The sequence below is a fragment of the Saccharothrix longispora genome, from assembly GCF_030852425.1.
Lineage (GTDB): Bacteria > Actinomycetota > Actinomycetes > Mycobacteriales > Pseudonocardiaceae > Actinosynnema > Actinosynnema longispora.
Genome location: NZ_NSDM01000007.1, coordinates 278983 through 392560 on the forward strand (window position 1 = coordinate 278983; position 113578 = coordinate 392560).

General features: G+C 72.4%; 114 protein-coding genes, 2 tRNA genes and 1 riboswitch (2 of these 117 running past the window's edge). Of the genes, 42 read left to right on the forward strand and 74 right to left on the reverse strand.

The genetic code is table 11. The annotated features are described in order from the left end of the window. Window positions 1-901 carry the 5' portion of a hypothetical protein gene (locus tag CKY47_RS18520; protein WP_306747103.1) on the reverse strand. It extends 197 nt beyond the left edge of the window, so 901 of the gene's 1098 nt are visible here — the first part of the coding sequence; it begins with the start codon at window positions 899-901; the stop codon falls past the left edge of the window. 250 nt (window positions 902-1151) lie between these two features. On the opposite strand from CKY47_RS18520, the gene CKY47_RS18525 reads away from it, so the two are divergent. After that, the gene (locus tag CKY47_RS18525) at window positions 1152-1772 is read left to right on the forward strand and encodes a hypothetical protein (protein WP_306747104.1); all 621 of its coding nucleotides are present in this window, start codon (window positions 1152-1154) and stop codon (window positions 1770-1772) included. A gap of 55 nt (window positions 1773-1827) precedes the next feature. Here CKY47_RS18525 and CKY47_RS18530 read toward each other — a convergent pair whose 3' ends face one another. The 15 genes from CKY47_RS18530 to hrcA form a co-directional block, all read right to left on the reverse strand. Next, window positions 1828-2097, reverse strand: coding sequence for a hypothetical protein (locus CKY47_RS18530; protein WP_306747105.1), 270 nt, complete (start codon window positions 2095-2097; stop codon window positions 1828-1830). A gap of 1 nt (window position 2098) precedes the next feature. Beyond that, the gene (locus CKY47_RS18535; RefSeq protein WP_306747106.1) at window positions 2099-2539 is read right to left on the reverse strand and encodes a YbjN domain-containing protein; all 441 of its coding nucleotides are present in this window, start codon (window positions 2537-2539) and stop codon (window positions 2099-2101) included. After that, on the reverse strand, window positions 2536-3363 hold the full coding sequence (locus CKY47_RS18540; RefSeq protein WP_306747107.1) for an isoprenyl transferase: 828 nt from the start codon (window positions 3361-3363) through the stop codon (window positions 2536-2538). The genes CKY47_RS18535 and CKY47_RS18540 overlap by 4 nt, the downstream gene beginning before the upstream one ends. 40 nt (window positions 3364-3403) lie before the next feature. Then, the gene (gene recO / locus CKY47_RS18545; RefSeq protein ID WP_306747108.1) at window positions 3404-4156 is read right to left on the reverse strand and encodes a DNA repair protein RecO; all 753 of its coding nucleotides are present in this window, start codon (window positions 4154-4156) and stop codon (window positions 3404-3406) included. After that, window positions 4157-5053 carry a GTPase Era gene (era, locus tag CKY47_RS18550; protein ID WP_306747109.1) on the reverse strand — a complete coding sequence of 299 codons (897 nt, stop codon included), beginning with the start codon at window positions 5051-5053 and terminating at the stop codon, window positions 4157-4159. 93 nt (window positions 5054-5146) lie between these two features. Next, entirely contained in the window at window positions 5147-5476 is a 330-nt protein-coding gene (locus tag CKY47_RS18555; protein WP_306747110.1) for a (2Fe-2S) ferredoxin domain-containing protein, read from the reverse strand. Continuing rightward, window positions 5476-5808 carry a cytidine deaminase-like protein gene (locus CKY47_RS18560; RefSeq protein WP_306747111.1) on the reverse strand — a complete coding sequence of 111 codons (333 nt, stop codon included), beginning with the start codon at window positions 5806-5808 and terminating at the stop codon, window positions 5476-5478. The genes CKY47_RS18555 and CKY47_RS18560 overlap by 1 nt, the downstream gene beginning before the upstream one ends. After that, complete coding sequence (locus CKY47_RS18565; protein ID WP_306747227.1) at window positions 5801-7096, reverse strand: hemolysin family protein; 1296 nt, start codon at window positions 7094-7096, stop codon at window positions 5801-5803. Before CKY47_RS18565 ends, CKY47_RS18560 begins: the two co-directional genes overlap by 8 nt. 13 nt (window positions 7097-7109) lie before the next feature. Beyond that, complete coding sequence (ybeY, locus tag CKY47_RS18570; protein WP_306747112.1) at window positions 7110-7664, reverse strand: rRNA maturation RNase YbeY; 555 nt, start codon at window positions 7662-7664, stop codon at window positions 7110-7112. Window positions 7665-7668: 4 nt separating this feature from the next. After that, window positions 7669-8754 (reverse strand): PhoH family protein, encoded by a 1086-nt coding sequence (locus CKY47_RS18575; protein ID WP_306747113.1) that lies wholly within the window; start codon window positions 8752-8754, stop codon window positions 7669-7671. A 191-nt stretch (window positions 8755-8945) separates the two neighbouring features. Then, on the reverse strand, window positions 8946-9287 hold the full coding sequence (locus CKY47_RS18580; RefSeq protein WP_306747114.1) for a histidine triad nucleotide-binding protein: 342 nt from the start codon (window positions 9285-9287) through the stop codon (window positions 8946-8948). Between the two features lie 10 nt (window positions 9288-9297). Then, window positions 9298-9960: an alpha/beta hydrolase family protein gene (locus CKY47_RS18585; RefSeq protein WP_306747115.1), complete on the reverse strand. Its 663-nt coding sequence runs from the start codon at window positions 9958-9960 to the stop codon at window positions 9298-9300. Between the two features lie 275 nt (window positions 9961-10235). Then, window positions 10236-10970 (reverse strand): 16S rRNA (uracil(1498)-N(3))-methyltransferase, encoded by a 735-nt coding sequence (locus tag CKY47_RS18590; protein ID WP_306747116.1) that lies wholly within the window; start codon window positions 10968-10970, stop codon window positions 10236-10238. Beyond that, window positions 10967-12121, reverse strand: coding sequence for a molecular chaperone DnaJ (gene dnaJ / locus CKY47_RS18595; protein WP_306747118.1), 1155 nt, complete (start codon window positions 12119-12121; stop codon window positions 10967-10969). The genes CKY47_RS18590 and dnaJ overlap by 4 nt, the downstream gene beginning before the upstream one ends. A gap of 87 nt (window positions 12122-12208) precedes the next feature. Further along, entirely contained in the window at window positions 12209-13231 is a 1023-nt protein-coding gene (hrcA, locus tag CKY47_RS18600) for a heat-inducible transcriptional repressor HrcA (RefSeq protein ID WP_306747119.1), read from the reverse strand. Between the two features lie 64 nt (window positions 13232-13295). Between hrcA and CKY47_RS18605 the strand changes: the two genes are divergently transcribed. Beyond that, complete coding sequence (locus tag CKY47_RS18605; RefSeq protein ID WP_306747120.1) at window positions 13296-13526, forward strand: hypothetical protein; 231 nt, start codon at window positions 13296-13298, stop codon at window positions 13524-13526. 32 nt (window positions 13527-13558) lie between these two features. Here CKY47_RS18605 and hemW read toward each other — a convergent pair whose 3' ends face one another. Then, complete coding sequence (gene hemW / locus CKY47_RS18610) at window positions 13559-14773, reverse strand: radical SAM family heme chaperone HemW (protein ID WP_306747121.1); 1215 nt, start codon at window positions 14771-14773, stop codon at window positions 13559-13561. Window positions 14774-15063: 290 nt separating this feature from the next. Here hemW and CKY47_RS18615 point away from each other — a divergent pair, with 290 nt between their 5' ends. Genes CKY47_RS18615 through CKY47_RS18655 form a run of 9 tightly spaced genes read left to right on the forward strand, consistent with a single transcriptional unit; the run spans window position 15064 to window position 23445 of the window. After that, complete coding sequence (locus CKY47_RS18615) at window positions 15064-16746, forward strand: nitrite/sulfite reductase (RefSeq protein WP_306747122.1); 1683 nt, start codon at window positions 15064-15066, stop codon at window positions 16744-16746. Window positions 16747-16782: 36 nt separating this feature from the next. Next, window positions 16783-16944, forward strand: coding sequence for an Insertion element protein (locus CKY47_RS18620; RefSeq protein ID WP_306747123.1), 162 nt, complete (start codon window positions 16783-16785; stop codon window positions 16942-16944). Beyond that, complete coding sequence (locus CKY47_RS18625) at window positions 16941-17642, forward strand: phosphoadenylyl-sulfate reductase (protein WP_306747124.1); 702 nt, start codon at window positions 16941-16943, stop codon at window positions 17640-17642. The genes CKY47_RS18620 and CKY47_RS18625 overlap by 4 nt, the downstream gene beginning before the upstream one ends. Beyond that, complete coding sequence (gene cysD, locus CKY47_RS18630; RefSeq protein ID WP_306747125.1) at window positions 17639-18547, forward strand: sulfate adenylyltransferase subunit CysD; 909 nt, start codon at window positions 17639-17641, stop codon at window positions 18545-18547. The genes CKY47_RS18625 and cysD overlap by 4 nt, the downstream gene beginning before the upstream one ends. Next, window positions 18548-19894, forward strand: a complete 1347-nt coding sequence (locus tag CKY47_RS18635) for a sulfate adenylyltransferase subunit 1 (protein WP_306747126.1) — start codon at window positions 18548-18550, stop codon at window positions 19892-19894. Between the two features lie 11 nt (window positions 19895-19905). Next, window positions 19906-20982, forward strand: a complete 1077-nt coding sequence (locus CKY47_RS18640) for an ABC transporter substrate-binding protein (protein ID WP_306747127.1) — start codon at window positions 19906-19908, stop codon at window positions 20980-20982. A gap of 21 nt (window positions 20983-21003) precedes the next feature. After that, window positions 21004-21792, forward strand: a complete 789-nt coding sequence (locus tag CKY47_RS18645; protein ID WP_306747128.1) for an ABC transporter ATP-binding protein — start codon at window positions 21004-21006, stop codon at window positions 21790-21792. After that, window positions 21773-22651: an ABC transporter permease gene (locus CKY47_RS18650; protein WP_306747129.1), complete on the forward strand. Its 879-nt coding sequence runs from the start codon at window positions 21773-21775 to the stop codon at window positions 22649-22651. Before CKY47_RS18645 ends, CKY47_RS18650 begins: the two co-directional genes overlap by 20 nt. Beyond that, window positions 22648-23445, forward strand: a complete 798-nt coding sequence (locus CKY47_RS18655) for a sirohydrochlorin chelatase (RefSeq protein ID WP_306747130.1) — start codon at window positions 22648-22650, stop codon at window positions 23443-23445. The genes CKY47_RS18650 and CKY47_RS18655 overlap by 4 nt, the downstream gene beginning before the upstream one ends. Here CKY47_RS18655 and CKY47_RS18660 read toward each other — a convergent pair. Both CKY47_RS18660 and CKY47_RS18665 read right to left on the reverse strand, forming a co-directional pair. After that, a complete protein-coding gene (locus tag CKY47_RS18660; protein ID WP_306747131.1) occupies window positions 23442-23906 on the reverse strand; it encodes a MarR family winged helix-turn-helix transcriptional regulator in 465 nt (154 codons plus the stop codon). The two genes, CKY47_RS18655 and CKY47_RS18660, sit on opposite strands and share 4 nt — an antisense overlap. After that, a complete protein-coding gene (locus CKY47_RS18665) occupies window positions 23903-24517 on the reverse strand; it encodes a DJ-1/PfpI family protein (RefSeq protein WP_306747132.1) in 615 nt (204 codons plus the stop codon). Before CKY47_RS18665 ends, CKY47_RS18660 begins: the two co-directional genes overlap by 4 nt. Before the next feature lie 61 nt (window positions 24518-24578). Between CKY47_RS18665 and CKY47_RS18670 the strand changes: the two genes are divergently transcribed. Further along, the gene (locus tag CKY47_RS18670) at window positions 24579-25352 is read left to right on the forward strand and encodes an enoyl-CoA hydratase-related protein (protein WP_306747133.1); all 774 of its coding nucleotides are present in this window, start codon (window positions 24579-24581) and stop codon (window positions 25350-25352) included. A 7-nt stretch (window positions 25353-25359) separates the two neighbouring features. Here CKY47_RS18670 and CKY47_RS18675 read toward each other — a convergent pair whose 3' ends face one another. Genes CKY47_RS18675 through CKY47_RS18685 form a run of 3 tightly spaced genes read right to left on the reverse strand, consistent with a single transcriptional unit; the run spans window position 25360 to window position 26318 of the window. Continuing rightward, the gene (locus tag CKY47_RS18675; protein ID WP_306747134.1) at window positions 25360-25632 is read right to left on the reverse strand and encodes a barstar family protein; all 273 of its coding nucleotides are present in this window, start codon (window positions 25630-25632) and stop codon (window positions 25360-25362) included. Continuing rightward, window positions 25629-26072, reverse strand: coding sequence for a guanyl-specific ribonuclease (locus CKY47_RS18680; protein WP_306747135.1), 444 nt, complete (start codon window positions 26070-26072; stop codon window positions 25629-25631). The genes CKY47_RS18675 and CKY47_RS18680 overlap by 4 nt, the downstream gene beginning before the upstream one ends. A gap of 9 nt (window positions 26073-26081) precedes the next feature. Beyond that, window positions 26082-26318, reverse strand: coding sequence for a hypothetical protein (locus CKY47_RS18685; protein WP_371320693.1), 237 nt, complete (start codon window positions 26316-26318; stop codon window positions 26082-26084). A gap of 68 nt (window positions 26319-26386) precedes the next feature. Between CKY47_RS18685 and CKY47_RS18690 the strand changes: the two genes are divergently transcribed. Further along, window positions 26387-27355 (forward strand): quinone oxidoreductase family protein, encoded by a 969-nt coding sequence (locus CKY47_RS18690; protein WP_306747136.1) that lies wholly within the window; start codon window positions 26387-26389, stop codon window positions 27353-27355. Here the strand turns inward: CKY47_RS18690 and CKY47_RS18695 are convergent. The 4 genes from CKY47_RS18695 to CKY47_RS18710 form a co-directional block, all read right to left on the reverse strand. Further along, window positions 27342-27944 (reverse strand): DsbA family oxidoreductase, encoded by a 603-nt coding sequence (locus CKY47_RS18695; protein ID WP_306747137.1) that lies wholly within the window; start codon window positions 27942-27944, stop codon window positions 27342-27344. The genes CKY47_RS18690 and CKY47_RS18695 overlap by 14 nt on opposite strands. 180 nt (window positions 27945-28124) lie before the next feature. Then, window positions 28125-29786, reverse strand: a complete 1662-nt coding sequence (locus CKY47_RS18700; RefSeq protein ID WP_306747138.1) for a DUF885 domain-containing protein — start codon at window positions 29784-29786, stop codon at window positions 28125-28127. A gap of 17 nt (window positions 29787-29803) precedes the next feature. After that, a complete protein-coding gene (locus tag CKY47_RS18705; RefSeq protein ID WP_306747139.1) occupies window positions 29804-30841 on the reverse strand; it encodes an NAD(P)H-dependent flavin oxidoreductase in 1038 nt (345 codons plus the stop codon). 136 nt (window positions 30842-30977) lie between these two features. Continuing rightward, on the reverse strand, window positions 30978-32426 hold the full coding sequence (locus tag CKY47_RS18710; RefSeq protein WP_306747140.1) for a chitinase: 1449 nt from the start codon (window positions 32424-32426) through the stop codon (window positions 30978-30980). Between the two features lie 107 nt (window positions 32427-32533). On the opposite strand from CKY47_RS18710, the gene CKY47_RS18715 reads away from it, so the two are divergent. Together CKY47_RS18715 and CKY47_RS18720 are read left to right on the forward strand one after the other, a co-directional pair. After that, window positions 32534-32968, forward strand: coding sequence for an HD domain-containing protein (locus CKY47_RS18715; protein WP_306747141.1), 435 nt, complete (start codon window positions 32534-32536; stop codon window positions 32966-32968). A gap of 165 nt (window positions 32969-33133) precedes the next feature. Further along, entirely contained in the window at window positions 33134-33355 is a 222-nt protein-coding gene (locus CKY47_RS18720) for a hypothetical protein (RefSeq protein WP_306747142.1), read from the forward strand. Between the two features lie 25 nt (window positions 33356-33380). On the opposite strand, the gene CKY47_RS18725 is transcribed toward CKY47_RS18720, so the two are convergent. Then, window positions 33381-33974, reverse strand: a complete 594-nt coding sequence (locus tag CKY47_RS18725; RefSeq protein WP_442638269.1) for a Uma2 family endonuclease — start codon at window positions 33972-33974, stop codon at window positions 33381-33383. 124 nt (window positions 33975-34098) lie between these two features. After that, complete coding sequence (gene lepA / locus CKY47_RS18730; RefSeq protein ID WP_306747144.1) at window positions 34099-35946, reverse strand: translation elongation factor 4; 1848 nt, start codon at window positions 35944-35946, stop codon at window positions 34099-34101. A 103-nt stretch (window positions 35947-36049) separates the two neighbouring features. Here lepA and CKY47_RS18735 point away from each other — a divergent pair, with 103 nt between their 5' ends. The 4 genes from CKY47_RS18735 to CKY47_RS18750 all read left to right on the forward strand — a co-directional run bounded on the left by CKY47_RS18735 (window position 36050) and on the right by CKY47_RS18750 (window position 39308). Beyond that, the gene (locus CKY47_RS18735) at window positions 36050-36481 is read left to right on the forward strand and encodes a type II toxin-antitoxin system PemK/MazF family toxin (RefSeq protein ID WP_306747145.1); all 432 of its coding nucleotides are present in this window, start codon (window positions 36050-36052) and stop codon (window positions 36479-36481) included. Window positions 36482-36543: 62 nt separating this feature from the next. Then, window positions 36544-37737: an AAA family ATPase gene (locus CKY47_RS18740; RefSeq protein ID WP_306747146.1), complete on the forward strand. Its 1194-nt coding sequence runs from the start codon at window positions 36544-36546 to the stop codon at window positions 37735-37737. Window positions 37738-37778: 41 nt separating this feature from the next. Beyond that, a complete protein-coding gene (locus tag CKY47_RS18745; protein ID WP_306747147.1) occupies window positions 37779-38399 on the forward strand; it encodes a hypothetical protein in 621 nt (206 codons plus the stop codon). 312 nt (window positions 38400-38711) lie between these two features. Further along, entirely contained in the window at window positions 38712-39308 is a 597-nt protein-coding gene (locus CKY47_RS18750; RefSeq protein ID WP_306747148.1) for a class I SAM-dependent methyltransferase, read from the forward strand. Here the strand turns inward: CKY47_RS18750 and CKY47_RS18755 are convergent. Continuing rightward, entirely contained in the window at window positions 39285-39653 is a 369-nt protein-coding gene (locus tag CKY47_RS18755; RefSeq protein WP_306747149.1) for a VOC family protein, read from the reverse strand. The genes CKY47_RS18750 and CKY47_RS18755 overlap by 24 nt on opposite strands. A gap of 13 nt (window positions 39654-39666) precedes the next feature. Then, entirely contained in the window at window positions 39667-40134 is a 468-nt protein-coding gene (locus CKY47_RS18760) for a GNAT family N-acetyltransferase (protein WP_306747150.1), read from the reverse strand. A 110-nt stretch (window positions 40135-40244) separates the two neighbouring features. Between CKY47_RS18760 and CKY47_RS18765 the strand changes: the two genes are divergently transcribed. From CKY47_RS18765 to CKY47_RS18775, 3 genes are read left to right on the forward strand one after another with little or no spacing between them, the layout of a single operon-like run. Then, entirely contained in the window at window positions 40245-41186 is a 942-nt protein-coding gene (locus CKY47_RS18765) for an SPFH domain-containing protein (protein ID WP_306747151.1), read from the forward strand. Window position 41187: 1 nt separating this feature from the next. Further along, window positions 41188-41427 (forward strand): type II toxin-antitoxin system antitoxin, encoded by a 240-nt coding sequence (locus CKY47_RS18770; RefSeq protein ID WP_306747152.1) that lies wholly within the window; start codon window positions 41188-41190, stop codon window positions 41425-41427. 40 nt (window positions 41428-41467) lie between these two features. Continuing rightward, window positions 41468-42247, forward strand: a complete 780-nt coding sequence (locus tag CKY47_RS18775; RefSeq protein ID WP_306747154.1) for a VOC family protein — start codon at window positions 41468-41470, stop codon at window positions 42245-42247. Here CKY47_RS18775 and CKY47_RS18780 read toward each other — a convergent pair. Continuing rightward, window positions 42216-43019, reverse strand: a complete 804-nt coding sequence (locus CKY47_RS18780; protein WP_306747155.1) for a sulfite exporter TauE/SafE family protein — start codon at window positions 43017-43019, stop codon at window positions 42216-42218. The genes CKY47_RS18775 and CKY47_RS18780 overlap by 32 nt on opposite strands. 191 nt (window positions 43020-43210) lie before the next feature. On the opposite strand from CKY47_RS18780, the gene CKY47_RS18785 reads away from it, so the two are divergent. Continuing rightward, window positions 43211-45487 (forward strand): glycoside hydrolase family 3 N-terminal domain-containing protein, encoded by a 2277-nt coding sequence (locus CKY47_RS18785; RefSeq protein WP_306747156.1) that lies wholly within the window; start codon window positions 43211-43213, stop codon window positions 45485-45487. Window positions 45488-45617: 130 nt separating this feature from the next. After that, window positions 45618-45878, forward strand: coding sequence for a 30S ribosomal protein S20 (gene rpsT / locus CKY47_RS18790; RefSeq protein WP_306747157.1), 261 nt, complete (start codon window positions 45618-45620; stop codon window positions 45876-45878). Window positions 45879-45963: 85 nt separating this feature from the next. Here the strand turns inward: rpsT and holA are convergent, their stop codons facing one another. Beyond that, window positions 45964-46947, reverse strand: a complete 984-nt coding sequence (gene holA / locus CKY47_RS18795) for a DNA polymerase III subunit delta (protein ID WP_306747159.1) — start codon at window positions 46945-46947, stop codon at window positions 45964-45966. Window positions 46948-47044: 97 nt separating this feature from the next. Continuing rightward, a riboswitch (SAM riboswitch) is annotated at window positions 47045-47159 on the forward strand. 10 nt (window positions 47160-47169) lie between these two features. Between holA and thrC the strand changes: the two genes are divergently transcribed. Next, the gene (gene thrC, locus CKY47_RS18800; protein WP_306747160.1) at window positions 47170-48432 is read left to right on the forward strand and encodes a threonine synthase; all 1263 of its coding nucleotides are present in this window, start codon (window positions 47170-47172) and stop codon (window positions 48430-48432) included. Here the strand turns inward: thrC and CKY47_RS18805 are convergent. From CKY47_RS18805 to CKY47_RS18850, 10 genes are all read right to left on the reverse strand, one after another. After that, window positions 48341-51220 (reverse strand): DNA internalization-related competence protein ComEC/Rec2, encoded by a 2880-nt coding sequence (locus tag CKY47_RS18805; protein ID WP_306747162.1) that lies wholly within the window; start codon window positions 51218-51220, stop codon window positions 48341-48343. The genes thrC and CKY47_RS18805 overlap by 92 nt on opposite strands. A 337-nt stretch (window positions 51221-51557) precedes the next feature. Continuing rightward, complete coding sequence (locus CKY47_RS18810) at window positions 51558-52289, reverse strand: ComEA family DNA-binding protein (protein WP_306747163.1); 732 nt, start codon at window positions 52287-52289, stop codon at window positions 51558-51560. A gap of 84 nt (window positions 52290-52373) precedes the next feature. After that, window positions 52374-53216, reverse strand: coding sequence for a DegV family protein (locus CKY47_RS18815; protein WP_306747164.1), 843 nt, complete (start codon window positions 53214-53216; stop codon window positions 52374-52376). An 11-nt stretch (window positions 53217-53227) separates the two neighbouring features. Further along, window positions 53228-53959 (reverse strand): diglucosylglycerate octanoyltransferase, encoded by a 732-nt coding sequence (gene octT, locus CKY47_RS18820; protein WP_306747165.1) that lies wholly within the window; start codon window positions 53957-53959, stop codon window positions 53228-53230. Then, entirely contained in the window at window positions 53956-54570 is a 615-nt protein-coding gene (locus tag CKY47_RS18825) for a histidine phosphatase family protein (protein ID WP_306747167.1), read from the reverse strand. The genes octT and CKY47_RS18825 overlap by 4 nt, the downstream gene beginning before the upstream one ends. After that, complete coding sequence (gene rsfS / locus CKY47_RS18830; protein ID WP_306747168.1) at window positions 54567-54968, reverse strand: ribosome silencing factor; 402 nt, start codon at window positions 54966-54968, stop codon at window positions 54567-54569. The genes CKY47_RS18825 and rsfS overlap by 4 nt, the downstream gene beginning before the upstream one ends. 69 nt (window positions 54969-55037) lie before the next feature. Continuing rightward, window positions 55038-55631 carry a nicotinate-nucleotide adenylyltransferase gene (gene nadD, locus CKY47_RS18835; RefSeq protein WP_306747169.1) on the reverse strand — a complete coding sequence of 198 codons (594 nt, stop codon included), beginning with the start codon at window positions 55629-55631 and terminating at the stop codon, window positions 55038-55040. Between the two features lie 200 nt (window positions 55632-55831). Beyond that, window positions 55832-56053: a ferredoxin gene (locus CKY47_RS18840; RefSeq protein ID WP_306747170.1), complete on the reverse strand. Its 222-nt coding sequence runs from the start codon at window positions 56051-56053 to the stop codon at window positions 55832-55834. Between the two features lie 5 nt (window positions 56054-56058). Then, window positions 56059-57237 carry a cytochrome P450 gene (locus tag CKY47_RS18845; protein WP_306747171.1) on the reverse strand — a complete coding sequence of 393 codons (1179 nt, stop codon included), beginning with the start codon at window positions 57235-57237 and terminating at the stop codon, window positions 56059-56061. 116 nt (window positions 57238-57353) lie between these two features. Beyond that, window positions 57354-58628 carry a glutamate-5-semialdehyde dehydrogenase gene (locus CKY47_RS18850; protein ID WP_306747229.1) on the reverse strand — a complete coding sequence of 425 codons (1275 nt, stop codon included), beginning with the start codon at window positions 58626-58628 and terminating at the stop codon, window positions 57354-57356. Window positions 58629-58708: 80 nt separating this feature from the next. On the opposite strand from CKY47_RS18850, the gene CKY47_RS18855 reads away from it, so the two are divergent. From CKY47_RS18855 to CKY47_RS18865, 3 genes are read left to right on the forward strand one after another with little or no spacing between them, the layout of a single operon-like run. Continuing rightward, entirely contained in the window at window positions 58709-60787 is a 2079-nt protein-coding gene (locus CKY47_RS18855) for a RecQ family ATP-dependent DNA helicase (protein WP_306747230.1), read from the forward strand. 20 nt (window positions 60788-60807) lie between these two features. Further along, complete coding sequence (locus tag CKY47_RS18860; RefSeq protein WP_306747231.1) at window positions 60808-61320, forward strand: GNAT family N-acetyltransferase; 513 nt, start codon at window positions 60808-60810, stop codon at window positions 61318-61320. Between the two features lie 58 nt (window positions 61321-61378). Beyond that, window positions 61379-62644: an MFS transporter gene (locus CKY47_RS18865; protein ID WP_306747172.1), complete on the forward strand. Its 1266-nt coding sequence runs from the start codon at window positions 61379-61381 to the stop codon at window positions 62642-62644. On the opposite strand, the gene proB is transcribed toward CKY47_RS18865, so the two are convergent. From proB to CKY47_RS18895, 6 genes are all read right to left on the reverse strand, one after another. Beyond that, a complete protein-coding gene (gene proB, locus CKY47_RS18870) occupies window positions 62641-63753 on the reverse strand; it encodes a glutamate 5-kinase (protein ID WP_306747232.1) in 1113 nt (370 codons plus the stop codon). The genes CKY47_RS18865 and proB overlap by 4 nt on opposite strands. Window positions 63754-63767: 14 nt before the next feature. Next, a complete protein-coding gene (gene obgE / locus CKY47_RS18875; protein ID WP_306747173.1) occupies window positions 63768-65258 on the reverse strand; it encodes a GTPase ObgE in 1491 nt (496 codons plus the stop codon). A 102-nt stretch (window positions 65259-65360) separates the two neighbouring features. Continuing rightward, window positions 65361-65624, reverse strand: coding sequence for a 50S ribosomal protein L27 (rpmA, locus tag CKY47_RS18880; protein ID WP_306747174.1), 264 nt, complete (start codon window positions 65622-65624; stop codon window positions 65361-65363). 14 nt (window positions 65625-65638) lie between these two features. Next, window positions 65639-65953, reverse strand: a complete 315-nt coding sequence (gene rplU, locus CKY47_RS18885) for a 50S ribosomal protein L21 (protein ID WP_306747175.1) — start codon at window positions 65951-65953, stop codon at window positions 65639-65641. 543 nt (window positions 65954-66496) lie between these two features. Next, window positions 66497-69472 carry a translation initiation factor IF-2 N-terminal domain-containing protein gene (locus CKY47_RS18890; protein WP_306747176.1) on the reverse strand — a complete coding sequence of 992 codons (2976 nt, stop codon included), beginning with the start codon at window positions 69470-69472 and terminating at the stop codon, window positions 66497-66499. 190 nt (window positions 69473-69662) lie between these two features. Continuing rightward, window positions 69663-70394: a TIGR03936 family radical SAM-associated protein gene (locus CKY47_RS18895; RefSeq protein ID WP_306747233.1), complete on the reverse strand. Its 732-nt coding sequence runs from the start codon at window positions 70392-70394 to the stop codon at window positions 69663-69665. Between the two features lie 248 nt (window positions 70395-70642). Here CKY47_RS18895 and CKY47_RS18900 point away from each other — a divergent pair, with 248 nt between their 5' ends. Continuing rightward, on the forward strand, window positions 70643-72121 hold the full coding sequence (locus tag CKY47_RS18900) for a S8 family peptidase (RefSeq protein ID WP_306747177.1): 1479 nt from the start codon (window positions 70643-70645) through the stop codon (window positions 72119-72121). A gap of 64 nt (window positions 72122-72185) precedes the next feature. Here the strand turns inward: CKY47_RS18900 and CKY47_RS18905 are convergent, their stop codons facing one another. The 5 genes from CKY47_RS18905 to ndk form a co-directional block, all read right to left on the reverse strand. Continuing rightward, entirely contained in the window at window positions 72186-74150 is a 1965-nt protein-coding gene (locus tag CKY47_RS18905) for a TIGR03960 family B12-binding radical SAM protein (protein ID WP_306747178.1), read from the reverse strand. A gap of 51 nt (window positions 74151-74201) precedes the next feature. Next, complete coding sequence (locus CKY47_RS18910; protein WP_306747179.1) at window positions 74202-75038, reverse strand: ABC transporter permease; 837 nt, start codon at window positions 75036-75038, stop codon at window positions 74202-74204. Next, window positions 75035-75823, reverse strand: a complete 789-nt coding sequence (locus tag CKY47_RS18915; RefSeq protein ID WP_306747180.1) for an ABC transporter permease — start codon at window positions 75821-75823, stop codon at window positions 75035-75037. The genes CKY47_RS18910 and CKY47_RS18915 overlap by 4 nt, the downstream gene beginning before the upstream one ends. Beyond that, a complete protein-coding gene (locus CKY47_RS18920) occupies window positions 75823-76740 on the reverse strand; it encodes an ABC transporter ATP-binding protein (RefSeq protein WP_371320694.1) in 918 nt (305 codons plus the stop codon). Before CKY47_RS18920 ends, CKY47_RS18915 begins: the two co-directional genes overlap by 1 nt. A gap of 170 nt (window positions 76741-76910) precedes the next feature. After that, window positions 76911-77321: a nucleoside-diphosphate kinase gene (ndk, locus tag CKY47_RS18925; protein WP_306747181.1), complete on the reverse strand. Its 411-nt coding sequence runs from the start codon at window positions 77319-77321 to the stop codon at window positions 76911-76913. A 365-nt stretch (window positions 77322-77686) separates the two neighbouring features. Here ndk and CKY47_RS18930 point away from each other — a divergent pair, with 365 nt between their 5' ends. Further along, complete coding sequence (locus tag CKY47_RS18930) at window positions 77687-78049, forward strand: hypothetical protein (protein WP_306747182.1); 363 nt, start codon at window positions 77687-77689, stop codon at window positions 78047-78049. Window positions 78050-78072: 23 nt separating this feature from the next. Here CKY47_RS18930 and pulA read toward each other — a convergent pair whose 3' ends face one another. The 6 genes from pulA to CKY47_RS18960 form a co-directional block, all read right to left on the reverse strand. Further along, complete coding sequence (gene pulA / locus CKY47_RS18935; RefSeq protein WP_306747183.1) at window positions 78073-83607, reverse strand: pullulanase-type alpha-1,6-glucosidase; 5535 nt, start codon at window positions 83605-83607, stop codon at window positions 78073-78075. Window positions 83608-83766: 159 nt separating this feature from the next. Beyond that, window positions 83767-84027 carry a hypothetical protein gene (locus CKY47_RS18940; RefSeq protein WP_306747184.1) on the reverse strand — a complete coding sequence of 87 codons (261 nt, stop codon included), beginning with the start codon at window positions 84025-84027 and terminating at the stop codon, window positions 83767-83769. A gap of 162 nt (window positions 84028-84189) precedes the next feature. Next, window positions 84190-84354, reverse strand: a complete 165-nt coding sequence (locus CKY47_RS18945) for a hypothetical protein (protein WP_306747185.1) — start codon at window positions 84352-84354, stop codon at window positions 84190-84192. A 424-nt stretch (window positions 84355-84778) separates the two neighbouring features. Then, on the reverse strand, window positions 84779-85192 hold the full coding sequence (locus CKY47_RS18950) for a DUF4233 domain-containing protein (RefSeq protein ID WP_306747186.1): 414 nt from the start codon (window positions 85190-85192) through the stop codon (window positions 84779-84781). Beyond that, window positions 85189-86553: a bifunctional tetrahydrofolate synthase/dihydrofolate synthase gene (gene folC, locus CKY47_RS18955; protein WP_306747187.1), complete on the reverse strand. Its 1365-nt coding sequence runs from the start codon at window positions 86551-86553 to the stop codon at window positions 85189-85191. Before folC ends, CKY47_RS18950 begins: the two co-directional genes overlap by 4 nt. Continuing rightward, a complete protein-coding gene (locus tag CKY47_RS18960) occupies window positions 86550-89183 on the reverse strand; it encodes a valine--tRNA ligase (protein ID WP_306747188.1) in 2634 nt (877 codons plus the stop codon). The genes folC and CKY47_RS18960 overlap by 4 nt, the downstream gene beginning before the upstream one ends. A 201-nt stretch (window positions 89184-89384) precedes the next feature. Between CKY47_RS18960 and CKY47_RS18965 the strand changes: the two genes are divergently transcribed. From CKY47_RS18965 to CKY47_RS18980, 4 genes are all read left to right on the forward strand, one after another. Beyond that, a complete protein-coding gene (locus tag CKY47_RS18965) occupies window positions 89385-90296 on the forward strand; it encodes a hypothetical protein (protein ID WP_306747189.1) in 912 nt (303 codons plus the stop codon). Between the two features lie 239 nt (window positions 90297-90535). After that, the gene (locus CKY47_RS18970; protein ID WP_306747190.1) at window positions 90536-92830 is read left to right on the forward strand and encodes an FdhF/YdeP family oxidoreductase; all 2295 of its coding nucleotides are present in this window, start codon (window positions 90536-90538) and stop codon (window positions 92828-92830) included. A gap of 28 nt (window positions 92831-92858) precedes the next feature. Then, window positions 92859-93086 carry a hypothetical protein gene (locus tag CKY47_RS18975; RefSeq protein WP_306747191.1) on the forward strand — a complete coding sequence of 76 codons (228 nt, stop codon included), beginning with the start codon at window positions 92859-92861 and terminating at the stop codon, window positions 93084-93086. Between the two features lie 61 nt (window positions 93087-93147). Beyond that, window positions 93148-93636 (forward strand): hypothetical protein, encoded by a 489-nt coding sequence (locus CKY47_RS18980; RefSeq protein WP_306747192.1) that lies wholly within the window; start codon window positions 93148-93150, stop codon window positions 93634-93636. An 18-nt stretch (window positions 93637-93654) separates the two neighbouring features. Here CKY47_RS18980 and CKY47_RS18985 read toward each other — a convergent pair whose 3' ends face one another. Further along, window positions 93655-95178 (reverse strand): phytoene desaturase family protein, encoded by a 1524-nt coding sequence (locus CKY47_RS18985; RefSeq protein WP_306747193.1) that lies wholly within the window; start codon window positions 95176-95178, stop codon window positions 93655-93657. A gap of 154 nt (window positions 95179-95332) precedes the next feature. Between CKY47_RS18985 and fdhD the strand changes: the two genes are divergently transcribed. The 4 genes from fdhD (at window position 95333) to CKY47_RS19005 (ending at window position 99050) form a co-directional block, all read left to right on the forward strand. Beyond that, window positions 95333-96157 (forward strand): formate dehydrogenase accessory sulfurtransferase FdhD, encoded by an 825-nt coding sequence (gene fdhD / locus CKY47_RS18990; protein WP_306747194.1) that lies wholly within the window; start codon window positions 95333-95335, stop codon window positions 96155-96157. After that, window positions 96154-97320, forward strand: a complete 1167-nt coding sequence (locus tag CKY47_RS18995; RefSeq protein WP_306747195.1) for a CaiB/BaiF CoA transferase family protein — start codon at window positions 96154-96156, stop codon at window positions 97318-97320. The genes fdhD and CKY47_RS18995 overlap by 4 nt, the downstream gene beginning before the upstream one ends. Window positions 97321-97375: 55 nt before the next feature. Continuing rightward, the gene (locus tag CKY47_RS19000) at window positions 97376-98239 is read left to right on the forward strand and encodes an alpha/beta hydrolase (protein WP_306747196.1); all 864 of its coding nucleotides are present in this window, start codon (window positions 97376-97378) and stop codon (window positions 98237-98239) included. A 64-nt stretch (window positions 98240-98303) separates the two neighbouring features. Then, window positions 98304-99050, forward strand: coding sequence for a methyltransferase domain-containing protein (locus CKY47_RS19005; RefSeq protein ID WP_306747197.1), 747 nt, complete (start codon window positions 98304-98306; stop codon window positions 99048-99050). Window positions 99051-99070: 20 nt separating this feature from the next. Here the strand turns inward: CKY47_RS19005 and CKY47_RS19010 are convergent, their stop codons facing one another. From CKY47_RS19010 to tig, 5 genes are all read right to left on the reverse strand, one after another. Then, on the reverse strand, window positions 99071-99658 hold the full coding sequence (locus tag CKY47_RS19010) for an RBBP9/YdeN family alpha/beta hydrolase (protein WP_306747199.1): 588 nt from the start codon (window positions 99656-99658) through the stop codon (window positions 99071-99073). Between the two features lies 1 nt (window position 99659). After that, window positions 99660-100940, reverse strand: a complete 1281-nt coding sequence (gene clpX, locus CKY47_RS19015; protein WP_306747200.1) for an ATP-dependent Clp protease ATP-binding subunit ClpX — start codon at window positions 100938-100940, stop codon at window positions 99660-99662. A gap of 208 nt (window positions 100941-101148) precedes the next feature. Beyond that, window positions 101149-101775 (reverse strand): ATP-dependent Clp protease proteolytic subunit, encoded by a 627-nt coding sequence (locus tag CKY47_RS19020; protein ID WP_306747201.1) that lies wholly within the window; start codon window positions 101773-101775, stop codon window positions 101149-101151. Between the two features lie 29 nt (window positions 101776-101804). Further along, window positions 101805-102413 carry an ATP-dependent Clp protease proteolytic subunit gene (locus tag CKY47_RS19025; RefSeq protein WP_306747202.1) on the reverse strand — a complete coding sequence of 203 codons (609 nt, stop codon included), beginning with the start codon at window positions 102411-102413 and terminating at the stop codon, window positions 101805-101807. A 114-nt stretch (window positions 102414-102527) separates the two neighbouring features. Next, window positions 102528-103886 carry a trigger factor gene (gene tig / locus CKY47_RS19030; protein ID WP_306747203.1) on the reverse strand — a complete coding sequence of 453 codons (1359 nt, stop codon included), beginning with the start codon at window positions 103884-103886 and terminating at the stop codon, window positions 102528-102530. A gap of 1215 nt (window positions 103887-105101) precedes the next feature. On the opposite strand from tig, the gene CKY47_RS19035 reads away from it, so the two are divergent. Both CKY47_RS19035 and CKY47_RS19040 read left to right on the forward strand, forming a co-directional pair. Beyond that, window positions 105102-106007, forward strand: coding sequence for a LysR family transcriptional regulator (locus tag CKY47_RS19035; protein ID WP_306747204.1), 906 nt, complete (start codon window positions 105102-105104; stop codon window positions 106005-106007). Window positions 106008-106099: 92 nt separating this feature from the next. Further along, on the forward strand, window positions 106100-106351 hold the full coding sequence (locus CKY47_RS19040; RefSeq protein ID WP_306747206.1) for a hypothetical protein: 252 nt from the start codon (window positions 106100-106102) through the stop codon (window positions 106349-106351). Window positions 106352-106430: 79 nt separating this feature from the next. On the opposite strand, the gene CKY47_RS19045 is transcribed toward CKY47_RS19040, so the two are convergent. Continuing rightward, a tRNA-Pro gene (locus CKY47_RS19045) sits at window positions 106431-106504 on the reverse strand. A 60-nt stretch (window positions 106505-106564) separates the two neighbouring features. On the opposite strand from CKY47_RS19045, the gene CKY47_RS19050 reads away from it, so the two are divergent. Continuing rightward, a tRNA-Gly gene (locus CKY47_RS19050) sits at window positions 106565-106635 on the forward strand. Here the strand turns inward: CKY47_RS19050 and CKY47_RS19055 are convergent. The 8 genes from CKY47_RS19055 to CKY47_RS19090 form a co-directional block, all read right to left on the reverse strand. Further along, window positions 106607-107863: a tyrosine-type recombinase/integrase gene (locus tag CKY47_RS19055; RefSeq protein ID WP_306747207.1), complete on the reverse strand. Its 1257-nt coding sequence runs from the start codon at window positions 107861-107863 to the stop codon at window positions 106607-106609. The genes CKY47_RS19050 and CKY47_RS19055 overlap by 29 nt on opposite strands. After that, on the reverse strand, window positions 107860-108081 hold the full coding sequence (locus CKY47_RS19060) for an excisionase family DNA-binding protein (protein ID WP_306747208.1): 222 nt from the start codon (window positions 108079-108081) through the stop codon (window positions 107860-107862). Before CKY47_RS19060 ends, CKY47_RS19055 begins: the two co-directional genes overlap by 4 nt. Before the next feature lie 15 nt (window positions 108082-108096). Beyond that, window positions 108097-109671 carry a replication initiator gene (locus tag CKY47_RS19065; RefSeq protein ID WP_306747235.1) on the reverse strand — a complete coding sequence of 525 codons (1575 nt, stop codon included), beginning with the start codon at window positions 109669-109671 and terminating at the stop codon, window positions 108097-108099. Between the two features lie 26 nt (window positions 109672-109697). Then, window positions 109698-111161, reverse strand: a complete 1464-nt coding sequence (locus CKY47_RS19070; protein ID WP_371320695.1) for an FtsK/SpoIIIE domain-containing protein — start codon at window positions 111159-111161, stop codon at window positions 109698-109700. A 309-nt stretch (window positions 111162-111470) separates the two neighbouring features. Next, window positions 111471-111941, reverse strand: coding sequence for a helix-turn-helix domain-containing protein (locus CKY47_RS19075; RefSeq protein WP_306747210.1), 471 nt, complete (start codon window positions 111939-111941; stop codon window positions 111471-111473). Then, window positions 111938-112312 (reverse strand): hypothetical protein, encoded by a 375-nt coding sequence (locus CKY47_RS19080; protein ID WP_306747211.1) that lies wholly within the window; start codon window positions 112310-112312, stop codon window positions 111938-111940. Before CKY47_RS19080 ends, CKY47_RS19075 begins: the two co-directional genes overlap by 4 nt. A 4-nt stretch (window positions 112313-112316) precedes the next feature. Continuing rightward, window positions 112317-112580, reverse strand: coding sequence for a hypothetical protein (locus tag CKY47_RS19085; protein WP_306747212.1), 264 nt, complete (start codon window positions 112578-112580; stop codon window positions 112317-112319). Further along, entirely contained in the window at window positions 112577-113029 is a 453-nt protein-coding gene (locus tag CKY47_RS19090; RefSeq protein WP_033441159.1) for a hypothetical protein, read from the reverse strand. Before CKY47_RS19090 ends, CKY47_RS19085 begins: the two co-directional genes overlap by 4 nt. Window positions 113030-113188: 159 nt before the next feature. Between CKY47_RS19090 and CKY47_RS19095 the strand changes: the two genes are divergently transcribed. Next, window positions 113189-113578, forward strand: the 5' portion of a protein-coding gene (locus CKY47_RS19095; protein WP_306747213.1) for a DUF5919 domain-containing protein. The gene runs 354 nt beyond the window's last position; only the first 390 of its 744 coding nucleotides appear in the window; its start codon is at window positions 113189-113191; its stop codon lies beyond the right edge, outside the window.

Below are 113578 nucleotides of genomic sequence, written 5' to 3' on the forward strand. Positions count from 1 at the left end.
GGTAGGCCAACTCCTGGTCCCGCGATGCGATCGGGTTGAGGCTGATGGCGACGACCGGCCGCTCCGCCGAGAGGTAGAGCTGCCACAGAGAACGCCGGTGGCCGCCCAGCACGTAGTGCACACCGGCGGAGGGGTACGGACTCGAACCCCCCTTCAGCTGCGCGTTGTTGGCATCGGCGTGAGCGAGCAACGCCGCGACCGCCGTTCCCGCGGGGGTGCCCCGGAGCGCTTCGGCGGCGGTGTCGATGTCCTGCCGCGACCACTTGTTCTTGGTCCGCACCCCGTTGACGGACTCCGTGTCCGCCACTGCGGGCGGCGGGCCGATGGCCTTGAAGATCGCCTCGGCAAGCCGTTGGAGCCAGTCGATGACGCGGGTCACGTCGCCATCGGTGATCGGCGTGCGCTTGCCGGTCGCGTGGTCCTGATCGGTCTCGTGCGCGATCTTGTTCCGTCGCTTCGCCATGTCGACGAGTTGTCCCGTCACCTCCTTCGGCGTCTGGTGCAACCGCTTGGCGACCTCCGGCCACAGCGCCACGTCACTGATGTACGAAAGCGCATCCTTGATCTTGTCGGGCTGCTGGAAGGACTGGTGGCCGAAGCGGGACCTCAAATGTGACTTGAAGACGTCTTCCCGCACCGCCTCGTCACGCAGCATCGCCTCGACGAGTCCCACGGAGACCGGTATGCCGAGGAACTTCGCGGGCCGATCGTCCGAGGAGTTCAACGCGAAGGCGAAAGCCCGGTCGTACAGCTCGCGGTGGATCCAGTGGTCCAGTGTTGAAACAGCCTGTACCCAAGCCGCGCGGTAGAGATCGGCGACGTCGAACGCCCCCACCTCGAGACGTTCCAGATAGCGCCCGCCGCGTACCAGGTCACGAGCGTAATCGAGGTTCTTTCGCATTTCTTCGAGTGCGGGCTGGTCTCCGCATCTGGTTCAGCCTCAGTCCGGTCGATCATGATTCGCGGTATGTCGGGTGGACTGCGTCAGCAGGCGCGCCCCGGCGGGTCATGCCGGTTCTCACGGATGGAGCAGTCCCGAACGCGGAGGACCGGATGCCTGCCGTTGGAGACGGCGGCTCGTGAATGGCCGGCGCGCTCGTCCGAAGGGGTGATGGACGGCGCCCGAGGTAGCGCTCACCCGCTTCCTCCCGATGACACAGGACATCGACGTGAGGGCGGTGGGGATGGGCACGATCGACGACCGGCACCTGAATGACGCGCATCGGTACGAACAGGGACCGGGCTACAGCGATGACGACGAGGCACTCGACCCCCACCTGCCCGGCGATCCCTGGCCCAGGCGGGAGCCCAAGAGCAGGGGCGGGTCACAGCGGGCACCGCTGCCCGCGCGAGTCACCGGTTCCCTGCCCCCGGCGGACCAGGACGGCCCGTGGCACGTGGCGGCGCGGATGTGGTTGACGCGCAACCCCGAAAGAAGCAACCGGGAATGCCAGCGTGCGCTGCGGGAGGCCGGGCACAGCGGTGCGACCACGAAGGTGATCCAGCGGATCCGCGACGAAGTGTCCCAGCGGACGCAGCCACCGCGGCCCGCGGAGATCGAGGTCGAGGAGCCCCGATCCGCCAAGGTGCGCTCGGGCGAGGTCCGATCCGCGGACCCGCGGTGCGAGGTGCCCCGGCGGAAGAAGGCCGGCCGCCGGTCATCGCGGCGCCGGCCGCCGGCCGTCATCGCGCAACACCTCGAATCGACGACCGCGCGCTTCTGCGACGGCTGCGACATGGCGATCGGAGCCGACGGCCGATGCCGATGCTGACCCGCCCCCGACGCGGCGGCCCCCGGTGCCGACTGCTGCGCGCCGATCCGCCGGCCTACTCCCCGTCCGCTTCCTCGCGCAGCTCGGCGATCGTCGCCAGCACGTCGGCCGCCTCGGTGACCGGCAGCAGCGGCTCCACGACGGCGGTCACGCCCTGACCCGCGGCGACGACGTCCTCCGCCAGCCGCACGGCCTCGTCGCGCTCGTACGGGCCGCACACGAACGACGCCCACTCGTCACCCGCCGACGCCTCGAACGTGACGGCCCACGGCAGGCCCTCGACGTCGCTCTCGTCGTCGGGCTCGTACACGATCACACCGGCCACGTCAGGCACCGTCCCCGGCTCCGGCCAGCAGCTCGTTGCGCAGCTGCGAGGCGGTGGACACGACCAGCATCAGCAGGGTGCTGAGCGGCTCGGGCTTGAGGCCCTCGGCGGGGAACGCGTAGCGCAGCGTCACGTCCATGCCGCGTTCGGTGTAGACCACGCCGAGCGTGCCGAACAGGCCCTGGCCCGCGCGTTCGGCGGCCGACACGGACAGGTTCGGGTCGGCGGGCAGGTCCCACGCCACCACGCAGGTCAGGCTGAGCACGGTCAGGCCGTCGGCCAGCCGCATCGCCTGCACCGCGCACGGCACCTCGCCGTGCCGGAAGCTCAGCGCCCCGTCGTCGTCGACGTGCACCTCGTGGAACAGCTCCAGCGCCTCGCGCGCCGCGGTCAGCAGCTCCGCGGTCACCTTGGCGTCCTGGTCGGCGTCCTGCTCGGTCACTCGCCCTCCTCGGGCTCCGCGTCGGGCTTGTCCACGGCGCCGCCGAAGCGCCGGTCTCGCATGGCGTACGCCTCGCAGGCGCGCCACAGGTCCAGGCGGTCGAAGTCCGGCCACAGGATGTCCTGGAACACCAGCTCCGCGTACGCGGACTGCCACAGCATGAAGTTCGACGTGCGCTGCTCGCCCGACGGGCGGATGAACAGGTCCACGTCCGGCATGTCCGGCTGGTACAGGTACTTCGCGACGGTGCGCTCGTCGACCTTCTCCGGGTTGATCTTCCCGGCGGCGGCCAGCCGCGCGATCTCCCGCGCCGCGTCGCCCACCTCGGCGCGCCCGCCGTAGTTGATGCACATCGCGAGGTTCAGCACGTCGTTGTCCTTCGTGCGCTCCTCGGCGACCTCCAGCTCCTTGATGACGCTGCGCCACAGCCTGGGCCGGCGACCCGCCCAGCGCACCCGCACGCCCAGCTCGTCCAGCTCGTCCGTGCGGTGGTGGATCACGTCGCGGCTGAAGCCCATGAGGAAGCGCACCTCCTCGGGGCTGCGCCGCCAGTTCTCCGTGGAGAACGCGTACAGCGACAGCCACTTCACGCCCATCTCGATGGCGCCCTTGGCCGCCTCGACCACCACGGCCTCGCCGCGCTTGTGCCCCTCGATGCGGGACAGGCCGCGCTGGTTCGCCCACCGGCCGTTGCCGTCCATCACGATCGCGATGTGCCGCGGCACGAACTCGGCCGGGATCTTCGGCGGCGTGGCGCCGGTGGGGTGCGGTTCCGGGGGTCGGTGAGCGCGCGCGACGCGCTCGGCCCGCCGTCGGCGAAGCATGGCTGTCCTTCCGGGGGTGCGCGGGTGGAGCCGGGCGAGCCTAACCGTCGGCGGGTTGGGCCTTGCGCTCGACCAAGGGCAACGAGCGCAGCTGCCGTTCCAGGTGCCACTGGAGGTGCGCGGCGACCAGGCCGCTCGCGTCGCGGCGGGCGGTCGTCGGGATGGCGTCCACCGCGTCCCACCGCCCGTGCAGCAGCGCGCTGAGCAGGCTCAGCGTGTCCGCGGACGGCTGGGCGCTGCCCGGCGGCTTGCACCGGGGGCACACCAGGCCGCCGGCGTGCACGTTGAACGCCCGGTGCGGACCGGGGTCGCCGCAGCGCGCGCACTCGTCCACGGCGGGTGCCCACCCGGCGAACGCCATCGCCCGCATCAGGAACGCGTCGAGCACCAGCGACGGGTCGCGCTCCTTCGCCGCCAACGCCCGCAGCGCGCCCGTGACCAGCAGGTACAGCCGCAGGACGGGCTCGCCCTCCTCGGCGGTGAGGCGGTCGGCGGTCTCCAGCACCGCGCACGCCGCCGTGTACCGCTGGTAGTCGTCCACCAGGTCCACGCCGAACGCGTCCAGGGTCTGCACCTGGGTCACCACGTCCAGCGACCGGCCCGGGTAGAACTGCACGTCGACGTGCCCGAACGGCTCCAGCCGCGCGCCGAAGCGGGACGAGGTGCGCCGCACGCCCTTGGCGACCGCGCGCACCTTGCCGTGCTTCTGGGTGAGCAGGGTGATGATGCGGTCGGCCTCGCCGAGCTTCTGCACCCTGAGCACCACACCGGTGTCCCGGTAGAGGTTCGCCACCTAGAACCCCAGTCGGCGCAGCTGCTTCGGGTCGCGCTGCCAGTCCTTGGCGATCTTGATGTGCAGGTCCAGGTACACGCGCGTGCCCAGCAGCTTCTCGATCTGGCGGCGCGAGGTGATGCCCACCTGCTTGAGCCGCTCGCCCCGGTGGCCGAGGATGATCGCCTTCTGGCTGGGGCGCTCCACGAACACGTTCGCGTGAATGTCCACCAGGTCGTCGCGCCCCTCGCGGGGCAGCATCTCCTCCACCACGACGGCGATCGAGTGCGGCAGCTCGTCCCGCACGCCCTCCAGGGCGGCCTCGCGGATCAGCTCGGCGACCAGCGTCTGCTCCGGCTCGTCGGTCAGCTCGCCGTCCGGGTACAGCGCCGGGCCCTCCGGCATCTTGCCGACCAGCAGGTCGGCCAGCGCGTCCACCTGGTAGCCGTCCACGGCGGACACCGGGATGAAGTCGGCGAAGTCCATCACCCTCTGGAGCGCGAGCAGCTGCTCGGCGACCTGCTGCTGGCCCACCAGGTCCGTCTTGGTGACGATGCCGATCACGGGTGTGCGCTTGGCGATCTTCTCCAGCTCGGCCGCGATGAACTTGTCGCCGGGGCCGACCTTCTGGTCGGCGGGCACGCAGAACCCGACCACGTCCACCTCCGACCAGGTCTCGCGGACCAGGTCGTTGAGGCGCTGGCCGAGCAGGGTGCGCGGGCGGTGCAGGCCGGGGGTGTCGACGAGGACCAGCTGGCCGTCCTCGCGGTGCACGATGCCCCGGATGGTGTGCCGGGTGGTCTGCGGCTTGCTGGAGGTGATCGCGACCTTGGTCCCGACCAGAGCGTTGGTCAACGTCGACTTGCCTGCGTTGGGGCGGCCGACGAAGCACGCGAACCCGGAGCGGTAACCATCCATCCCCCCATTGTCCCCGTGCCCGCCGGACGCGCCCGGCCGGCCCTCTCCCCGCCGCCCTCCGCTCGTCGCCCCACCGCTCACCGGCGTCCTGCTCTAGGCGCGCTGGGCGGGCGGCTCGATCCGGTTCAGCTCCAGCGTCGCCGGCATCGGGCCGCCCTCGGTCAGCCAGCGCTCCAGGTCGTCCATCGTCGCGTCCTGGAGCACGAACCCCAGCCACACCGGCTTGTGCCCGCGCGGCTTCACCACGACCACGTTCGAGTGCTCGCACGCGTCCAGGCAGTCCGCCGTGCGCACCCGCAGCCGGTCGCCCGACGCCGCCGCGAGCGCCGTCAACCGGCGCACCTGCTCCTCGTGGTCGTAGTCCGGGTGCTTCTTCACCGTGCCGCAGCAGCACCCGCGGCACACCGTGACGTAGTCACGCACTACACGGTCTCCCGGAGCGCGCCCGACCCGTCCGCCCGCAGCACCCGGGCGCCCGCCGTCAGGTCGCGCACCGCCGACACCGACGCCTCGTCCACCGCCTCGGCCGCCGTCACGACCGCCGCCGCCTCCAGGCCCTCCGCGCCGCTGGACACGGCCGCCGCGACCGCCGCCTGCAACGCGGTCAGCCGCAGCGACGGCAGCGCGACCGTGGTCGCCGCATAGGTCCGGCCGTCGGTGTCCCGGACCGCCGCGCCCTCCGCCGCACCGGTGCGCGCCCGCGCCGACCGGGCCAGCGTGATGATCTTCAGGTCCTCGGGGTCGAGCTCACTCACCGGGTTCCCCCTCGTCGTCGTCCCTGGGCGCCGGGCGGACCAGCACCGTCGTGATGCGCACCCGCCCGCGTTCGTCCTTGCCGCCCTCGGCCCGCATCCGCAGGCCCGCGATCTCCGCCTCCGTGCCCGGCAGCGGCACGCGGCCCAGCCGCTGCGCCAGCAGACCGCCCACGGTCTCCACCTCGTGGTCGTCCAGCTGCGTGCCGAACACCGCGTCCAGGTCGTCGACCGGCAGCCGCGCGCTCACCCGCACCGACCCGTCGGCCAGGTGCTCCACCGGCGGCCGGTCCTCCGTGTCGGACTCGTCGGTGATCTCGCCGACGATCTCCTCCAGGATGTCCTCGATCGTCAGCAGGCCCGCCGTGCCGCCGTACTCGTCCACCACCACCGCCAGGTGGTTGCGGGACAGCTGCATCTCCCGCAGCAGGTCCGCGATCGGCTTCGAGTCCGGGATGAACGACGCCGGCTTCATCACGTCCGCCACCGACACGCCGTTCGGCTCCTCGGCCAGCGTCAGCCGCACCAGGTCCTTCAGGTTCACCACGCCGACGATGTCGTCGACGCTCTCCCCGATCACCGGCACCCGCGTGTACCCGGTCCGCAGCGACAGCGCCAACGCCTGCCGGATCGACTTCGTCGACTCGATCCACACGATCTCCGTGCGCGGCACCATCACCTCGCGCGCGATCGTGTCGCCCAGCTCGAAGACCGAGTGGATCATCTCCCGCTCGCCCTCGTCGACCACGCCGCGCTCCTGCGCCATGTCGACCAGCTCGCGCAGCTCCACCTCGGACGAGAACGGGCCCTCGCGGAACCCCTTGCCCGGGGTGATCGCGTTGCCGACCAGGATCAGCAACCTGCTCAACGGGCCCAGCACGCGGCCGAGCACCCGGATCGGCCCCGCCGCCACCAGGCTCACCGCGTACGGGTGCTGCCTGCCGATCGTGCGCGGACCCACGCCCACCAGCACGTACGACACGACCAGCATGCTCAGGCCCGCGACCAGCATGGCCACCCACCCGGTCGCGATCAGCCGGAAGCACACCACCGTCACCAGCACGGTCGCCGCCAGCTCGCAGCCCAGCCGCAGCAGCAGCAGCAGGTTCACGTGCCGCGGCCGGTCGGCCAGCAGCGCGATCAACTGCCGGGTGCCGCTGCGCCCCTGCCGCTGCAACGCCTCGACGCGCGCCCGCGACACCGTGCCCAGCGCCGCGTCCGCGCCCGCGAACGCGCCCGCCGCGAGCACCAGCAGCACGGCCAGCACGAGCAGACCGGTGTTACCCGCCACCACGTCGGCCGCCTCAGGCTGTCGGCTCGGGCCGGTCCGCGTCCTCCAGGCCCACCGCCCCGAGCAGCTTCGAGTCCGCCTCGCGCTGCGCCGACTTGCGCTCCGCCTCCGCCACCGAGGCGCGGAAGTCGCCCAGGATGCGGTTCTGCAACGTGAACATCTCCCGCTCCTCCGCGGGTTCGGCGTGGTCGTAGCCGAGCAGGTGCAGCACGCCGTGCACGGTCAGCAGGTGCAGCTCGTCCAGCAGGCCGTGCCCCGCCTTCTTCGCCTGGTCCTTGGCGAAGTCCGGGCACAGCACGATGTCACCCAGCAGCGCCGGCCCCAACCCGGCCGCGTCCGGCCGCCGGGCCGAGTCCAGCTCGTCCATCGGGAACGCCATGACGTCCGTCGGACCGGGCAGGTCCATCCAGCGCTGGTGCAGGTCCGCCATCACGTCCAGCTCGACGAGCAGGACGGACAGCTCGGCCAACGGGCTGACGCCCATCCGGTCCAGGGCGAACCGGGCGGCGGCGACGATGGACGGCTCGTCCACGCCGACGCCCGACTCGTTCGCGATCTCGATGCTCACGGGCCTATCGTCCCCGGCGCTGCCCACGGGACCTCGCACCGGGTCCGGCGTGGTGCTGGTGACCCTCCCCGGCTTCGCGTTCCTCCTGCTCGACCTGCCACTTGTCGTAGGCGTCCACGATGTCCGCCACCAACTGGTGACGGACCACGTCGTTGCTGGTCAGGACGGAGAAGTGGACGTCGTCGACGCCTTCGAGGATCTCCCTGACCACCTTCAGGCCGCTGCGCTGCCCACCGGGCAGGTCGACCTGCGTGACGTCGCCGGTCACCACGATCTTCGAGCCGAAGCCCAACCGGGTGAGGAACATCTTCATCTGCTCGGGCGTCGTGTTCTGCGCCTCGTCGAGGATGATGAACGCGTCGTTCAGGCTGCGGCCGCGCATGTAGGCCAGCGGGGCGACCTCGATCGTGCCCGCCTGGGTGAGGCGGGGGATGGACTCGGGGTCGACCATGTCGTGCAGCGCGTCGTACAGCGGGCGCAGGTAGGGGTCGATCTTCTCGTTCAGGGTGCCGGGCAGGTAGCCGAGGCGTTCGCCCGCCTCGACCGCCGGGCGGGTCAGGATGATGCGGTTGACCTGCTTGGCCTGGAGGGCCTGCACGGCCTTCGCCATCGCCAGGTAGGTCTTGCCGGTGCCCGCGGGACCGATGCCGAACACGATCGTGTTCTGGTCGATCGCGTCCACGTAGTGCTTCTGGTTCAGCGTCTTCGGCCGGATCGTGCGGCCCCGCCGGGAGATGATGTCCAGGCTCAGGACCTCGGCGGGCGACTCGCTGGTGCCCGCGGACAGCATGGCGACGGTGCGGCGGACCGTGTCGGGTCCGACCTGCTGGCCGCGGCTGGCGAGGGTGACGAGCTCGGAGAACACCCGTTCGGCGAACGCCACGTCGGCGGGTTGCCCGGACAGGGTGATCTCGTTGCCGCGCACGTGCACGTCGGCGTCGAGGAGTTCTTCGGCGAGCCGGAGGTTCTCGTCGCGCGATCCGAGCAGGGCCAGCACCGCGCCGTCGGGCACGGAGAACTTGGACTGCGCGTCCTGGGCGGTGGCCGCGTCCCGGCTTGCCTGCGGCGTGTTGTCAGCGGTACCGGCCACGTGGCCTCGGGCCCTCTTCCTGCGCGTTCGCGCGGTGCTCGGGTGGACTTGACCTGCCCCGTCGATGCTAGCCGCCGGCACCGACAGTCCGCACCGGAGTAAGGCCGGCGGAAACCGGTGGGTACGGCGGGTGCGCTCGTGCCGGTGTCGCCCCGGCAAGGCCCCTCGGCGAGGGGCCCCGGCCGGGGGGCTCAGGCGAGAGGGCCCAGCCGGCGCCCGCCGAGCACGTGGAGGTGGGCGTGGAAGACCGTCTGACCTGCGTCGGAGCCGGTGTTGAACAGGGTGCGGTAACCGGTGTCGGCGACGCCCTCGGCCTTGGCGACCTCCCCGGCGGCGAGGAACAGGTCGTCGAGGACGCCGGGCGCGGCGGCGGCCAGGGCGACGGCGTCGGGCGCGTGGGTCTTGGGCACCAGCACGACGTGCGTGGGCGCCTGCGGGGCGATGTCGCGGAACGCCAGCGTGGTGTCGGTCTCGTGGACCACGGTGGCCGGGATCTCCCGGGCGACGATGCGGCAGAACAGGCAGTCGGACATGGGACGCACGCTACCCACCACCGGGGGTCCCCGGGGCCGTCGGACGCGGGGCCGTCGGACGCGGACCCGGCGGGCGCGCACCCGCCAGGCGCAGCGCGGCGTCGCGGCACGCCTCCCAGGCGGGGGTGCCGACGGTGATGACGTCCATGTGGCCGACGCCGGGGAGGGCGACCAGTTCGGCCCCGGAGGCGCGGGCGAACGCGGCGCTCTGCTCGAACGGCACGTCCTCGTCGGCGTCGCCGTGCACGAGGACCACCGGTTTGCCGATGGGCAGCAGGGCGGTGGGCGAGGCGTCGGCGTAGCGGTCGGGCACCTCGTCGGGGGTGCCGCCGAGCAGTTCGGCGGCGCGGCGGGTGACGGCCGGGTGGGAGAGCAGGTCGAGGACGCCGGCCTGGGAGACGGCGGCGGTCACGCGGGGGTGCCGCGCGGCGGCCCAGACGGCGAGGTGGCCGCCGGCCGAGTGACCGAGCGTCACGACGGGGCCGGGGCCGTCGGGCAGCGCGGAGAGGGCGGCGAGCACGTCGTCCCCCGTCTCGGGCCACCCGCCGCCGCCGTCGACGCGCCGGTATTCGACGTTGAACGCGGCGACGCCGTGCGCGACGAGGTCGTCGGCGAGGGGGCGACCGAGTTCGAGACCATAACGTTGATGCCAAAAACCGCCATGGATTACCACGATGACGGGAAAGGATTCACCACCCGGCGTGGAAACTCCCCGAACTGGCTGGGGTGGGGTCCGTAGTCGATGCGCACGCGAAACCCTCCGCACAAAAAAGGGCCGCGTCGCGGTGGGACCTGGGGGTCGTCCCACCGCGACGCGGCGGCGCCGGACCGAGGGGGGAGGTGTCCGGCGAGCCTGCTCCGAGGGACCGGTCCCGGTGACCCGGCCAACCCCTCCGGCCATGAGCGTAACCCCTGCGTCTGGCGTTTGCCAGAAGGGAACGGGGACCGTCACCGCCAGCGATCGGTCAGCACACCCAGCGCACCCAGAGCGACCGCCGCGGCGGTCGACGCTCGCAGAACGGCAGGGCCCAGTCGCACTACGTGCGCACCGGCCGCGGTCAACGCCGACAATTCCTCGTCGGTGATCCCGCCTTCCGGTCCGACGACGAGCAGGACGTCCCCGGAAGTGGGCAGCGGAACCGTTCCGAGCGGCTGCGAAGAAGATTCGTGCAAAACCAATGCGACGGTCGACGAGGACACCAGGGAAGCGAGCCGGGAGGTGGTGACGGGGTCGGCGACGGACGGCACGCGGGCGCGCCGGGCCTGCTTGGCCGCCTCGCGGGCGGTGCTGCGCCACCGCTCGAGTGCCTTCGCGCCACGCGGCCCGTCCTCCCACTTGGTCACGCAGCGCGAGGCCCGCCAGGGCACGACGCCGTCCACGCCCGCCTCGGTGGCCAGCTCCACGGCCAGCTCGCCGCGGTCGCCCTTCACCAGGGCCTGCGCCACGACCACCCGCACGGACGGCTCGGGCACGGTCCAGCGCTCGACGACGCGCAGCCGCAGCGCGTCCTTCACCGCCTCCTCGACCACGCACCGCGCCTGGTCGCCCGAGCCGTCGGACAGGACCAGCTCCTCGCCCGCCCGCAACCGGCGGACGGTGGCCGCGTGCCGGCCCTCGGGGCCGTCGAGGACCGCCGTGCCGCCGGTGGGCAGTGCGGGGACGAGGAAGACGGGCAGCGTCACCGGTGGCCGCGGCCGGAGCGCAGCCGCGAGAACAGCCCGCCGCCGCCCTTGCCGTTGTGGGCGAGCGTCGGCTCGTCCTCGCCGCGGACGACGGCGAGCTCCCGCAGCAGCTCGGTCTGGCGGGCGTCGAGCTTGGTGGGCACCACGACCTCCAGGTGGACGTGGAGGTCGCCGCGGCCGTCGACGCGCCCGCTGGAGCGCAGCCGGGGCATGCCGCGCCCGGTGAGCACCAGCACGGTGTTCGGCTGGGTGCCGGGTTCGATCTCCAACTCCTCCTCGCCGTCCAGCGTGGCCAGCGGCAGGACGGCGCCGAGCGCGGCGGTCGTCATGGGGATGTGCACCGAGCAGTGCAGGTGGGCGCCGTCGCGCTCGAAGACCTCGTGCGGCACCTCCTCGACCTCGACGTACAGGTCGCCGGCGGGGCCGCCGCCGGGGCCGACCTCGCCCTGGCCCGCGAGCCGCACCCGCATGCCCTCGGCCACGCCGGCCGGGATCTGCACGGAGATGGTGCGCCGGGACCGCACGCGGCCCTCGCCGGCGCACTGGCGGCACGGGTCGGGGATGACCTCGCCGAGGCCGCGGCACACCGGGCAGGGCCGCGCGGTGACGACCTGGCCCAGGAAGGACCGCTGCACCGACTGCACCTCGCCGCGCCCGCCGCAGGTGTCGCAGCGCGTCGGGGACGTGCCCTCGGCGCAGCCGCTGCCCACGCACAGGTCGCACAGGATGGCCGTGTCGACGGTCAGCTCCCGCGAGGCGCCCGCCGCGCACTCCTCCAGCGTCATCGACAGCCGGATGAGCGCGTCGGAGCCGGGCTGCACGCGGCTGCGCGGCCCCCGCCCGCCCGCGCCGCCGCCCGCGCCGAAGAACGCGTCCATGATGTCGCCGAGACCGCCGAAACCCGCGAACGGGTCGCCGCCGCCCCGGCCGCCGCCGCCCGGCTCCAGCGGGTCGCCGCCCAGGTCGACGACCTGCCGCTTCTTCGGGTCCGACAGGACCTCGTAGGCGGCGGTCACCTCCTTGAAGCGCGCTTCCTCGTTGGGGTTCACGTCCGGGTGGAGCTGCCGCGCGAGCTTGCGGTAGGCGCGCTTGATCTCCTCGGGTGTCGCGTTCTTGGAGACCCCGAGCGTGCCGTAGTAGTCCCTCGCCACCGTGTTTCCTCCTGCGAGCGGCGTCGTGCGCACGCGCGCGCTCGCCTGCCAAACGTCCTGCGGGACCGCGGTGTTCCTCCCCCGCCGTCACCGCCCGGTCAAGATCTCCCCCACGTAGGTGGCGACCGCGCGCACGGCCGCCATCGTGCCGGGGTAGTCCATGCGGGTCGGTCCGACCACGCCCATCCCCCCGAGCAGGTTGTCCCGGCTGCCGTAGCCGATGGACACGACGGAGGTGCTGCGCATCTCCGCCGCCTCGTTCTCCTCGCCGATGTGCACCAGGATGGTGCCGGGGTCGCGGGCCGCGGCCAGCAGCTTGAGCACCACGACCTGTTCCTCCAGCGCCTCCAGCACCTGGCGCAGCGAACCGGGGAAGTCTGCCACGTTGCGGGTGAGGTTCGCGGTGCCACCCAGCACCAGGCGCTCCTCGGGGTGCTCCACCAGCGACTCGATGAGCACGGTGCCGACCCGCAGCACGACGTCGCGCAGCTCGGCGGGCGCCTCCTCGGGCAGCTGGGCGACCTCGGCGGAGGCGTCGGAGAGGCGCTTGCCGACCATCGCGGCGTTGAGCATGGTGCGCACCCGGGCGACGTTGTCCTCGCTGATGACGTCGCCGAGGTCGACCGAGCGCTGGTCGACGCGGCCGGTGTCGGTGATGAGCACCAGCATGAGGCGGGCGGGCGTGATGGCCAGCACCTCGATGTGGCGGACGGTCGCCCGGCTGAGCACCGGGTACTGCACGACCGCGACCTGGCGGGTCAGCTGGGCGAGCAGGCGGACGCTGCGGCGCAGCACGTCGTCGAGGTCGTAGGCGCCTTCGAGGAAGTTCTGGATGGCCTTGCGCTCGGGCGAGGACAGCGGCTTGACCTCGCTGAGGCGGTCCACGAACAGCCGGTAGCCCTTGTCGGTGGGCACGCGGCCGGCGCTGGTGTGCGGCTGGGTGATGTAGCCGTCCTCCTCCAACTGGGCCATGTCGTTGCGCACGGTGGCGCTGGACACGCTCAGGTTGTGGCGCTCGACCAGGGCTTTCGAGCCGACCGGCTCCTGGTTCGACACGTAGTCGGCGACGATCGCGCGCAGCACTTCGAACCGGCGCTCATCGGCGTTCACCGCACGTCACCTCCGGGACGACCTGGACTGCTTCCCCCCGAGTTTACGGAGGTTGCGGCGGCGGGTGGAAAACCGTTGGTCCGGGTTCGGTCACATCGCCGGCGTCGGGTGTGCTCGACGCCCCCTGCTCGACGCCCTCCAGGCCGCCCCGCGCGAGTCGGTCCGCTCCGGCGCGCTGCGCGTGGGGCCCTTCCTGGCGCGCTTCGACGCGCACAGCGACAACCCCCACGTGAACTACGCGGTGCCCGACGGCGGGGCCGTGCCGGCCTGTCGCAGGTGGCGGGCATCGCGGTGACGCCGGTCGTCGCGGTGCCGCCACCGCGGCGGTCAGGTGAGCCTGCGCACCACGGCGTCGGCGAGCAGCCGGCCCCGGTCGGTGAGCACGCAGCGGCCCGCGTCCAGGGCGGCGGGGTCCAGCAGGCCGTCGGCGGCGGCGGTCCCGGCCTCGGCCCGCCCGTCCTCGTCCAGGACGTCGAGCGGCAGGCCGGTGGCCAGGCGGAGCTCCAGCAGGACGCGTTCGACGCGGCGGTCGTCCTCGGTCAGCACCTCGCGCCCGGCGGACGGCGAGGCGCCCTCGGCGAGCAGTTCGGCGTACTTCGCGGGGTGCTTGACGTTCCACCAGCGCACGCCGCCGACGTGGCTGTGCGCGCCGGGGCCCGCGCCCCACCAGTCGGCCCCCTGCCAGTACAGCAGGTTGTGCCGGCACGCGGCCTCGGCGGAGGCGGCCCAGTTCGACACCTCGTACCAGGTCAGGCCCTGGGCGGTCATGGCCCGGTCGACCAGCTCGTACTTGTCGGCCAGCACGTCGTCGTCGGGCATCGGCAGCTCCCCCCGGCGCACCCGGCGGGCCAGGGCGGTGCCCTCCTCCACGATCAGCGCGTAGGCCGACACGTGGTCCACGCCCGCGCCGCGCACGGCGTCCAGCGACGCCTCCAGGTCGCCGGACGACTCGCCGGGCGTGCCGTAGATGAGGTCGAGGTTCACGTGCTCGAAGCCGGCCTCGCGGGCCTCGCGGGCCGCCGCGACGGGGCGGCCCGGGGTGTGGGCGCGGTCGAGGACGGCGAGGACGTGCCGGGCCGCGGACTGCATGCCGAGCGACACCCGCGTGTAGCCGGCGTCGCGGATCGCGGCGAAGAACGACGGCGAGGTCGACTCGGGGTTGGACTCGGTGGTGACCTCCGCGCCCGGCGCGAGGCCGAACGAGGCGCGCACGGCGTCGAGCACGTCGGCCAGCCCGCCGGAGCCGAGCAGTGACGGGGTGCCACCGCCGACGAAGACCGTCTCGACCGGCGGCGGGGTGCCCAGCACGGTCGCGGCGAGGTCCAGTTCGCGGCGCAGCCCCTCCAACCACGACCGGGGCGACGCGGAGGTGCCCAGCTCACCGGCGGTGTAGGTGTTGAAGTCGCAGTAGCCGCACCGGGTCGCGCAGAACGGGACGTGCACGTAGACGCCGAACGGGCGGGAGCCGAGCCCCGCGAGGGCGGTGACGGGGAGCGAGCCGTCGGGCGGCGCGGGGTCGCCGATCGGCAGGGCGGAGGGCATGGCCCCCATTGTCCCACCTACCAGGCGCGGCACCCCCGTCCCACGATGCGGATGGCGGTGGACCACGCCATGGACGCGTGGCACGCTCATCCACATGACATCGACCGGAGTGCGCCTGGTGGTCCGCCGCCACGTCGACTTCCGGCGCGTGTCCAGCGCGATGTGCCGTCGTTCGGCATAACCCGCGCCCGCATTCTCACCGTCGGCGCCGGGTGCGCTGACGAGACCCCCACCACGGTTCTGCCGGGACTCGCACGCGCACCAGCGCCCCCGAAACCCGGAGGACGAGCATGGTCCCCCCGACGACGACACCTCAGCGCACGAAGCAGCGCCGAGGTGAGGGGCAGTGGGCGCTGGGCTACCGCGAGCCGCTGAACCCGAACGAGCGGAGCAAGAAGGACGACAACCCGCTCAACGTCCGGGCGCGGATCGAGAACGTCTACGCCCGCGGCGGCTTCGACTCCATCGACCCGGCCGACCTGCGCGGGCGGTTCCGCTGGTACGGCCTCTACACCCAGCGCAAGCCCGGCATCGACGGCGGCCGCACGGCCACCCTGGACCCGGAGGAGCTGGACGACGAGTACTTCATGCTGCGCGTCCGCGTGGACGGCGGCCGGCTCACCACCCGGCAGCTGGCCCTGCTCGGCGAGCTGTCGCAGACCTACGCCCGCGACACCGCCGACATCACCGACCGGCAGAACATCCAGTACCACTGGATCAGGGTCGAGGACGTGCCGACGATCTGGCAGAAGCTGGAGGCTGCGGGCCTGACCACGATGGAGGCGTGCGGCGACAGCCCGCGCGTGATCCTCGGCTCCCCCGTCGCGGGCATCGCCGAGGACGAGGTGGTCGACGGCTCCCCCGCGATCGACGAGATCCTGCGCCGCTACATCGGCGACCCGCGCTTCTCGAACCTGCCGCGCAAGTTCAAGACCGCGATCTCCGGCCTGCCGGACGTGGCGCACGAGATCCACGACGTCGCGTTCGTCGGCGTGCACCACCCCGAGCACGGGCCGGGCTTCGACCTGTGGGTCGGCGGCGGCCTGTCCACGAACCCGATGATCGGGCAGCGGCTGGGCGCGTGGGTCCCGCTCGACGAGGTGCCGGACGTGTGGGAGGGCGTGATCAGCGTCTTCCGCGACTACGGCTACCGCCGCCTGCGGCACCGCGCGCGGATCAAGTTCCTGGTCGCGGACTGGGGCCCCGAGAAGTTCCGCCAGGTCCTGGAGGACGAGTACCTCGGGCGGAGGATGGTCGACGGCCCCGCGCCCGAGGTGCCCGCGATCCCCCGCGACCACATCGGCGTGCACCGGCAGAAGGACGGTTCCTACTACGTCGGCGCGGCCCCGATCGCGGGCCGGGTGTCCGGGTCCACGCTGGTCGAGGTCGCCAAGGTCGTGGAGCGCGCCGGGTCCACCCGGGTCCGGCTCACGCCGCAGCAGAAGATCGTCGTGCTGGACGTGCCGGAGGGCGAGGTCGAGGGCCTCCGGGCGGACCTGGCGAAGCTGGGCCTGCAGACCGACCCGTCGCCGTGGCGGCGGGGCGTGATGGCGTGCACCGGCATCGAGTTCTGCAAGCTCGCGATCGTCGAGACCAAGGCCCGCGCGGTCGAACTGGTCTCCGCGCTGGAGACCAGGCTGGCGGACGTCGTCGCCGGCGTCACCGCGCCGGTGTCGGTGCACATCAACGGCTGCCCGAACTCGTGCGCCCGCATCCAGACCGCCGACATCGGCCTCAAGGGCCAGATCGTCACCGACGCGGACGGCGACCAGGTCGAGGGCTTCCAGGTGCACCTGGGCGGCGGCCTCGGGCTGGACGCCGGGTTCGGCCGCAAGCTGCGCGGCCACAAGGTCACCGCCGCCGAGCTGTCGGACTACGTGGAGCGCGTGGTGCGCAACTTCGTGGCGAAGCGGGAGCCCGAAGAGAGGTTCGCGCAGTGGGTCGCGCGGGCGGACGAGGGTGATCTGAAGTGAGCACCCACCGACGCACCTGCCCCGGCGGAGGCCGACATGAGTGAGCGCGCGACACCGTTCTACTGCCCCTACTGCGGCGACGAGGACCTCCGGCCGCAGGAGGAGCCGAGCCACTCGTGGCTCTGCGCCTCCTGCCGTCGCGTGTTCACGGTCAAGTTCGTGGGTCTCAACCTTCCACAGAAGGAGGTGCGGAGATGACCGCCCCGACCAGGGTCGAGGAGCTCAAGGTGATCGCCGAGGCCGCCTCGGCCGAGCTGGCGGACGCCAGTGCCGAGGAGGCGCTGGCGTGGACCGCCCGCACGTTCGGCGACAGCTGGATCGTCGCGTCGAACATGCAGGACGCGGTGCTGGTCGACCTGGCCACCAAGGTCAAGCCGGACGTGGACGTGCTGTTCCTGCAGACCGGCTACCACTTCGCCGAGACCATCGGCACGCGTGACGCGGTGGACCTGGTCTACCCCGGTGTGCGCATCGTCGACGCCGCCGCCGAGCAGTCGGTGGCGGACCAGGAGGCCGAGTTCGGCCCGCTCAACCGGACCGACCCGACCCGGTGCTGCGAGCTGCGCAAGGTCGTGCCGCTCCGGCGGACCCTGGCGGACTACGACGCGTGGGTCACCGGTGTCCGCCGGGTCGACGCCCCGACCCGCGCGAACACCCCGATCGTGCAGTGGGACGACCGCAACGGGCTGGTGAAGGTCAACCCGATCGCGCCGTGGTCCGACGAGCGGTTCAACGCCTACATCGCCGACCACGGAATCCTGGAGAACCCGCTGGTGCAGGCCGGTTACCCCTCCATCGGCTGCGCGCCGTGCACCGCGAAGCCCCTGCCGGGTTCGGACCCGCGCAGCGGCCGGTGGGCGGGGCTGGCCAAGACAGAATGCGGGTTGCACGGATGACCGCCACGACGACGGCCCTCGACGCGCTCGACCGCCTGGAGTCCGAGGCGATCCACATCTTCCGCGAGGTCGCGGGCGAGTTCGACCGGCCGGTGATCCTGTTCTCCGGCGGCAAGGACTCCACGCTGCTGCTGCACCTCGCGGTGAAGGCGTTCTGGCCCGCGCCGGTGCCGTTCCCGCTGCTGCACGTGGACACCGGGCACAACTTCGACGAGGTCATCGAGTTCCGCGACCGGGTGGTCGCGCGGCACGCGCTGCGGCTGGAGGTCGCGAAGGTCCAGGACTACATCGACGACGGCCGGCTCGCCGAGCGCCCGGACGGCACCCGCAACCCGCTCCAGACCGTGCCGCTGCTCGACGCCATCACCACCCACCGGTTCGACGCCGTGTTCGGCGGCGGGCGGCGGGACGAGGAGCGGGCCCGCGCCAAGGAGCGGATCTTCAGCCTGCGCAACTCGTTCGGCCAGTGGGAGCCGCGCCGCCAGCGGCCCGAGCTGTGGAACCTCTACAACGGGCGGCACCGCCCCGGCGAGCACGTGCGCGTGTTCCCGCTGTCCAACTGGACCGAGCTGGACGTGTGGCACTACATCGCCCGCGAGGGCATCGAGCTGCCGTCGATCTACTACGCCCACCGGCGCGAGGTGTACCTGCGCGACGGCATGTGGCTCGCGGAAGGCCCGTGGGGCGGCCCGCGCGACGGCGAGGTCAAGGTCGAGAAGACCGTGCGCTACCGCACCGTCGGCGACGGGTCGTGCACCGGCGCCGTCGAGTCCGACGCGACCGACATCGGGACCGTCATCGCCGAGGTCGCGGCGTCCCGCCTCACCGAGCGCGGCGCGACCCGCGCGGACGACCGGATGTCCGAGGCCGCCATGGAAGACCGCAAGCGGGAGGGGTACTTCTAGATGAGCGACCTGTTGAGGCTGGCCACGGCGGGCAGCGTGGACGACGGCAAGTCCACGCTCGTCGGCAGGCTGCTCTACGACACCAAGTCGGTGCTCGCGGACACCCTGGACGCGGTGCACCGCGCCAGCGCCGACCGCGGCCTGGCCACCCCGGACCTGTCACTGCTGGTGGACGGCCTGCGTTCGGAGCGTGAGCAGGGCATCACCATCGACGTGGCCTACCGCTACTTCGCCACCCCGAACCGGTCTTTCGTGCTCGCGGACACCCCCGGACACGTCCAGTACACCCGCAACACGGTGACCGGCGCGTCCACCGCGCAGCTCGGCGTGCTGCTGGTCGACGCCCGCAAGGGCGTGATCGAGCAGACCCGGCGGCACGCGGCCGTGCTCGCGCTGCTGGGCGTGCCCAGGCTCGTGCTGGCGGTCAACAAGATCGACCTGGTCGGGTACGACGAGGTGACGTTCTCCCGCATCGCCAAGGAGTTCACCGCGCACGCCACCGCCCTCGGGTACGCCGAGGACGCCGTCGTGGAGATCCCCGTGTCGGCGCTGGCGGGCGACAACGTGGTGGAGCGCTCGGCGCGCACGCCCTGGTACTCCGGTCCGACGCTGCTGGAGCACCTGGAGACGGTGCCGGTCGAGTCCGACCCGCACGACGCGCCGTTCCGCTTCCCGGTGCAGTACGTGATCCGGCCGCGCACCCCCGAGCACCCGGACTACCGCGGCTACGCGGGCCAGGTCGCCGCGGGCACCGTGCGGGTGGGCGACGAGGTCGCCGTGCTGCCCGGCGGGCTGCGCACGACCGTGACCGGCATCGACACCGCCGACGGCCCACTGGGGGAAGCCGCGGCGGGCCGGTCCGTGACGCTGCTGCTGGCGCACGACGTGGACGTCTCGCGCGGTGACCTGATCGCCGCCGCGGCCGCCCCGCCGACCGTGACCGACGAGTTCGACGCCACCGTGTGCTGGCTGTCGGAGAAGCCCCTCGCGCCCGGCGCGCGGGTGCTGGTCAAGCACGGCACGCGCACCGTGCAGGCGATCGTCACCGAACTGCGCACCCGGTTCGACGAGCAGAAGCTCGCCAGCACCGACGCGCCCGCCTCGCTGGCCCTCAACGAGATCGGCCAGATCGGGGTTCGCACTGCCGAAGCCATTCCGGTCGACGACTACACGCGCAACCGCCGCACTGGTTCCTTTCTCATCATCGACGTCGCCGACGGCAGCACGCTGGCCGCCGGGCTCGTGGGGGCGCCCCTGCCGGAGCTGGACGGCGTGGACAGCTGTACCGGGGACGGTAACTCCGCCCCGTCCACCGACGACCACGCCCTCGTCTCCCCCGGCCCCTGAAAGGTCCCGTCGTGAGCCTCCGACGCCGCCTCCTGAGCACCTCACTGGTCGCCCTGACCGCCGTCGCGCTGTCCGCGTGCTCCCGCATCGACCGCGACGGGGAGTCGGCCCCCGCCGCCGACCAGGGCGCGGCGGCCGAGCTCCGCCTCGGCTACTTCCCCAACGTCACCCACGCCGCCGCGCTGATCGGCGTGGACAAGGGGCTGTTCGCCGAGGAGCTGGGGTCCACCAAGCTCACCGCGCAGACGTTCAACGCGGGCCCCGAGGCGGTGAACGCGCTGCTCGGCTCGTCGCTGGACGCCACGTTCATCGGCTCCGGCCCGGCCATCAACGCCTACGCGAAGTCCGGGGGCGAGGCGATCCGGCTCGTCGCGGGCGCCACGTCCGGCGGCGCGCAGCTCGTCGTGAAGCCGGGGATCACGTCCCCCGCCGACCTCAAGGGCAAGGTCGTCACCACGCCGCAGCTGGCGAACACCCAGGACGTGGCGCTGAAGAAGTGGCTGTCCGACCAGGGGCTCTCCATCGGCGCCGGCCCAGACCAGGTGAACGTCACCAACACCGAGAACGCGCAGTCGCTCGACCTGTTCAAGCGCGGTGACGTGCAGGGCGCGTGGGCGCCGGAGCCGTGGTCCTCGCGGCTGGTGCTCGACGCGGGTGCCGAGGTGCTGCTGGACGAGAAGGCCCTGTGGGAGGACGGGAAGTTCCCGACCACGGTGCTGGTCGTGCGCACGAAGTTCCTCCAGCAGCACCCGCAGACCGTGGAGGCGCTGCTGCGCGGCCACCTGGCGGCCACCGACTTCGCGCGGAACAACCAGGTCGAGGCCAAGCAGGTCGTCAACAACGCGCTCAAGACCCTGACCGGCAAGGCTCTGGGCGAGCCGGTGCTGGACCGGGCGTTCGGCGGTATCGAGCTGGTGCTCGACCCGCAGGCCAAGTCGTTCCCGCAGCTGGCGAAGGACGCGGTGACGGCGGGCGTGGCGAAGGAGGCCGCCGACGTGGCGGGGCTCGTCGACTTCACGCTGCTGAACAAGGTGCTCTCGGCGGCGGGCAAGCCGACCGTGGACGCCGCCGGGCTGGACAAGAAGTAACCCAGGGAAGGCAGGCACACCATGACCGCCACTCTCGAGCCCTCGGCCGCCCACGCCACCGCGGAAGCGGCGGTGACGCTGTCCGGGGTCCACAAGGTCTTCGGCCACGGCGCAGCGGCCGTCTCCGCGCTCGACGGGCTCGACCTGCGGGTCGCGCCGGGCGAGTTCGTCTGCCTGCTGGGCGCGTCCGGCTGCGGCAAGAGCACGCTGCTCAACCTCGTCGCCGGGCTGGACGCGCCCACCTCGGGCACCATCGCGCTGACCACGTCGCGGCCCGCCGTGATGTTCCAGGAAGCCGCCCTGATGCCGTGGCTGACCGCCGCGCGCAACGTGGAGCTGCCGCTGCGGCTCGCGGGCCTCAAGCGCGGTCCGCGCCGGCAGAAGGCCGGCGAGCTGCTCGACCTCGTCCGGCTCGGCGGCGCCGGGCACAAGCGCCCGCACGAGCTGTCCGGCGGCATGCGCCAGCGCGTGGCCCTGGCGCGCGCCCTGGCGTCCACGCTGGGCAGCGCCGAGGAGGGCACGCCCGGCCTGCTGCTGATGGACGAGCCGTTCGCCGCGCTCGACGCGATCACCCGCGACGTGCTCCAGGCGGAGCTGGTGCGGGTGTGGCGCGAGACGGAGAACGCGATCCTGTTCGTGACCCACGACGTGCGCGAGGCCGTGCGGCTGGGCCAGCGGGTCGTGCTGCTGTCCTCGCGGCCGGGTCGCGTCGTGCGCGAGTGGGACACCACCCGGGGTGACGAGGCGACGCTGATCGACGACATCACCTCGCACCTGCGGGAGGTGATCAGTGGCCACGCAGCGGCTTGAGAACGACCTCGCGGCGGTCGGCGCCGGGCTCGACGCGCTCGACGCGCCGACGCAGGAGCGGCGGCCGTCGCCGGGCAGGCGGTTCGTCCGCACCGCGCTGCCGCCGCTGGTCGCGTTCGCCCTGCTCCTGGGCGTGTGGCAGGCGCTGTGGGCGTTGGCGTTCTGGCCGGAGTACCAGTTGCCCTCGCCCGGGTCGGTGTGGGGTTCGGTGGTCGAGGCGATCGAGACCGGCCGGGCCGTCGAGGTGCTGTGGACCTCCGTGCACCGGGCCGTGCTCGGCTTCCTCACCGCCGTGCTGATCGCCACGCCGCTGGGTCTGCTCATCGCCAAGGTGCGCGTGGTGCGGGCGGCGATCGGGTCGCTGCTGACGGGCCTCCAGTCGCTGCCGTCGGTGGCGTGGGTGCCCGCGGGCATCCTGTGGTTCGGCGCGACCCCGACGACGATCTACTTCGTGGTGCTGATGGGCTCGGTGCCGTCGATCGCCAACGGCCTGGTGTCCGGTGTGGACCAGATCCCGCCGCTGCTGCCGCGCGTCGGGCAGGCCCTGGGCGCGGGCAAGCTCGCGGCGGCCCGGCACATCCTGCTGCCCGCCGCCCTGCCGGGCTACCTGGCCGGGCTCAAGCAGGGGTGGGCGTTCTCCTGGCGGTCGCTGATGGCGGCGGAGATCATCGCCACCTCGCCGCAGCTGGGCGAGGGCCTGGGCCAGTACCTGCACAACGGGTCGTCGCTCAACGACATCTCCATGGTGATCGCGGCGATCTTCCTCATCCTGCTCGTCGGCGTCGGCATCGAACTGCTGGTGTTCCGACCGCTGGAGCGGGCGGTGCTGCGGACCCGCGGTCTGACGGGGGCGCTGTGACCGCGCTCGTGGCCGTGGCCCACGGCAGCCGCGACCCCCGTTCGGCGGCGACCGTGCACGCCCTGCTGGACGTGGTGCGGGCGATGCAGCCGTCGCTGGACGTGCGGGCCTCGTTCCTGGACCTGTCCGTGCCGCTGCTGGGCGACGTGCTGCGGTCGGTGCGCGCCGACGGCCACCGCTCGGCGGTGGTGGTGCCGCTGCTGCTGGGGCGGGCGTTCCACGCGCGCGTCGACGTGCCGGGCGCGGTGGCCGAGGCGCGGGTGCCCGCGCTGGACGTGACGATCTCCGACGTGCTGGGCCCGGACCCGCGCCTGGAGTCCGCCGCCCTGCGCCGGCTGGCGTCGGTGGGCGTGCGCTCCGGCGACCGCTCGCTCGGCGTCGTGCTGGCGGGCGCGGGCTCCTCGCACGCCCCGGCCAACGCCGCGGTGTCCTCGATCGCCGCCCGCTGGGCCGCCGGTGCCGGCTGGGCGGGCGTGGAGGCCGCGTTCGCCTCCTCCGCGTCGCCGGACGTCACCACCGCGGTGGCCCGGCTGCGCGCCCGCGGCGCCCGCCGCATCGCCGTCGCCTCGTGGTTCCTGGCGCCGGGCCTGCTGCCCGACCGGGTGGCGCGGCTGGCCGGCGACGACGCCGTCGTCGCACCGCCGCTGGGGTCCGACCCGGAGGTGGCGGAACTCGTGCTGCACCGGTACGCGGGCGCGGCGCGGGTGAAGCAGTCGAACGGCGGCGCGCGCTGCCCGGGCGTGCAGCGGCCGGGCACCTCGGCGATCGTCCTGGCCCCGGCCGCCCGGCGCTAGAGGCCCTCCTCGTCCAGCGCCGCGATCAGCCGCTCCATCACGGCCAGGGTCGTGCGCAGCTCGTCCACGTCCACCCGGGACGAGACGCGGTTGGTGAAGGCGTGCTGGGCCGCGGTCAGGCGGCGGACCGCCGAGTAGCCCTCCCCGGTCGGGCGCAGCAGCTTGGCGCGCTTGTGCGCCGGGTTGGGCAGGTACTCGGCCAGGCCCCTCTCCACCAGCAGGTCGGCGATGCGCTGCACGCTCTGCCGGGTCAGGCTCATCTCGCGGGCGATGCCGGACACCGGCAGCGGTTCGCGCAGCACCGCGCCGAGCACCTGCCACCACGCCGCCGTGAGGCCGACCGGCTTCGTCATCACCTCGGCGGCCCCCAGGAAGCCGCCGTAGAGGCGGAACGTGCGCATGACGACCTCGGTCAGCACGTCGCCCGCTTCGGTGCGCGGCTCCACCGGCGACCCGGTCACGCGTCCACCGGCCGGCCGGACCACGCCGGGTCGCCCGTGCTGTGCAGGCCGTACCAGGCTTCGAGCACCTCCGGGGTGTACAGGTCCAGTTCGGCGAAGACCTCGCGCGCGAACTCCAGCGCCGACGCGCCGCCGGCCGTGACCAGGCCGCCGGACCGGACGGCGCGCTCGGGCCGGAACAGCGCCGCGCCGCCGTAGCCGGGCGCCGAGGACAGCTCCTCGACCGCGTTGCCGGTGTGCGGCCGGTCGTCCAGCAGGCCCTCGGCGGCCAGGCCCGCCACCGCGCCGCAGATCGCGGCGACCGGGACGCCCGCCTCCAGCCAGCGCCGCGCGGCGACGGCGAACGGCGCGTTGCCGCCGCCCTCCCACGAGTCGCCGCCGGGCAGGACCAGCATGCCGCTGCCGGCCGGCGCGACGTCGTCGAGGACCAGGTCGGGTGTGATGCGCACGCCGCCGATCGTGGTCACCGGGTCGGGCGCGGCGGCGACCGTGCGGATGCGGTGGCGGCCCGGCGAGCGCTGGAACGCCGGGTTGTTCACCCCGGCCGCCACGTGCCCGAACTCCCAGTCGGCCAGGCCGTCGTAGACCGCGAGGTGGATCGTCGTCGTCATGACAGCATCCTGTCGATTTGACAGCATCCTGTCAAGAAAGGGGGACCGTAGAGTGCCGCGCATGGCAGACGAGCTGGTCCACTACGAGGTGCGGCGTGGCATCGCGACGATCACGCTGGACTCCCCCCACAACCGCAACGCCCTGTCCACGCGGCTGCGCGCCGAGCTGACCGGTCACCTGGAGACGGCCACCGCCGACGACACCGTGCGCGTCGTCGTGCTGAGCCACACCGGACCGGTCTTCTGCTCCGGCATGGACCTGAAGGAGGCGGGCGGCGCGAGCGCCGGCGAGCAGGGGGTCAACGAGTTCCCCGCGATCCTGGAGCGCATCTGGACCAGCCCGAAGCCCGTCGTGGCACGGCTGGCGGGCCCCGCCCGCGCGGGCGGCGTCGGCCTGGTCGCCGCCTGCGACATCGCGGTCGCGGTCGACACGGCCACGTTCGCGTTCAGCGAGGTCCGCATCGGCGTGGTGCCCGCGGTCATCTCGGTGACCGTGCTGCCCCGCCTGCTGCCGCGCGCCGCGCACGAGCTGTTCCTCACCGGCGAGACGTTCGCCGCACCGCGGGCCGCGGCCGTCGGCCTGATCAACTCCGCCGTGCCCGCCGGGGAACTGGACGCCGAGGTCACCCGCTACACGGACATGCTGGCGCTGGGCGCGCCGACCGCGCTGGCCGCCACCAAGCGCATGCTGCGGGAACCCCGGTCGAGCGACCTCGACGAGGTGTTCGCCGACATGCTGGAGCTGTCCGCGAAGCACTTCGGCGGCCCCGAGGGGCAGGAGGGCATCGCCGCGTTCGTCGAGAAGCGCCCGGCGAGCTGGGTACCCCGGGACTGACCGCGCCTCAGTCGGCGCGGACGACGGTCAGCACGCGGTCGCCCGCCTCGGCGGTGCGGGCGACCGCGTCGGCCAGCACGGCCTCGACCGCGGCGTCACCGCCCTCCCACACCAGCACGTGCTCGCCCTCGGGCAGCCACGACAGGTCGGTGAGGCCGTCGTAGAGCGCGTCGAGGTTCTGCCCGAACCAGGCCGGGAAGCTCAACGCCTCGGCGATCGCCGCGATGGCGGCCCGCTTCGAGCGCGCGCCGGACCGCACCCGGTGCCGGTGGGTGCTCACCGGGTCACGTCCACGACGACGAACGACGCGTAGTGGTCACCGGTGTAGTAGACCTCGTCGGCCGACCCGGTCACCAGTCGCCGCGCGCCGCGGTCGTCGCTGCCCGGCGTGGGCACGGTGTACTCGCGGTAGTAGTCGCGGGACTTCCGCGGCAACCGCTCCTCGCGGTTCCGGAACTCGACCCCGTCGTTGCGCGGGTAGGGGAACGGCCCGCCCTTCTCCACCAGCTCCCACGTCGTGCGCGCCTGCGCCGGCAGGTCCGACAGCTCCTCGACCGGCAGCCCCGAGGACGCGCCCGGCACGGCGGCGGCCGTGGCACCGCTCGGGGTGCCGCCGGGAGGCGTGTCGTCCGAACCGGTCAGGCCGGGGACGAAGTACCCGACCACGACCAGCGCGATCAGACCGAGCAGTGCGACGGTGAGACGACGTGCGGGGGTCACCCCCAGAGCCTACGAACCGCTCCCTGCGTCGGCCTTCCCGGGCTCCGCGGGCACCGCGGCCGGGGGCACCTTGGGCACCGGGTTGTAGCGGCTGGAGGCGTTGTCCACCACCCGGTCGATCAACCGCGCCGCGCCCAGGCACAGCGGCAGCAGCACGCACATGAGCAGGCCGAACTGGAAGGGGAAGGCCAGCTGGGCCATCCACAGCTCGACCCCGTCCCACCACTGCTCGAAGGCGTCCACCACCCGTCCGAGCGTAGTGGCGTGACGTGCTTCACCGCACACCGATCCGTACTTGTCGGTAAGTTCGCCCCATGTTCGCCGTCTACGCAGCCGAGCCGAGCCCGCAGGACCCGATCGCCGCCCTGCGCGTCGGCGAGCGACCGGACCCGGAGGTGCCGGACGGCTGGGTGCGGGTGGCGGTGCGCGCCGCGAGCCTGAACATGCACGACCTGTGGACGCTGCGCGGCGTGGGCATCAAGGCGGACCGGTTCCCGATGGTCCTCGGCTGCGACGGCGCGGGCGTGCTGGAGGACGGCACGGAGGTCGTGCTGCACTCGGTGATCGGCGACCCGGCGTGGTCCGGCGACGAGACGCTCGACCCGGGCCGCACCCTGCTGACCGAGAAGCACCAGGGCACGTTCGCCGACCACGTCGTCGTGCCCGCGCGCAACGCGCTGCCCAAGCCGGCGGGGCTGTCCTTCGCCGAGGCGGCGTGCATGGGCACGGCGTGGCTGACGGCCTACCGGATGCTGTTCGTGAAGTCCGGTCTGCGCCCGGGCCAGACGATGCTCGTGCAGGGGGCGTCCGGCGGCGTGTCGACGGCCCTGGTGCAGCTGGGCCGGGCGGCGGGCTTCCGGGTGTGGGTGACCGGCCGCACCGAGGAGAAGCGCGCGCTGGCCACGTCCCTGGGCGCGCACGCCGCGTTCGAGTCCGGCGCGCGGCTGCCCGAGCGGGTCGACGCGGTGTTCGAGACGGTCGGCAAGGCCACCTGGTCGCACTCGATGAAGTCGCTCAAGCCCGGCGGGATCGTGGTGATCTCGGGCGCCACCAGCGGTGACGCCTCCGCCGCCGAGCTCCAGCGGCTGTTCTTCCTCCAGCTGCGCGTGATCGGCTCGACCATGGGCACCCGCGAGGAGCTGGGCGACCTGCTGTCGTTCTGCGAGCTGAACGGCCTGCGCCCGCAGATCGGCGCCGAGCTGCCGTTCGAGCGGGCCGAGGAGGGCTTCCGCTCGATGCTCGACGGCGAGACCGCGGGCAAGATCGTGTTCAGCCGGTCCTGAGCAGGTCGAGCAGGACCTCCGGGTCCTGCGCGCCGGCCACGCCCCGGTTGCCCACCACGAACGTGGGAACCGACCGCACGCCGATCGCGACGCCCCCGGCCAGCTCCTCGGTGAGGCGCTCGGCCAGGGCGTCGTCGTCGAGCGCGGCCTCCGCGCCCTCCAGCCCCGCCCCGGTCGCCAGCGCCACGAGCACGTCCCGGTCGCCGAGGTGCGCTCCCTCGGTGAAGTGCGCGTGGAAGAAGCGCTCGCCGACCGCGCCCTGCACGCCCTGCTCGCGGCCGAGCAGCAGCAGCCGGTGCGCGTCGAAGGTGTTCGCCTCCACCTGCCGGGACAGGTCGTAGGCCAGGCCCACGCCCGCGGCCACCTCGGTGACCCTGGCCTGCGCCTGGCGCGCGCCGTCCGCGCCGAACTTCTCCCCCAGCACGTCCACCATCGGCCGCCCGCTGTTCGCGGCGCGCGGGTCCAGCTGGAATGGTCGCCACACGACCTCGACCGCCTCGCCATCCCACCGCTCCAGCGCGCGCTCCAGCTTGCGCTTGCCGATGTAGCACCACGGGCAGACCACGTCCGACCACACGTCGAGTTGCACGAACCGGACAACCTCCCCCTGTTCCCGGTTGTTCCCGCTCCCGCTCGTCCTGGTGGGCGACGCCGCGTGCGCGTGCGGTTCGCCTCGCACGACCGGGTCCGGGGACGCGGCCGCGGCCGCGGTTCGGCGTCCGGTCCGCCACCGGCCCCTGGTCTCCACTTCGCCTGCGGCGGGCGCAGGTCAGTCCCCGACGGGACCGGCGCCGACCGGACCGACGCCCAGGACCGAGGCGCACCACCCGTCGACCACGTCCGCGAGCACGGCCATCGGCAGCGGACCGCCCCGCAGAACGAGGTCGTGGAAGGCCCTGATGTCGAACCCGTCGCCGAGGCGGCGCTCGGCGTCACCGCGCAGGCGCTGGATCTCCAGCCGCCCCACCATGTACGACAGCGCCTGCGCGGGGTTCTCGATGTACCGGTCCACCTCGGCGAAGATGTCGACGTCGGGCATGACCGCGTTGGCGCGCAGGTAGTCCACGGCCTGCTGCCTGCTCCACCCCAGCGCGTGCAGACCGGTGTCCACGACGAGCCGGGCGGCGCGCAGCGAGTCGCCGGACAGCATCCCCAGCCGGGCCACGTCGTCGCTGTACAGGCCCATCTCGTCGGCCAGTCGCTCCGTGTAGAGGGCCCAGCCCTCCAGGTACGCCTCGATGGAGGCGAACCGGCGCAGCAGCGGCAGGTCGTCGAGCCGCTGGGCCAGCGCGATCTGGAAGTGGTGGCCGGGCACGCCCTCGTGGAACGCGGTCGCCTCGGCGCTGAACCGGTCGCGCTCGTGCGCCCGGTGGGTGTTCACGAAGTAGGTGCCGGGCCGCGACCCGTCCATGGCCGGGTCCATGTAGTAGGCCAGCGGGGCGTTGGGCGCCTCCGCCTCGGGCACCGGCTCCACCGCGCAGCGCGCGGACGGGACCGTGCCGAACCAGTCGGCCGCGACGCGTTCGGCGCGGGCGATGCACTCCCGCGCCAGCACCAGCATGTCGTCGGCGCCCGCCCACCGCAGGCCCGGGTCGGCCAGGAGCCTGGCCCGCACGCCGGCCGCCGTGACGGGGCCGAACACGCGGGCGCCGATCTCCTCGTACTCCCGGTCCAGCGCCGCGATCAGGTCCAGGCCGACGCGGTGCAGCTCCTCCGGCGTGTGCCCGGTCGTGGTGTAGAAGCGCACCAGCTCGGAGTAGATCCGCTCGCCGTCGGGCAGCCAGCACAGGCCGGGCCGGTCCTCGCCGCGCCCGCGCCCGGCGATCTCGGTGCGCAGGAAGTCGCGGTAGCGGGCGAACGCGGGCCGCACCTCCCCGGCCAGCAGTTCCGCGCCGCGCGAGGCGAGGTCGGAGCCCGCCAGGGGCGTGCCCAGCGGGTCCTCGGCCTCCGCCAGGTACCGGTCCAGGCGGGCGACGGCGGCGTCCACCAGGTGCCGCACGGGGCGGCGGTCGGACGCGCGCTGCCGCGCGGCGAGCGCGTCGAGGTGGTCGGGCAGCGCCGCCAGCCGGGTCAGGTAGGCCCGGCGCGCCTCGTCGTCACCGGGCCGGACCATCGGTAACGCGGCGAGCAGGACGACCACCGGCGCGTTGAGCCCCTCCGCGTGCGTGTGCTCGACGAGGTTCGCGTCCAGGCGGCGCACCAGGCCGCGCGCCTGCTGCACGACCACGGCCCGCGTCACCGGGTCGTCCGCGCCCTCACCGGCCCGGCGGGCCACGTCCTCGGCTCGGGCGCGGAGGACGTGCGTGCCCTCGGCGCTGTGGTCCGGCAACCGGTGGTCCCACCCCGGGATGCCGAGCAGGGTGGCCATGACGGGATCGGCGTCCAGCACCAGGGTCAGCAGCTCGTCGGCGAGTTCGCGCGCGGTGGTCACGCGGACATTCTCGGGTGCTACGCGGGTGGAATGCGCGCGTTGGCGGCGGAAAGCGCCTGGCGCGCCTCGGAAACCAGCCGGGCGACCACCTCGGCCGCCGGAGCCGGACGGACCAGCGGGTAGGTCTGACCGGCCCACATCGACATCAGCTCGGGGTCCCCGGTCGCCCGCACCGGCCTGGTCAGGTGGTGCACCTCCGGGTACGCCGCCGGGGCCGCGCCCTCGTTCTCGCTGAGGAACCTGTTCACCAGGCCCCGCGCCGGTCGGCCGCTGAACGCCCTGGTCAGCGCGGTCCGCCGGGTGCCCTCGGCGAGCGCCTGGCGGTGCGCGGCCGACGTGCCCGCCTCGGGCGTGGCCAGGAACGCGGTGCCGAGCTGCGCCGCGACGGCCCCGGCGGTGAGCACGGCGGCCACGTCGGCGCCGTGGACCAGGCCACCGGTCGCGATCAGCGGCAGGTCCACCCGGCCGCGGACCAGGCGGAGCGCGGCCAGCACGCCGAACAGCTCGCCGCCGCCGGGCGAGACTCCGTCGTCGGCGAACGTGCCGCGGTGCCCGCCCGCGTCGCAGCCCTGCACGCACAACGCGTCCGCGCCAACCCGGTCTGCCTGCACGGCCTCCTGCGGCGTGGTCACGGTCACCACGACCGTGCTGCCCGCCGCGTGCAGGCGGTGGACGTCCTCGGGCGCGGGCAGGCCGAAGGTGAACGACACCACCGGCACCCGCAGCGCCATCACCAGTTCCAGCTTCGCGACGTAGGCGTCGTCGTCCCAGCGCGGCTCGCCCGGTTCGGCCGGCGATTGCGCGCGCACCCGCTCCCGGTAGCCGGCCAGGTCGGCGGTGGAGCGCGGGCCGGGCACGAACAGGTTCACGCCGAACGGGCGGTCGGTGAGCCCCGTGGTGGCGGTGACCTGCTCGGCGACCGCCTCCACCGACAGGTAGCCGGCGGCGAGGAAGCCGAGCCCGCCCGCTCTCGCCACCTCCGCGACGAGGCGCGGTGTCGACGCGCCGCCGGCCATGGGGGCGGCGATGACGGGCACTTCGAGGCGGTCCAGCATGGACGCGACGATATCCCGCGATCGGGCGGGGAGCGCCTGCCCGCCTCGGGCGCCGGCCCGGTGGACGTGGCGTGGGCGGTCGCCGAGGACGCGCCGTCCCTCCCGCGGTGCGGCGGGAGGGACGGCGCCCGCCGCGCTACGGCAGCGTGTCCAGGTGCGGGGCCACGGTGTTGGCGAACTGCCAGTTGTTCGAGGCGTCCCAGTTGATCGACCACGTCATCGCGCCGCGGATGCCGGGCCACGTCCGCGCGGGCTTGAACGACCCGCAGTTCGTGCCCTTGGCGAGGCAGTTGAGCGCCGCGTTGACGTTGGCGGGCGACTGGTAGCCGCCGCCCGCGCCCGACGGCGAGGCGGGCAGGCCGAGGCCGACCTGGTCGGGCCGCAGGCCGTTCTGGAGCTGGATGCAGGCGAGCGCGACGAGGAAGTCGACCGTGCCCTGCGAGTACACCTTCTGGTCGCAGCCGAGCATCGACCCCGAGTTGTAGTACTGCATGTTGACGACGGTCAGGATGTCCTTCACGGCCAGCGCCAGCTTGAAGTACTCGGACTGCGTCGACTGCATGTCGATGGTCTGCGGCGCCATCGCGATGACCCTGCCGCCGCCCGCGCTGATGCTGCGCAGCGCCTGCGCCATGTAGGTCGCGTTGACGCCGTTCTCCAGGTCGATGTCCACGCCGTCGAAGCCGTAGTTCGCGATCAGGGCCTTCACGCTGTTCGCGAAGTTCGTGGCGGCGGTGGAGTTGCCGACGCTGATCGTGCCCTTCTCGCCGCCGACCGAGATGATCACCTTCTGGCCGCGGGACTGGAGGGTGCGCACGTCGGCCTTGAACTGGGCGTCGGTGTAGCCGCCGAGCTTGCTCGACAGCGTCGGGTCGAGGGTGAACGCGACCGCGCCCGGCGTGGTGGTCGCGTCGGCGAACGCCACGGCCACGATGTCGTAGGTGGTGGGCACGTCGGCGAGCTTGAGCAGCCGCGAGCCGTTGTCGAAGTTGTGCCAGTAGCCGGTGAGGGCGTGCTTCGGCAGTGACGGGTCCGGGTTGCCCGGCGTGGTGGTCGTCGTGGTCGTCGTCGTGGTCGTGCTGGTCGGCGGGGTGCCCGGGCCGTCGAGGCTCACGTCGTCGACGTGGAAGGCGGGCTGGCCGTACCAGCCGTGCACGTACACCGTGACGCTCGTGGTGTTGCCGGTGGTGAAGTCCAGGTTCAGCTGGCCGAAGCCCGCCGAGCCCGGCGTCCAGGTGCTCTTGTCACCGCTGCCCGTGCCGGTCACGCCGAGGTACACGTAGCTGCCCTGCACCCACGCGCTCAGCTTGTACGCCGTGTTGGCCTTCACGGTGACGGTCTGCTGGCAGCGCGCGTTGTCCTGCCCGGCGGGGGTGCCGACCAGGGCGTGCGACCCGCTGCGCTTGGGCGTGGTGACCACACCGGTCCCCGCGCCGCACGTCCACCCGCTCGTGCTGCCCTCGAACCCCGGGTTGGCGAGCAGGTTGGCGGCCGACGCGCTGCCGACCACCACCAGGGCCAGGCCCGTGATCGCCAGCAGTCCGGCCAGCACCGCGCCCAGCGCGCGTCTCGTCCTCGAAGCCACGTCCACCTCCACGTTCTCTCCGGCGGCCACGCCCAGCTCGGGTGACGCGGGCCACTCGAAAATGGACTAGACCAATAGGTCTTGTCAAGCCTGTGAACAATGGTCCGATGACGTTCACCGTTGATGACGCCATCCGGATCGCCAGAGCGGCCCACGAGGGGCAGGTCGACAAGTCGGGCAAGCCCTACATCGGCCACCCCCTGCGCGTGATGAGCACGGTGTCCGGCGAGCACGCCCGGATGGCCGCCGTGCTGCACGACGTCCTGGAGGACACCGACCTGACCGCGGACGACCTGCGCGCCGCCGGGTGCCCTCCCGAGGTGGTGGACACGGTGGTCGCGCTGAGCCACCTCCCCGGCGAGCCGCGCGAGGACTACCTCGAGCGCGCGCTGACCGACCCCGTGGCGGTCGTCGTGAAGCGGGCGGACATCGCCGACAACATGTCGCCACCCCGGCTCGCGCTGCTCGACCAGGCCACCCAGGAGCGGTTGCGGAAGAAGTACGCGCACTCGCTCGACGTGCTCGGCCGCGGCGCGCGGTGAACACTTCCCAACGCGGGCGTCACCCGCCCGTCATCCCCGGGGGATGATCACGAACCGTGGCGGGACAGGTGCGGCGGAGGTCACGCGAAAATGGGCTGCGCAGGGCTCTGACGTGCGGCACCATAGTAGGTGAACCGATACAGATAGATCGATCCGAAAGGTGATATGACGAACCCCCTGGCTACTGTTCGCACGTACTTCGCCACGCGACGCGCGATCCGCAAGCGGGAAGCGGACCTCGAACGTGAGCTGGCCGACTACAACACCCCCAGCGCCCGGATGGACATGGAAGCGATCCTCGCGCGTCACCCGGAGCACCAGACCCGGGAGATCGAAGCGATCCTCCGCCGCCACGCGCTGAACGGGATGCTCCGCAACTACAGCTGAGCCTCCCGGGCACCTCCGAGGGCCTTCAGGACAGGGACGTCCTGAGGGCCCTTTCGTCACTTCCGGGTTCACCCCACGGGCTGAGCAGGTCATCCGGGACGATCCGCACGGAGAACGGCGCCGTGGCGTGGAACGCGTCCCCGCCCTTCACCTCGGCCACCAACTCGTAGCACCCCTCGGCGTCGAGTTCGAACACCGACAGCGTGGGCTCCCGCGGATCGACGATCCAGTACCCGACGACGCCCAGCCGCTCGTACACCGCCTTCTTCGTGTTGAGGTCGTACGCGGCGGTGCTGGGCGACAGCACCTCGACCACCAGCAGCGGCGCGACGGGCAGCAGCTTGTCGGTCACGTCCTCGGCGCGGGTGACGAGCACGTCCGGCTGCAACTCCACCGTCGGGGACGGCCGTACGGAGAACGGCGCGGACAGGACTTCCAGGTCACCGGGACAGCGGTTGCCCAGGAACATGATCAGCTTGGACACCACCTTCTGGTGCCGGTGGCCGGTTGCCGGGCTCACGTGCAGCGCCCCGTCGACGAGTTCGTAGCGGCGGCCGTCATCGGGCATCCCCTCCAGGTCTTCGACCGTGTAAAGAGGTCCCTCGCAGTCATTCGCCATGACGCTCATGGTCTCCCCCTCTCAGTTGGTGCGCCAACCACGCCGGGGAAACCGCCGGAAACGACGGTCCCCGCCGATCACCCACCCGAAGAGGCGGAGATCGACGGGGACTTGGCCACCGGTCCTACTTCTTGCCCTTGTCCTTGCCGCCGGAGTCGTCGGTGGACAGCGCGGCGACGAAGGCTTCCTGGGGCACCTCGACCCGACCCACCATCTTCATCCGCTTCTTGCCCTCCTTCTGCTTCTCCAGCAGCTTGCGCTTGCGGGTGATGTCACCGCCGTAGCACTTCGCCAGGACGTCCTTGCGGATCGCGCGGATCGTCTCGCGGGCGATCACGCGCGCGCCGATGGCAGCCTGGATCGGCACCTCGAACTGCTGCCGCGGGATCAGCTCGCGCAGCTTCGTGGCCATCCGCGTGCCGTAGCCGTAGGCGTGGTCCTTGTGCACGATCGCGCTGAAGGCGTCCACCGGCTCGCCCTGGAGCAGGATGTCCACCTTGACCAGCTCGGCCTCCTGCTCGCCCGACTCCTCGTAGTCCAGCGACGCGTAACCGCGCGTGCGCGACTTCAGGGCGTCGAAGAAGTCGAAGATGATCTCGCCGAGCGGCATGGTGTAGCGCAGCTCCACGCGGTCCTCGGACAGGTAGTCCATGCCGCCCAGCTGGCCGCGCTTGGCCTGGCACAGCTCCATGATCGCGCCGATGTAGTCGCTCGGCGCGATGATCGTGCACCTGGTGACGGGCTCGTACACCTCGGCGCGCTTGCCGTCCGGCCAGTCGGACGGGTTGGTCACCACGTGCACGGTGCCGTCCTCCATCACGACCCGGTACACCACGTTCGGCGCGGTCGAGATGAGGTCCAGGCCGAACTCGCGCTCCAGCCGGTCCCGGGTGATCTCCAGGTGCAGCAGGCCGAGGAAGCCGCAGCGGAAGCCGAAGCCCAGGGCCGCGGACGTCTCCGGCTCGAACGTGAGCGCGGCGTCGTTGAGCTGGAGCTTCTCCAGCGCCTCGCGCAGGATCGGGTAGTCCGAGCCGTCGACCGGGTAGAGGCCGGAGTACACCATCGGCCGCGGCTCGCGGTAGCCGGCCAGCGGCTCGGTGGCGCCCTTCTTCTCCGCCGTCACGGTGTCGCCGACCTTCGACTGGCGCACGTCCTTCACGCCGGTGATCAGGTAGCCCACCTCGCCGACGCCCAGGCCGGCGCTCGGCTTCGGCTCGGGCGAGATGATGCCGACTTCCAGCAGCTCGTGGGTCGCGTTGGTCGACATCATCCGGATGCGCTGGCGCGGGGTGATCTTGCCGTCGACCACGCGGATGTACGTGACCACGCCGCGGTAGGTGTCGTAGACCGAGTCGAAGATCATCGCGCGGGGCGGGGCGTCCGCGTCGCCGACCGGGGCCGGCACCCGCTTCACGACCTCGTCCAGCAGCGCCTCGACACCCAGGCCGGTCTTGGCCGAGACGCGCAGCACCTCCTCGGGCTCGCAGCCGACGATGTGGGCGAGCTCCTTGGCGTACTTGTCGGGGTCCGCGGCGGGCAGGTCGATCTTGTTCAGCACCGGGATGATGGTGAGGTCGTTCTCCATCGCCAGGTACAGGTTGGCCAGGGTCTGCGCCTCGATGCCCTGCGCGGCGTCGACCAGCAGGACCGTCCCCTCGCACGCCTCCAGCGCCCGGGACACCTCGTAGGTGAAGTCGACGTGGCCCGGGGTGTCGATCATGTGCAGGACGTGGTCCCGCCCTTCGACCTGCCACGGCAGCCGCACGTTCTGCGCCTTGATCGTGATGCCGCGCTCGCGCTCGATGTCCATCCGGTCGAGGTACTGCGCTCGCATCGCACGGGCGTCGACCACGCCGGTGAGCTGCAGCATGCGGTCGGCCAGGGTGGACTTGCCGTGGTCGATGTGCGCGATGATGCAGAAGTTCCGGATCAGGTCCGGAGGCGTGAACGTCTGGTCGGCGAACGTGGTCACGAAGGTTCCTCGCACAAGAAGGACGGGGGAATCGCCCCATTCTCTCATGCCGGGCCGCCGCCCCGGGCCTGGCGGGCGTGACCGACGACATAGGCTGCCCGCCGTGTACGCGAACGGCGAGGACCCGCGACCTGCCCGTGGCGTGGTGCGAGAGGTCCACACGACGGCCCATGCGGCGACCCTGGAGTACTCCCCCGACCTGGACGGCCTGGCCGACCCGGGCGAGGTCGTGTGGGCGTGGGTGCCCTTCGAGGAGGACGCGAGCCGGGGCAAGGACCGGCCGCTGCTGGTGGTCGGCAGGCACCACCGCGCCCTGCTCGCCCTGATGCTGACCAGCAGGGCCCCGAGGGAGGCCGAGGACGACTGGCTCGACCTCGGCGCGGGCCGCTGGGACCGCGACGGCCGCCACTCCTACCTGCGCCTCGACCGCGTCTTCGAACTGGACGAGGACGACATCCGCCGCGAGGGCTCGGTGCTGGAGCCGGAGCGGTTCTCCCTGGTCGTGGACGCCCTGCGGCGGCTCGGCTGGAAGTAGGCCGACCGGCTCCGTTGGCGCGCCGCACGGGAGGTCGATGCACCGACCATTAGGATTCCGCCATGGACAAGCGGCTGGTCAGCCTCGAAGTGGAGAACTTCCGCAGTCTGCGGAAAGTCCACCTGCCGCTCGGCGACCTCACCGTGCTGGTCGGCCCCAATGGTGCCGGGAAAACGAACGTGCTCAAGGTGTTCGAGTTCCTCGCGGACATCATCCGGACCGATCTCGAACCAGCGATCAACGCTCGTGGCGGTTTCGACGAAATCGTGTTCCACGGTGGCGACAAGCCGCCGCGCAGCATACGGATCGCAGCTACCGCCACGTGGACCACGCACAGCAGTCGCACCGCGCCCGACGAGTACGAACTGCGGATCACCAGGTCGAGGCGGGCCAGCGGTGACGTGCTGTCACGACGCGAGGCGTTCCAGTTCAAGCGCACCAAGGGGCGCGGCCGCAGGATCACGATCAGCGGACAACAGGCGACCGTGGTCAGCACCGGCGACACCGCCAGAACGGAAGACTCGATCGGCATCAGGTCTTTCAGCAGTGGCCTGTCGACGCTTCCCCGGCTGCACGGCGGAGGAGGTGACGAGGTCGCCGCGGTCGCCGACCGACTCGCGTCCTTCCGTGTGTTCGACGTGGCGGTGGCAGCGGCACGTCGACCCGCCAGGCCGCCGCGTCACCACGTATTCCTGGAAGACGACGCGAGCAACCTCGCAGCTTTCCTCTCGGTATTGCGCAGATCCGACGAACAAGCTTTCGACCAGCTTCAGGACGATGCCCAGCAGGCACTCCCCCAACTGGAGGCCATCGACTTCGAGCGCGTGTCCGACGGCACCGGGGAGATCGCCGTCGTCCTGCACGAACGCGGCCTCCGGCGGCCGACCCCCCTCGTGGACGCGTCCTACGGCACCGTGCGCCTCCTCGGGTTGTTGGCGCTGCTCTACGACCCCCGACCCCCAGCCCTCACCTGCATCGAGGAGATCGATCACGGTCTGCACCCGCAGGCGCTCGAAATGCTGGTCGAACGTCTTCGCGAGGCCAGCGAGCGCAGCCAGTTCCTGATCGCCACGCACTCGCCGGCGCTCGCGGACCGCCTCCGCCCGGAGGAGTTCGTCGTCTGCGAGCGCCGCGACGACGGATCATCCGCGATTCCCGCCGTGTCGACCGCGGAGGTCGAGCGCATAGTCGCGGCGAGCGAGGGCCTGCCGCTCGGCGAGCTGTGGTTCTCCGGCGCACTCGGCGGCGACCTGTGAGCCGTCGCGGCGGGACCGCGACCCGCGCGACGCGAAAACCGGTGATCGTGCTGGCAGGCGAGGACGGCAACGATCGACAGTGCCTCCGGATCGTGCTGGAAGCGTCACACCCGGAAACGCGGGGGCGGATCGTCGAGATCAACGAACAGGTCCGACTCCGACAGGCGAGCAGCGGCAACCTCGCTGCGAGGGTCGACAAGCTCGCCAGGCTCGCGGAAGCACGGGCAACGCGGGAACAGGCCGGGATCGCGGCGTTCTTCGTCCACGAGGACTTCGACGGGGTGGACTGCCCGTCACGGGGCGAGGTTCGAGAGCGAGTGCAGCACGCGTTGTCCCGACGAGTGGACAACGCGCACTACGTGCTGGCGACCTGGGAGGTCGAAGCGTGGCTGCTCCAGTTCCCCCGGGCGATCACGGCGACCTGTTCGTCGTGGTCGGTGCCCAAGCGGTACCTCGGGCGGGACACCGCGAGGATCGGCGATCCGAAACAGGTCATGCTCCGGGAGATCGGCCGTTCCGGCGCTCCGCGGTACCGCGAGTCCGACGCGCCGAAAGTGCTCGCGAAGGCCGTCGAACTCGGCGAGTTCCGAACACCGTCGGGCACCAATGTCTCGTGGAGCGAACTGGGCACGAGCATCGCGGGGCTCGCGTTCGACGCCTGATCCCACGCCGGCCGGGGACCTCCGGTCCGCCGTGGGCGCCCCGGACGTGACGCGGTCCGACCGGGATGCCGTTGGTCGGGCCGTTCCGCCCACCAGGCCGGAACAGCGGTCGCGCGTCGGTCGCCGAGCGGCTTCCCGCCCGGGTGGTGCCCACACTTCGTCGCGCGCCAGGTCGGGGCCGGAGACGTGGCGCGTGTCCTGACGGAACACCCGCGGACACGCCGGCCCGGGGAACACCCCGATCCGGTCTCCGGGCGGGCACCGGGGCGATCCCCGATGCGGCGCGCACGCGGTCGCGGCGACCCTGGGTGCATGGCGAACAACCTCATGAAGGCGTTCGACGCGGCGTTCGGCCACCCGCGCGGCAAGGTGGGCGAGCTGGGCGGGCGCGTGATGGCCAAGCTCAACGCGAAGGTCGAGGAGCACGTCGTCGAGGTGGCGGACCCGACGATGGAGGAGGTCGTGCTGGTCCTGGGCCCCGGTCCCGGCGTCGGCCTCAAGCTGGCCGGTGAACGCGCGCTCAAGGCGATCGGCGTGGACCCGTCGCAGGTGATGCTCGACGAGGCGCGCACCCGGTGCGCCGAGCTGATCGCGGCCGGCCGGGTCGAGCTGCGCGAGGGCGCGGCGATGCGGACCGGTCAGCCCGAGGCGTCGGTGGACGTGGTGGTCTCGGTCAACAACCTCCAGTTGTGGGGCAACCGGGCGGCGGCGTTCCACGAGCTGCGGCGCGTGCTGCGGCCGGGCGGGCGGCTCGTGGTGTCGGTCCACCGGATGGCGCTGGACACGTCCGAGTACGACCTCATGCGCGAGGCCGAGCAGGCGGGGTTCGCCGACGTCCGCACCTCGTTCCACCAGTACGGCGGCGTGGTGCCGCCCGCGGTGCAGCTACTCGCGCACGTCCCGGCGTAGCGGGTGCTCGGCGGGGACCTCGACGAGCACGATGCGCCGCCCGTCGGGGTCGGCGATCCACATCTCGTCGAGGCCCCACGGCTCGCGGCGGGCCGGGCGCGTGACGTGGTCGGCCAGGGTCTCGGCCGCCGCGGCGAGGTCGCGCACCTGGAGCAGCAGTTGGGTGGCCGCGGTGGGGTCGTCGGCGGATTCGCCGGACACCTCCAGGAACCCCCCGCCGAGGAAGAACACCGTGCCGCCGGGGAACTCCCGGTGGATGGCGAGGCCGAGGACGTCCCGGTAGAACGCGCGGGCGCGCTCCGGGTCGGTCGAGCGGACGAGGACGCGGCTGCTCAGGATCTCCACGCCTCCCAGGCCATCACACGCGCACGTCGAGCGCCATCCGGACGTGCGGCGGGAACTCGTCCGACCGGCCGACCTCGCGCCAGCCGTGCGCGGTGTAGAACGCCCGCGCGCGCTCGTTGGGCGTGAACACCTCCAGGTGCGCGGTGGTCACGCCGTGCCCGCGCAGGGCGTCCGCGGCGGCGTCGTGCAGCGCGTGGCCGACCCCGCGGCCCCAGTGCGCCGGGTCGACCTGGAGCTGGAGCAGGTCGCCGTCCGCCGTGACCAGCGCGAAGCCGACCAGGTCGCCGTCGAGTTCGGCGACCAGCCAGGTGCGGCCGGGCCGGGTGAAGTCGTACGGGGCCGCGCGGACCCGGCTCTCCCAGTCGGCCAACTCCTCCTCGGGCAGGTGGCCCTCGTAGTAGCTGCGTCGGGCGTCGACGAAGACGTCGACGAGCCGCCCGCCGTCCTCCGCGCGCGCCGCGCGCGCCGTGGTGCTCCCCATGGACCCGTGGACGCGCGGCGGACGGCGCGGTTGTCCGGCGGCCTTGCCACGCATCCCCAAAAAGTGATATCACTTTGCTAAGCAGGAGATATGAACTGAGGGGTGGAGCGATGAACGCTGTGGTGGAAGCGGCGATGGACGTGGCCGTGAAGATGCCGACTCCCGTGGTGCGGGAGCGCGACGCGAAGCACGTGTCGGGCTGGGGCGTGCTGGGCGGTTCGATCGTCGCGATGGCGCTGGGCGCGCTGGTGATCGTGCTCTCCGCGATCCCCGACGGCCCGGACGCGGGACCGAGCCCGGCGGGGATCGTGGTCGGCGCGCTCCTCGTGGTGGTGGGCTCCGTCGCGTCGGGCGGGCTGTTCACCGTGGCGCCCGGCGAGGCCCGGGTCCTCCAGTTCGCGGGCCGCTACATCGGCACCGTGCGGCGCGACGGCCTGCGCTGGGCCAACCCGTTCGCCACGAAGGTGAAGGTGTCGACCCGCATCCGCAACCACGAGACCACCGCGCTCAAGGTCAACGACGCCGACGGCAACCCGATCGAGATCGCCGCCGTGGTGGTGTGGCAGGTCGAGGACACCGCGCGGGCCAAGTTCGAGGTGGACGACTTCGTGAGGTTCGTGGGCATCCAGACCGAGACCGCCGTGCGGCACATCGCCACCAGCTACCCGTACGACAACCACGACGAGGCCGGCCTGTCGCTGCGCGAGAACGCCGACGAGATCACCGAGACCCTGTCCGTGGAGATCGCGGCACGCGTCCAGGCGGCCGGCGTGAAGGTGATCGAGTCACGCCTGACGCACCTGGCCTACGCTCCGGAGATCGCGCAGGCGATGCTCCAGCGCCAGCAGGCGGGCGCGGTGGTCGCGGCGCGGTCGAAGATCGTGGAGGGCGCGGTCGGGATGGTGCAGCTGGCGCTGGACCGGCTCGCCGAGCAGGACGTGGTGGAACTGGACGAGGAGCGCAAGGCGGCGATGGTGTCGAACCTGCTGGTCGTGCTGTGCGGGGACAAGTCCACGCAACCCATCGTCAACACCGGGTCGCTGTACCACTGACGTGGCCGAGCGCAAGAGCGTCCTGCTGCGCCTCGACCCGGCGGTGCACGACGCGCTGTCCCGGTGGGCGAGCGACGAGCTGCGCAGCACCAACGCGCAGATCGAGTTCCTGCTGCGCCGGGCGCTCGCCGAAGCGGGCCGCCTGCCCTCCGGCACGGCGGCCCCGCCGAAGCGCGGCCGGCCGCGCAAGTCGGAACCGGCTTCCGGCGAGGACCGACCCGCCGGCACCGATCGGGGTTGATCGACTCGCGGGTGCCGGGAGCCGGTGCCAGGTTGTGCCGATGAGCGAGCTGAACACCCCGTACGCACCGGGCACGCCGGCGTGGGTGGACATGATGACCACCGATCGGGGCGCGACGACGGAGTTCTACGGCGGGCTGTTCGGCTGGGACTTCGAGGTCGGCGGCCCGGAGACCGGGTACTACACCAACGCCCTGGTGCGCGGCCTGCCCGTGGCCGGGTTCGGCGAGATGCCGCGCGACGCGCTGTTCCCGGTCGTGTGGACCACCTACCTCGCGACGGACGACCTCGACGAGTCGCTGGAGGCCCTGGGCGCGGCCGGCGGCAAGGTGCTCGTGCCGGAGTTCGACACCGGCGGCCCGGGGCGCGGCGCCATCGCGATCGACCCGACGGGCGCGGCGTTCGGCCTGTGGGAGGCGGGCACGCACATCGGCGCGTACGTGGTGAACGAGCCGGGCGCGGTGGTGTGGAACGAACTGGCCACCCGCGACCCGTTCCGGGCGGCGGAGTTCTACCGGGACGTGTTCGGGCTGGGCCTGGACCCGCTGCCCGACTTCCCCTACACGCAGCTGACGGTGGACGGCCGGGCCGTGGCCGGGGTGTTCGGCATGGCCGACGGGATCCCCGCCGAGATCCCGCCGCACTGGATGACCTACTTCGCGGTGTCCGACGCCGAGGCGTCGGCACGGCGGGTGCGCGAGCTGGGCGGCGTCACGGTCGGCGACGTCGTCGACTCGCCGTTCGGCCGGTTCACCACGGCCGGCGACCCGATGGGCGCGACGTTCCGGATCATCCAGCCACCGCCTTCCACCCGAGGCTGACCACGAGCGCCACCACGACGGTGAGGAACACCCGGCGCACGAACCCCGATCCCCGTCGCACCGCGAGCCGCGCCCCGAACACCGCGCCGGTCATGTTGCACGCCGCCAGCACCAGTCCGAGGCCCCACAGCACCTTGCCCGCCGGGACGAAGTAGAGCAGCGCACCCAGGTTCGTCGCCACGTTGACGATCTTCGCCGTCGCCGACGCGCGCAGGAACGCGAACCCGACCACGCCCACCAGCAGGAAGACCAGGAACGCCCCGGTGCCCGGTCCCGCCAGCCCGTCGTAGAAGCCGATCACCGCGCCGCCGAGCGCCATCACCGCGATCTGCGCGGCGCGCGTGAACCGCGACGCCTCGGCCACGCCCAGCGCGGGCTTGCGCCACGTGTAGAGGCCGACGCCGACCAGTGCCACGAGCACCACGGCGTTCAGCGCGTCCGGCGCCAGCGCTCCCGCGAACGCCGCGCCACCCACCGCGCCGCCGAACGCGGCCGACGCCATCGGCAGCGCCGACCACCAGTCGATCGACGTCTGCCGCGTGTAGGTCCGCACCGCCGCCGCCGTGCCGACCACCGCGGCGACCTTGCTCGTGGCCAACGCGTACAGGGGCTGGCCGCCGGGCGCGATGAGCAGCATCGCGGGCAGCTGGATCAGCCCTCCCCCGCCGACGACGGCGTCGACCGCGCCCGCGAGCGCGGCGGCGAGGCAGAGGAACAGCAGGGCGGCGAGCGAGACGTGCCCGAACCCGGGCCAGTCGAGAGCGGCGGTCACGCACCGCATTCAACAGGACAGGCGTACTGCATTTCACCCCTTACCGAGGCGACCACGCTGGGAGCGCTCCCAGAATGCGCCGTTCGGCCCTAGTCGTGCGCCACCTCACACCGGAAGGGTGGATCGGACCGCCGCCCCCGGGACCCCGTCCCGTCTTCCCGCAGCCCGCCCCCTCGTCCGGGAGGTCCTCGATGCTGAGATCCCGCAAGCGCACCGCCATCGGCGCCCTCGCCGTGCTGGCGATGCTGGTCACCGGAGCGCAGGCGAGCGGTGTGATCGAACCGGGCAGCGCGGACTACAGCGACGCCCGCGCGCCCGTCGACCGCCGCGTCGACGACCTGCTGCGGCGCATGACGCTGGAGGAGAAGGTCGGCCAGATGACGCAGATCCGCCTCGGCAAGCTGCGGGGCAACTGCGAGTGGAACCCCGGCCCGCTGCGCGAGGACTGCATGAAGGCCGTCCTGGAGGACGCGAAGGTCGGCTCGATCCTGTCCGGCGGCGGCGAAGTGCCCAACCCGAACACGCCCCGGGCGTGGGCGGAGATGACGAACGCCATCCAGAAGTTCGCCCTCGACCACAGCCGGCTCAAGATCCCGGTCATCTACGGCGCGGACGGCGTGCACGGCCACTCGAACGTGGTGAGCGCCACCATGTTCCCGCACCAGGTGGGCCTCGGCGCGACCTGGAACCCGGACCTGTTGGAGGAGATCGGCGCCTCGACAGGACGGGCGATGCGCGCGACCGGCGTGTTCTGGAACTTCGCGCCCGTGTCCGACCTCGCCCGCGACACCCGCTGGGGCCGCTACTACGAGACCTACAGCGAGGACCCGGTGCTGGCCGGGTCGCTGGCCGCGGCCAACGTGCGCGGCCAGCAGGGACCGGCCGACGACACCGCGAAGCTCACCGCCACCGCCAAGCACTTCGCGGGCTACTCCGAGCCGTTCAACGGCCACGACCGCGCGCCCGCGCAACTGCCCATCCGCTACCTCCAGGACACCGTGCTGCCCGCCTTCCAGCCCCAGTTCGACGCGGGCGTCGGCACCGTGATGATCAACTCCGGTGCGGTCAACGGCGTGCCCGCGCACGCCTCGAAGTACCTGCTCACCGAGCAGCTGCGCGACCGCATGGGCTTCCGCGGCGTGGCCATCACCGACTGGGAGGACATCCGCTTCCTGGTCGACCGCTACCACGTGGCCGCCGACTACCGGGAAGCCATCGCGCTGGCCGTCAACGCGGGCGTCGACATGGCGATGGAACCGTCCAACGCCGCCGAGTTCACCTCCGGCCTGCTGGCGAACGTCCGCAGCGGGGCGATCAGCGGCAGGCGGATCGACCAGGCGGTGCGCCGCATCCTCACCCTCAAGTTCCAGCTCGGCCTGTTCGAGAAGCCGTTCGTGGACGAGGCGAAGGCGGACTCGATCGTCGAGGGCGCCGACCGCCGACTCGCCCGCCAGGCCGCCACCGAGGGCACCGTCCTGCTGCGCAACGAGGGCGTCCTGCCGCTGTCCACGAACGCCCGCAAGCTCGTCGTGACCGGCGACGCGGCCGACTCGGTGCCCCGCCAGCTCGGCGGCTGGACGGTCGGCTGGCAGGGCATCCCGTCCGGCTCCCCGCTACCGCCCGCGGTCACCGTGCTCCAGGGCATCCGCACCGCCGTCCCCGCGGCGGACGTCGTCAGCGCCCCCACGCAGGCCGACGCGGTCACCCAGGCCGCCGGCGCCGACGCCGTGGTCGTGGTGCTCGGCGAAGACCCCGGCGCCGAGGGCGACGCCGACACCGAGTCACCCGAGCTGACCGCCGAGCAGCAGGCCCTGGTGACGGCCGTGCGGGCGACCGGCACACCGGTCGTCGTGGTGCTGCTCACCGGACGGCCCCAGGTGCTGGGCGCGGTCGCCGACGCCCCGGCCCTGGTCGCGGGCTGGCTGCCCGGCTCGGAAGGCGGCAACGCCATCGCCGACGTGCTGTTCGGCGCGGTCAACCCCAGCGGCAAGCTGGCGGTGTCGTGGCCGAAGACCATCGGCGACCAGCCGTTCTCCTACGACCAGCCGCGCGGCGCCAACGCGGGCCCCAGCTCCAGCTACGACCCGCAGTTCGCCTTCGGCCACGGCCTGTCCTACACCACGTTCACCACCTCCACGCCGGTCCTCAAGGCCACCGAGGTCCGCCGCGACGACCAGGTCAGGCTGTCGGTCGCGGTGGCCAACACCGGCGACCGCGACGGCACGGTCGTCGTGCCCGTGTACGTGCACCAACCGGTGAGCCAGGTGCTCACGCCCTACCAGCGGCTGGTGGGCTTCACCCGCGTCACGCTCAAGGCCCACGAGCAGCGCACCGTCGAGGTGGGCTTCCCGACCAAGCACCTCGCGGTGACCGCCGGCGACATGCACGGCGACGGCAGGCCCGAGGTCGCCAGGGGCGCCTACGAGGTGCTCGTCGGCGAGGGGAGGGCCGGGTTCACGGTTCGGTGAGCAGCCCTGATAACCTTGTCCGCCGTACCGCGCGGCATTCCGCCGTGGAGGAAACCCACCCCCGTTCCGGGGTTGGCGCCGATGAACGAGCGCGGTACGACTCCGAGACCGAGGAAAAGGTGGCTTTCGCGTGGCGAACATCAAGTCCCAGCTGAAGCGGATCAAGACCAACGAGAAGGCGCGCCTGCGCAACAAGGCCGTCAAGTCGTCGCTCAAGACCGCGATCCGCAAGTTCCGTGAGGCCGCCGAGGCGGGCGACAAGGCGAAGGCCACCGAGCTGGCGCGTGAGGCGTCCCGCAAGCTCGACAAGGCCGTCACCAAGGGCGTCATCCACGCCAACCAGGCCGCCAACAAGAAGTCGGCGCTGGCCAGGCGCGCCAACCAGATCTGATCCCGGCTTCACCGGAGCGCCGCTCACCCCCACGGGTGGGCGGCGCTCCCGCGTTCCGCCCGTCCTCCCGTCCAGGTCACCCGCCTCAGCGCCGCCCGTGCGCCGCGACGATCTTCAGCACCGCCCGTTCCAGGGCGTAGCCCGAGTCCGCCGCGGCACCCTTCACGTCCGCGTTGAGGTCGGCCACGACCGACATGGCCGCGGCCAGCCCGTGGTCCTCCCAGCCGCGCGACTGCCCCTGCGCCTTCTTCACCTTCCACGGCGGCATGCCGAGTTCGCCCGCCAGCTTGAAGGGGTCGCCCCGCCCCACCGCGGACACCCGCGCGACCGTGCGCACCGCGTCGGCCAGCGCGTCGGCCACCAGCACGTGCGGCACCCCGAGCTGGATAGCCCACCGCAGGGCTTCCAGCGCGCCGGCCCGGTCGCCCATGACGGCCTTCTCCGCCACCGCGAACCCGGTCACCTCGGCCCGTCCCCGGTGGTACCGGCGGACCGCCTCGGCGTCGACCTTGCCACCGGTGTCGGCCACCAGCTGCGACGCCGCCGCGGCCAGCTCGCGCAGGTCCGACCCGACGGCCTCGATCAGCGCCGCCACCGCCTCCGGATCGGCCTTGCCGCCCCCGGCCGCGCGGATCTCGTTGCGCACGAACGCTTCGCGGTCGGTCGCCTTGGTCATCTTCGGGCACTCCGTGACCCGCGCCCCGGCCTTCCGCAGCGCCGCGGGCAGCTCCCTGGCCGCCTTGCTCCGCCCGCCGCCGCTGTGCACGACCACGAGCGTCACCCCGTCCGCGGGCGCCTTCGCGTAGGCGACCACGGCGTCGGCGATCTCCTTGCCGGCTTCCTGCGCCGCCTCCAGCGCGACCACCCGGCCCTCCGCGAACAGCGACGGGCTCACCAGTTCCGCCAGCTCAGGAGGGGTGAGATCAGTCACGCGGACCCTGGTCAGGTCGGCCTGCGGATCGGCTGCGCGCGCGACCTCCAACGCACCGCGCACCGCGCGTTCGACCAGCAACTCCTCCTCGCCGACGACCAGGTGCACGGCGTCGGGCGTCTCAGCGGGCGCACTCACGCGCGCGATCCTCCCACGTCCGCTCCGCGTCCGGATGGTGGACGCGACTGGCTGAGGGGCGGGATCGTGTCGTACGTTGAATCCCACAACCGAATACCGCTCATCCAGAGGGGCAGAGGGATCGGCCCGAAGAAGCCCCGGCAACCCGTCGCACAGCGTCCGCTGTGGGACCACGGTGCCAATTCCGACCCGCGACGCGGGAAAGATGAGGAGAACCTCGCGATGACTGCTGTCGGTGTGCCCCCGACCACCACCTCCTTCGACCTCGGTCCGGCTCGCGCCCTGTCCTGCCGCGAGTGCGGTCACGAGACGCCGCTCGCCCCGGAATACGCCTGCCTCGAGTGTTTCGGGCCACTGGAGGTGGCCTACGACTTCGGCCGGGTCCGCCGTGAGGACATCGAAGCCGGCCCCCGCTCGATCTGGCGTTACCGCGGCCTGCTCCCCGTGCCCTCCACCGTCGAGTCGCACCCCAACACCAACCCCGGCGGCACCCGCCTCGTCGAGGCCGACCGCCTCGCCAAGGCCCTGGGCGTGCGCAAGGTCTGGGTGAAGGACGACACCGGCAACCCGACCCACTCGTTCAAGGACCGCGTCGTCGGCGTCGCCCTCGCCGCCGCCCGCGAACTCGGCTTCAAGGTCCTCGCCTGCCCGTCCACCGGCAACCTCGCCAACGCCGTCGCCGCCGCCGCGGCCCGCGCGGGCTGGCAGTCGGTCGTCCTCGTGCCCTCCTCCCTGGAGCGGGCGAAGATCCTCATGACCGCCGTCTACGGCGGCAACCTGATCACCGTCGACGGCAACTACGACGACGTGAACCGGCTCGCGCAGGAACTCGCCGCCGAGCACGAGGACTGGGCGTTCGTCAACGTCAACGTCCGCCCCTACTACGCCGAGGGCTCCAAGACGCTCGGCTACGAGGTCGCCGAACAGCTCGGCTGGCGCCTGCCCGACCAGATCGTGGTGCCCATCGCCTCCGGCTCCCAGCTCACCAAGGTCGACAAGGCGTTCCGCGAACTGGGCGAACTCGACCTGGTCGAGCAGACCCCGTACCGGGTGTTCGGCGCGCAGGCCACCGGATGCTCCCCCGTCGCCGCCGCCTTCAAGGCCGGCCGCGACGTGGTCACCCCGGTCCGCCCGGACACCATCGCCCGCTCGCTGGCGATCGGCGCCCCCGCCGACGGCCCGTACGTGCTCGACGCGGTGCGCCGCACCGACGGCGCCATCGAGGACGTCACCGACGAGGAGGTCGTCGAGGGCATCCGCCTGCTGGCCCGCACCGAGGGCATCTTCGCCGAGACCGCGGGCGGGGTGACCGTGGCGACCGCGAAGAAGCTCATCGAGACCGGTCGGCTCGACCCCGACGGCGAGACCGTGCTGCTCATCACCGGCGACGGCCTCAAGACCCTCGACGCGCTCGGCGACCGGGTCGGCCCGAAGGCCAACGTCCCGCCGTCGGCGGAGGCCGTGCTGAGGGCCCTCGAGTCCTGAGCCCGGCGCTCACAACGCGATCCCGGCCGACCGCAGCCACCCGGTGCGCGGGAACGCGGTCAGCCCGGGCAGCACGTACGGCCCCACCCGCTCGGTGACCACCGCCCGCCACGCGGTCACCGACTGCGGCCACGGCCGCGCAGACTTTCCCCGGTTGTAGCGCTCGGCGTACCACTCCTCCGGGGCCATCGCGAGGTCGTCGTCGAACAACGTCTCGGCGACCAGCCGGTACGCCGAGCCGGCGGAGTCCACCTCGGTGGGCCGGAGCACGCCGGTGGCGGTGGCGCGCGAGACGATCCCGCGCCCGCCACCGGGCAGGTCGTCGCACACGTAGTAGGTGAACGACGGCCGCAACTCGTCGCGCGGCCACGGGTGGGCGGTGTAGCCGGGCTGCCACAGCGCCCACCCCACGGCCCGGTCGCCACCGGGCCGCCGCCACCCCGCGCGAAGCCTGATCCACACGTCGCCCTTGTCGGTCCTGCCCATCCCGATCCCCTCCCGCGTCGTGGTCCGGGCCGCCCCGACGGGCGACCCTCGGCCCGTCCGGGCCGGTGAGGACGGCGGTGTCGCCGTCCCGGTCGGTGCGCAGCACCAGCACGCCCTGCCTGGCCAGGGCGTCGACCAGCACCCCGCTCGGGTGGCCGTAGCGGTTGCCCGCCCCGACGCTCACCAGAGCGATCCGCGGCCGCACGGCCTCCAGGAACGCCGGTGACGTGTACCGCGACCCGTGGTGCGGCACCTTGAGCACGTCGGCCCTGAGGTCGACGTGCCCACCGAGCAGGTCCGCCTGCCCGGCCAGCTCGACGTCGCCGGTCAGCAGCACCCGCCCGGCCGGGGTCGTGGCCCGCAGCACCAGCGACGCGTCGTTGACCGCCGTGTTGGTCTCCCCCACCGGGCCGGCCCGCGGACCCAGCACGTCGAGGTCCAGGCCCGGCCAGCTCACCCGCTGCCCGACGCCCAGCTCGACCACGCGGACCCCTTCCGCCCGCGCCCGTGCACGCACCTCCTCCCACGCCCACTCCGGTCGGCGCGAAGGCCCCACGGCCACCGCGCCCACTTCCCGTTCCGCCAGCACGGCGGCCAGCCCACCCACGTGGTCGGCGTGCAGGTGGCTCAGCACCACCAGCGGAACCCGCCGCACCCCGAGCCGCCGCAGGCACGACAGCACCGGTCCGGGGTCGGGCCCGGTGTCGACCAGCACCGCCCGGTCGCGGTCGGCGGTGGCCAGCACGACCGCGTCGCCCTGCCCCACGTCGCACGCCACCGCCGACCACCCCGGCACCGGCCAGCCGGGCGAGACCACACCCAGCGGGACGACCACCAGCGCCGCGCCGACCGCACCCGCCACGACCAGCGCCCGCACCCGCCGCCACCGCACGAGCACGCACCCGAGGACCACCACCGCGGCCAGTGCCGCCCCGCCTGCCCAGCCCTCGGGCCAGCCGACCGCCGCACCCGGCACGGCCGCCGCGTGCCGCCCCACGCCGATCAGCCACCACGCCGCCGGACCGGCCACCTCCACCACCAGCCGCGCCACCGCCCCGTGCACCGGCGCCAGCACGGCGGCCACCACGCCGAGCACCGTCACCGGGGCCACCACCGGCGCGACGAGCAGGTTCGCCGGCACCGCCACCAGGCTCACCTGCCCGGCGAACCCGGCGACCAGCGGCGCGGTCGCGAGGTTCGCCGCCACCGGCACCGCCAGGGCCTCCGCCAGCCCCACCGGCACCCCCCGCGCCCGCATCGCCGCCGCCCACCTCGGCGCCAGCAGCACCAGCGCCGCCGTGGCCACCACCGACAGGCCGAAGCCGGGTGCGGTCGCCAGGTCCGGGTCGTAGAGCACCAGGACCACGACGGCCGCCGCCAGCGCGGGCAACGCCGACTTCTCCCGCCCCAGCACCAGCGCCAGCAACGCCACCGCACCCATCACGGCCGCCCGCAGCACGCTCGGCTCGGGGCCCGCCAGCAGCACGAACCCCACCAGCGCGACCATCGCGCCCGCCGCGCACCCGCGTGGCCCGACCCGCGCCAGCCGCAACAGCAGCAGCACCGCGCCGCACAGGATCGCCAGGTTCGCTCCGCTCACCGCGAGCAGGTGGGCGAGGCCGGCCGTGCGGAACTCCTCCACCACCCTGGGCGCGAGGGTGGACGTGTCACCCACGACCAGCGCGGGCAGCAACCCTGCCGGTTCGGGGTCGAGCACGGTGCTCGCCTCCCGCAGCCCGGCCCGGAGATCCTCGGCGGCGCGCTGCCACGCCGGCGCCCCGGTCACTGCCACCGGTGGCCCGCGAACCCTCAGCACGGCGACCGCCAGTTCCCGGCCGCGAGGCGGGGCGAGACCACCCTTGACCGTGACCCGCTGCCCCGGCAGCAACTCCGACCACCGTGCCGCCGGGGCGAGCACGACGACCCTGCCGCCGTCGTCGAGCGTCGCCTTGGCCACCACCAGGTCGACACCGCCCGCCCGCGAAGCGAACCCGCTGGTGTGCACGCCCCTCGGCCGCTCGTCCAGTTCGACCTCGATCGTGACGGTCCCGCCTCGTTCGGCCTGCGCCCGCAGCGGGTGGTGTGCCGACGCGTGGACCTGGAGGCCGATCCAGCACGCCGTCACCGGGCCGACCACCGCCACCGCCACCGCGGCCTGGCGCCAGGGGCGGAGTGCCACGCCGCCGACCGCGGCGGCCGCGAGACCGACCACCACCGCGGCCCACCACGTCCACAGCAGACCGGCGAGGGCGGTGGCCCACACGGCGAGCGCGGCCGGGACGAGGTGCGCGCGAGGAGTCACGGCCCCACCCGCCGGGTCGGGAGGGCCGGGTGGACGGCTCGGGGGATTCGGATGGGCACCCTCCTGTCCGGGCGGCGGGAGTGGGACGGGACGAGGTCGAGGTGGCGGGCGGGCGCACCTCGGGTGGTGCGGCGACGGTCGAGGGGCGACCTCCGATCCCGGCGGGAGCCGGTGCGAGGAGTGGGCGGCTGGGCGGGGGCGGGCCGTGGAGTGGGCATGGTGGTGCTCCGGGCGGATCGGCGGCAGGTCGAGGGCGGCGGGCGGCGTGACGGGGAGCGGCGGTGGGCAGGGCGGAGGCGGCGGAGGGCGGTCGGAGTGGACGGGTCGGAGTGGACGGTCAGAGGCGGACGAGTTCGGTGAGCTTGGCGAGCTTCGCGTCGCCGATCCCCTCGATCTCGCCGAGCTGGTCGATCGAGGTGAACGGGCCGCGCTTCTGCCGCCGGTCGACGATGCGCTGCGCGGTCACCGGCCCCACGCCTGGCAGCGTGTCGAGCTGTTCCTCCGTGGCGGTGTTGAGGTTGAGCGGTTCGGTGGCGCTGTCGGTGGAGTGGGGCGCGGGCACCCCGACGGCGATCTGCTCACCGTCGGTGACCTTGCGGGCGAGGTTGAGCGGGCTCAGGTCGACGCCGGGATTGGGACCGCCGGCCGCCTTCAGGGCGTCGGCCACCCTGGCTCCACTGGGGACGGTGACCAGGCCGGGTGTGGGCACGAGGCCGACGACGTCGACGACCAGGTGCTGCTCGACGTGGGTGACGGCGGCCGCTTCCGCCACCGGGAGGTCCGGTGGGGACTCGGCCACGGGGCGCTGCCACCACAAGGCCAGTGCGACGACGAGCGCCACGGCCGCCACCACGCCGGCGAGCACCACCCGGCGACGGGGCGGGACGGACGAGGGCGCGGGCAGCAGTCGGCGCAGCAGCCCGCCGAGCGGCGGTGGCGGTGATGGGGCGGCGGCGTCCGCCGAGACGAACACGAGCGTCTCGGCGTCCTGCGCCCGGTGCCTGCCGCGGTTGCGGTCGATCAGCGCCTGGAGTCGGGTCTGCGGGGTTTCCGGTTTCACGTCGAACACGTGATCGACGTTAGGCCGGGTGGAGCAGTGGTGCGAGGACGAGTTCCGAACCTGTGGACAACTCTCCGGAGATGGATAAAGAGGTCAGGCGACGCCGCCCGGCAGCACCACGACCCCCAGCACGCCGGGCCCGGTGTGCGCGCCGATCACGGCTCCGACCTCGGAGATCAGGCACCCGGTGGACCCCGGCACGCGCTCGTCCAACCGCGTCGCCAGCTCGGCCGCGCGCTCCGGGGAGGCCAGGTGGTGCACGGCCAGCCCGACCGGTCCGGGCCCCGCGGCCTCCGCGGCCAGGTCGACCAGGCGGCCGATCGCCCGCCCCGTCGTGCGGACCTTCTCCAGCGGCACGATCCGCCCGTCGTCCACGTGCAGCAGCGGCTTCACGGCCAGGGCGGTGCCCACCAGCGCCGCCGCCGCGCCGATCCGACCGCCTCGGCGCAGGTGGTCCAGCGTCTCCACGCAGAAGAACATCCGGACCCGCGAGGCCGCCGCGACCGCCGCCTTCTCCGCGCCCGCCCCGCCGCCGTCGGCCAGGCAGGCGGCCAGGGCGGCGAACCCGAGGCCCATGCCGGTGGCGCGCGAGTCGACCACCCTGACCCGGTCCGGGTCGACCTGCTCCGCGGCCAGCCGCGCGGCCTCCCAGGTGCCCGACAGCTCCCGCGACAGGTGCACCGACACGACCGCCTCGGCGCCGTCGTCCAGCGCGGACCGGTACACCTCGGCCATCTCGCCGGGCGTCGGCCGGGACGTGGTCAGGCGCCGGTGCTCGGCCAGCGCCTCCGCCAGCTCGGTCGGACCGAAGTCCAGCCCGTCGAGCCTGCTGCGACCGTCCACCGCGACGTGCAGCGGGACGACCCGGATGCCGTGCCGCTCGGCGAACCCCTCGGGCAGGTACGCCGTGGAGTCGGTGACGATCGTGGTGGTCACGGGTGACGAGCCTACGGCTCCGACCCGGTGGGGTGGCCGACCGCCACGGTGCGGACGAGTTCCGCCATGGCGTTCCCGACCAGCTCGTGCCCCTCCCAACCCCAGTGCATGCCGTCCGGGTTGCCGCGCCGCGACCGCACGTGCTCGCCGACGAGCGCGGGCACGTCGAGCAGCGGCACGTCCGCGCCGGCCGCCCACGCCCGCACCGCCCGTTCCGCCGCCGCGCGCCCGCCGTGGACCCCCGCGTACGCCGGGGAGCGGTGCACCGAGGGCGTCATCCCCACGACCCGGATACCGGGTTCGAGAGCGCGCACGGCGCGCGCGGAGTCGTCCAGGTACCGCACGGTCAGGTGCGGCGGCAACGCCACCGGCCGGCCGCCGAGCAGCCGCGACAGCACCGGCTGCGCGGCCCGGTACGCCGTGCGCGCCCGCCTCCGCACCGCGTCCGGCCGCAGGTAGCGCAGCCCCTGGCGCAGGAACGTCGGCAACGGCGAGGGCAGCGTGTCCATGTGCCCCACGGCCAGTACCAGCACGTCCGTGCGCGGCAGCAGCGACCAGACGCGCGGGTCGCCGGTCAGCGACCACCAGGCGTCCCGCGCGGTCCAGCCGAACCCGGCCGCCAGCTCCGCGTGTCCGCCCAACGCCGACGCGCACACGTTCGGCCACAGCCGGGGGTGGTCGGCGGGCAGGGGGCCGCGCGGCCCGTGGAACGTCAGCGAGTCGCCGAGGACGAGCAACCTCACCGCGTGCTTCCGGCGTTGTACGACGACAGCCGCCAGCGGCCGTCGCCGGCCGGCCGGCGCGTGAACACCGTCCAGTGGCAGTTGCCGATGCCGCCCAGCAGTGCCCACCGGTCCACCGGCAGCTCCAGCAGCCGACCGGTCAACGCGCTGATGAGGCCGCCGTGCGCGCACAGCATCACCGTGCCGGAGAACTCCTCGTCCACCTCGTGGACGACGGCCAGCGCTCGTTCGGCGACCTCCACCCGCGTCTCGCCCTCCGGCGGCGCGAAGGTGCCGTCGGCGCGCCACACCTCCATCGCGCCCGGCCACTCCACGTCGACCTCGGCCGACGTCAGCCCCTGCCACTTGCCCAGGTTGGTCTCGCGCAGCCGTTCGTCGACGCGCAGCGCGACCCCGGTGGCCCGGGTGAACACCGTCGCCGTGTCCTGCGCCCGACGCAGGTCGGAGGCCACCACCAGCTCGGGGGCGAACCCGGTGAGCACCGGCACCGCGAACCGCGCCTGGTTCCACCCGGTCTCGGTCAGCACCGAGTCCAGGTGGCCCTGCATGCGCCCGGTCGCGTTGTAGTCGGTCTCACCGTGCCGCCACAGCACGAGCCGGTTCAAGGTCATGCCCCGGCGACCTCGTCGGCCTCGTCGTCGGCCGACGCGGGCCCGGCGTCGAACTCGATGCGCGGGCAGTCCTTCCACAGCCTCTCCAGGCCGTAGAAGCTGCGCTCCTCCACGTGCTGGACGTGCACGACCACGTCCACGAAGTCCAGCAGGACCCAGCGGCCCTCGCGCGCGCCCTCGCGGCGGACCGGCTTGCGGCCGGCCTCCCGCAGTTTCTCCTCGACGTTGTCCACGATCGCGCCGACCTGCCGCTCGTTGGGGGCGGAGGCGATCACGAACGCGTCCGTGATCACCAACTGGTCGGACACGTCGAGCACCATCACGTCGTGCGCCTTCTTGTCCGCCGCCGCGTTCGCGGCGACCAGCGCCAACCGTCGTGCCTCGTCGGTGGCTGCCACGTCACTCCTCATCACCTCGGCGGACGCCGATACGCCCGCACGAGTCAATGAGGGTACCGGCGTCCGCGATCAATCCGGCACCGAGTAAAGCCGGCGCTTGGATATGTATTGGACGACACCGTCGGGAACGAGGTACCAGACGGGCAGGCCGGACGCCGTGCGGGCGCGGACGGCGGTCGACGAGATGGCCATCGCGGGCACCTCCACCAGCGACACCGCCCCCGGCGGCAGGTGGGTGTCGTCGAGTTCGTACCCCGGTCGGGTGACCCCGATGAAGTGCGCGAGGGCGAACACGTCGTCCGCCCGCCGCCACGACAGGATCTGCTCCAACGCGTCCGCGCCGGTGATGAAGAACAGGTCGGCGTCGGGGTGGGCGGCCTTGAGGTCGGCGAGCGTGTCCACCGTGTAGGTGGGGCCGGGCCGGTCGATGTCGACGCGGCTGACCGAGAAGCGCGGGTTGGACGCCGTGGCGACGACCGTCATGAGGTAGCGGTCCTCGGCCGGGCTGACCTCGCGCTCGCTCTTCTGCCAGGGCTGACCGGTGGGGACGAAGACGACTTCGTCGAGGTCGAAGCGGGCCTGGACCTCGCTGGCCGCGACGAGGTGGCCGTGGTGCACCGGGTCGAAGGTGCCACCCATGACGCCGATCCGGCGGTTGGACATGGCACGTGAGCCTAGTTCGGGTGGTGCGCGGACGACCTGTCACTCCCCGGAAGCCGCCCGCGCACCCGTCTCCCGATCGCGGCCCGGGAGGAGGGGGCCGCGGTCGAGGTCGTGCGGCCCACCCCGAAGCAAGGCCGCACGACCGTGGAACGCGCTCCGTGCCCGACCATGACGCGATCGGTGGAAGATCTTTCGCGGGGTTAATCCCGTGGTGCGAGCACCGACCCCGCCGAGTCGCGAACGAGGATGGCCTCCATCGGGCACGAGTCGGCAGCGTCCAACACGGCGTCGTCGGGCTCGACGGACTCGTCGACCGGCGACGCCAGGCCGTCGACCAGCCTGAAGTGGGCCGGCGCGGTAGACGTGCACATCCCCGTGCCGATGCACGTGTCCCGGTCGACCCCGACCGTCCAGTTGCCCATCCGGGTCACCACCTCACCATCAGTGCCTGCGGGCCACGGATCAGTCTGCCCTTCTTGAACGTCACGTCACCGTCCAGTCGGAGCAATGGGAACCGCTTGAGCAAGGTGCCCACGGCGACCTGCAACTCCATCCGGGCCAGCGGGGCGCCGATGCAGTGGTGCGCGCCGTGGCCGAACATGATGTGCGGGTTGTGCTCGCGGTGGAAGTCGATCTCCTCCGGGCGGTCGAACACCGACGGGTCGCGGTTCGCGGCCACGTTGTTGACGAACACGGCCTCACCGGCGGTGATCGTCACGCCGGACAGCTCGACGTCCTCCTTGGCGATCCGCGGGAACCCCGCCGAGCCGCCCAGCGGTGTGATCCGCAGCAGCTCCTCGACGGCCGCGGGCACCAGGGACGGGTCGTCGCGCAGCTCGGCGGCCCGGTCGGGGTTGCGCAGCAGGGTGACGACGAAGTTGCCGATCTGGTTCGCCGTGGTCTCGTGCCCCGCGACCAGCAGCGCCACGCCGAACGAGACCAGTTCCTCCTCGCTGAGCCGGTCCTCGTCGTCGTGCGCGGCGACCAGCGCGGACAGCATGTCGTCGGTCGGCCGTCCGCGCTTGTCCTGCACGAGGCCCTGGATGTAGCCGGTCAGCGCCTCGCCGGCCGCGACGATCTCGGCGGGCTCGAACGCGGTGATCGCCACCGCCGCGTCCGACCAGCCCCGGAACCTGGCCCGGTCCTCGACGGGGACGCCGAGCATCTCGCAGATGATCGTGATGGGCAGCGGCATGGCGAGCGCTTCGACGAGGTCGGCGGGCGGCCCCTGCGCCTCCAGGTCGTCGAGCAGGCCGTCCACGACCTCCTGCGCCCGCTCGCGCAGCTGCTCGGTCCGCCGGGCGGTGAACGCCCTGGCCACGAGCCTGCGCAGCCGGGTGTGGTCCGGCGGGTCCATGGTCAGGATGTTCGCATCGGTCTGGATGTTCGGCAGCGTGCGCGGCACGTCGGCGTTCAGCGCCGCCGCACGGCTGAAGCGCGGGTCGGCGAGCACGGCCTTGACGTCGTCGTACCTGGTGGCCAGCCACGCGTCGCCGCCGAACGGCAGGCGGACGCGCGCGACCGGTTCGCCGCGCTGGAGTTCCAGGTAGGAGGGGTTCAGCGTGAGGTCGTCGGGCTCGGCGAACGGATAGGACCTGATCTCCATCGGTGCCCCCTAGCAGGCGGTGGCTCGATCCCGACAGTAGGCAGGCCACTACGCACCGTCAACCGAGCCGGACGCCCCCCACCCCGGACGGCGACGGCGCCGCGCCCACGGCCTGGTCAGGAGTTCGACCGCACGTGCCCGTCGCCCCAGACCACCCACTTGGACGAGGTCAGCTCGGCCAGGCCCATCGGGCCGCGCGCGTGCAGCTTCTGCGTGGAGATGCCGATCTCCGCGCCCATGCCGAACTCGCCGCCGTCGGTGAACGCGGTCGAGGCGTTGACCATGACCGCCGCCGCGTCCACCCGCGCGGTGAACCTGCGCGCGGCCGCCAGGTCGCCGGTCACGATCGCCTCGGTGTGCCCCGAGCCGTGGACCGCGATGTGCTCGATGGCCTCGTCGATCGAGTCGACCACGCGGGCCGCGATGTCCAGCGACAGGTACTCGGTGCCCCAGTCGTCGTCGGTGGCCGCCCGCACCCGCGGGTCGTGGGCGAACCTCTCGTCGCCGTGCACGGTGACGCCCTCCGCCAGCAGGGCGTCGGTGATGCGCGGCACGAACTCGTCGGCCACGGCGGCGTGCACCAGCAGCGACTCGGCCGAGTTGCACACACTGACCCGGCGGGTCTTGGAGTTCAGGACGATGCGCCGCGCCATGTCCAGGTCGGCGGAGGCGTCCACGTAGACGTGCACGTTGCCCACGCCGGTCTCGATGGTCGGCACGGTGGCCTGCCGCACCACGGCGTCGATCAGGCCCGCGCCGCCGCGCGGGATCACCAGGTCGACCAGGCCGCGCGCGGTGATGAGGTGGGTGACCGACGCGCGGTCGTGGCACGGCAGCAGCTGCACGGCGTCCGCGGGCAGGCCGGTGGTCTCCAGGGCGTCGCGCAGGATCGCCACGAGCGCGGTGTTGGAGTGCTCCGCGGACGACGAACCGCGCAGCAGCGCCGCGTTGCCGGACTTGAGCGCGAGACCGGCCGCGTCGACCGTGACGTTCGGACGGGCCTCGTAGACCATGCCGACCACGCCCATCGGGACGCGGACCTGCTTGAGCTCCAGGCCGTTCGGCAGGATCGAGCCGCGCAGCACCTCGCCCACCGGGTCCGCGAGGCCGGCCACCGTCTCCAGGCCCCGGGCCACGCCCTCGACGCGCGCCTCGGACAGCGCGAGGCGGTCCAGCAGACCCTGGGACAGGCCGGCGGCCCTGCCCGCTTCGAGGTCCTTCGCGTTGGCCTCCAGCACCTCGCCGGCCCGCGCGCGCAGCGCGGCGGCCATCTCGTGCAGGGCTGCGTCCTTGCGCTCGCGGGTGGCGAGGGCGAGGTCGTGGGCGGCGACACGGGCGCGGCGGGCCGCGGCGTGCACCTGTTCGCGCAGGTCGTCAGTCACGGCCTTCAGCCTACGGTCACCCGGTCGTGGCTGTCGCCGAGGTTCTCGCGGACCGGACCCCGTCGGCGGTGTCTGCCAGAGTGGGCGGCATGGACGACAACGCGCTCCGCGAACTGGCCGAGGAACGGCTGAGGGCCCTGGCGGGTCCCCGGGCCGTGCTGCGGGAGGACCAGTGGACCGCGATCCGGGCCCTGGTCTCCGAGCGCAGGCGCGCCCTGGTGGTCCAGCGGACGGGGTGGGGCAAGTCCGCGGTGTACTTCATCGCCACGGCGCTGCTGCGGTCCCTGGGCGAGGGGCCGACGGTGATCGTGTCGCCGCTGCTGGCGCTGATGCGCAACCAGGTGGACGCGGCGGCGCGCGCGGGCGTGCACGCGGCGACGATCAACTCGGCGAACACCGACCAGTGGCAGGACGTGCAGGACCGGGTGACCTCCGGCGACGTCGACGTGCTGCTGGTGTCGCCGGAGCGGTTGAACAACCCCGACTTCCGCGACACCGTGCTGCCGTCGCTGACCGCGTCGGCGGGGCTGCTGGTGGTGGACGAGGCGCACTGCATCTCCGACTGGGGCCACGACTTCCGGCCGGACTACCGGCGGCTGCGGACGCTGCTGACCGAACTGCCGGCGGGCGTGCCGGTGCTGGCGACCACGGCGACCGCGAACGACCGCGTGGTGCGGGACGTGGCGGAGCAGCTCGGGCTGGGCGCGGGCACGGACACCCTGGTGCTGCGCGGCCCGCTGGACCGCGAGAGCCTGCGGTTGGCGGCGGTGCGGCTGCCGACCGCCGAGGCGCGGCTGGGATGGCTGGCCGAGCGGCTGGGGACCCTGCCGGGCTCGGGGATCATCTACACCCTGACCGTGGCCTCGGCGGACGACGTGGCGGCGTTCCTGCGCTCGCGCGGTTTCGAGGTGGCGGCCTACTCGGGGCGCACGGACCCGGCGGAGCGGCAGCGCGCCGAGGAGGACCTGCTCGCCAACCGGGTCAAGGCCCTGGTGGCGACCTCCGCGCTGGGAATGGGGTTCGACAAGCCGGACCTGGGGTTCGTGGTGCACCTGGGCGCCCCGCCCTCCCCCATCGCCTACTACCAGCAGATCGGCCGCGCCGGGCGCGGCGTGGAGCGGGCGGAGGTGCTGCTGCTGCCCGGCCCCGAGGACCGCGACATCTGGGCGTACTTCGCGTCCCTGGCGTTCCCACCTGAACGGGTGGTCCGCCAGGTCCTCGACGCACTGTCGCCCGATCGAGCGATGTCAACGGCGGCGCTGGAGCCCATAGTGGAGTTGTCCCGCACCCGACTGGAAGTCGTGCTGAAGGTGCTGGACGTGGACGGCGCCGTGCGGCGGGTGCGCGGCGGGTGGCTGTCGACGGGGCAGCCGTGGTCCTACGACGCCGAGCGGTACGAGCGGATCGCGGCGGCGCGGGAGGTCGAGCAGCGGGCGGTGCTCGACTACCTGGCCACCGACGGCTGCCGCATGGAGTTCCTGCTGCGGCAGTTGGACGATCCGCACGCGGCGCCGTGCGGGCGGTGCGACAACTGCACGGGCGAGCGGCCGTCCGCGGAGGTGTCGGAGGCGGCGTCCTCGGCGGCGCGCGAGCGGCTGCTGCGGCCGGGCGTCGAGGTGGAGCCGCGCAAGATGTGGCCGACGGGCATGGCTTCGGCGGGCGTGTCCCTCTCGGGCAAGATCCCGGCGGGCGAGGCGGCGTCCACCGGGCGGGCGTTGGGGCGGCTGACCGACATCGGCTGGGGCAACCGGTTGCGGTCGCTGTTCGCCGAGCCCGACCAGCAGATCCCGGAGGACGTGTTCGCCGCGTGCGTGAAGGTGCTGTCCTCGTGGGGATGGGCGGAACGACCGGTGGGCGTGGTGACGGTGGGGTCGCGGACGCGGCCGGAGTTGGTGGACAGCTTCGGCCGGCGGATCGCGTCCGTCGGCAGGCTGCCGCTGCTGGGCCGGGTGTGGTTGGGCGAGGCCACGCACCGGGCCAACAGCGCGCAGCGGCTGGCAGGGCTGGTGCGCGAGTGCGAGGCACCGGACCTGTCCGGTGTGGACGGTCCCGTGCTCCTGGTGGACGACCAGGTCGACACCGGTTGGACGATGACGGTGGCGGCCCGGCTGCTGCGGCGGGCGGGGGCGTCGGCGGTGCTGCCGTTCGCGCTGGCGGTGACGGCGTGACGCTGGTTGCGACCAGGTTGGTGCTGCGGTCGTTCTCGGCGGCCGACGCGCCGGCGTTCGCCGCCTACCGGTCCGATCCCGAGGTGGCGCGCTACCAGGGGTGGGACGCACCGTTCTCCGTGGCGCAGGCCGAGGAGTTCGTCCGGGAGGTCTCGGCGCTCGACCCGGCCGGGATCGGCTGGTACCAGTACGCCGTCGACGTGGGCGGGACACTCGTCGGCGACGTCGGCGTCAACCTGCACGAAGACCACCGCCAGGCGGAGATCGGCTACACCGTGGCCCGGGAGCACCAGCGGCGGGGTTATGCGGCGGAAGCCGTGGGCCGCCTGGTGGAGCACCTGTTCACCGACCGCGGTCTGCACCGCGTGACGGCCGAGTGCGACGCCAGGAACGACCGTTCGGCCCGGTTGCTGACCCGGCTGGGCTTTCGACAGGAGGGGCACCGGGTGAAAGCGACGTGGCACAAGGGCGAATGGACCGATGATCTGCTGTTCGCACTGCTGGCAGAGGAATGGAGGGGTAAAAACACCTGAATGCGACAGTTCGGTATCGCCACTACCGATTGCGGGGTCCATGTGGTTCGGTCCCGGCATGTCCGCCGTGGATACCGAACACCGCCTTCCTGTGCGCAAACTCGTCGCAGCCTCGATCGGCAACGCCATCGAGTGGTACGACTGGACCATCTACGCCACTTTCAGCATCTACTTCGCCACGCAGATCTTCCCCAAGGACAATCCCCAGTTAGCCCTGATCAACACGTTCGCCGCCTACGCCCTGGCGTTCTTCTTCCGACCACTGGGCGGCTATCTGCTCGGCCGGTTCGCCGACCTGCGCGGGCGGCGGGCGGCGATGCTGCTGACCATCGTGCTGATGGCGGGCGGGTCGGTGGCGATCGGTCTGCTGCCCACCTACGCGCAGGTGGGGTGGCTGGCCCCGGTCCTGCTGCTGCTCGCCCGGTTGGCGCAGGGCCTGTCGGTGGGCGGTGAGGTGTCGAACGCGTCGGCGTACCTGGCGGAGATCGCACCGCCGCACCGCCGGGGCCGGTACTCGTCGTTCTTCTACATCTCCACCGGCATCTCGGTGCTGACGGCGTCGCTGCTCGGGTTCTTCATGGCCCGCTCGCTCGACGCCGCGCAGCTGGCGTCGTGGGGCTGGCGCATCCCGTTCCTGGTCGGCGGCGCGCTCGGTCTGGTGGGGCTGTGGCTGCGGCGCAGCCTGGAGGAGACCGAGCAGTTCGAGCAGAACAAGGCCAAGGCCAAGGCCCTGCGCAACCCGCTGCTGGTGACCCTGCGGGAGCACCCGAAGGCGGTCGGCCGGCTCGTCGGCTTCACGATGCTCTCGACGCTGTGCTACTACACGTTCTTCAGCGCGCTGACGCCGTTCGCGGTGTCGAAGCGGGGCGCGGACCCGGTGGACGTGTTCCTGGCGCTCTCCATCGCCACGGTCATGTTCATCGCCCTGCAGTACCCGATGGGCGCGTTGTCGGACAAGTACGGCCGCAAGCCGCAATTGCTGGTCTGGGCGGGCGCGACGGCGTTGTTGGTGGTGCCGCTGTCGACGTTGATCGGGCCGAGCGTGGGCAACCTGCTGCTCGTGTTCTGCGTGGGTTCGGGCATCTACACGGCGATGACGTCGGTGGCCCCGGCGGTGATGAGCGAGCTGTTCCCGACGGAGCTGCGGGCACTGGGCATCGGCTCCTGGTACAACCTGACCGTCGCCCTGTTCGGCGGCACCGCGCCACTGGTGATCCAGTGGCTGCCCGGCACCCTGTTCTTCTACTACGTCGCGGGCGCCGCCGTCATCGCGTTCCTCGTCATCCTCGGCATGCCGGAGACGAAGGGCGACGAACTGCACTAAATCCGCAGGGGCACGAGGTCGTCGGCGTGCACGACCTCGCGGCGCTGCTCGGCCGGCAGGTCGTGACTCGACCGGCCGATCAGCGCGGGCAGTTCGGCCGCGTCGAACGCGACCACGCCGCGCGCCACCACGTGCCCGGACGGGTCGACCAGCTCGACCACGTCACCGGCGTCGAACGCCCCCTCGACGCCGGTGACGCCGGCCGCCAGCAACGACCGCCGCCGGCCCACGACGGCGGCCACCGCGCCCTCGTCGAGGCTGAGCCTGCCGGTGGCGCCGGCGGCGTGCCCGAGCCAGAAGCGGCGGGCCGTGAGCCGGGGACCGGTGACCGCGAACGCCGTGCCGACGTCCGCCACGCTCAACGCCCGCGCCGCGTCCGACGCCCCGGCCAGCAGCACCGGGATGCCCGCCGACGCCGCCAGGTGGGCCGCCGCGAGCTTGGAGGCCATACCGCCCGTGCCGAGGCCGGACGAGCCGACCGAACCCGCCCGCACACCGTCCACGTCGGACGCGTCGACGACCTCGGTGACGCGCTGCGCGCCCGGCTTGCGCGGGTCGCCGTCGTAGAGCGCGTCCACGTCCGACAGCAGGAACAGCGCGTCCGCTCCGACGAGGTGCGCCACCAGGGCTGCCAGCCGGTCGTTGTCGCCGAACCGGATCTCCTCCGTGGCGACCGTGTCGTTCTCGTTCACCACGGGCACGGCACCCAGCGCCAGCAACCGGGAGAACGTGCGCTGGGCGTTGCGGTAGTGCGCGCGCCGCACCACGTCGTCCGCGGTCAGCAGCACCTGGCCCACGGTCAGCGAGTAGCGGCCGAACGAGTTGGCGTACGCGTGCGCCAACGCCAACTGGCCGACGCTCGCCGCCGCCTGCTGGGTGGCGAGGTCGCGGGGCCGACGGGTCACGCCCAGCGGGGCCAGGCCCGCCGCGATCGCGCCGGAGGACACCAGCACCACCTGGCTGCCCGCGGCGCACCGCGCGGCGACCGCGTCCACCAGGGCGTCCAACCGCGCCGGGTCGAGCCCGCCCGCGGCGGTGGTCAGCGACGACGACCCGACCTTCACCACGACCCGGGACGCCCCGGACACGGCCTGCCGGGCCTGGGACACCGTCGCCGACCCGATCACTCGTCGTCCTCGTCGAGGTCGCCCTCGCGGGAGTCGCCCCCGTCGTGGCCGTCCTCGTCGTAGGCGCCGGGGATGCGACGCGCCTTCTTCGCCGCCAACCGCTCGGACGCCCCGACCCGGTTGTTGGCCTCCAGCCGGGCGTCCGTGCCGCGGCCGGTCATGGTCATCGCGATGCCGGCGGGCGTCGTCGGCTCCCAGTCGAACACCAGCTCGCCGATGGTGACCTGGCAGCCCGGCTCGGCGCCCTTCTTGACCAGCACGTCCTCCACGCCGAGGCGGTTCAGCCGGTCGGCCAGGTAGCCGACGGCCTCGTCGTTGCTGAAGTCGGTCTGCCTGATCCAGCGCTCGGGCCGCTCGCCGCGCACGATGAACCCACCGGGCGTCTCCGGGTCCTCGACCACGGTGAAGCCCGCGTCGTCCACGGCCCTGGGCCGCAGCACGATCCGCGTCGCCTCCTGCACCGGCTTCGCCGCCCGGTACTCCTCGACGATCCGGGCCAGCGCGAACGTCAGCTCCCGCAGGCCCTCCCGGCTGGCCGTGGACACCTCGAACACCGGCAGGCCGCGAGCCTCGATGTCGGGGCGGACCATCTCCGCCAGGTCCTTCGCCTCCGGAATGTCGATCTTGTTCAGGACCACGACGCGCGGCCGCTCGGCCAGGTCGTCGGCCAGTGACGGGGTGTACTTCGCCAGCTCCTGCTCCAGCGCGTCGATGTCCGACAGCGGGTCGCGGTCCGACTCGTAGGTCGCGCAGTCCACGACGTGCGCGAGCACCGCGCAGCGCTCGATGTGCCGCAGGAAGTCCAGGCCCAGGCCCTTGCCCTCGGAAGCGCCCGGGATCAGGCCCGGCACGTCGGCCATGGTGAAGATGGTCTCGCCGCCGGTGATCACGCCCAGGTTCGGCACGAGCGTGGTGAACGGGTAGTCGGCGATCTTCGGCTTGGCCGCGGACAGCACCGAGATCAGCGACGACTTGCCCGCGGACGGGAAGCCCAGCAGGCCCACGTCGGCGACGGACTTCAGCTCCAGCACCAGGTCGTGCGTCTCGCCCGGCTCGCCGAGCAGCGCGAACCCGGGCGCCTTGCGCGCCTTGGACGCCAGCGAGGCGTTGCCGAGGCCACCGCGACCGCCCTGGGCGGCGATCAGGCGGGTGCCCTCGCCGGTGAGGTCGGCGACGACCTCGCCCTCGGGGGTCAGCACGACGGTGCCGTCGGGCACGCGCAGTTCGAGGTCCGCGCCGTTCGCGCCGTCGCGGTTGCCGCCCTGCCCGCCCTTGCCGTTGCCGGCGCTGGCGTTCGGGCGGAAGTGGAAGTCGAGGAGCGTGTGCACCTGGGAGTCGACGACCAGCACGACGTCGCCGCCCCTGCCACCGTTCCCGCCGTCAGGACCGCCCAGCGGCTTGAACTTCTCGCGATGCACGGAGGCGACCCCGTTGCCCCCGTCACCTGCGGCGACGTGGATGACGACCCGGTCGACGAAGCGGGACACGGGGATTTCCTTTCAGCAGAAGCAACGAGGGGCGGGAACCGGAGTGCACCGGTCCCGCCCCTCGTCGGAGGTCGTACACGTGTCGCGGTCTGGCGACTGCCCTCAGGCAGCGACCTCGACCGGGACGATGTTCACGGTCTTGCGACCGCGCTTGACGCCGAACTGCACCGACCCGGGGGTCAGGGCGAACAGCGTGTCGTCCTTGCCACGACCGACGTTGACGCCGGGGTGGAACTTGGTGCCGCGCTGGCGGATCAGGATCTCGCCGGCCTTGACGACCTGACCGCCGAACCGCTTGACCCCGAGGTACTGGGGGTTCGAGTCACGGCCGTTGCGGGAGCTGGATGCACCCTTCTTGTGTGCCATGGCTAGTCAGATCCTCACTTACCGGTGATGCCGGTGACCTCGACGCGGGTCAGCTTCTGGCGGTGACCCTGGCGCTTGTGGTAACCGGTCTTGTTCTTGAACTTGTGGATGCGGATCTTGGGACCCTTGGTCTGCTCGACGACCTTGCCGGTCACCGAGAACTTCGCCAGGGCGTCGGCGTCGGAAGTGACGTCGGAACCGTCCACCACGAGGAGCGGCGCCGCGAAGGTGATCTCGGTGTCCGGCGCGCCTTCGAGCTTCTCGACCTCGATGACGTCACCGACAGCCACCTTGTACTGCTTGCCGCCGGTCTTGACGATCGCGTACATCGGGACGGAAGTCTCCTGCTACTCGACGGGACGGATCGCGCGCGCCTCGGCTCCACTGTGAAGAGCGGACTGGGCTTCGCACGACAGGGTCCACCAGGAAGGCGGGCCGCGTAACAGGTTACGTGGCGTCGGTCGGCGAGGTCAAACCGGGGTCGCCGCGACAGGAAAACCCTGGTCCGAGCCGGTGCGCCATAGTGTCGCCACAGTGGGCGCGCAGTGGCGGCACGGGGGTCGGGGCCACTCGGTCGAGCCCGCGCAGGGGTAACCCCCGAGCGGCGGCCCCCTCGGGCACAGCCAACCACGAGGGGCCGACGGCGTCGGGGGACGTGCCCGCGGCTGTGGACGACTCCGTGGTCGCGAACGGCTCCGGCCGGCCGGGCGATCGTCATAGGACGCGGGCGATCGGACGCGGGCGGTCGGCCCCGAACGGGTGAACCGGAGCGGGTGGGCACGGGTGGGTGGCGCCGTGCGGCGGGCTGTGGAGCCCGGGGGCGGAACGGGCACGGGGACGACCGCGGGTGGCGGTCGTCCCCGTGCGTCCGGTCAGCCTTCCTTGACGCCCAGCGGCGGGCCGGCGGGGCGGGAGGCGGCGCGGCGGGCCGTGCGGCGACGGGTGGTCACCGCCGGGGCCGCCGCCTCCTGGGCCGCCGCCTCCTGGGCGTGCCCGTTGCGGGACTGGTCGGCGGCCTGGGCGGGCTGCTCCGACTGCGTCGGGGCGGGCGCCTGGGTCGGTTCCCCGACCGGGGTGGCGACGGGCTCCTGGGTCGCCCGGGGCGGCTCGGGGGCCTGCGCCGGCTGCTCGGCACCGGTCTGGTCGGCACCGGTCTGGTCGGCACCGGTCTGGTCGGCACCCGCCTGCTCGGCACCGGTCCGCTCGGCCTGCGGCTGCTCGGGCTCGGCGGCCTGGGCTTCGGGCCGGGCGGACGTCGGCCGGCCCGTCACCGGGGCCGTCGGCTCGGACGCGGCCGGTTCCGCCCCGGCCTGCTGGGCCGGGTCGGTCGACGGGGCCTGGTCGCCGGTCGCGGTGGGGGCCGACTGGTCGACCGGGGTGTCCTCCGGACCGTGCTTGATCACGGCGCCGGCGTCCCGACGGGCGCGGCGGCGCTGGCGGCGGTCGCGCTTGGCGGGTTCCGGCGCGGCCTCCTCCTCGACCACCGCGGCCGCGGCCACGGGCTCGGTCGACGCGGGGGGCTCGGCGATCGCATCGGGCTCCTCGGCGGGCTCGACGGTCTGCTCGGCCACCGGCTCGGGGGCCTCGACCGCCTTGGCGCGACGCGACTTGCGGCCACCGCCCTGCTGCTGCTGTTGCTGCTGGGCCTGGCCACCGCCGTTGCCGCCGCCGTTGCCGTGCGCGTGCACCGGCTCGGTGGACACGACCACGCCACGCCCGCGGCAGTGCTCGCAGGTCGTCGAGAACGCCTCCAGCAGGCCCGTGCCGACCCGCTTGCGGGTCATCTGCACGAGGCCCAGCGACGTCACCTCGGCCACCTGGTGGCGGGTGCGGTCGCGGCCGAGGCACTCGGTCAGCCGGCGCAGCACCAGGTCGCGGTTCGACTCCAGCACCATGTCGATGAAGTCGATGACGATGATGCCGCCGATGTCGCGCAGCCGGAGCTGGCGGACGATCTCCTCCGCCGCCTCCAGGTTGTTGCGCGTCACCGTCTCTTCCAGGTTTCCGCCCGATCCGGTGAACTTGCCGGTGTTGACGTCGATGACCGTCATCGCCTCGGTGCGGTCGATGACCAGGTAGCCGCCCGAGGGCAGCCACACCTTGCGGTCCAGCGCCTTGAGCAGCTGCTCGTCGATGCGGTACTCCACGAACGCGTCGCTGTTGCCCACGTGCCGCCGCAACCTCTCCTGGAGGTCGGGGGCCACGTGCCGGACGTAGCCGTCGATGGTCTCCCAGGCGTCGGCGCCCTGGACCACGAGCGACGCGAAGTCCTCGGTGAACAGGTCGCGCACGACCTTGACCAGCAGGTCCGGCTCTTCGTAGAGCAGCTGCGGCGCCTGGGCCTTCGGCGTGCCCGCCTTGTCCTTGATGACCTGCCACTGCGCCTGGAGGCGGGTGACGTCGCGGCCCAGCTCCTCCTCGGCGATGCCCTCGGAGGCGGTGCGGATGATGACGCCCGCGTCCTCGGGGACGACCCGCTTGAGGATGTCCTTGAGGCGCTTGCGCTCGTTGTCGGGCAGCTTGCGGCTGATGCCCGTCGCACCGCCGCCCGGCACGTACACCAGGAAGCGACCGGGCAGGCTGATCTGCGTGGTCAGGCGGGCGCCCTTGTGGCCGACGGGGTCCTTGGTGACCTGCACCAGGACGCTGTCGCCGCTCGACAGGGCCTGCTCGATCTTGCGGGCCTTGCCCTCCAGGCCGGCCGCGTCCCAGTCGACCTCGCCTGCGTAGAGCACCGCGTTGCGGCCGCGACCGATGTCGATGAACGCCGCCTCCATCGAGGGCAGCACGTTCTGCACGCGGCCGAGGTAGACGTTGCCGACCAGCGAACCCGAGCCGGAGGAGGTGACGAAGTGCTCGACCAGGACGCCGTCCTCCAGCACACCGATCTGGGTGCGGTCACCGCGCTCGCGGACCACCATCGTGCGCTCGACCGCCTCGCGGCGGGCCAGGAACTCGGCCTCGGACAGCACCGGGGCGCGGCGGCGGCCGGCCTCGCGGCCGTCACGGCGGCGCTGGCGCTTGGCCTCCAGCCGGGTGGAGCCGCGGACGCTGCGCACCTCGTTCTGCGCGGCCTCCGAGTCGGCCTTGTCGTCGCGGGCGTCGCGGCTGACCTCGCGGACGTGCACGACCGTGTTCGGCGGGTCGTCCTCGTTCGGGGCGGCCTCGTCGTCGGCGCCGGCCTTGCGGCGACGGCGGCGACGGCGGCGACGGCTGGTGCCGCCGTCCTCGTCGGCGGAGGCGTCGTCCGCGGCTTCGGTGTCCGCTTCGGCCTCGGCGGGCTCGTCGGCCTGGTCCTCGTCGGCGCCGACCTCGTCACCCACACCCTTGCCGCGGCCGCGACCACGCCGGCCACGACGGCGGCGGCGGCGGCCCTCGCCCTCGTCACCGGCGTCGTCGGACGCGTCGCGCTCGTCGGCGTCGTGGTCCTCGTCGTCGTCCTCGTGCTGGTCGTCGTCGTCCCGGCTCACCGGGGTCTCGACCACGACCGGCGTCGGCGGCAGGAACACCGCGGACGGCGGCGCGAACAGCGGCGCCAGCGGCGCCACGTCGCGGGCGACAGGAGCCGGCGCCTCGGTCTGCTCGTCGACCTCGCCGGTGACGATGTCGTCCCAGCTCAGCAGACTTTCCGCGACCTTGAGCGCGAGGTCTCGGCTCACGCTCGACTGCGCGCTGCGCACTGATTCGCCGAGGTCGGCGAGCGCAGCCACGACGTCCTTGCTGCTCGCGCCGAGCAGCTTGGCCAGCGCGTGCACCCGCAGCTTGGCGGGGAGGTCGCCCAGATCCGGGTGTCCGGGTGTGGCGTTACCCCCGCCGGCGGAGCCGGCGGGCTTTTCCGTGTTCGACAATGCAGCTCCTCCGCCCCCGGGCGCGTCCCAACCGACGCGGCCGCGCAGGGGCCTCTCTTGTCCACTCACCGCCGCGGCTGGCGGCGGGAATCCTTGCCTCGCGCTGTGGCGCCCGCCCGTGGGGCGTGCGGCACAGCAGGTCCTATAACTCCTCCTCGACGACGCCGTCAGCGCCGCTCCGGCCGTCCGGTCAGACCTCCGCCGCCCTGTCAAGGGCAAGCGGGTCGACCAGGCCGCCTTCGTCGTCGAGCCGCCCCTGCGCCATCCGGGTCGCCTTCGCGGGCACCGGCGGAACCAGGTCGGCGACGACTCGGAGCGCGCTCAGCACGTCGTCGGGTCTCACGGTAGGGGTTGTCTGCCGTACGACCGTCATGAGTATCCCACACGGTTGTGACAAATCCCCGGCATCGTGTCCCGCATCGCTCGAATGCACGTCCACCTGGGCCGACACGACGGCCGGCCGCACGTCGAGCACCTTCTTGCCGTCCTTGGTCAACCGCTCGACCTCGACGGACTCCGCGGCCATCAGCGCGGAGACCGCTTCGGTCAGGTCTTCGGGCGACACGCCGGGCAGTTCCAGCCGCCACGCGCTGGCCTCGATCCGCTCGGGCAGCGTGCCGCCGCTCGACTGGACCACCTCCAGCACGTCGAGGCCGGGCGGCAGCACGGCGTCCAGCGCGACGCGCAGGGCCTCCGGGTCGACCCGGTCCACGACCTGGACCTCGACGTACTCGGCCTCGCTCGCCACACCGGTCGGCGCCGCGCCCACCCATGACACCTTCGGGTGAGGACTGAAGCCCTGGGAGTAGGCCATCGGGACGCCCGCCCGGCGCAGGGCGCGCTCGAACGTGCGTGCGATGTCGCGGTGTGACGTGAACCGCAACCGTCCGCGCTTGGCGTAGCGCAGCCGGAGCTTCTGCACCGGTGCGGCCGACGGGTTGGGCTGCTGCTGGCGGCTCAGTGCTGCTCCCCTGGTTACCCGGGTGGTCCCCGATGGGGTGAGCACCCCAACGGTCCACGCTCCTACTCCAGGAGGACGGTACCGTGGACGTGCTCGGCACCGTTGCGCTTGTCTGCTCCCGTTCACCTGGTTACCGTCCGGTCGGCAGCAGTGAGTAGTGACGGATCGCCGTCGTGGCGACCGGCCCGGTCCAGCCCTGGAGGTCCCCCGTGCCTCTGCTCCGCCGCGTCCGAGCGGTCGCGGTCACGTCGGTGCTGCTCGCGACGGGCTGCTTCGCGGCCACCGCGGGCGCCTCGGCCGAACCCGAGGCCCCGCCGACCACGCCGGGGTGCGTGCAGCCGGGACCGACGCTGCGCTACCTCGTGGTGTTCGAGCGTGGCACCAGCGAGCCGCTGGCGAACGCCAGCGTGGCGGGCGCGTGCGGCACCACGACGGGCTACTACCCGCAGATCGCGGTCGCGGTCGCGGTCTCGGCCGATCCCGGTTTCACCCGCCGGATGGGCGTGGAGCGCACCTACAGCGCCCAGCAGGACGGCCTGTCCAGGCGCACGGGCGCGCCGGCGCGCAAGACGAAGGACGACGAGCTGGGCGGAACGCGCCGGACCGCGGGCGCGGTGGACCGCACCGCCGAGCAGTGGGACATGGACCTCATCCGGGCCGCCGAGGCGCACGCGGTGAGCACCGGCAGCCGCGACGTGGTGGTCGGCGTCCTCGACTCGGGCATCGACCCGGCGCACCCCGACCTGGTGGGCGCGCTCGACCCCGAGCTGTCGGCGGGCTGCACGACCGGTGTGGCCGACCCGGCGCAGGCGGCGTGGTCGCCGACGACGTCGGCGCACGGCACGCACGTGGCGGGCACCATCGCGGCGGCCGACGACGGCCTGGGCACCACGGGCGTCGCCCCGGGTGTGCGGATCGCCTCGGTGAAGGTCGTGGACGACGCCGGGTTCATCTACCCCGAGTACGCGGTGTGCGGGTTCATGTGGGCCGCGGAACGGGGCATGACCATCACGAACAACAGCTACTTCATCGACCCGTGGGTGTTCACCTGCCAGAACAAGGTGGGCCAGTCCGTCGTGTACGAGGCGGTGCGCCGGGCGGTGGAGTACGCGACCGCGCGCGGCGTGCTGACGGTGGCGGCGGCGGGCAACGGGGCGGTCGACCTGACCAAGCCGGGCCTGGACGCGCTGAGCCCGACCAACGCGGCGCCCGAGGACGTGAAGCCGCAGCCGGTGGACAACACGTGCCTGGTGCTGCCCGCACAGCTGCGCAACGTCGTGGCGGTGTCGTCGATCGGTTCGGAGAAGGTGAAGGCCGGGTACAGCTCCTACGGGCTGGGCGCGGTCGACGTGACGGCGCCCGGCGGCGACCGGAAGCAGGTGCCGGACGACGCGCAGAACGGCTGCGTGCTCTCGACCGTGCCGTCGGGGTACGACTACTCGTGCGGCACGTCGATGGCCGCGCCGCACGTGGCCGGGGTGGCGGCGCTGCTGGCGTCCACGCACCCGGAGGCGGGGGCGCCGGAGCTGTCGCGGATGCTCAACGCGCAGGCCGAGACGCTGCCGTGCCCCGCCGACTACGACCTCAACGGCACGGGCGTGCAGGACGCGTTCTGCACGGGGTACTCGGAGTACAACGGCTTCTACGGCCACGGCGTGGTCGACGCGCTGGCCGCGGTGCGGGAGTGATCCCGCACCGGTCGGCGAAACGGGTGTGACGAACATCACCCACCGGGGTGGGTCCCCGGCGGGGTCAGGGCTTGGTCAGCGCCGGGTTGCGCACCGGTGAGCCCTTGCCCACCGGCGAGATCGGCAGCAGCGTCCGCCCGGTCGGCCCGACCTCGATGTCCGTGCCCATCGCGGGGCACACACCGCAGTCGAAGCACGGCGTCCAGCGGCAGTCGTCCTGCTCCCGCTCGTCCAGCGCGTCCTGCCAGTCGGCCCAGAGCCACTCCTTGTCGAGCCCCGAGTCGAGGTGGTCCCAGGGCAGGACCTCCAGCTCCTCGCGCTCACGGGTGGTGAACCAGGCCAGGTCCACGCCCAGCGGCTCCAGCTCGGTCGCGGCGGCGTTCACCCAGCGGTCGTAGGAGAAGTGCTCGGACCAGCCGTCGAAGCGGCCGCCCTCGCGCCACACCCGCTCGATGACGAGGCCGATGCGCCGGTCGCCGCGCGACAGCAGTCCTTCGATCAGGGACGGCTTGCCGTCGTGGTAGCGCATGCCGATGTTGCGGCCCAGCGAGCGGTCGGAGTTGACCGCGTCGCGCAGCTTGCGCAGCCGGTCGTCCACGGTCTCCGGGTCGCACTGCGCGGCCCACTGGAACGGGGTGTGCGGCTTGGGCACGAACCCGCCGATGGAGATGGTGCAGCGGACGTCCTTGCGGCCCGACACCTCGCGGCCGGCGCGGATGACGTTCTTGGCCATCTCCGCGATCTGGAGCACGTCGTCGTCGGTCTCGGTGGGCAGGCCGCACATGAAGTACAGCTTCACCTGCCGCCAGCCCGCGCCGAACGCCGCGCTGACGGTGCGGATCAGGTCCTCCTCCGACACCATCTTGTTGATGACGCGGCGGATGCGCTCGCTGCCGCCCTCGGGCGCGAACGTGAGGCCCGAGCGGCGGCCGTTGCGGGACAGCTCGTTGGCCAGGTCGATGTTGAACGCGTCCACCCGGGTCGACGGCAGCGACAGGCTCGTGTTGGTGCCCTCGTAGCGGTCGGCGAGGCCCTTGGTGACCTCGGCGATCTCGGAGTGGTCGGCGCTGGACAGCGACAGCAGGCCGACCTCCTCGAACCCGGTGGCCTCCAGGCCGCGCTGCACCATGGCGCCGATGCCCTCGATGGAGCGCTCGCGCACCGGGCGGGTGATCATGCCCGCCTGGCAGAACCGGCAGCCGCGCGTGCAGCCGCGGAAGATCTCGACGCTCATCCGCTCGTGGACGCTCTCCGCGAGCGGCACCAGCGGCTGCTTCGGGTACGGCCACGCGTCGAGGTCCATCGTGGTCCGCTTGAACACCCGGTAGGGCACGCGCTCGCGGTTGGGCACGACCCGCTGGATGCGCCCGTCGGGCAGGTACTCGACGTCGTAGAACCGCGGCACGTACACGCCACCGGTCTCGGCGAGCCTGGTCAGGACCTCGTCGCGGCCGCCGGGGCAGCCCTCGGCCTTCCAGCGGCGGACGATGTCGGTGATCTCCAGGACGGCTTCCTCGCCGTCGCCCAGCACCGCCGCGTCGACGAACGCCGAGATCGGTTCCGGGTTGAACGCCGCGTGACCACCGGCCACCACGATCGGGTGAGCCTCGGTGCGGTCGGCGGCGTGGACCGGGATGCCGGCCAGGTCGAGCGCGTTGAGCATGTTCGTGTAGCCGAGCTCGGTGGCGAAGCTGACGCCGAACAGGTCGAACGCGCCGACGGGCCGGTGGCCGTCCACGGTGAACTGCGGCACGCCATGCTCGCGCATGAGCGCTTCCAGGTCGGGCCACACGGCGTAGGTCCGCTCGGCCAGCACGTCCGGCTGCTCGTTGAGGACCTCGTACAGGATCATGACGCCCTGGTTGGGCAGCCCGACCTCGTAGGCGTCCGGGTACATCAGGGCCCACCGCACGGCGGCGGCGTCCCAGTCCTTGACGGTCGCGTTGAGCTCCCCGCCGACGTACTGCACCGGCTTGGACACCCTCGGCAGGAGGGGTTCCAGGGCGGGGAAGACCGACTCGACACTCACGCGCCCCAGGGTAACGGCACCGCCGGCGGCGCTCCGAACAGCGGGTGCGCCTCAGGTCAGCAGCAGCCTGCCGAGCCGCCGCGACGCGACGGCCACCCCGACGACGGCCATCACCGCGAAGTAGGCGACGTGCCCGAGGTCGGCCCAGGCGACGTTCCCGGTGGTCAGGCCCCTGGTCAGCTCGATCGCGTGGTACAGCGGGGTGCACCGCACGACCGCCTGCAACCAGCCCGGGTACACCGACAGCGGGTAGAACGTGGTCGAGAACAGGAACAGCGGCAGCACGGCCAGCTGCACCAGGTCGAAGTCGTGCCACGAACGCATGAACGTGGCCGCGGCCATGCCGACCGCCGCGAACGCCACCGCGACCAGCAGGCACACCGGCAGCGCCAGCAGCGCCCACGGCGAGTCGACCAGGCCGAACGACAGCATCACCACGAGGAACCCGCCCGAGTACAGGCCGCCGCGGATCAGGCACCACGTGGCCTCGCCCAGCGCGATGTCGACCGGTCCCATCGGGGTGGCCAGCACCGCGTCGTAGACCTTCGCGTACTTGAACTTGAAGAACAGGTTGAACGTCGCGTCGAACACCGCGCCGTTCATCGCCGAGGCGGCGAGCAGGGCGGGCGCGACGAACGCGGCGTAGCCGATCGGCCCGTCCGGCCCCTGGACGGTCCCGACGAGCCGCCCGAAGCCGAAGCCGAGGGAGAGCAGGAAGAACAGCGGCTCGAAGAACCCGGACACCACGGCGAGCCAGGCACGCCGGTTGACCACGTAGGCGCGTTCGACCAGGGCGTGCGCGCGGCCCGCGTACAGGCCGGGCGGGACCAGCCGGAACAGCAGGCCGCGGGTCGTCCCCGACGCGGCGCGGTCGAGGGTGCGGGTCATCGGGTCAGCCTCCGGTGGAAGTGGCGGCGACCCAGCACGACGCCCACGGCCACCATCGCGGCCAGGTAGGCGACGTGGCCGAGGGCGGGGAGCACGCCGAGGGTGCCGAACGCGGCGCCGCGGGCCAGCTCGATGCCGTGCCACACGGGGGTGAGCCAGGCCAGCGGGTGCAGCCAGGCGGGTAGTTGGTCGAGCGGGAAGAACGCGCCGGTGAACAGGGTCATCGGCATCAGCAGGAACCGGTAGAGCGAGTTGAACGCGTCCGGCTTCCGCCTGGTGGCGGTGAAGGCGATCACGGGCGCGCTGAACGCCATGCCGGCGAGCACCGCGAACGGCAACGCCCACAGCGCGGCGGGGGTGGTGACGGCGCCCAGGGCGGTGGCGACGGCCAGGAACACCAGCGTGCTCGCGGTCAGCCGCAGCGCGTTCCACAGCAGCCGCCCGTGCAGGACCTGCGCGGGCGTGATGGGGGTGGCGACGATCCCGACGTAGGTCTGCTGCCACTTGAACGCCGAGAACACCGCCCACGTCGACTCGAACATCGCGTTCTGCACGGCGGTGAGCACCAGCAGCGCCGGGGCCAGGAACACCACGTACGGGTGACCGCCGGTCGCCGGCCCGGCCTGCACCTGCGAGCCGAAGCCGAGGCCCATGGCCAGCAGCATCAGCACCGGCTGGAGGAAGTTGGAGATCACCGTGGCGCGCCAGTTGCGGCGGTACCACACCCAGTGGCCCTCCACGGTGAGGAAGGCGGCCCGCAGCGGGCCGGTCACGTGCCCGGCCATCAGTCGACCAGCGTCCGGCCGGTGAGGCGCAGGAACACGTCCTCCAGCCCGGAGCGGCGCACGAGGCTCGACACCGGCCGCACGCCCCGCGCGTGGGCCGCGGACAGGGCAGCCTCGCCGTCGTCGGCGTAGACCAGGACCCGGTCCGGCAGCACCTCGACCCGCTCCCCCAGGTCGCGCACCGGTCCGGGGTCCTGCTCGCCGGGCGGGAAGCGCAGTTCGAGGACCTCGCGGGTCGAGTGGCGGCGGATCAGCTCGCCGGGCGCCCCCTCGGCGGCGATCCGGCCGCCGTCCATCACCACGAGCCGGTCGCACAGCTGCTCGGCCTCGTCCATGTAGTGCGTGGTGACGATGAGCGTGACGCCGGACTGCTTGAGCCGGAACAGCCGGTCCCACAGCAGGTGGCGGGCCTGCGGGTCGAGGCCGGTGGTGGGTTCGTCGAGCAGCAGCAGCTCCGGGTCGTTGACCAGGGAGCGGGCGATCGTGAGCCGGCGCTTCATGCCGCCGGACAGCGGTTCGACCTCGGCGTCGGCGCGGTCGGTGAGCTGGGCGAACTCCATCAGCTCGACCGCCTTGGCCCGCACCGCGGCGCGCGACAGCCCGAAGTAGCGGCCGTAGACCTCCAGGTTCTGCCGCACGGTCAGCTCGGTGTCGAGGTTGTCCTGCTGCGGCACCACGCCCAGCCGCGCGCGGATCTTCGGGCCGTCCACGTCCGGGTCCATGCCGAGGACGGTGAGGTCGCCGCCGGTGCGCGGGGAGACGCAGGAGACCATCCGCATGGTGGAGGACTTGCCCGCGCCGTTGGGCCCCAGGAAGCCGAACGCCTCCCCCGGTCCGACCTCCACGTCGATGCCGCGCACGGCCTCGAACGTGCCGAACCTCTTGGTGAGTGCCTTGGCTTCGACGAGGGGCGTCACGTGGATCACGGTAGCGGTGGGGTCCGACGGCGCAGGGGTGGTTTTCCTCCGCGCGGCCGCCCGTTCCCGCGATCACCGTCCCGGGGGACGGCGCGGGCACCCGCGTCGGGATCGGTCGGCACGCGAACGGCCCGGAACCGCGGGGGGTTCCGGGCCGTTCGAGGCGTCGCTCAGAGGTTCGGGAACCAGAGCTTGATCTCGCGCTCCGCCGACTCCGGCGAGTCCGAGCCGTGGACCAGGTTGAACTGGACCTCCAGGCCGAAGTCACCGCGGATCGTGCCGGGGGTGGCCTTCTCGACCGGGTCGGTGCCGCCGGCCAACTGGCGGAACGCGGGGATGGCACGGGTGCCCTCCACCACCAGCGCGACCAGCGGGCCGCCGGTGATGAACTCGACCAGGTCGCCGAAGAACGGCTTGCCGTCGTGCTCGGCGTAGTGCTGCTCGGCGGTCGCGCGGTCCACGGTGCGCAGTTCGAGGGCGGCCAGGTGCAGGCCCTTGCGCTCGATGCGGGAGATGACCTCGCCGACCAGGCCTCGGCTGACGCCGTCGGGCTTGACCAGGACCAGGGTGCGCTCGCTCACGGCGGTCAGTACTCCTTCGTACGGGATTGTGCAACTGGGGTCCAGGGTAACGGTGGCCGGCACCCTGCCCGCCGTGACCACCGAGAACGACCACACCGGCGGGGGCCGCGCGGGGTCGGCGCTGACCGGGGCCGCCCTGCTGTTCGTGCTGCTGCGACTCCTGGCGGTGTCGCACTACGACTGGCACACCGCGTTCGCGCTGCTGCACACGCTGGACCTGGAGGACGCCCCGGGGGTGTTCCTGGGGACGTTCATGGCCGACTCGCGGATCAGCAGCGCGCTGCTCGTGCTGATGGTGCCGCTGACGGTGTTCTACGCGGTGGGCACGCGGTCGCGCGCGGGCGCCGTTGGCGACGGCGGTGCTGGTGGCCTTCCCGGTGGCGCACGTGCTGACCTACCACCGCTGGTGGGTGCCGGTGGGCGCGGTGGTGCTCACGGGGCTGCCGGTGGTCGTCGAACGGCTGCGCCGGCGTCCCGGCCTGACCGGGGTGGTGACGTTCGTGCTGCGCCGCTTCGGGTACGTGGTGGGCGCGGTGGCGCTGGTCGTCGCGGCGCTGGTGGCCACGCCGTGGGTGCCGCTGGAGCGCATCGGGACCGACGAGCCGTTCGAGGGGTACGTGATGGAGACCAGCCCGGGGTTCCTGAAAGTCCTCGGCGCGCAGGAGCGGGAGTTCCGCATCCTGCGCGCCGAGGACGTCCGGTCGCGCACCGAGCTCGCCGACCACTGACGGGCGTCGACGAGCGCCGACCGCTAGCGGGTCAGGACCACCACCGAACGGGGCGGGACGGTGACCGCGCCGCCGGCCGCGGTGGCCTTATCGGTGCTCAGGGCGTGGGTGGTCCAGTCGCCCGCGACGGCGGCGGACTTCGCCACCGGGTACGGGTTGACCACGACCAGCACGCCGTCCAGCGCCGGGTCGACGTCCGGGCCGGCCGTGTCGTCCAGGTGCGCGACGACGAGACCGGGCTCGGCGGTCGGGAACGACAGCTTCCGCTGCACGAGCGCCGCGTCGTTCAGGCTGAACAGCGGCGACGACCTGCGGATGCGCAGCAGCTCCAGGGTGTTGTCCACGGCCGTGCGCATGTCCGCCGGCGACGGCTTCAGCGCGGCGTTCGCGAGCAGCGGCGCGGCGTGGGGCCACTTGTCCCGGTTGTCGGGGGCCGGCGGGAGGCCGCGGCCGAACCCGTTGTCCCGCAACGACGGGTCGTAGCGGTTGAACCAGTCGCCGGAGTCGTAGCTGTTGCGGTCCAGCGACTTGGAGCGCAGGAACTCCGCCCCGGCGTGCAGGAACGGCTGGCCCTGGCCGAGCAGCACGGGGGCGAGCGCCACCTTCTGCATCCGCACCCGGTCCGCCGGCGACGTGCCGACGGGCAGCTTGAACGTCTGCGAGTCGTGCAGCGTCTCGTTGTCGTGCGCGTCGACGTAGGTGATCACGTCGGACGGCCCGCCCGCGTACCCGGCGGGTGAGCCGTTGTACGTCACGTCGCGGCCGGCGACCGTGCCGCCCGACGTCGACTCGAACCGGTAGGACGCCGTGTTGCCCGCCATGCCCAGCTTCACCAGGTCGGTGTAGTTGGCCAGGCGCGCGGCCACGTCGCCGTTGGCCGGGGAGCCGTTGAGGTCGCCCGCGAGGCCCGACGCGAGGCCCTGCGCGCGCGGGTCCTCGTCGAACGGCCCGCCGCCGCGCACGGCGTCGCGCAGCCGGTCGCTGAACGTGCCGATGCCGGTGCCCGCCATGTTCGCCTGGGTGGCCTGCTCGAACCGGGCGTTGCCGGCGACCTCGCCGAAGTCCCAGCCCTCGCCGTAGATCCGGATGTCGCGGCCGGCCACGCCGTCGCGCTCGACGGTGAGGGCGTCCAGGGCGGCCCGCACGGCGAGGACGTTCGCCTTGGGGTGGTGGCCCATCAGGTCGAACCGGAACCCGTCGACCTTGTACAGCTTCGCCCAGCGCACCGCGGAGTCCACGACGAGCTTGCCCATCATGGCGTTCTCGGTGGCGGTGTTCGCGCAGCACGTGGAGTTGGCGACGGTGCCGTCGAGGTTCAGCCGTTGGTAGTAACCCGGCACCACCTTGTCGAGCACCGACGTCGCGGCGTCACCGGAGGCGGCGGTGTGGTTGTAGACCACGTCGACCACCACGCGGTTGCCGTTGGCGTGCAACGACTTCACCATCTCGCGGTACTGCTTCGAGCGCGCCCACCCGGTCTGCGCGTCGTCCGTGGCGTAGGAGCCCTCGGGCACGTCGTAGTGGAACGGGTCGTAGCCCCAGTTGAAGCCGTCCCCCGCCGCCGCCTCCGCGACGCACGCCTGCTGCGCCTCGGACGCCGGGGGCAGCGAGCCCAGGTCGCAGGCGGGCCGCCGCTGGTCGGCGCGCTTCTCGGGGATGGTGGCGATGTCGAACGTGGGCAGCAGGTGCACGGTGTCCAGCCCGGCCTCGGCGAGCTGCCGCAGGTGCGTCATGCCGGTGGACGAGCGGTGCGTGAACGCCTTGTAGGTGCCCCGGTCGGCGGCGGGCACGGACTCGTCGCCGATGGAGAAGTCCCGCACGTGCAGCTCGGTGACGCCGTGCTCGGTCGGGTCGCCGCCGAGGCCGCGCGCCACCTCCGACGCCCAGCCCTCGGGCATCGTGCGGGCGTCGCCCAGGTCGGCGAACTGCGAGTGCGTCGAGTCCACCGCGAGGGCCACCGAGTACGGGTCGGTCACGCTGACCGTGCGCCCGGCGACCGTGACCTCGTAGAGGTAGTACTTGTCCTTCCACCTCCCGGACGCCGACCACGAGCCGGACGCGTCGTCCCGGACGAGGTCCACGGTGCGGACGGGGTCGCCGGCGGGTCGGTCGTAGAGCTTGAGCTTCACCGACGACGCGGTGGGCGCCCACAGGCGCGCGGTGACGTCGGCGCCGGCGAACGTCGGCCCGTAGGCCAGGCCGGTCGCCGCGGCGGCGAACCGGTCGTCCAGGACGCCCGCGACCTGCACGCCCGTGCGGTGGCGCAGCCCGCCGCCGGAGTCGACGTGCACGGCGGAGAGCCTGCCGCGCAGCGCCTCGTCCACCCGGCCGGTGTCGGCGGCGCGGACCTCGAACACCGGCTTGCCCCGCAGGTGCGGGAACTTCTCGGGCACGGCCTCGGTCGACGGGTCGAGCCGCAGCACCTTGCCGTCGTACTCGATGCGGTAGCCGTCGGACGCGACGACCGGCACGTCCCACACCACGAGGTCCTTCGTCACCCAGATCGCCTTGGCCTTGGTGAGGTCGTCCTCCACGGCCTCGCCGCCGGACGGGGGCAGCACGTAGGAGATCGAGCCGTCGGCCTTGGTGGAGCCGGACACGTACCAGACCTCGTGGCCGGTGCCGGCGACGTCGAGGAACTGGTCGGGTCCGGGGTCCTTGGCGTCGCCCTTGTGGATGATGTTGCTCAGCCCCGGCGCGCCGGGTTCGAGGGCGACGGACCAGTAGGCGCCGAAGCCGTCCGCGCCGTCGGGCACGCGCGACTGGTTCCAGCCGGGGCTCGGTTCCAGCGACCCCGTCCAGTGGTACAGCGTCCAGCCGGCGTAGTCGCCGTCCGGGCGGTGGTAGTGGATCACGGCGCGGTTCTCGGCGGCGGCGGGGCTCGCGTGCACCTCGCCCCCGGCGACCCAGGCGTGACCGGCGGTGCGGCCGGTGGCCTCGACGACGCCGTCGCGCACCACGGAGAACTCGACCGGGGACGTCGTCGGGATCGTCGCGACTCCCCCGGTGAACGGGTGGTCGGTGGTGCCGACCCGCGCGACGAGGCCCGTCGCGTCACCGGTGTGCGTGACGACGGCCCGGCCGGTGGCGGCGACCTCGGTGGGGTGCACGGCGGTCCGCCCCTGCGCGAGCCACACCTGCGGCGTCGCGCCCGGGTCGACGAACCGGTCGCCGTCGGTGTCCTTCTCGTCGCCCTTGTGCGCGATCAGGCCGACCGATCGCGCGCCCGGCTTCAGCTTCACCCAGGCGAACCGGCCGTACGGGGTCTCCCCCGCGAACGGCAGCGGCGCGTCCCACGTCGGGGCGCTCTCCACGTCGCCCCACACGTGCAGGCCCCAGCCCGCGTAGTCGCCGGCCGGGCGGTTGTAGTGCACGACCAGCCAGTCCGAGGACGTCGCGCCCGGCGGTTCGACCGGCGGCGCGGCGACCAGCCCGACCTTCGCGCCGTCCGCGCCCAGCGCGCCCCGCGCGTCCTTCGCGACGACCCTGACCTCGACGTCCTTGCCGACCGCCGCGCCCGGCAGGGACGCCAGGTCGGCGAACACGCGGTACGGCGCGGCGTCGTCGGTGCCGATGACCTGCCAGTCGCGCTCGCCCGCGACCCGCGCGGCGAACGTGGCCTGCGCGTACGGGGAGGTGACGCCGTCGGCGCGCAGCTCCACCCGGTCGTCCAGCACGGTGCCGGCGGGCGGCACGACCAGCGTCGGCGCGGGCGCGGCGGACGGCAGCCTGCCCGTGCCCTTCAGCACGAGGGCGGACAGCGCGGGCACGGTCACGGTGACCTTGCCGTCCTTCGCGTTCACCTGTGCCCCGGCCGACGGCCACACGGGCCGGTAGCCGGCGCCGGACGCGGGGACCTCGACGGTGGCGGGCTCGGTGCCCGCGTTGGCGACCACGAGGTGCTCGACCTGCCGGTCCCGGGCGGTGCGGCTGAACGCGAGCACGTCGCCCCGGGCGAGGCGCAGGGCCTGGTTGCCGTCGCGCCACACCGGGTCGGCGTCGACGAACTCCGCCAGCGCCTTGAGCTGCCGGTACAGCGGGTGGTCGGTGCGGAAGTTGTCGACCGCGCCGGTCCGGTCGCTGCCGATCAGCTGCTCGGCGGCGTACTCCGGGGTCTTCGAGGCGGACATGTCCTGCCGGGCGTCCTTGTCGCCGCCCGCGCCCGCGAAGCCCTGCTCGTCGCCGTAGTAGACGACCGGGTTGCCGCGCCACAGGTACATGAGGGCGTTGCCCAGCTCCAGCCGGTCCAGCAGCTCCGCCTCGGACGCGCCGGGCCGCTTCTGCCCCACCATCCACGCGATGCGGCCCATGTCGTGGTTGCCGAGGAAGGTGGGCAGCGAGGAGGCGTTCGAGTCGGCGTCGGTGTAGCGGTCGTCGTCGACGAGCACCTCGGCGAGCCGCTCCGCGCCGCCACCGGACAGGAACGTCGCCGCGCCGCTCTGGAACGGGAAGTCCAGCGTGGCCTGCATGCGGCCCTCGGTGGTGTAGCGCGAGGTGAACGCCGGGTCCGCGTCGAAGACCTCGCCGAAGACGAAGAAGTCCCGCTTGCCGCGCATCTCCGCGTACCGCTGCACGTGCGGCGCGAGCGCCTGCCAGAACTCCATGTTGACGTGCTTGACGGTGTCGACGCGGTAGCCGTCGATGCCGAGCGTGTCGATCCAGCTGGTGAAGATCCGCTTCATGCCCCTGACGACCGTCGGGTGCTCGGTCATCAGGTCGTCGAGGCCGTGGAAGTCGCCGTACTCGGCCGACTCGCCGCTGAACGTCGAGTCGCCCCGGTTGTGGTAGAGCGACGGGTCGTTCAGCCACGCGGGGGTCTTCTGCCCGTTCACCACCGGCGTGTACGGCCCGGTGATCTCCGGGAAGTCCTCCCGCCCCGCGATGGCGGAGATGTCGACCGGGTCGCCCCGCTCGTCCAGGTAGGGCTCGGCGCCCGTGCTGACGTAGTCGTACTCGCCCTCGGCGTGCCCGATCAGGTCGGCGGTGTGGTTCGCGACGATGTCGAAGAACACCTTCATGCCGCGCCGGTGCGCGTCCCGGATGAGGTGCCGCATGTCGTTGGTGGTGCCGAAGTGCGGGTCGAGCCGGGTGAAGTCGGTGGTCCAGTAGCCGTGGTAGCCGGCGGACACGTCGGCGCCGGAGCCCTGCACCCACCGGTTGCGGAACATCGGGGTCAGCCAGATGGCGGTGATCCCCATGCCGTCCAGGTAGTCGATCCTGTCGCGCAGGCCCTTGAGGTCGCCGCCGTGGTAGAAGCCCTTGTCCGCGGGGTCGAAGCCGGTGGTGAGGCGGTCGGCGCCCGACGTGCCGCCCCGGTCGTTGCTCGGGTCGCCGTTGGCGAACCGGTCGGGCATCACGAAGTAGAACCGCTCTCCCCTCAGGTCCTCGCGCAGGGCGTCCCGGGCGAGCGAGCGGTCCCCGGAGCGGGTGCCGGGCGCGACGTCGACGACCGAGCCGACGGCGAGCCGCTCGGCCGCCTCGGCCCGTTCGGCGACCGCCGGGGGTGGGGTGAACGGCACAACGGCCAGGGCGATGAGCGCGGCGACGGCCCGACGCATCGCGACCTCCTTGTCGCAAGTTCTTGCAACCCGCCCCGGCACGGACGGCGGGGCGGGTTGCACAAAACCACGACAATCCTGGCCGAACAAGCCCCAGACGGCTGCAACTCCTTGCAGGATATTGCGTCAAACCCGCACGCCGTCACCCTGCGCGAACGCTCAGAACGCCCGGAGCAGTTCGAGTTCCGCGTCGGCGCCCTGGCGCACGTACACCGAGCCTTCCGCGCTCCAGACCCCTTCGAGGAAGGCGTAGATCTGGAGAGCGCGGTTGATCGCATCGGTCTTGGTGTCGCCGGTGAGGGTGATGGCGTCCACGAGCGCCTTCGACGAACGCGGGGTCAGGTTGACCGTGACGCGCTCCAGCGAGCCGTGAGCGCGTTCGACGCCGACGGGGTTGTTCCGGTTCGGACTTCCGCTCATGTCGCTCTCCTCCGCCGATGCACTGCCGGGCCTTCGTCGAGGACGTCACCCTCCCGACAGACGACGCTACAAGGACGCTCAGTCATCGTCAAGCAAGATGCTGATCGTCATATGACTATCAGTCAGACATTCAGCCTTTATCACCTGACGTCCGCATGTACATCACACGATCGTGGCCAATAGGATGCGCAGGAGCGCCACCAGTGCGGTCGGCGTCGACCACGGAGGAGATGACATGCACTTCGGCAGCAGGAAGCGGCGGAACGAGGAGATCACGTGCACCGAACTGTCCGAGCAGTTCCCCCGCGACAGGGCGGAAGCCGTCATCCACCTCGGCGGGGGCGTCGATCGGGACGGCGCCTGGATCCAGGCACGACATCACGGAGGGCGAAACAACCCAGTCACCACCATGTACGCCTACGTGCTCGGAGTCGGCGCGACCCTCCTGGGCGCCTGGACGAGCCAGGTCCTGGAAGTACCCCCGTGGGCAGGGGTGATCACGACGGCCGTCGTCTTCGCCACGGGTGTGGGACTGCTGCTGCAGTCGACGCACGGCGACGCCGTGCTCTCCGCCGAACACCGGGCGCGAGGCGACCGGCCCCGGGGCACCTGCACCCGACACCGCTGTTGCGCGACGACGGGGTGAGACCCCGGGTGAACGACCACGGGTGACCCCGTGCCGGTGCGGGCGCCGGAGTTCGGCGCCCGCACCGGCACGGGCAGTCCGCCCGCCGGGTCGCCGGTCGGCCGGCTACTGCTTCGTCGAGGGCTGCTGGCTGGGCAGGCGGCCTTCCGCCATGCGCTTCGCCACGTCCCGCCGCAGCCACAGCAGGTAGGTCCACACCAGTGAGAAGACGATGCCGATCGCGCCCAGGGCGGTCAGCGCGAACCACGACGCGATCATCACCACGTGCAGCGCGACGATCACGTACACCGCCCACCCGCGCTTGAGGACGGCGCAGGTGGCGATGAACGCGACGATCAGACCGAGCACCAGGTAGCCGGTGCCCGTGCCGATGCCGCCACCCAGCTTGGCCACCACGGGCAGCGCCAGGGCGACGACGATCGCCTCCAGGATGAGCGTGCCCGCCATGATGCCCCGGAAGGACTTCATGGGGTCCTTCTTCGGCGCGGGGGCCGGGGAGGGGGCGGCCGGGGTGGTCACGCGGGCTCCTTGCCGAAGAGGGCGCGGGCCTCGCCCGCGGTGACGACCGAGCCGGTGACGATCACGCCGCCGCCGGAGACGGTGTCGCCGTCGTCGTTCTCCTCGGCCAGCCTCACGGCTTCCTCGACGGCGTCCACGAGGTGCGGCTGGACGACCATGCGGTCCTCGCCGAAGATCGGGACGGCCACGCCCGCCAACAGGTCCGGGTCCATCGCGCGGGGCGAGGAGTTGGCGGTCAGGACCACCTCCTGCACGACCGGTTCCAGGGCCGACAGGATGCCCACGGCGTCCTTGTCGTCCATCACGCCGACCACGGCGACGAGCTTGCGGAAGCCGAACTCCTCGTCGAGCGCCTTGGCGAGCGCTTCGGCGCCGTGCGGGTTGTGGGCGGCGTCGACGAGGACCGTCGGGGCCGCCCGGACGCGTTCGAGGCGGCCCGGGGAGGCGACCGCGGCGAACGCCTCGCGCACGGCCTCCACGTCGAGCTGCCGGTCGGAGCCCGCGCCGAAGAAGGCTTCCACGGCGGCCAGGGCGAGCGCGGCGTTGGCGGCCTGGTGCGCGCCGTGCAGGGGCAGGAACACGTCCTCGTAGACGCCGCCGAGGCCCTGGAGCCGCAGCACCTGCCCGCCGACGGCGATGTCGCGGCGGAGCACCCCGAACTCGGAGCCGGCGCGGGCGACGGTGGCGTCGACCTCGGCGACCCGGCGCAGCAGCACCTGCTCGACGGCGGGGTCCTGCTCGGCGAGCAGCGCCACCGCGCCGGGCTTGATGATCCCGGCCTTCTCCTCGGCGATGCCGGCGAGGTCGCCGCCCAGGTACTCGACGTGGTCGAGGCCTATGGGGGTGATGACCGCGATGCGGCCGTCGGCGATGTTGGTGGCGTCCCAGGACCCGCCCATGCCGACCTCGACGACGGCGACGTCGACGGGCGCGTCGGCGAACGCGGCGAACGCCATGCCGGTGAGCACCTCGAACTTGCTCATCGGCACGTCGCCGCGCGCGTCGACCATCGAGAGGTACGGCTCGACGTCGCGGTAGACCTCGACGTAGCGCTCGGGGCTGATGGGCGCGCCGTCGATCGAGATCCGCTCGGTGGCCAGCTGGAGGTGCGGGCTGGTGTACCGGCCGGTGCGCAGGCCGATGCGCGTGAACAGCGCGTCGACCATCCGGGAGGTGGACGTCTTGCCGTTGGTGCCGCCGATGTGCACGACGGGGTAGCCGCGCTGGGGGTCGCCGAGGAGGTCGGCGAGCGCCTGGACGCGGGTGAGGCTGGGTTCGAGCTTGGTCTCGGGCCAGCGGGTGTTCAGCTCGGACTCGACCTGCCGGAGGTCGTCGAGGCCGGCCGCGTCGTGCCCGCTCACGACTGGGGGAGGGTGTCGAGGCGGGCGTGGATGCGGTCGATCTCGGCGTTGGCCGCCGCCAGGCGGGTCTGGATCTTGGCGACCACGTCGGCGGGCGCCTTGGCGAGGAACGCCTCGTTGCCGAGCTTGCCCTCGCACTGGGCGCGTTCCTTCTCGGCGACGCCGAGGTCCTTAGCGAGGCGCTTGCGCTCGGCGGCGACGTCGATGGTGCCGGACAGGTCCAGCTCGACCTTGACGGTGCCCTGCGGCAGGCCGACGTCGAGGGACGCGGAGGCGTTGAAGCCGTCCTCGGGTTCGGTCATGCGGGTGAGGGCGCGGACGGCCGGCACCTGGTCGGCGAGGTCGACGCAGCAGGCGCCGCGGACCTTGCCGGCGACCTTCTGGGCGGGCTTGAGGCCCTGGTCGGAGCGGAACCGGCGGATCTCGGTGACGAGCTTCTTCAGGCCCTCGACGCGCTGGGCGGCCACCTCGTCCCGCTCGACGCCGCTGGGCGCGGGCCACTCGGCGACGACGACGGACTCGCGGCCGGTGAGCGTGGTCCACAGGGTCTCGGTGATGAACGGCGTGAGCGGGTGGAGCAGCCGCAGCACGACCTCCAGCACGTGGCCGAGGACCGCCTGGGTGGCCTCGGCGCGGGCGCCGCCCTCGGCGAGCTGGACCTTGGCGAGTTCGAGGTACCAGTCGCAGAACTCGTCCCACGTGAAGTGGTAGAGGGCTTCGCTGAGCTTGGCGAACTGGAAGGACTCGAACTGGCCGTCGACGTCGGTGACGAGCTGGTCGAGGAGGTCGAGGATCCAGCGGTCGGCGTCGGTGAGCCGGTCGCGGGCCGGCACGGGGCGGGCGACGGTGGCGCCGTTGTTGAGCGCGAACCGGGAGGCGTTCCACAGCTTGGTGGTGAAGTTGCGGGAGCCGGCGGCCCACTCCTCGGCGATGGCGAGGTCGGAGCCGGGGTTGGCGCCGCGGAGCAGGGTGAAGCGGGTGGCGTCGGCGCCGTAGGAGTCCATCCAGTCGAGCGGGTCGATGCCGTTGCCGCGCGACTTGGACATCTTCTTGCCGTGCTGGTCGCGGATGAGGCCGTGCAGGAAGACGTGGTCGAACGGCTGGACGCCGTCCATGGCGTAGAGGCCGAACATCATCATCCGGACGACCCAGAAGAACAGGATGTCGTAGCCGGTGGACAGGACGCTGGTCGGGTAGAACTTGGCCAGGTCGTCGGCGGAGTCGGGCCAGCCGAGGGTGGAGAAGGGCCACAGGCCGGAGGAGAACCAGGTGTCGAGGACGTCCTCGTCCTGGCGCCAGCCGTCGCCGGCGGGGGGCTGCTCGTCGGGGCCGACGCAGACGACCTCGCCGTTCGGGCCGTACCAGACGGGGATGCGGTGGCCCCACCACAGCTGGCGGGAGATGCACCAGTCGTTGAGGTTGTCGACCCAGTCGAAGTAGCGCTTGGCCAGCTCCGGCGGGTGGATGGTGGTGCGGCCGTCGCGCACGGCGCCGGACGCGGCCTCGGCGAGCGGCGCGACCTTGACCCACCACTGCATGGACAGGCGGGGCTCGATGACGGTGTCGCAGCGCGAGCAGTGGCCCACGGAGTGCTTGTAGGGGCGCTTCTCGGCGACGATGCGGCCCTGCTCGCGCAGCGCGGCGACGACGGCGGGGCGCGCCTCGAACCGGTCGAGACCCTCGAAGGGGCCCTTGGCGGTGATGTTGCCGAGGCCGTCCATGACGGTGAGGGCGGGCAGGCCGTGGCGCTGGCCGATCTCGAAGTCGTTGGGGTCGTGGGCGGGGGTGACCTTGACGGCGCCGGTGCCGAACTGGGGGTCGACGTGCTCGTCGGCGACGACGGGCACGTGGCGGCCGGTCAGGGGGACCTCCACCTCGGTGCCGATGAGGTGCCGGTAGCGCTCGTCCTCGGGGTGCACGGCCACGGCGGTGTCGCCGAGCATGGTCTCGGCGCGGGTGGTCGCGACGACGATGGACCTGTCGCCGGAGCCGTAGCGGATGGAGACGAGCTCGCCGTCGTCCTCGGAGTGGTCGACCTCGATGTCGGACAGCGCGGTCCGGCAGCGCGGGCACCAGTTGATGATGCGCTCGGCGCGGTAGATGAGGCCGTCGTCGAACAGCTTCTTGAAGATCGTCTGGACGGCCTGCGACAGGCCCTCGTCCATGGTGAAGCGGGTGCGGCTCCAGTCGACGCCGTCGCCGAGGCGGCGCATCTGGCCGAGGATGCGGCCACCCACCTCCTCGCGCCACTCCCAGACGCGTTCGAGGAACTTCTCGCGGCCGACGTCGTGGCGCGACTTGCCCTCGCCGGCGAGGGCGCGCTCGACGGCGGTCTGGGTGGCGATGCCCGCGTGGTCGGTGCCGGGCAGCCACAGCACCTCGTAGCCCTGCATGCGCCGGCGGCGGCTGAGGGCGTCCATGATGCTGTGGTTGAGGGCGTGGCCCATGTGGAGGCTGCCGTTGACGTTGGGCGGCGGCAGGACGATGGAGAACGGCGGCTTGTCGCTGGTGGCGTCGGCCGTGAAGTAGCCGCGTTCGACCCACCGCTCGTACAGCCCGGCCTCTACCTCGGCCGGGTTCCAGGCCGGCGGGAGTTCGGTGCGCTGGGGTGCGGTGGGGGTCTCAGTCACGGTCGAAGTCTACGGAGGGCCGGCTATCGACTTCTCACCAGATAGCTGCTACCGCCACCGACGTGTGGCGCCGTGCCCCGTCCGAGTGGGCTGAGCAGGGGGCTCGTGCCGGCGCACGCGGCCGGGGCCGCCGGCGCCGGGACGTGTCGACTTCGCGGCGATTTCCTGCTAACGCCTTGGTGTGGGCGGCATGGGGACCTAGTGGAATGGGGCCTGGTGGACGAGTACCGGATCGAGGACCACCCGGACCTGCGGGACCCGGGGTGGTCGCGGCAGGCCGTGCGGCGGGCCGAGCGGGAGGCGCGGTGGCGGCGGTGGCGGTCGCGGCGTCCGCCGCGGCGGTTCTGGGTGGGGTCGGCGATCGCCGCGGCGGCGGTGCTGCTGGCGTGGGCGGTGTTCGCGACGCAGGGCGGGGGCCCGGCGGCGGGACGGCGGGCGGTGGACGTGGGCGACCCGTTCGCGGGCACGTCGGCGGCGGCGTGGGCGGACGGCGAGGCGGGTGTCGTGGCGCCGGCGGCCGTCCCGGTGGGGTCGTTCTCCGCCGAGGAGGTGGCGGGGGCCTACGAGCGGGTGCGGCGGGCGGTGGTGGCGGCCCGGTTGGACCGGCGGGTGGTGCAGGACCGCGACGTGGAGCCGCTGCTGTCGTTGTTCGCGCCGGACCTCCGGGAGTCGGTGCGGACGCTGTTCGACGGGCGCAACGACGGGGAGGCGGCGCTGGTGGCGACGCGGGTCGCGGACGGGGTGCGGTTGGCGGGCGTGGAGCCGAAGGTGCGGGGCGGCATGGAGGCGGCGGTGGGGCCGTCGGGCGAGCTGGTGGTGCGCACCGACTACGCGTTCGCGTACGCGTTCGAGGCGGCCCGGCCGGAGGAGCTGCGGGGGCCGGAGGACCTGGTGGCGATGACCCGGTTCGAGGTGCGGTACTCGCTGCGCGAGGGCGGTCCGGGAGTGGCGGGGCTGTGGGCGGACGAGTCGGCGGGGGTGTTCGACTCGGTGGCGTGCCCGGCGGCGAGGCGGGGTTTCCTGGCGCCGGCGTTCACCGATCCGTCGCTGCCGCCGGGGCTGTCGTTCGACGTGGGCTCGCCGTCGTCGGCGTCGGACGGCTGCCCGGGGTGAACCCCGGACCGGGGTCACCCGTCCGGCCGATTCGATGATGTGTGACGCCGCTCACAATTAACGTTGATCACCGGATCGGCGCAGGTGAGGACGCCGGATTCACGGGTCGGTGAAACCCCTTGCGACCCGTGACAGCGGTCCCGCGTCGCCCTTCGGCGAGCGGTCGATCGGGAGACCGCCGGCGCACTCGCGCGGGGTGCGCCGGCGGCACGCACGTCATCCGGTCGCACAATGGGGTCATGGAGCGCAGGCCACCTCAGCAGGACATCGACGAGTCCCTGATCGACGTGAGCGAGCCGAAGCGCTGGGCGGCGGGCATCCCCGGCGTGGCGGTGGCGCTCAAGCGCGGTGTCGAGCAGATGGGGGTGACCCGCACCGCGACCACGTTGCGGCTGCTGAACCAGCGCGAGGGCTTCGACTGCCCGGGGTGCGCGTGGCCCGAGCCGCAGGGGCACCGCAGGCCGGCCGAGTTCTGCGAGAACGGCGCCAAGGCGGTGGCGGAGGAGGCGACGCGCCGCCGCGTCGGCCGGGAGTTCTTCGCGGCGCACCCGGTGGCCGAACTGGCCGGGAGGACCGACTACTGGCTGGGGCAGCAGGGCCGGATCACCGAGCCGTTCGTGCTGCGCGAGGGCGCGACGCACTACGAGCCGATCGACTGGCAGGACGCGTTCTCGCTGGTCGCGGAGCACCTGAACGGCCTGGCGAGCCCGCACGAGGCCGTGTTCTACACCTCGGGCCGCACCAGCAACGAGGCCGCGTTCCTGTACCAGCTGCTGGTGCGCTCGTTCGGCACGAACAACCTGCCGGACTGCTCGAACATGTGCCACGAGTCGTCGGGCGCGGCGCTCTCGGAGACCACGGGCATCGGCAAGGGCTCGGTGGGCATCGACGACTTCGCGCGCGCGGACCTGATCGTGGTGGTGGGCCAGAACCCCGGCACGAACCACCCGCGGATGCTCTCCGCGCTGGAGGACGCCAAGCGCGGCGGCGCGCGGATCGTGGCGGTGAACCCGCTGCCCGAGGCGGGGCTGCTGCGCTTCAAGAACCCGCAGAACGCGCGCGGCCTCGTCGGCGCGGGCACGCAGCTCGCCGACGAGTTCCTCCAGATCAGGCTGGGCGGCGACCAGGCGCTGTTCCAGGCCGTCGGCAACCTCCTGCTGACCTGGGGCGCCGTCGACGCGGAGTTCGTCGAGGGCCGCACCGACGGCTTCGACGCCTACGCCGAGCACGTGCGGGACCTCGACTGGGACGCCGTCGACGCCGCGACGGGCCTGCCGCGCGCGCAGGTGGAGCTGTTGGCGCGGATGCTGGCCGACTCGGAGCGCACCATCTTCTGCTGGGCCATGGGGCTGACCCAGCACCGGCACTCGGTGCCGACGATCCGCGAGATCGCGAACGTCGCGCTGCTGCGCGGCATGATCGGCAAGCCCGGCGCGGGCCTGTGCCCCGTGCGCGGCCACTCCAACGTGCAGGGCGACCGCACCATGGGCATCTGGGAGAAGATGCCGGAGAAGTTCCTGTCGGCCCTGGAATCGGAGTTCGGCGTCGCGGTGCCGCGCGAGCACGGGTTCGACACGGTGGCGTCGATCCGGGCCATGCACGACGGCCGGGCGAGGGTGTTCTTCGCCGTGGGCGGCAACTTCGTCTCCGCCGCGCCCGACACCGCGGTCACCGAGGCGGCCATGCGCGGGCTGGACCTGACCGTGCACGTGTCGACCAAGCTCAACCGCTCGCACGTGGTGCACGGCCGCACGGCGCTGGTCCTGCCCACGCTCGGCCGCACGGAGAGCGACCTCCAGCACTCCGGCGAGCAGTTCGTCACCGTCGAGGACTCGATGTCGGTGGTGCACCGCTCGCGCGGCGCGCTCGCGCCCGCGAGCGACCGGCTGCTGTCGGAGGTGTCGATCGTGTGCCGCCTGGCGCGCACCCTGCTGGGCGCGGACCACCCGGTGCCGTGGGAGGAGTTCGAGAAGGACTACGACCTGATCCGGGACCGGATCGCGCGCGTCGTGCCGGGCTGCCGGGACTACAACGAGCGGGTGCGCCGGCCGGACGGGTTCGTGCTGCCGCACGCGCCGCGCGACGCCCGCGAGTTCACCGGTACCCGCACCGGCAGGGCGCAGTTCTCGGCGAACGAGCTGACCGTGCTGGAGGTGCCGGAGGGCAGGCTGCTGCTGCAGACCCTGCGCAGCCACGACCAGTACAACACCACCATCTACGGCCTGGACGACCGCTACCGGGGCGTGAAGGACGGGCGGCGCGTGGTGTTCGTCAACCCCGACGACCTCGTCGGACTGGGCCTGGCCGACGGGCAGCACGTCGACCTGGTCAGCGAGTGGCCGGAGGACCCGACCGGGGTCGTCGAGCGGCGGGCCGAGCGGTTCCGGGTGGTCTCCTACCCGACGGCGCGCGGGTGCGCGGCGGCGTACTTCCCCGAGGCGAACTCCCTGGTGCCGCTGGACTCCACGGCCACCGTGTCCGGCACGCCCACGTCGAAGTCGATCGTGGTGCGGTTGGCGGAAGTCGCGGACTGACGCGGGGCCGCCGGGTCACCGTGCGCCCGTGACACGGGGGCACCGGTGGTCGTCGGTCGCGTTCGGGGTCCTGCCGGCGCCCACGTGGTGGCAGCCGCCGTGGCCGGCCGAGCAGGCGCCGCACACCTCGCTGACGGCGGTGGCGCTGGTCGCGTCGGCGGCGCTCGGCGCGCTGCTCACCCCGGCGCTCGGCGCCACGAGGAGCCGACGCTCGCGACGAGCACCCGGTGCCGCACCACCCGCCGGTCGAGGCTGAGGGCGCGGAGCGTCCCGGGCGCGGGGGTAACGCCTGCGGCCGTTCGGGCGAACACAGGTGTGTGACCGCAAGGACCGCGCTCGTCGCCGCCACCGCCGCGCTGCTCGCCCTCACGGCGTGCACCTCGACGGAGGACGCCGCGCCCGCCACGCAGTCCGCGCCGTCCACCACGGCAACCGAGTCGGCGGGCGTGAACTGCGACGACGCGCCGCAGGACGTGGTCGCGACGGCGTTGGAGCTGCGCCTCCAGCACTCCCGGCAGGCGATCCGCGACGACGTGGTGACCTGCACCTACGACGGGGGCGGCGCGGTCGTGCGGTTCCGCACCGGCGCGGACGCGGCGTCGTTCGCCGAGGGGAGGGGGGCGCAGGAGCACGTCGAGGACGTGCCCGGCTTCCACGACGAGGCGTACCGGGCCACGACCACCAGGGGCGAGGTCGTGCAGACCGTCGTGGCGGCACGGCGGGGCACCGTGGAGATCACGGTCACCTCCGGCGCGACCGTCGACCACGCGACGCGGCTGGTCGACACCCTGTTCGCCCGGCTCTGACCCGCGCCCGCCCCGGCTCTAGCCGGCCTCCAGCACGGCCATCGCGGCGTTGTGGCCGCCGATGCCGCTGACCCCGCCGCCGCGCCGCGCGCCCGCCCCGCACACGAACAGGTTGGCCGCGTCGGTCTCCACGCCCCAGCGGCCCACCTCGTCGTCGTCCTCGGCGAACGGCCACGCCAGCCCGTCGTGGAAGATGTTCCCCCTGGGCAGGCCGACCTCCGCCTCCAGGTCGAGCGGCGTGCGGGCCTCCAGGCACGGCCGGCCCTCGGCGTCGGTCGCCAGGCAGGCCGCGATCGGCTCCTCCAGCACGGCGTCCAGGCCGGCCAGGTAGCGGCCGACGAGCCGCTCGCGCAGCCCCGCGTTGTCGGCCTCGAACAGCGCCGCGGGGGTGTGCAGGCCGAACAGCGTCAACGTGTGGAAGCCCCGCTCCACCAGGTCCGGCGCGAGGATCGACGGGTCGGTCAGCGTGTGGCAGTACATCTCCGCCGGCAGCACCGACGGCACCGCGCCGGCCGCGCTCTCCCGGTAGGCGGTCTCCAGCTGCGCGTAGGACTCGTCCAGGTGCAGCGTGCCCGCGAACGCCACCCCCGGGTCGACCCCCGAGCGGAACCGGGGCAGCCGCTCCAGCAGCATGTTCACCTTCACCTGGCAGCCCTCGGCCACCGTCCTCGGGTCCCGGCCGCGCAGCCGGTCCAGGGTGGCCGGGGCGGCGCCGGACAGCACGAACCGCGCACCCACCACGCGCCCGTCGAACTCGACCTCGGCCGTGCGGCCGTCGGCGTCCACCCGGGACACCTCGACGCCGGTCACGACCTCCGCGCCCGCCTCGCGCGCCACCCGCTCCAGCTCCGCGGTCACCGCGCCCATGCCGCCGACCGGCACCCGCCACTCACCCGAGCCGTTGCCGACCACGTGGTAGAGGAAGCACCGGTTCGCGGCCAGGTCGCGCAGGGACGCGTGCGTGCCGATCAGCCCGTCCGTGGCGACGACGCCGCGCACCAGGTCGTGCGTGAACAGCTCCTCCAGGGTCTCCCCGAGCGGCCGTTCCACGACCTGGTCCCACAGCCGGGCGCGCGCCACCGAGTCCACCCGCAGTCGGGCGTGCTCGCGCGACACCAGCGGTTCCAGCATGGTCGGCGCCAGCGCCCGCGCCAGCACCTCCAGGTCGTCGTACCAGCGCCGCCAGCGCTCGAACTCCGCGTCGGACCCGGTCAGCGCGCGGAACGACGCGGCCGTCGCCTTCCCCGGCCGCCGCTCGACGAGCAGGTCGCCGGCGGGCGTGTACGACGACGTCGAGCGCGACCGCAGCTCCAGCCGCAGCCCGAGGTCGGCCACCACCCGGTCCGGCAGCAGGCTCACCAGGTACGAGTAGCGCGACAGGCGCGCGTCGACACCGGGGAACGCCCGCTCGCTGACCGCCGCGCCGCCGACGTGGTCGAGCTTCTCCAGCACCAGCACCGAACGGCCGGCCCGCGCCAGGTAGGCCGCGGCCACCAGCGCGTTGTGCCCGCCGCCGACCACCACCACGTCGTAGGAGTCCACCCGGTGATCCTAAGGGGCCGGGAACGCCCGGCCGCGGTCCTCGGCCGGGCGACGGGGCCGTGACCTCGCGGGCCGGCGGCGCACCCGCCGCCCGGCACCTCCGTAGCCTGGTCGGTGGCTCGCGAAAATCCCGACCAGGTGAAGGAGGTGCGCCGTGGGACGGGTCACCGTGCGTCGCCCGGTGGTCGCGTACGCGCGACGGGAACGCCGTTCGAAGATCGACACCCTCGCCGCCGAGGAGCCGTTGGAACTGCGCGTGAACGGCAAGGCCCTCGCCGTCACGATGCGCACGCCGGGCAAGGACGTGGAGCTCGCGCACGGGTTCCTGCTCAGCGAGGGCGTCATCGGCGGCCTGTCCGACATCGCCGTGGCCCGGTTCTGCGAGGGCGCCGGCCCCGACGGCGTGAACACCTACAACGTGCTCGACATCACCCTCGCCGACGGCGTCGCGCCGCCCGACGCGGGCGTGGAGCGCAACTTCTACACCACGTCGTCCTGCGGGGTGTGCGGCAAGGCCGCGCTGGACGCGGTGAAGCTCAAGACCCGCTTCCCCCCCGCCGCCGACACCTCCACCGTGGACGTGGACGTGCTGGCCGCACTGCCCGACGCGCTGCGCGAGCGGCAGAAGGTGTTCGCCTCCACCGGCGGCCTGCACGCCGCCGGGCTGTTCACCACATCTGGTGACGCCCTGGTGGTGCGCGAGGACGTGGGCAGGCACAACGCCGTCGACAAGGTCCTCGGCCGGGCCGTGCTCGACGACCGCGTCCCGCTCGCCGGGACGGTGCTGATGGTGTCCGGTCGCGCGTCGTTCGAGCTGGTCCAGAAGGCCGCGATGGCGGGCGTGCCGGTGCTGGCCGCGGTGTCCGCGCCGTCGTCGCTGGCCGCCGACCTGGCCGAGGAGCAGGGCGTCACCCTCGTCGGGTTCCTGCGGGGCGACTCGATGAACGTCTACACCGGCGCGGAGCGGGTGGTCCCGTGAAGCCCCTGGACGGCGTGCTGGTGGTCAGCCTCGAACAGGCCGTCGCCGTCCCCTACGCCACCCGGCTGCTCGCCGACCTCGGCGCGCGCGTCGTCAAGGTCGAGCGGCCCGGCGGCGGCGACTTCGCGCGCGACTACGACAGCGCGTGCGGCGAGGTCTCCTCCTACTTCGCCTGGACGAACCTCGGCAAGGAGTCCGTCACCCTCGACCTCAAGCAGCCCGCCGGCCGCGAGGTGCTGGACCGGCTCGTCGCCCGGGCCGACGTGGTCCTGTGCAACCTCTCGCCCGCCGCCGCGCGTGGACTGGGTGTGGACGCCGGGGCGCTGCGCGCGACGAGACCGGACCTCGTGGTCGGCGAGCTGTCCGGTTACGGCTGGGACGGCCCCTACGCCGACCGCAAGGCGTTCGACGCGCTCGTGCAGTCCGAGGCCGGGCTGGTCGAGCTGACCGGCGACGGCGAGGTCACCGCCCGCGCCGGGATCTCGGTGGCCGACATCGCGGCGGGTGTGCAGCTCCAGTCCGCGGTGCTCGCCGCCCTGCTGCGCCGCCACCGCACCGGGGAGGGCGCCACGCTGCGGCTGTCGCTGTTCGAGGCGCTGGCCGAGTGGATGCACCAGCCCATGCTGTACGCGGTGGGCACCGGCGCCGCCGCGCCGCGCACCGGCGCGCACCACCCCACCATCGCGCCCTACGGGCCGTTCCCGTGCGCCGACGGCGCCGTGCACCTCGCCGTGCAGAACGACCCGCAGTGGCGGCGGCTGTGCGACGTGCTGGGCGTGCCCGGGCTGGCCGACGACCCGCGCTTCGCCACCGTCGCCTCCCGCGTCGAGCACCGCGCCGACCTGCACCGCTCGCTCGACTTCGGCGCGTGGACGGCGGCCGGGCTGCTCGCCGCGCTCGACGCCGCCGACGTGCCCGCGGCCCGCACCCGCGGCGTCGCCGACCTGCCCGCGCACCCCCAGGTCACGGCACGAGACCGCCTCGCCCGCGCGACCGTGCCGGGCGGGGAGGTCACCGTCCTGCGGCCACCCGTGGACTCCTCCGCGTGGGACTGGACCCCCGGCGCCGTGCCCGCGCCGGGCGAGCACACCGAGCACGTGCTGCGCGGGCTCGGCTACACGGAGCAGCAGGTGGAGGCCCTCCGGACCGCATCCGTGATCTGAGGAAACGTCGCACCCGCCCCGCGCGATGGGTGGGCAGGGACTCGCTGGAGGCGACATGGTCAGCAGGCGCACGGTGCTCACCGCGTCGGTCGGGAGCGCGCTGGTGGCGGTCGGGATCGCGGCGGTGCACGGCGACGCGCCGTTCGGCGAGGCGCTGCGGCACGCCGTGGGCGTGGCCGGACCCGTGCCCGCCGTGAAGCGGGCCGTCGTGCGGGTCGAGCGGGTGCGCTCCGAGCACCGCGGCCGCGAGGTCGACCTGCTGACGCTCGTCCCGCCGGGCGTGCCCACCCGGGGCCTGCCCATGTCGATCCTGCTGCACGGCCGCTACGGCACGGCGCGCCTCGCCGCGTTCGGCGGCCTGCCCGAGGTGCTGGTGTCGGCCGTGGGCCGGGGTTCGGTCCCGCCGTTCGGGTTCGTCGCGGTCGACGGCGGCGACAACTACTGGCACGAGAACCACCCCGGCGACGACCCCATGGCCATGCTCCTGGAGGAGGTGCCCGCCTGGCTCGCCGAACGCGGCTACGGCGCGCCGTTCGCCTGCACCGGCGTGTCCATGGGCGGCTTCGGCGCCCTGCTCTACGGCCGCCGCCGCACCGAGCGCCGCGAGAGGACCGCCGCCGTCGCCGCCGTCTCCCCCGCCCTCATCACCACGTGGGAGGAGATGGCGAAGCGCGACGCGTTCCGCGGCCCCGAGCAGTGGGCCCGCCTCGACCCGCTCAGGAACCTCGACAAGCTCGGCGACGCGCCGATCGGCGTGTGGGTCGGCGACCGCGACCGGTTCGTCGACGGCACCACGACCCTGCTGGAGAACGCCAGGCTGGCCGTGGAGTCCATCACCCCCGGCGGGCACGACGACGCGTTCTACCGCAGGATCGTCCCCGACGTCGTCCGCTTCCTGGGCCGCCGCGTGCCGCGCTGAACCCTTCACACGACCCGCACGTCCCCCCACCGGGACCTCCACGCGGCCGTGGTTGCCTCGGCACATGCCGACGACGCTCCCGGACCCCATCGACTACCTCGACCACGCGGCGCGCGAGGGCCGCGGCTACAAGCTGCGCCTGCTGGACGCCCTGGACCTGCGCCCCGAGGACACCGCCCTCGACCTGGGCTGCGGCCCCGGCACCGACCTGCCCGCCATGGCCGAGCGCGCCGGTTCCGTCATCGGCGTCGACCTCGACCCGGTCATGGTCGCCGAGGCGCGCCGCCGCACCGAGGGCCTGCCCGTCGAGGTGCTCCTGGGCGACGCCCACGCCCTCCCGCTCGACCCCGGTTCGGTGAGCCGGGTCCGGGTGGACCGCGTGCTGCACCTCGTGCGCGACCCGGCGGCCGTCCTCGCCGAGGTGGCGCGGGTCCTGCGGCCCGGCGGGCGCGCCGTGCTGGCGCAGCCCGACTGGGAGACCCTCGTCCTCGACCCGGGCGCGGTCAGCGCGAACCTCGCGTTCAACCGGTTCGTGTGCGACCGCGTCGTCCGCCACCCGGTGGTGGGACGCCGGTTGGCCCGGCTCGCGTCCGGCGCGGGGCTGCGCGTGGAGTCGGTCGGGACCACCGCCCCGGTGCTGCGCGACTTCGACACCGCCGACCACCTGCTGGGCCTGACCCGCAACGCGCACCGCGCCGCCGCCGCCGGCCACCTCACCCGGGCCGCGGCCGACGCGTGGCTCGCCGACCTGGCAGCCGGACCGTTCCTGGCGGCGTTCACCCTGTTCCGGGTGGTCGTCACCGCGCCCTGAGGGGGTGGCGGTGACGGGGTTCAGCGCGGCGTCAGGGGTGTCCGGCCGCTGCGGACCCACTTCAGCACCGCCGCCCACGGGCCGTACCCGGAGTCCGCGTTCAGGTGACCACCGTCGAGGATGACGTCCACCTCGACCCGCAGCGCCTCGGCCAGCAGCTTCGCCTTCCCGACCGGGCAGTACCGGTCGTCGCCGCCCACCACCAGCCGCGTGGACGCGGCGGCCCGGCGCAGCGCCCCGGAGTCCGCCGCGGGGTGCAGGAACTCGTGGATCAGGGGCTCGTCGGCGTAGTCGGGCGCGGGCGGGGCGACCAGGAGTACCCGGTCGACCCGCAGCGCCCCGTCGAACTCCCCCGCCGCGTGGTGCAGCCACAGCAGTCCCGCCAGCGAGTGCGCCACGACCACCCGTTCGGATGACGTGGGCATGGCCGCGAGGTGCGTGCGCAACTCGTCCAGCCACACCGCCAGGCGCGGTGAGTCCGGGCCGGTGAACTGCGGCAGGTCGACCGTCCCACCGTGGTGGGCCAACTCGCCCGCCAGCCAGTTCTGCCAGTGCGCCGGCCCGGAACCACCCAGTCCGTGCAGGATCAGCGCGTGCGGGAGGGACAACTCACGCCGACTTCTCGCGGCGCTCCCGGCGCGAGGGCTGCCGGGCCACGATCGTCGGGTTCACGTTCTCCTTCACGGTCTGCTCCGTGATGACGACCTTGGCGACGTCCGTGCGGCTCGGGATGTCGTACATCACCGGCAGCAGGACCTCCTCCATGATCGCCCGCAGGCCACGCGCACCGGTGCCGCGCAGGATCGCCTGGTCGGCGACGGCCTCCATGGCGGTGCGGGTGAACTCCAGCTCGACCCCGTCCATCTCGAACAGCTTCTGGTACTGCTTGACCAGCGCGTTCTTCGGCTCGGTGAGAATCCTGACCAGGGATTCCTTGTCGAGGTTGGTGACGCTCGCGACCATCGGCAGGCGGCCGATGAACTCGGGGATCAGGCCGAACTTGATCAGGTCCTCGGGCATCGAGTCGGCGAAGTAGTCCGCCGCGTCGACCTCCGCCTTGGTGCGCACCTCGGCGCCGAAGCCCAGGCCGCGCTTGCCCACCCGGTCCTGGATGATCTTCTCCAGGCCCGCGAACGCGCCCGCCACGATGAACAGCACGTTCGTCGTGTCGATCTGGATGAACTCCTGGTGGGGGTGCTTGCGCCCGCCCTGCGGGGGCACCGACGCGGTCGTGCCCTCCAGGATCTTCAGCAGCGCCTGCTGCACGCCCTCACCGGACACGTCGCGCGTGATCGACGGGTTTTCACTCTTCCGAGCGATCTTGTCGACCTCGTCGATGTAGATGATGCCCGTCTCGGCGCGCTTGACGTCGTAGTCCGCCGCCTGGATGAGCTTGAGCAGGATGTTCTCGACGTCCTCGCCCACGTAGCCGGCCTCGGTGAGCGCCGTGGCGTCCGCGATGGCGAACGGCACGTTCAGCATCTTGGCGAGCGTCTGGGCCAGGTAGGTCTTGCCGCACCCGGTCGGCCCGAGCATGAGGATGTTGGACTTGGCGAGCTCCACGCCGTCGTCGCGGCCCTCACGGCCCCGGTCACCGGCCTGGATGCGCTTGTAGTGGTTGTAGACCGCCACCGAGAGCGTGCGCTTGGCCTCGTTCTGGCCGATCACGTACTGGTCGAGGAACTCGTGGATCTCGGCGGGCTTGGGCAGCTCGTCGAGCTTGACGTCGCCGGCCTCCGCGAGCTCTTCCTCGATGATCTCGTTGCAGAGGTCGATGCACTCATCGCAGATGTAGACACCCGGTCCGGCGATGAGTTTTTTCACCTGCTTCTGGCTCTTGCCGCAGAAAGAGCACTTCAGCAGGTCGCCGCCGTCACCGATACGTGCCATGACCGCTGACCTCTGTCCCCTCCGGCGCACGACCTGGTGAGGTGCGCCTGACTGCTGGTGTGGCGAGTGCCCGCTGGGTGCGGGGTCCGCCCGTTCCCCTCGACGGTACCTGGCCTACCCGCCTGTGCGGGAGGACCAGCGTGCCCCCGACACCCCGTACCAGGGGTGAACCCCGGTCGGCTCGGCGTGTCGGGGGCCTCGCCGCGGGCTACTTCGCCGAGAGCTTCCGGTAGGGCAGGACGCTGTCGACGATGCCGTACTCCCTGGCCTCCTCGGCCGTCAGGATCTTGTCGCGCTCGATGTCGAGGCGCACCTGCTCCGGCGTCCGGGAGGTGTGCCTGGCCAGCGTCGTCTCCAGCAGGCGGCGGACGCGCTGGATCTCGTTCGACTGGATCTCCAGGTCCGACACCTGGCCGTACACGCCCTCCGTGGCCGGCTGGTGGATCAGGATGCGGGAGTTCGGCAGCGCGTGGCGCTTGCCCGGGGTGCCCGCCGCCAGCAGGACCGCGGCGGCGGAGGCCGCCTGGCCCAGGCAGTAGGTCTGGATGTCCGGGCGGACGAACTGCATGGTGTCGTAGATGGCCATCAGCGAGGTGAACGAGCCACCCGGCGAGTTGATGTACATCAGGATGTCGCGGTCGGGGTCCTCCGACTCCAGCACGAGCAGCTGGGCCATCACGTCGTTGGCCGACGCGTCGTCCACCTGCACGCCGAGGAAGATGATGCGCTCCTCGAACAGCTTGTTGTACGGGTTGGACTCCTTGATGCCGTAGCTGGTGCGCTCGACGAACGACGGGAGCACGTACCGGGACTGCGGCGCGTGGAACTGGCTCACTTCACTGTCTCCTGGTGTGTGCTCGCTGGTCAGTTGGTCGTCGCCTGGCTGGCGCGACTGATCACCTTGTCCACGAAGCCGTACTCGAGGGCCTCCTGGGCGGTGAACCAGCGGTCGCGGTCCGAGTCGGCGACGATGCGCTCGACCGGCTGACCGGTGTGCTGGGCGATCAGCTCGGCCATCTCGTGCTTGGTGCGGGTGAGCATGTCCGCCTGGATCGCGATGTCCGCCGCCGTGCCGCCGACACCCGCCGAGGGCTGGTGCATGAGGATGCGGGCGTGCGGGAGGGCGTGCCGCTTGCCGGGGGTGCCGGCCGAGAGCAGGAACTGGCCCATCGACGCCGCGAGCCCCATCGCGTAGGTGGCCACGTCCGGCTCGATGAGCTGCATCGTGTCGAAGATCGCCATGCCCGCGGTGACCGAGCCGCCGGGCGAGTTGATGTAGAAGGTGATGTCCTTCTCCGGGTCCTCGGCGGCGAGGAGCAGGAGCTGGGCCACGATCTGGTTGGCGATGTTCTCTTCGACCTGCGTGCCCAGCACGATGATCCGCTCGCGGAGCAGGCGCTCGTAGACCGAGTCGTTGAGGTTCATCCCCGAGGCCGCTCGCATCTCGGGCGTCGGGAAAGAGTGCTGCGTCACGTCTGCCTGCCTAACTTTGCCGACTAGCTGTGCCGAAAAAGAGTCTCGTGCCAACGACCTTAACGAAGGCGGGCGGCGTCGACTTCCCGACACCGCCCGCGTTCGCTCAGGGCTTCACTCAGAGGTAGCGGTTTCCTCAGTGGACTCGGCCTTCTGCTCGCCGAACAGCTCGTCGAGGTCGAGGGCGTTGCCGGCGGAGTCCGTGACGGTGGCCTGGCGCACGACCGAGGCCAGCGCCTTGCCGCGGCGGACGTCGGCGAAGATCGCGCCGAGCTGGCCGGACTGCTGGGCCCGCTTGACGTACTCGTCGGGGCTGATGCCGAAGCGCTGGGCCTGGTAGATGATGCGCTCGGTCAGCTCGGCGTCGGTCACGCTCAGCTGCTCGGCGTCGGCGATGGCGTCGAGCACCAGCTGCGTCTTGACGGCCTGCTCGGACGCCTCCAGCACCTCGGCGTCGAACTGCTCCTTGGTCTGGCCCTGCTCGGCCAGCCACTGGGCGAAGCGGGTCTCGTCGTGGTCGAGGGCGTGCACGGCGTCGTGCTCGCGGGCCTCGACCTCGCTCTTGACGACGGCCTCGGGCAGCGGCACCTCGACGCTGGCCAGCAGCGCGTCCAGCACCTTGTCGCGGGCCTGGACGCCCTGCTGCATCTTCTTCACCCGGCCGAGGCGGGTGCGCAGGTCGGCCTTCAGCTCGTCGAGGGTGTCGAACTCGCTCGCGAGCTGGGCGAACTCGTCGTCCAGCTCGGGCAGCTGGCGCTCCTTGACGGAGTTCAGCACCACGGTGACCTCGGCGTCGCGGCCCGCGTGGTCGCCGGCGACCAGGGTGGTGGTGAAGGTCCGCGACTCGCCCTCGGACGCGCCGACCAGGGCGTCGTCGATGCCCTCGACGAGCTGGCCGGAGCCGATCTCGTAGGACAGGCCGGCGGTCTTGGCCTCCTCGACCTCCTCGCCGTCCACGGTCGCCGACAGGTCGACCACGACGAAGTCGCCGTTCTCGGCCGGGCGCTTGACGCCGGTCAGCGTGGCGAAGCGGGCGCGCAGCTCGTCGAGCTGGGTGTCCACGTCCTCGTCGGTGACCTCCTGGTCGTCGACGCTGACGGTCAGCTCGCCGAAGGCGGGAACGGCGATCTCGGGGCGGACGTCGACCTCGGCGGTGAACGCCAGGGTGTCGCCGTCGTCGATCTTGGTCACCTCGAAGTCGGGGCGGCCCAGGGTGCGCAGCTCACCGGAGTTCACGGCCTCCAGGTACTTGGCCGGGATGGCCTCCTGGACGACCTCGTCCAGGACGGGCGCGCGGCCGATGCGGCTCTCCAGCACGCGGGCCGGGGCCTTGCCGGGGCGGAAGCCTGGGATGCGGACCTGCTTGGCCAGCTTGCGGTAGGCGCGGTCGAAGTCCGACTTGAGCTCGTCGAACGGCACCTCGACGTTGATCCGGACCCGCGTCGGGCTCAGGTGCTCGACGGTGCTCTTCAACGTGGTCTCCTCGTTGGGGCAGGACGTGCGGAACATCCCGGTGACGCGGTGGTTCGCGCCGGGATTCCGCCTGAGTCTAGGCGGTCCGCCCGGGAGCGCGACGGCCGCACCCCGTCCACGGGGCGCAAAGGGACGCCCTCATGCCGCCCGGCGCGCCGCGCGCGCATTGCGACCGCATTCTCGCGGCCACCGGAAAGGCGCGTGGACACCCTGCCCGGAATTCGCGGACGCGGTTCGAATTCCACCCGACGCCGAGCGCGCCGAATGGCTTCGGGTGTTCTTCGGGACTTCTTCGGAGGACCTTCGGCCCCGTCTCAGCAGGCGGTGCCGGCGGACCCGTCCGGGGAGCGGCCGGGGTCGGGCCGCGACCTGCCGGTCCGGCGGGCCGCGCGCAGGGGTAGCGCACCGGCGCCCTCCCGTGTCGTGGCGCGCGGACGCCCCTTCGGCGGCCCACCACGGCGCGTTGTCGCCACCGCGTTCGGAGCACCGGCGCCTCCCCCTGGGCGCTTCGGACGCTCGCGTTGGGCCGTTCGGCGGGTCCCGGGGTCCTTCGACTAGGCCGTTCGAGCGACTGCGGGAGCCGGGAGCCCCGGCTCGCGCGTCATCACCGAACGCAGCCTTCCGCGGGTCGTGTAACACGGATGCCGCAGCACCGACCCACTGTCCGCAACCTCGACCGAAGGGACGTTCGTCACGAAGAGTGAATTGAGGCCGTTCGGAGCAACGCGCGACAGAAAACTTTCACTTGTCGAGATGACTCCACTCGCCGTAGTCCATTAGTGTGGGTTTCAGGTAGCGTGACGCCCGGACCCGCGCGCTGGACCAGGAATAATTCTCGTTGCCGGACGTTCTGGGGGGTCAGCAGCGGACGCAACCGGCGCCGAGAACCGACAGGAACGAGCGAGACAATGTCATCGAGCTCTTTAACCACCTACCAGACAAGGTGCCGATGACCCGATGAGATCCATTCCGCCGCTGCCGAACACCTCCCCGGTACCACTCGCGGGTGCACGCAGGTCCGGTGCCCGCGACGTGCCGGGAACACCACCCGCCCACCGGGCGACACCCCTCGCGGTCGAGCGGCGATGGTGATCGATCCCAGGCAGCGTCGGCACGTCGGCGCGGCCGGATCGACTGCCGCCACGCACAGGAGACCACGACGCCGTCCTACACCGGCCTCTCGTGGACCACATTAACGCACCGTTGGGGAGCTCCATGGAGACGCGTCAGCTTTTGGCGTTCACAACTGTGGTTCAAACGGGCAGTTTCACCAAGGCAGCCGCCACGCTGAATTGCTCGCAGCCCACCATCACCACCCGGATAAAGGCACTCGAAGAAACCCTTGGCGTGCCTTTGTTCCGTCGACTCCCGCGGGGCATCCAGATGACTTCCGCCGGAGTCGAGCTGTTGCCGTTCGCGCGCAACATCATCACGTTGACCGACAAAGCGCGGAAAGCGATCACGATGAACGGCGAGCCGCACGGCAAGCTGGTCATCGGTAGCGCACAGAGTCTGACCGACTACCGACTGCTACCACTGATCGAGTACATGTGCTGGCGCTACCCGAGCGTCCAGATCTCCCTGCACTCCCGCAACACCCAGGCGAACCTGTCCGCGGTACGGGAGGGGCGGCTGGACTGCACGTTCTTCATCGGCTCGGTGGAACCGCGCGAGGGCCTGGAGACGACCGTGCTGTGCCCGGAGCCGCTGGTCATGGTCGCCGGCCCCACGCACGCCCTCACCCGCCGTTCGGTGATCACGGAGGACGAACTGCGCGGCAGCACGCTCATCCGGGCCGAGAACGGCGCGAGCTACTACGAGCAGTTCGAGCAGGCCCTGGGCCTGCACGACGCCGAGTCGAGGTCGCCGGTGCTGGCCCTGGACTCGATCGACGCCGCCAAGCGCGCGGTGACGTCCGGCCTGGGGATCTCGCTGGTCCCCGAGGTGACGGTCGCCACCGAGCTGGACGACGGTCGGCTGTGCCGGCTGCCGTGGGTCCCGCCCTTCCGGGTCTACACCCAGTTCGCGTGGCGGCAGGACAACTCGACCAACCCGTCGGTGACGGCACTCGTGTCGGCCGCGGCCCAGGTGGTGAGCGAGCAGGTGGCTACTCCGGCGTAGCGACTGGGGAGCCGTTCTTGAGCACCCGATGGCGCGGGTGTGCTCAAGAACGGCCACGTTTCGCGACGCCGTGCGCGGGTAGCAGGGAGGGCATGACCGTCACCGCAGCCCACCTGCGCGAACTGCTGGCCTCACCGCTGCCGGACTCGGCCCTCGTCCTGCTGGAAGGACGGGTGGAGGTCGTGCAGCAGGACGACCTGGACACGGACGCCTACCGCGGCGCCCTCGTGCTCGTGACGAAGACCGAACTGCTGGACCGCGGTGTCGGCGACGAGTCGACCGAAGCGGAGCTGGAGCAGCAGGCGACGGCGATCCAGACGGCCGTCACCGAGCTGGGCGGCTGAGCCGGTTCTCCGGGGGGAGTGCCCCGACCGGAGGAGAAGTGCCCTGACCAACCCGAACCCGGGCCGGCCAGGGCGACCGTCGGGGCGACAGGATTTGAACCTGCGACCCCCCGCTCCCAAAGCGGGTGCGCTACCAAACTGCGCCACGCCCCGGTCACCGCAAGCGTATCGCGACCGGCTAAGCTATCTTCGCGCCCACCCCGGTAGGCGCAAGCGGGTGTAGCTCAATGGTAGAGCCCCAGCCTTCCAAGCTGGTCATGCGGGTTCGATTCCCGTCACCCGCTCTTCCTTAAAACGCCTGGTAGACCTCTTGCGGACCGTCCCACGCGGACGGTCCTTCTGCTTCTGTGGATCTTCCGTGCCCCTCGCGTGCCCCTTCTGCTCCGGCGTGCCCTTCTCGGCGCTGACCATCGCCTCGATTCCCGCCGCGATGCTCCGGCCCCGCTCCTCGCGGGCGTGGAGGTAGATGAGCGCCGCGCGGGTGGAGCTGTGGCCCATGCGGTCCATCAACTCCCGGAGCGTCACGCCGGTCTCGGCCGCCAGGGTGTTCCCGGTGTGCCGAAGGTCGTGGAGGTGGACGTCCGGCATCCCCGCCGCCCGCCGGGCCTTGTCCCAGACGTGCCAGAAGTTGTTCCGCTTCGGCCTGCCGCCCTTGGGGCCGACGAACACCCATGCTTCCGGCGCGTCGTCCACGAACCGGCCGAGGTGCTGCTCGATCTCCTCCCCGAGGAACGGCGGCAGCGTGACCGGCCGCTTGCTCTTGGCCTTCGGGTCGTCCTCGAACAGCGGCCCGGAGTCCGGCTGCACGGTCTGTCGCTCGACCTGGACGACGCAGAACATCCGCTCACCGTCGTGGACCACCGAGAAGTCGGCTCGCTTGAGCCCGACCATCTCGGCGAACCGCAGACTGCCGAACGTCGCGAGCAACACCATCAGGCGATACCGCTCCTCGATCGCGTCAGCGGCCTGGAAGACCTGCTTCAAGGTGGCGGTCGGCCGCTCCGGGCTCTTCTCCTGCCCGCCACCGCGGATCGTGCACGGGTTGTGCTTGAGCAGCCGCTCCTCCGGAGCCGACGCCGTGTTCAGGACCGCCCGCAGGAACCGGTACGCCTTGGCCACGGTCACGTCACCCACGCCGTCGTCCTGCATCTCCTTGCGCCACCGCCGCACCCGAGCCGGGGTGAGGTCGGCGAGCATCACGTCACCGATCCTCGGACCGACGTGGTTGCGCAGCAGGCCGTCATACAGCTCGACCGTCCGCACGGCCAGGTCCCGCTCCTTGATCCACGCTTCGGCGTAGTCGCGGAGCTTGATCTTGCCCGCGTCCGGGTTGGTCCAGTCGTTCCGCCGAATGTCCGTCTCGACCTCAGCGAGCCACTGATCAGCGTCTTTCTCCCGCTCGAACGTCACCGGCGCGGTGTGCTGCCTGTCATCCGGCCCCTGGTACCGCGCCTGCCACCGCCCCGAGGGCAGTTGGCGAACCCGCCCGAACCGACGTCGCTTGTCGCTCATGACGCCCTCCGCAGGTGTTGCCGAACGGCAGCCGGGTCGAACGCCTCCACCCGACCGGCCTCGATGAAGGCGTCGAGGTCAGCCCGCTTGAACTGGATCAACCGCCCAAGCCGGTGGAACGGGATGCGCCGCTCCGCGATCAACCGGCGGACGAACCGCTCGGTCGTGCTCATGTACTCGGCCGCTTCGGGCACGCTGAAGTGCTCTTTCTCGTGCATCGTGATCCCCCCAGATCAAGCCGCTTGGTCAGTTGCCGAACTCTCTTGCGCACCGGCTGACGCGAGCAGCGCCGCCGTGTACTCCGCTTTCCACCGCCGCCGCTCCGCGACCGCCCGCAGCAGCAGGTGAGGTCGTGGGGGCACGTTCGGGTCGCCGGGCTGGACGTTGTTCCACACGACCCGTGTGGGCCGCTCCTCCTGCTTGATCCCGACGTCGGCCAGGAGTTGCCGAACGAACTTCACCCGGTCGTGCTTGTGGTCGGCGAGCGACTTGCCCGACCACTTCCGCGACACCAGCACCCGCCGTCCGGCGACGCCGAGGGTTGAGCGCTTGTGGGCCTTGCCCTTGCACCGGCCAGGCTCCATCGACAGGCGAGCGCCTTTCGGCTGGACTCCGTAGAGCAGCCACACCGGGCACTGCGGCGAGCAGGGCGTGACGGCCAGCTCAGCGCACAGCCGTTCTGCGTGGTCCTCCTGGCGGCTGGTCCGGGCGTCGAAGCACTCCCCGATGCTCTTGGTCAGGTACTTCGTCAGGTAGCCGATGTGCCGCCCGGCCTCCTCCGTCCCGCCGAGGATGCCCTTCGAGTGCACCTGCACCCCGAACCGCGCCACATGCGCTGGACGCTCCACCTGATCGAGAGCTTCCTCCCACGTCGGCAGCGGTTTACGGGTGACCGGATCAACGAACCCCTTCGCCCGCGAATCCCAGACCGGCCGGTTGTCGCCGCTGTACTTGATCTCGTCGTGGCTGGGCCACCAGACCTGGTGGTAGGTAGCTTCGGCGACCGCCCGCAGCTCCGCACGCGAGATGGAACCCCGGACGGCCGCGTGCCAGTGCGGCGCCAGGCGTCGCTGAGGCTCAACGGTGGAGAAGTACTGCACATCCCAGCCGACACAGCGCCGCAGGTTCTGCACGAACCGGTCCAGCAGTGCCGCGAAGTGCACCGCGTCCCGAGCCGCACGCCGGTAGTCGTACCGGGTCGGGTCAACCGGGGTGCCGTCGCTGCGCACCTTGCCGTAGCTGTCGAGGGTCAGCGTGAGGAAGGTCGAGGGCTGGTACTTGCCTCCGAAGACCCGGCCGACCGTGCGCTTCTGGACCGGCCGCCGAGGCAGGTTCGGCGCATCCTGTCGCCGCCTGGTCGACCGCTTCCTCACCGCCCGAGACCGGATTTCCAGCGCCGGGAGTGAACCGCGGATTCCCAGTTGCCGAAGTTCGGTATCGACCCCGGCGACCTCCTCCCGCACCTCCTCCGCCCCGATCTCGTCGTCCTCTTCGACGGCCTGGCGGTACGCCTTGACCAGATCCGCCCGGTAGGCGGTCAGCGCTCGCTGGTCGTCGCTGGGAGCGTTCGGAGTGAAGTCGGGTTCCTCGGACAGGTGCCACCCTTCTCGGCACTGTGCCATCCGCAACCGCCGGTTCTTCTCCGCACAGGTCGGGCACACACTGGCCACGGTCGAGCCGCACGGCACGGGCACGATGTCGACGCGCCCGGTGTCCAGGTCGATCCGCTCCTTGGCCAGCGGCCGGACACAGACGCCGTGCTCTTCGGCCACGGCCCGAGTCACGTCGAGCGCCGCCGGCTGCTTCATCCGATCCGCACGAGTCAGGTACTCGCTCACGCCGCCACCTCCCCCGTGCCATCCGGTCGAGTCGGGAAGTCATGAACGGTGGCGTCCGCCAGGTAGACGCCCAACTCGACCAAGTCCGCGTCGGTGACGTGGAAGGCCCGAGCCCGCTCCGGCTCCCGCTGCCCGTCCTGCTTGACCCAAGCCACCCCAGGGGTGTTCTCGCTGATCTCGTGGGCAGCCGCGCCGCGTTGCCGGACACCATCGCCAAGGACCATGTCCACCTGCTGTGGCTCGTCCAGCTTCAACGCCACGCGGGTGCTGAACAGGTGCCGGAACCCGACGACTTCCTTACGCGGGTCCTGCACCAGACCGACCACCGCATAGCCGGGAGCACGGCCCTGGGAGGTGATGGTCTGGATAGCCCGCACCGCTCGTTCCCGGAGCTGCTTGTCCGGTTGGTAGGCGATCAGGTCAGCCAGCTCATCGACCACCAGGACCGTGAACGGCTCACCCGTCGACCGCGCCCACAGCCGCCGCACTCCCCGGTAGCGAGTCGCACGCTCCTTGACCTCCGATGCGATTTCCTCAAGCAGGGCAACGGCTTCCGGCCCGTTGTCGTAGACAACCCGGTCGAAGGCATCCGGGCACTGGCCCAGTTCCATCCCGCCCTTCGGGTCGATCCCCACGAGCCTCACCAGGCCCGCACGGACCGCCGGAGCGAGCTGCCACACCAGCGACCACAACACCGAGCCCTTACCCGCACCAGGCACACCGACCACCAGGACTTGCGCCCCCAGCAACCGCAGTCGCCACGGCTTACCGGTCTCCGTCCGCCCGACGACCACGCGCTTCAGATCGACCTCGACGTCAGCCAGCGCAGGCACCGGCAGCGGACCTACCAGCGGGTCACGGTGGACGAAGTCCAGTTCGATCACCCGAGGGCGCAGCACCCGCACCCGGCACGAGCGAGCGCCGAACGAGTGCGCCAGCCCATCCCGCCGCAGCTCCCACGCCTCCGGGGACTGCGCAGGCACCATCCGCACCCGAACCCGGTCCCGCCACCCCTCCGACCGCACCCGACGCAGCTTCGGCCGGTACTCACGGCCCCGATTCCGCTTGGCCAGGTCCGCCAGGCGCACCACCGCTCGCCACCTCGGCACGTACACCGTCGCCCGCCGCCACTCGGTCACCAGCCGGTACCAGCAGTGCCGCAGGAACGACGCCCGGTCGTACCCAGCCCAGACCGTCAGAGCCGCCACGAGCGACAACAACGCCAACACCAACGGCGACAACCCGAACCGCCACCAGCACCAGGCCGCCGACACCGGCACCACCGTGACCACCGGATAGCGCACCACGACGAGCACCAGGCGCACGACGCCGACCAGCGCCAGCCACACCAGCGCCACAAGGAACGCGATCCACCTCAACCTGCCCGGCAGCAGGACCCACCACGGCACCCGAGGCCGAGCGCCCTCGAACGGAGCCGGATCAACCCACCTGCCGCTCATTGGGCACCCCCGAAGTCGAGGTCCAGCGCCCCGAGACAGCGGTTGCATTCGGTCTGCCCGACCAGCAGCCGTGCGAACCTGTGACAGGTCGTGCAGCGCGTCCGGGTGACCCTCTCTGGCGCGTGCTTGCGCCCATGCCTTACCGTCATCGTTGTTCACTCCCACGCGGTGTGGACAACGCAGGAGCGGCGAGGTTGGTAGCCCGGTACCGCTCCTGCGTCTTACGGAAAGCGTTGCGTCGCAACAGGACGCGCGGCATCGCCACATGACCCACAACGGATCAGGCGGTCTGTCCAAACAGGACCAAGGTCAGCTATCACCCCCTTCCGCAGTCCCCCTGCGCGTGTAGGCGTCGGCCGCGCCGAAGATCACGCCCGAGGTATCGGTGAGCCGCAACGGCAGCGACCGGGGCATGTGCCGCGCCGGGATGCCCGCGTACAGCGCCAGGCCGTCCAACGCCCGCACGTGCTCCGGCAGTTCCACCCGCAACAACAGGTCGAAGGGGTCCAGCCGCTCCCGATGCCGAGTCGCCGCGCCAGCCAACAGCTCCAGCAGCGGCACACCCGTGACCTCGGCGTACATCTCCAACGCCGCCGGACTCGGCCCACGCGTCCCTTGCTCGATCTTGGAGAACATCGCCACCGACACCCCGAACCGCTCGGCCATGTCCACCGTCGAGACGTCCCGCCGACGACGCAACTGCCGCAGATGCGCGCCCAACACCTGGTAGTACACCGAGCGCCGAGCCGGTTGGCGTGCGGCTTTACCCTCCTCGGTCATCGCTGCCCTCCAGGCGTCCACAACCGCGGAGCAACGCCACGCACCAACCGCGGAGCAGTCCTCTCGCCCGGTGCCGGAAGCCCAATCAACGCGTCGACCACCTCGGCCAGATCCCCGGTCCGTTCCCATGTCATCGCGGGCGGATCACCACCAGCCGAACGCAGCGCCATCACATCGGTAGCCGAGCGGACCCGCAGGCAGTCCATCCACCCTTCAGGCCACTCCCGGAACGCGTCGACCTGATCCACGCCGTCCCCGTCGAGGCGGTGGATGAACGACCACCCCGCCGCCTCCAGTTCGACCAGGCGGCCAAGCTCCGGGTAGCGCGCCACGATCAGGGCGACGTTGCCGCCCACCTGCGGCAGGGCCATCGGCTCAACCCTCCCCGGTGGCGTCATCACTGACCTCCTCGACCAGCACATGCCGCCCTGCCGCCGGAGAGTCCGCCTGCTCCAAAGCCGCCTGGCCCTCGGTAAGGCCACGCATTAGACGCGGAAGCGCCGCGTGGTCCACCAACAGCACGGCCGGGAAGGCATTGCCGAACCGGACCTCGACCCGCCCCGCGAACACCAGCGGTTCGACCCGCATCGGCAGGTCAGCGGTTACGTGGAGACGCACCATGTCCGCCACCGGGGTCACGCGGCCTTGGAGGCAGGCTTGGCGACGACCGGCTTCATCCCGGACGCGCGCAGGCTGTACCCGAGCTTTGCCCGGCACCGGTGCCGCTCACCCCCGTGACTCCCCCGGCACGCCTTGTCGTCAATCCACGGCGTCACCGTCAGCCCTTCGAACACCACCGGCCGCACATCCGTCCCCGGAATCGCCTCCGGAGGAACCGGCTGATGAGGAGCAGCGATCTTGACCGTCACCGCAGCATCGGTCTTCCGCTCGGCCGCCTGGTCGATCACCAGGACCGACCACACCAACAGCCCGGTCTCCTTGTCCGTCTCCTGCTGAACCGGCAGGCCCTTCGCCCGCTCCTCGGCGGACTGGAACTTGAGCACCGGCTCAACACCCATCACCAACGCACCACGCGGGAACACGAAGTCATGCGACGTGGGGAGCCTGCTCCCACCCGTGATCGCCACAGCCGATCTCCTGTCGTCAGCGTCGGCCGGACCACATGTCCGGCACCTCGACACCAACCACTTTCGGCAAAAATCGGGGACGGCAGCACCGCATAGCGGGACAACTAAAGACGTCCTTGCTACCTTGAAGACGTCCCAACTCGTTCTACAGGGGGAGCCATGCCGAACCAACGCCTACGAGACTCGTTGCTACGCAACGGTTTCGACCTCATCCAGGTAGCCAAAGCCACCGGTGTGGACCCCAAGACGGTCGAACGCTGGATCAACCTCGACCGCACCCCGTACCCCCGGCACCGGCGCACCATCGCCGCCATGGTCCGAGAGGCCGAGACCTACCTCTGGCCCAACGCCCTCGCCCCGGAGGCCAAGAAGGAGATCACTCAATCGGAGGTCGTGCAGGTCTACCCGCACCGCCACTCCGTCCCCCAGGAGCAGTGGACCCACCTGGTCGACCAGGCCCGCCTGAACATCTCAATCCTGATCTACTCGGGCATGTTCCTCACCGACAACCCGAACCTGATCAGGACCTTCCGCCAGAAGGCCGAGGCA

Bases quoted from the DNA above. Each gene is read 5' to 3' on its own strand.
- CKY47_RS18785 (WP_306747156.1), top strand. From the start codon at position 43,211: ATGCTGAGATCCCGCAAGCGCACCGCCATCGGCGCCCTCGCCGTGCTG.
- CKY47_RS19070 (WP_371320695.1), bottom strand. From the start codon at position 111,161: ATGAGCGGCAGGTGGGTTGATCCGGCTCCGTTCGAGGGCGCTCGGCCT.
- CKY47_RS18620 (WP_306747123.1), top strand. From the start codon at position 16,783: ATGAGTGAGCGCGCGACACCGTTCTACTGCCCCTACTGCGGCGACGAG.
- CKY47_RS18760 (WP_306747150.1), bottom strand. From the start codon at position 40,134: ATGGGGAGCACCACGGCGCGCGCGGCGCGCGCGGAGGACGGCGGGCGG.
- cysD (WP_306747125.1), top strand. From the start codon at position 17,639: ATGACCGCCACGACGACGGCCCTCGACGCGCTCGACCGCCTGGAGTCC.
- CKY47_RS18720 (WP_306747142.1), top strand. From the start codon at position 33,134: ATGACGAACCCCCTGGCTACTGTTCGCACGTACTTCGCCACGCGACGC.
- CKY47_RS19075 (WP_306747210.1), bottom strand. From the start codon at position 111,941: ATGACCGAGGAGGGTAAAGCCGCACGCCAACCGGCTCGGCGCTCGGTG.
- rplU (WP_306747175.1), bottom strand. From the start codon at position 65,953: ATGTACGCGATCGTCAAGACCGGCGGCAAGCAGTACAAGGTGGCTGTC.
- CKY47_RS18750 (WP_306747148.1), top strand. From the start codon at position 38,712: ATGGCGAACAACCTCATGAAGGCGTTCGACGCGGCGTTCGGCCACCCG.
- CKY47_RS19055 (WP_306747207.1), bottom strand. From the start codon at position 107,863: ATGAGCGACAAGCGACGTCGGTTCGGGCGGGTTCGCCAACTGCCCTCG.
- CKY47_RS18615 (WP_306747122.1), top strand. From the start codon at position 15,064: ATGGTCCCCCCGACGACGACACCTCAGCGCACGAAGCAGCGCCGAGGT.
- era (WP_306747109.1), bottom strand. From the start codon at position 5,053: ATGGATGGTTACCGCTCCGGGTTCGCGTGCTTCGTCGGCCGCCCCAAC.
- CKY47_RS18645 (WP_306747128.1), top strand. From the start codon at position 21,004: ATGACCGCCACTCTCGAGCCCTCGGCCGCCCACGCCACCGCGGAAGCG.
- CKY47_RS18825 (WP_306747167.1), bottom strand. From the start codon at position 54,570: ATGACCTTGAACCGGCTCGTGCTGTGGCGGCACGGTGAGACCGACTAC.
- CKY47_RS19060 (WP_306747208.1), bottom strand. From the start codon at position 108,081: ATGCACGAGAAAGAGCACTTCAGCGTGCCCGAAGCGGCCGAGTACATG.
- CKY47_RS18540 (WP_306747107.1), bottom strand. From the start codon at position 3,363: ATGCTTCGCCGACGGCGGGCCGAGCGCGTCGCGCGCGCTCACCGACCC.
- CKY47_RS18775 (WP_306747154.1), top strand. From the start codon at position 41,468: ATGAGCGAGCTGAACACCCCGTACGCACCGGGCACGCCGGCGTGGGTG.
- CKY47_RS18665 (WP_306747132.1), bottom strand. From the start codon at position 24,517: ATGACGACGACGATCCACCTCGCGGTCTACGACGGCCTGGCCGACTGG.
- CKY47_RS18525 (WP_306747104.1), top strand. From the start codon at position 1,152: ATGACACAGGACATCGACGTGAGGGCGGTGGGGATGGGCACGATCGAC.
- pulA (WP_306747183.1), bottom strand. From the start codon at position 83,607: ATGCGTCGGGCCGTCGCCGCGCTCATCGCCCTGGCCGTTGTGCCGTTC.
- rpmA (WP_306747174.1), bottom strand. From the start codon at position 65,624: ATGGCACACAAGAAGGGTGCATCCAGCTCCCGCAACGGCCGTGACTCG.
- CKY47_RS18845 (WP_306747171.1), bottom strand. From the start codon at position 57,237: ATGGAGATCAGGTCCTATCCGTTCGCCGAGCCCGACGACCTCACGCTG.
- CKY47_RS18740 (WP_306747146.1), top strand. From the start codon at position 36,544: ATGGACAAGCGGCTGGTCAGCCTCGAAGTGGAGAACTTCCGCAGTCTG.
- CKY47_RS19035 (WP_306747204.1), top strand. From the start codon at position 105,102: ATGGAGACGCGTCAGCTTTTGGCGTTCACAACTGTGGTTCAAACGGGC.
- CKY47_RS19005 (WP_306747197.1), top strand. From the start codon at position 98,304: ATGCCGACGACGCTCCCGGACCCCATCGACTACCTCGACCACGCGGCG.
- clpX (WP_306747200.1), bottom strand. From the start codon at position 100,940: ATGGCACGTATCGGTGACGGCGGCGACCTGCTGAAGTGCTCTTTCTGC.
- CKY47_RS18725 (WP_442638269.1), bottom strand. From the start codon at position 33,974: ATGGCGAATGACTGCGAGGGACCTCTTTACACGGTCGAAGACCTGGAG.
- CKY47_RS18625 (WP_306747124.1), top strand. From the start codon at position 16,941: ATGACCGCCCCGACCAGGGTCGAGGAGCTCAAGGTGATCGCCGAGGCC.
- CKY47_RS19040 (WP_306747206.1), top strand. From the start codon at position 106,100: ATGACCGTCACCGCAGCCCACCTGCGCGAACTGCTGGCCTCACCGCTG.
- CKY47_RS18945 (WP_306747185.1), bottom strand. From the start codon at position 84,354: ATGACGGCTTCCGCCCTGTCGCGGGGGAACTGCTCGGACAGTTCGGTG.
- thrC (WP_306747160.1), top strand. From the start codon at position 47,170: ATGACTGCTGTCGGTGTGCCCCCGACCACCACCTCCTTCGACCTCGGT.
- CKY47_RS18970 (WP_306747190.1), top strand. From the start codon at position 90,536: ATGGAGCGCAGGCCACCTCAGCAGGACATCGACGAGTCCCTGATCGAC.
- CKY47_RS18855 (WP_306747230.1), top strand. From the start codon at position 58,709: ATGGACGACAACGCGCTCCGCGAACTGGCCGAGGAACGGCTGAGGGCC.
- hemW (WP_306747121.1), bottom strand. From the start codon at position 14,773: ATGCCCTCCGCCCTGCCGATCGGCGACCCCGCGCCGCCCGACGGCTCG.
- CKY47_RS19080 (WP_306747211.1), bottom strand. From the start codon at position 112,312: ATGGCCCTGCCGCAGGTGGGCGGCAACGTCGCCCTGATCGTGGCGCGC.
- CKY47_RS18840 (WP_306747170.1), bottom strand. From the start codon at position 56,053: ATGGGCAACTGGACGGTCGGGGTCGACCGGGACACGTGCATCGGCACG.
- CKY47_RS18915 (WP_306747180.1), bottom strand. From the start codon at position 75,823: ATGGCCGGGCACGTGACCGGCCCGCTGCGGGCCGCCTTCCTCACCGTG.
- nadD (WP_306747169.1), bottom strand. From the start codon at position 55,631: ATGTCCAACCGCCGGATCGGCGTCATGGGTGGCACCTTCGACCCGGTG.
- CKY47_RS18865 (WP_306747172.1), top strand. From the start codon at position 61,379: ATGTCCGCCGTGGATACCGAACACCGCCTTCCTGTGCGCAAACTCGTC.
- CKY47_RS18635 (WP_306747126.1), top strand. From the start codon at position 18,548: ATGAGCGACCTGTTGAGGCTGGCCACGGCGGGCAGCGTGGACGACGGC.
- CKY47_RS18910 (WP_306747179.1), bottom strand. From the start codon at position 75,038: ATGACCCGCACCCTCGACCGCGCCGCGTCGGGGACGACCCGCGGCCTG.
- CKY47_RS18940 (WP_306747184.1), bottom strand. From the start codon at position 84,027: ATGAGCGGAAGTCCGAACCGGAACAACCCCGTCGGCGTCGAACGCGCT.
- CKY47_RS18765 (WP_306747151.1), top strand. From the start codon at position 40,245: ATGAACGCTGTGGTGGAAGCGGCGATGGACGTGGCCGTGAAGATGCCG.
- CKY47_RS19065 (WP_306747235.1), bottom strand. From the start codon at position 109,671: ATGAAGCAGCCGGCGGCGCTCGACGTGACTCGGGCCGTGGCCGAAGAG.
- CKY47_RS19000 (WP_306747196.1), top strand. From the start codon at position 97,376: ATGGTCAGCAGGCGCACGGTGCTCACCGCGTCGGTCGGGAGCGCGCTG.
- CKY47_RS18580 (WP_306747114.1), bottom strand. From the start codon at position 9,287: ATGTCCGACTGCCTGTTCTGCCGCATCGTCGCCCGGGAGATCCCGGCC.
- CKY47_RS18690 (WP_306747136.1), top strand. From the start codon at position 26,387: ATGTTCGCCGTCTACGCAGCCGAGCCGAGCCCGCAGGACCCGATCGCC.
- CKY47_RS18705 (WP_306747139.1), bottom strand. From the start codon at position 30,841: ATGCTGGACCGCCTCGAAGTGCCCGTCATCGCCGCCCCCATGGCCGGC.
- CKY47_RS18670 (WP_306747133.1), top strand. From the start codon at position 24,579: ATGGCAGACGAGCTGGTCCACTACGAGGTGCGGCGTGGCATCGCGACG.
- CKY47_RS18715 (WP_306747141.1), top strand. From the start codon at position 32,534: ATGACGTTCACCGTTGATGACGCCATCCGGATCGCCAGAGCGGCCCAC.